The sequence below is a fragment of the Streptomyces sp. NPDC002785 genome (assembly GCF_040295565.1).
Classification (GTDB): Bacteria; Actinomycetota; Actinomycetes; order Streptomycetales; family Streptomycetaceae; genus Streptomyces.
Genome location: NZ_JBEOVN010000007.1, coordinates 1 through 92,190, shown reverse-complemented (window position 1 = coordinate 92,190; position 92,190 = coordinate 1). Strand labels below are relative to the sequence as shown.

General features: G+C 68.4%; 78 protein-coding genes, 4 tRNA genes and 1 pseudogene. 40 read left to right on the top strand and 43 right to left on the bottom strand.

What is annotated here, in order from left to right:
* Positions 1-20: 20 nt before the first annotated feature.
* Positions 21-111: transfer RNA gene (locus ABTZ94_RS03890), tRNA-Ser, on the bottom strand.
* Positions 112-348: 237 nt separating this feature from the next.
* Here ABTZ94_RS03890 and ABTZ94_RS03885 point away from each other — a divergent pair.
* Both ABTZ94_RS03885 and ABTZ94_RS03880 read left to right on the top strand, forming a co-directional pair.
* Positions 349-807 carry an SSI family serine proteinase inhibitor gene (locus tag ABTZ94_RS03885; RefSeq protein WP_351197174.1) on the top strand — a complete coding sequence of 153 codons (459 nt, stop codon included), beginning with the start codon at positions 349-351 and terminating at the stop codon, positions 805-807.
* Positions 808-1,021: 214 nt separating this feature from the next.
* Positions 1,022-5,047 (top strand): PAS domain-containing protein, encoded by a 4,026-nt coding sequence (locus ABTZ94_RS03880; protein ID WP_351197172.1) that lies wholly within the window; start codon positions 1,022-1,024, stop codon positions 5,045-5,047.
* An 81-nt stretch (positions 5,048-5,128) separates the two neighbouring features.
* Here ABTZ94_RS03880 and ABTZ94_RS03875 read toward each other — a convergent pair whose 3' ends face one another.
* The 8 genes from ABTZ94_RS03875 to ABTZ94_RS03840 all read right to left on the bottom strand — a co-directional run bounded on the left by ABTZ94_RS03875 (position 5,129) and on the right by ABTZ94_RS03840 (position 13,044).
* Positions 5,129-6,778 carry a long-chain fatty acid--CoA ligase gene (locus ABTZ94_RS03875; protein WP_351197170.1) on the bottom strand — a complete coding sequence of 550 codons (1,650 nt, stop codon included), beginning with the start codon at positions 6,776-6,778 and terminating at the stop codon, positions 5,129-5,131.
* Between the two features lie 140 nt (positions 6,779-6,918).
* Positions 6,919-7,542 carry a SigE family RNA polymerase sigma factor gene (locus ABTZ94_RS03870; protein ID WP_351197168.1) on the bottom strand — a complete coding sequence of 208 codons (624 nt, stop codon included), beginning with the start codon at positions 7,540-7,542 and terminating at the stop codon, positions 6,919-6,921.
* Positions 7,543-7,786: 244 nt separating this feature from the next.
* On the bottom strand, positions 7,787-8,953 hold the full coding sequence (locus ABTZ94_RS03865; protein ID WP_351197166.1) for a lipid-transfer protein: 1,167 nt from the start codon (positions 8,951-8,953) through the stop codon (positions 7,787-7,789).
* Positions 8,950-9,345, bottom strand: a complete 396-nt coding sequence (locus tag ABTZ94_RS03860) for a MaoC family dehydratase (protein WP_351197164.1) — start codon at positions 9,343-9,345, stop codon at positions 8,950-8,952. Before ABTZ94_RS03860 ends, ABTZ94_RS03865 begins: the two co-directional genes overlap by 4 nt.
* Positions 9,342-10,376, bottom strand: coding sequence for an acyl-CoA dehydrogenase family protein (locus ABTZ94_RS03855; RefSeq protein ID WP_351197163.1), 1,035 nt, complete (start codon positions 10,374-10,376; stop codon positions 9,342-9,344). The genes ABTZ94_RS03860 and ABTZ94_RS03855 overlap by 4 nt, the downstream gene beginning before the upstream one ends.
* 1 nt (position 10,377) lies before the next feature.
* On the bottom strand, positions 10,378-11,316 hold the full coding sequence (locus tag ABTZ94_RS03850) for a bifunctional MaoC family dehydratase N-terminal/OB-fold nucleic acid binding domain-containing protein (RefSeq protein WP_351197180.1): 939 nt from the start codon (positions 11,314-11,316) through the stop codon (positions 10,378-10,380).
* Between the two features lie 44 nt (positions 11,317-11,360).
* Positions 11,361-12,536, bottom strand: coding sequence for an acyl-CoA dehydrogenase family protein (locus ABTZ94_RS03845; RefSeq protein WP_351197161.1), 1,176 nt, complete (start codon positions 12,534-12,536; stop codon positions 11,361-11,363).
* 196 nt (positions 12,537-12,732) lie between these two features.
* Positions 12,733-13,044, bottom strand: coding sequence for a hypothetical protein (locus tag ABTZ94_RS03840; protein ID WP_351197159.1), 312 nt, complete (start codon positions 13,042-13,044; stop codon positions 12,733-12,735).
* A gap of 325 nt (positions 13,045-13,369) precedes the next feature.
* Between ABTZ94_RS03840 and ABTZ94_RS03835 the strand changes: the two genes are divergently transcribed.
* Positions 13,370-14,254 carry a bifunctional DNA primase/polymerase gene (locus ABTZ94_RS03835; protein ID WP_351197157.1) on the top strand — a complete coding sequence of 295 codons (885 nt, stop codon included), beginning with the start codon at positions 13,370-13,372 and terminating at the stop codon, positions 14,252-14,254.
* Positions 14,255-15,079: 825 nt separating this feature from the next.
* On the opposite strand, the gene ABTZ94_RS03830 is transcribed toward ABTZ94_RS03835, so the two are convergent.
* A tRNA-Trp gene (locus tag ABTZ94_RS03830) sits at positions 15,080-15,155 on the bottom strand.
* Between the two features lie 241 nt (positions 15,156-15,396).
* Between ABTZ94_RS03830 and ABTZ94_RS03825 the strand changes: the two genes are divergently transcribed.
* On the top strand, positions 15,397-15,702 hold the full coding sequence (locus ABTZ94_RS03825; protein WP_351197155.1) for a hypothetical protein: 306 nt from the start codon (positions 15,397-15,399) through the stop codon (positions 15,700-15,702).
* 124 nt (positions 15,703-15,826) lie between these two features.
* Here the strand turns inward: ABTZ94_RS03825 and ABTZ94_RS03820 are convergent.
* Together ABTZ94_RS03820 and ABTZ94_RS03815 are read right to left on the bottom strand one after the other, a co-directional pair.
* Positions 15,827-15,913 (bottom strand) — tRNA-Ser (locus tag ABTZ94_RS03820).
* Positions 15,914-15,963: 50 nt separating this feature from the next.
* The gene (locus ABTZ94_RS03815) at positions 15,964-17,448 is read right to left on the bottom strand and encodes a S1C family serine protease (RefSeq protein WP_351197153.1); all 1,485 of its coding nucleotides are present in this window, start codon (positions 17,446-17,448) and stop codon (positions 15,964-15,966) included.
* Between the two features lie 242 nt (positions 17,449-17,690).
* On the opposite strand from ABTZ94_RS03815, the gene ABTZ94_RS03810 reads away from it, so the two are divergent.
* From ABTZ94_RS03810 to ABTZ94_RS03800, 3 genes are all read left to right on the top strand, one after another.
* Positions 17,691-18,527 (top strand): glycerophosphodiester phosphodiesterase, encoded by an 837-nt coding sequence (locus tag ABTZ94_RS03810; protein WP_351197151.1) that lies wholly within the window; start codon positions 17,691-17,693, stop codon positions 18,525-18,527.
* Between the two features lie 53 nt (positions 18,528-18,580).
* Positions 18,581-19,186, top strand: a complete 606-nt coding sequence (locus ABTZ94_RS03805) for an ATP-binding protein (protein WP_351197149.1) — start codon at positions 18,581-18,583, stop codon at positions 19,184-19,186.
* Between the two features lie 202 nt (positions 19,187-19,388).
* A complete protein-coding gene (locus tag ABTZ94_RS03800; protein ID WP_351197148.1) occupies positions 19,389-20,354 on the top strand; it encodes a DUF5926 family protein in 966 nt (321 codons plus the stop codon).
* Positions 20,355-21,301: 947 nt separating this feature from the next.
* Here the strand turns inward: ABTZ94_RS03800 and ABTZ94_RS03795 are convergent.
* Positions 21,302-22,024: a bifunctional DNA primase/polymerase gene (locus ABTZ94_RS03795; protein WP_351197146.1), complete on the bottom strand. Its 723-nt coding sequence runs from the start codon at positions 22,022-22,024 to the stop codon at positions 21,302-21,304.
* A gap of 622 nt (positions 22,025-22,646) precedes the next feature.
* On the opposite strand from ABTZ94_RS03795, the gene ABTZ94_RS03790 reads away from it, so the two are divergent.
* Positions 22,647-24,017 carry a PP2C family protein-serine/threonine phosphatase gene (locus ABTZ94_RS03790; RefSeq protein WP_351197144.1) on the top strand — a complete coding sequence of 457 codons (1,371 nt, stop codon included), beginning with the start codon at positions 22,647-22,649 and terminating at the stop codon, positions 24,015-24,017.
* A 135-nt stretch (positions 24,018-24,152) separates the two neighbouring features.
* Positions 24,153-25,616 carry an aminopeptidase P family protein gene (locus tag ABTZ94_RS03785; protein WP_351197142.1) on the top strand — a complete coding sequence of 488 codons (1,464 nt, stop codon included), beginning with the start codon at positions 24,153-24,155 and terminating at the stop codon, positions 25,614-25,616.
* A 58-nt stretch (positions 25,617-25,674) separates the two neighbouring features.
* On the opposite strand, the gene ABTZ94_RS03780 is transcribed toward ABTZ94_RS03785, so the two are convergent.
* Entirely contained in the window at positions 25,675-26,199 is a 525-nt protein-coding gene (locus tag ABTZ94_RS03780) for an ATP-binding protein (RefSeq protein WP_351197140.1), read from the bottom strand.
* A gap of 259 nt (positions 26,200-26,458) precedes the next feature.
* Here ABTZ94_RS03780 and ABTZ94_RS03775 point away from each other — a divergent pair, with 259 nt between their 5' ends.
* From ABTZ94_RS03775 to ABTZ94_RS03735, 9 genes are all read left to right on the top strand, one after another.
* Positions 26,459-27,259: a hypothetical protein gene (locus ABTZ94_RS03775; RefSeq protein ID WP_351197138.1), complete on the top strand. Its 801-nt coding sequence runs from the start codon at positions 26,459-26,461 to the stop codon at positions 27,257-27,259.
* 163 nt (positions 27,260-27,422) lie between these two features.
* Positions 27,423-28,169, top strand: coding sequence for a YcnI family copper-binding membrane protein (locus ABTZ94_RS03770; RefSeq protein ID WP_351197136.1), 747 nt, complete (start codon positions 27,423-27,425; stop codon positions 28,167-28,169).
* Between the two features lie 40 nt (positions 28,170-28,209).
* Positions 28,210-28,863: an SCO family protein gene (locus ABTZ94_RS03765; RefSeq protein ID WP_351197134.1), complete on the top strand. Its 654-nt coding sequence runs from the start codon at positions 28,210-28,212 to the stop codon at positions 28,861-28,863.
* A complete protein-coding gene (locus ABTZ94_RS03760; protein WP_351197132.1) occupies positions 28,860-29,309 on the top strand; it encodes a copper chaperone PCu(A)C in 450 nt (149 codons plus the stop codon). The genes ABTZ94_RS03765 and ABTZ94_RS03760 overlap by 4 nt, the downstream gene beginning before the upstream one ends.
* Before the next feature lie 14 nt (positions 29,310-29,323).
* A complete protein-coding gene (locus tag ABTZ94_RS03755) occupies positions 29,324-31,309 on the top strand; it encodes a copper resistance CopC/CopD family protein (RefSeq protein WP_351197130.1) in 1,986 nt (661 codons plus the stop codon).
* An 8-nt stretch (positions 31,310-31,317) separates the two neighbouring features.
* On the top strand, positions 31,318-32,631 hold the full coding sequence (gene efeB, locus ABTZ94_RS03750) for an iron uptake transporter deferrochelatase/peroxidase subunit (protein WP_351197128.1): 1,314 nt from the start codon (positions 31,318-31,320) through the stop codon (positions 32,629-32,631).
* A 27-nt stretch (positions 32,632-32,658) separates the two neighbouring features.
* Positions 32,659-33,594, top strand: coding sequence for a prephenate dehydratase (gene pheA, locus ABTZ94_RS03745; RefSeq protein ID WP_351197126.1), 936 nt, complete (start codon positions 32,659-32,661; stop codon positions 33,592-33,594).
* A 634-nt stretch (positions 33,595-34,228) separates the two neighbouring features.
* The gene (gene serS, locus ABTZ94_RS03740; protein ID WP_351197124.1) at positions 34,229-35,506 is read left to right on the top strand and encodes a serine--tRNA ligase; all 1,278 of its coding nucleotides are present in this window, start codon (positions 34,229-34,231) and stop codon (positions 35,504-35,506) included.
* A complete protein-coding gene (locus ABTZ94_RS03735; RefSeq protein ID WP_351197122.1) occupies positions 35,503-36,300 on the top strand; it encodes an HAD family hydrolase in 798 nt (265 codons plus the stop codon). Before serS ends, ABTZ94_RS03735 begins: the two co-directional genes overlap by 4 nt.
* Positions 36,301-36,412: 112 nt before the next feature.
* On the opposite strand, the gene ABTZ94_RS03730 is transcribed toward ABTZ94_RS03735, so the two are convergent.
* From ABTZ94_RS03730 to ABTZ94_RS03710, 5 genes are all read right to left on the bottom strand, one after another.
* Positions 36,413-36,500: transfer RNA gene (locus ABTZ94_RS03730), tRNA-Ser, on the bottom strand.
* 399 nt (positions 36,501-36,899) lie between these two features.
* Positions 36,900-37,619 carry an ABC transporter permease gene (locus tag ABTZ94_RS03725; protein WP_351197120.1) on the bottom strand — a complete coding sequence of 240 codons (720 nt, stop codon included), beginning with the start codon at positions 37,617-37,619 and terminating at the stop codon, positions 36,900-36,902.
* A 28-nt stretch (positions 37,620-37,647) separates the two neighbouring features.
* A complete protein-coding gene (locus ABTZ94_RS03720; RefSeq protein WP_351197118.1) occupies positions 37,648-38,559 on the bottom strand; it encodes an ABC transporter ATP-binding protein in 912 nt (303 codons plus the stop codon).
* Positions 38,556-39,464, bottom strand: a complete 909-nt coding sequence (locus ABTZ94_RS03715) for an ABC transporter permease (RefSeq protein ID WP_351197116.1) — start codon at positions 39,462-39,464, stop codon at positions 38,556-38,558. Before ABTZ94_RS03715 ends, ABTZ94_RS03720 begins: the two co-directional genes overlap by 4 nt.
* Positions 39,454-40,443, bottom strand: coding sequence for an ABC transporter ATP-binding protein (locus tag ABTZ94_RS03710; RefSeq protein WP_351197178.1), 990 nt, complete (start codon positions 40,441-40,443; stop codon positions 39,454-39,456). The genes ABTZ94_RS03715 and ABTZ94_RS03710 overlap by 11 nt, the downstream gene beginning before the upstream one ends.
* A gap of 286 nt (positions 40,444-40,729) precedes the next feature.
* Here ABTZ94_RS03710 and ABTZ94_RS03705 point away from each other — a divergent pair, with 286 nt between their 5' ends.
* The 6 genes from ABTZ94_RS03705 to ABTZ94_RS03680 all read left to right on the top strand — a co-directional run bounded on the left by ABTZ94_RS03705 (position 40,730) and on the right by ABTZ94_RS03680 (position 46,540).
* Positions 40,730-41,086 (top strand): hypothetical protein, encoded by a 357-nt coding sequence (locus ABTZ94_RS03705; RefSeq protein WP_351197114.1) that lies wholly within the window; start codon positions 40,730-40,732, stop codon positions 41,084-41,086.
* Entirely contained in the window at positions 41,083-42,864 is a 1,782-nt protein-coding gene (locus ABTZ94_RS03700) for an SDR family oxidoreductase (protein ID WP_351197112.1), read from the top strand. Before ABTZ94_RS03705 ends, ABTZ94_RS03700 begins: the two co-directional genes overlap by 4 nt.
* Before the next feature lie 23 nt (positions 42,865-42,887).
* Complete coding sequence (locus tag ABTZ94_RS03695; protein ID WP_351197110.1) at positions 42,888-43,838, top strand: MerR family transcriptional regulator; 951 nt, start codon at positions 42,888-42,890, stop codon at positions 43,836-43,838.
* Between the two features lie 165 nt (positions 43,839-44,003).
* A complete protein-coding gene (locus ABTZ94_RS03690; protein ID WP_351197108.1) occupies positions 44,004-44,546 on the top strand; it encodes an RNA 2'-phosphotransferase in 543 nt (180 codons plus the stop codon).
* Between the two features lie 80 nt (positions 44,547-44,626).
* Positions 44,627-45,526 carry an LLM class flavin-dependent oxidoreductase gene (locus ABTZ94_RS03685; protein WP_351197106.1) on the top strand — a complete coding sequence of 300 codons (900 nt, stop codon included), beginning with the start codon at positions 44,627-44,629 and terminating at the stop codon, positions 45,524-45,526.
* A 147-nt stretch (positions 45,527-45,673) separates the two neighbouring features.
* Positions 45,674-46,540, top strand: coding sequence for a Cof-type HAD-IIB family hydrolase (locus ABTZ94_RS03680; protein ID WP_351197104.1), 867 nt, complete (start codon positions 45,674-45,676; stop codon positions 46,538-46,540).
* A gap of 54 nt (positions 46,541-46,594) precedes the next feature.
* Here ABTZ94_RS03680 and ABTZ94_RS03675 read toward each other — a convergent pair whose 3' ends face one another.
* The 5 genes from ABTZ94_RS03675 to hisC all read right to left on the bottom strand — a co-directional run bounded on the left by ABTZ94_RS03675 (position 46,595) and on the right by hisC (position 55,875).
* Entirely contained in the window at positions 46,595-48,301 is a 1,707-nt protein-coding gene (locus ABTZ94_RS03675; RefSeq protein WP_351197102.1) for a GAF domain-containing sensor histidine kinase, read from the bottom strand.
* Between the two features lie 57 nt (positions 48,302-48,358).
* A complete protein-coding gene (gene cydD / locus ABTZ94_RS03670; RefSeq protein ID WP_351197100.1) occupies positions 48,359-51,877 on the bottom strand; it encodes a thiol reductant ABC exporter subunit CydD in 3,519 nt (1,172 codons plus the stop codon).
* Between the two features lie 78 nt (positions 51,878-51,955).
* Positions 51,956-52,957, bottom strand: coding sequence for a cytochrome d ubiquinol oxidase subunit II (gene cydB, locus ABTZ94_RS03665; RefSeq protein WP_351197098.1), 1,002 nt, complete (start codon positions 52,955-52,957; stop codon positions 51,956-51,958).
* Positions 52,958-52,975: 18 nt separating this feature from the next.
* The gene (locus tag ABTZ94_RS03660) at positions 52,976-54,487 is read right to left on the bottom strand and encodes a cytochrome ubiquinol oxidase subunit I (RefSeq protein ID WP_351197096.1); all 1,512 of its coding nucleotides are present in this window, start codon (positions 54,485-54,487) and stop codon (positions 52,976-52,978) included.
* A 308-nt stretch (positions 54,488-54,795) separates the two neighbouring features.
* Entirely contained in the window at positions 54,796-55,875 is a 1,080-nt protein-coding gene (gene hisC / locus ABTZ94_RS03655; protein WP_351197094.1) for a histidinol-phosphate transaminase, read from the bottom strand.
* Positions 55,876-56,246: 371 nt separating this feature from the next.
* On the opposite strand from hisC, the gene ABTZ94_RS03650 reads away from it, so the two are divergent.
* From ABTZ94_RS03650 to ABTZ94_RS03640, 3 genes are all read left to right on the top strand, one after another.
* A complete protein-coding gene (locus ABTZ94_RS03650; RefSeq protein WP_351197092.1) occupies positions 56,247-57,359 on the top strand; it encodes a LacI family DNA-binding transcriptional regulator in 1,113 nt (370 codons plus the stop codon).
* 172 nt (positions 57,360-57,531) lie between these two features.
* The gene (locus ABTZ94_RS03645; protein WP_351197090.1) at positions 57,532-58,590 is read left to right on the top strand and encodes a metallophosphoesterase; all 1,059 of its coding nucleotides are present in this window, start codon (positions 57,532-57,534) and stop codon (positions 58,588-58,590) included.
* Between the two features lie 182 nt (positions 58,591-58,772).
* The gene (locus tag ABTZ94_RS03640) at positions 58,773-59,597 is read left to right on the top strand and encodes a hypothetical protein (protein WP_351197088.1); all 825 of its coding nucleotides are present in this window, start codon (positions 58,773-58,775) and stop codon (positions 59,595-59,597) included.
* Positions 59,598-59,672: 75 nt separating this feature from the next.
* Here ABTZ94_RS03640 and ABTZ94_RS03635 read toward each other — a convergent pair whose 3' ends face one another.
* Positions 59,673-60,260 (bottom strand): GNAT family N-acetyltransferase, encoded by a 588-nt coding sequence (locus ABTZ94_RS03635; protein ID WP_351197086.1) that lies wholly within the window; start codon positions 60,258-60,260, stop codon positions 59,673-59,675.
* Positions 60,261-60,405: 145 nt separating this feature from the next.
* Positions 60,406-62,220 (bottom strand): phosphomethylpyrimidine synthase ThiC, encoded by a 1,815-nt coding sequence (thiC, locus tag ABTZ94_RS03630; RefSeq protein ID WP_351197084.1) that lies wholly within the window; start codon positions 62,218-62,220, stop codon positions 60,406-60,408.
* A gap of 196 nt (positions 62,221-62,416) precedes the next feature.
* Here thiC and ABTZ94_RS03625 point away from each other — a divergent pair, with 196 nt between their 5' ends.
* A complete protein-coding gene (locus ABTZ94_RS03625) occupies positions 62,417-63,739 on the top strand; it encodes a YibE/F family protein (RefSeq protein WP_502967167.1) in 1,323 nt (440 codons plus the stop codon).
* A gap of 80 nt (positions 63,740-63,819) precedes the next feature.
* On the opposite strand, the gene ABTZ94_RS03620 is transcribed toward ABTZ94_RS03625, so the two are convergent.
* From ABTZ94_RS03620 to ABTZ94_RS03605, 4 genes are all read right to left on the bottom strand, one after another.
* A complete protein-coding gene (locus ABTZ94_RS03620; protein ID WP_093895105.1) occupies positions 63,820-64,257 on the bottom strand; it encodes an SsgA family sporulation/cell division regulator in 438 nt (145 codons plus the stop codon).
* Positions 64,258-64,358: 101 nt separating this feature from the next.
* Positions 64,359-65,129 carry an IclR family transcriptional regulator gene (locus ABTZ94_RS03615; protein WP_351197080.1) on the bottom strand — a complete coding sequence of 257 codons (771 nt, stop codon included), beginning with the start codon at positions 65,127-65,129 and terminating at the stop codon, positions 64,359-64,361.
* A gap of 243 nt (positions 65,130-65,372) precedes the next feature.
* Positions 65,373-65,585 carry a DUF5326 family protein gene (locus ABTZ94_RS03610; RefSeq protein WP_093895169.1) on the bottom strand — a complete coding sequence of 71 codons (213 nt, stop codon included), beginning with the start codon at positions 65,583-65,585 and terminating at the stop codon, positions 65,373-65,375.
* 156 nt (positions 65,586-65,741) lie between these two features.
* Positions 65,742-66,059, bottom strand: coding sequence for a cupin domain-containing protein (locus ABTZ94_RS03605; RefSeq protein WP_351197078.1), 318 nt, complete (start codon positions 66,057-66,059; stop codon positions 65,742-65,744).
* A 68-nt stretch (positions 66,060-66,127) separates the two neighbouring features.
* Here ABTZ94_RS03605 and ABTZ94_RS03600 point away from each other — a divergent pair, with 68 nt between their 5' ends.
* From ABTZ94_RS03600 to ABTZ94_RS03580, 4 genes are all read left to right on the top strand, one after another.
* Positions 66,128-66,505, top strand: coding sequence for a phage holin family protein (locus tag ABTZ94_RS03600; RefSeq protein WP_351197076.1), 378 nt, complete (start codon positions 66,128-66,130; stop codon positions 66,503-66,505).
* A gap of 67 nt (positions 66,506-66,572) precedes the next feature.
* Positions 66,573-67,703, top strand: coding sequence for a cystathionine gamma-lyase (locus tag ABTZ94_RS03595; RefSeq protein ID WP_351197074.1), 1,131 nt, complete (start codon positions 66,573-66,575; stop codon positions 67,701-67,703).
* Positions 67,704-67,935: 232 nt separating this feature from the next.
* On the top strand, positions 67,936-68,415 hold the full coding sequence (locus ABTZ94_RS03590; protein WP_351197072.1) for an NUDIX domain-containing protein: 480 nt from the start codon (positions 67,936-67,938) through the stop codon (positions 68,413-68,415).
* A gap of 612 nt (positions 68,416-69,027) precedes the next feature.
* On the top strand, positions 69,028-69,897 hold the full coding sequence (locus tag ABTZ94_RS03580) for a GNAT family N-acetyltransferase (RefSeq protein ID WP_351197070.1): 870 nt from the start codon (positions 69,028-69,030) through the stop codon (positions 69,895-69,897).
* 44 nt (positions 69,898-69,941) lie between these two features.
* On the opposite strand, the gene ABTZ94_RS03575 is transcribed toward ABTZ94_RS03580, so the two are convergent.
* Both ABTZ94_RS03575 and ABTZ94_RS03570 read right to left on the bottom strand, forming a co-directional pair.
* Positions 69,942-70,367 (bottom strand): GlcG/HbpS family heme-binding protein, encoded by a 426-nt coding sequence (locus ABTZ94_RS03575; protein WP_351197069.1) that lies wholly within the window; start codon positions 70,365-70,367, stop codon positions 69,942-69,944.
* Between the two features lie 61 nt (positions 70,368-70,428).
* Entirely contained in the window at positions 70,429-71,643 is a 1,215-nt protein-coding gene (locus tag ABTZ94_RS03570; RefSeq protein ID WP_351197067.1) for an MFS transporter, read from the bottom strand.
* A gap of 141 nt (positions 71,644-71,784) precedes the next feature.
* Between ABTZ94_RS03570 and ABTZ94_RS03565 the strand changes: the two genes are divergently transcribed.
* From ABTZ94_RS03565 to ABTZ94_RS03555, 3 genes and pseudogenes are all read left to right on the top strand, one after another.
* Complete coding sequence (locus ABTZ94_RS03565; protein ID WP_351197065.1) at positions 71,785-72,252, top strand: MarR family winged helix-turn-helix transcriptional regulator; 468 nt, start codon at positions 71,785-71,787, stop codon at positions 72,250-72,252.
* 83 nt (positions 72,253-72,335) lie between these two features.
* Positions 72,336-72,788, top strand: a complete 453-nt coding sequence (locus ABTZ94_RS03560) for a GNAT family N-acetyltransferase (protein WP_351197063.1) — start codon at positions 72,336-72,338, stop codon at positions 72,786-72,788.
* A gap of 28 nt (positions 72,789-72,816) precedes the next feature.
* Positions 72,817-73,229 (top strand): annotated as a pseudogene (locus ABTZ94_RS03555) (DNA glycosylase AlkZ-like family protein); the annotation flags it as partial.
* A gap of 176 nt (positions 73,230-73,405) precedes the next feature.
* Here the strand turns inward: ABTZ94_RS03555 and ABTZ94_RS03550 are convergent.
* From ABTZ94_RS03550 to ABTZ94_RS03535, 4 genes are all read right to left on the bottom strand, one after another.
* Complete coding sequence (locus ABTZ94_RS03550; RefSeq protein WP_351197061.1) at positions 73,406-74,782, bottom strand: serine hydrolase domain-containing protein; 1,377 nt, start codon at positions 74,780-74,782, stop codon at positions 73,406-73,408.
* 113 nt (positions 74,783-74,895) lie between these two features.
* Positions 74,896-77,565: a TniQ family protein gene (locus ABTZ94_RS03545; protein WP_351197059.1), complete on the bottom strand. Its 2,670-nt coding sequence runs from the start codon at positions 77,563-77,565 to the stop codon at positions 74,896-74,898.
* A complete protein-coding gene (locus ABTZ94_RS03540) occupies positions 77,562-78,704 on the bottom strand; it encodes an ATP-binding protein (protein ID WP_351197057.1) in 1,143 nt (380 codons plus the stop codon). Before ABTZ94_RS03540 ends, ABTZ94_RS03545 begins: the two co-directional genes overlap by 4 nt.
* A complete protein-coding gene (locus ABTZ94_RS03535; RefSeq protein WP_351197055.1) occupies positions 78,697-80,847 on the bottom strand; it encodes a TnsB C-terminal domain-containing protein in 2,151 nt (716 codons plus the stop codon). The genes ABTZ94_RS03540 and ABTZ94_RS03535 overlap by 8 nt, the downstream gene beginning before the upstream one ends.
* Positions 80,848-80,936: 89 nt before the next feature.
* On the opposite strand from ABTZ94_RS03535, the gene ABTZ94_RS03530 reads away from it, so the two are divergent.
* Positions 80,937-81,392, top strand: a complete 456-nt coding sequence (locus ABTZ94_RS03530; RefSeq protein ID WP_502967168.1) for a GNAT family N-acetyltransferase — start codon at positions 80,937-80,939, stop codon at positions 81,390-81,392.
* Positions 81,393-81,412: 20 nt separating this feature from the next.
* Here the strand turns inward: ABTZ94_RS03530 and ABTZ94_RS03525 are convergent, their stop codons facing one another.
* Both ABTZ94_RS03525 and dnaB read right to left on the bottom strand, forming a co-directional pair.
* Positions 81,413-82,144: a TnsA-like heteromeric transposase endonuclease subunit gene (locus ABTZ94_RS03525; RefSeq protein WP_351197052.1), complete on the bottom strand. Its 732-nt coding sequence runs from the start codon at positions 82,142-82,144 to the stop codon at positions 81,413-81,415.
* Between the two features lie 223 nt (positions 82,145-82,367).
* Complete coding sequence (gene dnaB / locus ABTZ94_RS03520; RefSeq protein ID WP_351197176.1) at positions 82,368-83,828, bottom strand: replicative DNA helicase; 1,461 nt, start codon at positions 83,826-83,828, stop codon at positions 82,368-82,370.
* A 477-nt stretch (positions 83,829-84,305) separates the two neighbouring features.
* On the opposite strand from dnaB, the gene ABTZ94_RS03515 reads away from it, so the two are divergent.
* On the top strand, positions 84,306-85,643 hold the full coding sequence (locus tag ABTZ94_RS03515; RefSeq protein WP_351197050.1) for an MATE family efflux transporter: 1,338 nt from the start codon (positions 84,306-84,308) through the stop codon (positions 85,641-85,643).
* Between the two features lie 91 nt (positions 85,644-85,734).
* On the opposite strand, the gene rplI is transcribed toward ABTZ94_RS03515, so the two are convergent.
* The 4 genes from rplI to rpsF all read right to left on the bottom strand — a co-directional run bounded on the left by rplI (position 85,735) and on the right by rpsF (position 87,450).
* Positions 85,735-86,181 carry a 50S ribosomal protein L9 gene (rplI, locus tag ABTZ94_RS03510; protein WP_093895069.1) on the bottom strand — a complete coding sequence of 149 codons (447 nt, stop codon included), beginning with the start codon at positions 86,179-86,181 and terminating at the stop codon, positions 85,735-85,737.
* Between the two features lie 18 nt (positions 86,182-86,199).
* Complete coding sequence (gene rpsR / locus ABTZ94_RS03505; protein ID WP_003967857.1) at positions 86,200-86,436, bottom strand: 30S ribosomal protein S18; 237 nt, start codon at positions 86,434-86,436, stop codon at positions 86,200-86,202.
* 43 nt (positions 86,437-86,479) lie between these two features.
* Positions 86,480-87,085: a single-stranded DNA-binding protein gene (locus tag ABTZ94_RS03500; RefSeq protein WP_351197047.1), complete on the bottom strand. Its 606-nt coding sequence runs from the start codon at positions 87,083-87,085 to the stop codon at positions 86,480-86,482.
* Between the two features lie 74 nt (positions 87,086-87,159).
* Positions 87,160-87,450: a 30S ribosomal protein S6 gene (gene rpsF, locus ABTZ94_RS03495; RefSeq protein ID WP_015609864.1), complete on the bottom strand. Its 291-nt coding sequence runs from the start codon at positions 87,448-87,450 to the stop codon at positions 87,160-87,162.
* Between the two features lie 277 nt (positions 87,451-87,727).
* On the opposite strand from rpsF, the gene ABTZ94_RS03490 reads away from it, so the two are divergent.
* The 3 genes from ABTZ94_RS03490 (at position 87,728) to ABTZ94_RS03480 (ending at position 90,582) form a co-directional block, all read left to right on the top strand.
* A complete protein-coding gene (locus ABTZ94_RS03490; protein WP_351197045.1) occupies positions 87,728-88,042 on the top strand; it encodes a hypothetical protein in 315 nt (104 codons plus the stop codon).
* A 228-nt stretch (positions 88,043-88,270) separates the two neighbouring features.
* Positions 88,271-89,389: a lipid II:glycine glycyltransferase FemX gene (locus ABTZ94_RS03485; RefSeq protein WP_351197043.1), complete on the top strand. Its 1,119-nt coding sequence runs from the start codon at positions 88,271-88,273 to the stop codon at positions 89,387-89,389.
* Between the two features lie 161 nt (positions 89,390-89,550).
* Complete coding sequence (locus ABTZ94_RS03480) at positions 89,551-90,582, top strand: alanine racemase (RefSeq protein ID WP_351197041.1); 1,032 nt, start codon at positions 89,551-89,553, stop codon at positions 90,580-90,582.
* A 51-nt stretch (positions 90,583-90,633) separates the two neighbouring features.
* On the opposite strand, the gene ABTZ94_RS03475 is transcribed toward ABTZ94_RS03480, so the two are convergent.
* Positions 90,634-92,127 (bottom strand): glycosyltransferase family 87 protein, encoded by a 1,494-nt coding sequence (locus tag ABTZ94_RS03475; RefSeq protein ID WP_351197039.1) that lies wholly within the window; start codon positions 92,125-92,127, stop codon positions 90,634-90,636.
* Between the last annotated feature and the right edge of the window lie 63 nt (positions 92,128-92,190).

Below are 92,190 nucleotides of genomic sequence, written 5' to 3'. Positions count from 1 at the left end.
ACGGGGCTTCGGTGATGAAGCGGAGGCGGAGGGATTTGAACCCTCGATGGGCTTTAAGACCCAAACCGCATTAGCAGTGCGGCGCCATAGACCGGACTAGGCGACGCCTCCAGCACACCCCGCGCGAGCGCGAGTGGTGCGTGCAGATGATGACACAGCTGAGTGCTGCGCCACCAATCGATGCCTACGGTACTAGGCAGTCGGGCGCGAGGGCAAAGCGCCTGCGGTTGCGCAACGCCGTGGCGTGCGGAGCGTTAGTGATGAGGGAGGCGCCGCCTCCCCGTTCGTCCATCTCTTCCACCCGCTGTCCCGTCCCTCCCGCCGAAGTGCACGAGCACAGGAGTCCGCATGTTGCGTCGCCTCGCCCTCACCGCCCTCGCGTCTTTCGCCGCACTGTCCGCCGCCGCGCCTGCCGCGACCGCGGCCACCGGCCTCCTTCCGCTGCCGCTGCCGCTGTCCGTGCTGCACGGCGACGACACCCACACCCGGCTGACGGTGACGGTCTCGGACACGGGGGATCCCGCGACCGAGGGCGTCTTCGAGCTGGAGTGCGGACCGACGGGCGGCAGCCATCCGGCGGCGCAGCAGGCCTGTGACCGGCTGGAGGAGCTGGCGGGCGAGGGCGCGGACCCGTTCGCTCCGGTGCCCGGGGACGCGATGTGCACCCAGCAGTCCGGGGGGCCGGCCACCGCACGGGTCACCGGGACCTGGCGGGGGAGGAGCATCGGTACGGCCTTCGACCGGGCCAACGGCTGCGCGATCTCGCGCTGGAACGGTCTGCGGCCGGTGCTCCCCAACGTCCGATGAGCAGGGGCCCACATCCCTGCCCAAGGCCTGTCGAACGACACGTGACGGGCTGGAGTCGTACACCGTATGCACAGAACCTTGGTGAGAGCTCCCCCCATCCGCCGCCCCCTGCCCCTCCCCTGCCTTTAGACTCCTTCCGTGACAGCCTGCGGCCCGAAGGGCAAGATGGGGCCCGCTGTCGGCAAGGTGCGGTAATCAGGGAGGAAGCGTCGTCGTGAGCAGCAGGCCATCCCGAGGCGCTGCTCGCCTCGCAGCCATACTCGATGCCCTCCCTGACGGGCTGCTGCTCGTCAATTGCAACGGCACGGTCGTCAACGCCAACACCATTGCGCTGGAAATGTTCGAGACGCCGGGCACCGCGCTCGTCGGGCGCGGGCTCCTCGACCTGCTGCCGGAGTTCGACTCCAAGCTGATTCCGGGGTCGATGCGTCGGCCCGAGTCCGCTGACGACCGCGGCCGTACGAAGCCGACGCGGATGACCGCACGGCGGACCGACGGCAACGAGTACCCGGTCGAGGTCACCAGCGCCAGCGTGGAGGACGGGCAGGCCGCGTACACCGACTTCCAGAGCGGTTACAGCGGCAGCTACACGGGTGACGAGCTTCTGATGCTCGTCGTACGGGATCTGTCGGGCACCGTCGACACCGAGGCCGAACTGGCCCGTTCGCAGCGGCAGACCGAGATGATCCTGCGGGCCGCGGCCGAGGGCGTCGTCGGCACGGACACGGACGGCCGGGTCGTCCTGGTCAACCCCGCCGCCGCGCAGATCCTCGGCTTCCGCGCCAGCGATCTGGGCGGCCAGGAGCTGCATCCGCTGATCCTGCACTCCCGGGCGGAGGGCGAGGCGTTCCCGTACGAGGAGTCGCCTCTCGCCGACACCCTCAAGTCCGGCCGCAAGCACCGGGTACGCGGGCAGGTCCTGTGGTCCAAGAGCGGTGCGCAGGTGCCGGTCGACCTGACCACCGCGCCGGTCCGGGACGGGGACCAGCTGGTCGGTGCGGTCATGACGTTCACCGACCGCAGGCCGTACGAGGAGCTCGGCGAGCAGCACAAGGCCGAGGTCGCCGAACTGACCGCGGGCCACACCGCGCAGGTCACCGAGCTGACGGAACAGCACAGCACGGAGCTGGCCGACCGGGCCGAGCGGTACACGGCCGAACTGGAAGCGCAGGCCGAACAGCTGGCGGCGCTGACCGCCCGGCACACCCAGCTCACCGCCGTACTCGGCGAGTCGCTGCGCGGGCCGCTGGAGGAGCTGCGCGGCGAACTCTCCACGCTGGCCGCCGACCCGGCCGGCCAGCTGTGGCCGGAGGCGAACCAGATCCTCCACCACCTGGCCGCGGGCTACGCCCGGATGACGACGCTCGTCGACAATGTGCTCGGCTACCAGCTCCTGGACGCCGGTTCGGAGGAGCTGGTCAAGGCGAACGTGCTGCTCGACTCGGTCGTGACGGCCGGTATCGACGCGGCCGTCGAGCTGATCGGCCCCGGGCGCGCCCAGTTCGCGGTGCACGCGCCGCCGATCGAGGCCGAGGTGGACGCGGCCCGGCTGGTGACCGCGCTCGCCCATCTGGTCGCGGATGTCGCCGGGGTCGACTCGACCGGCAAGGCCCGCGTGGTGCCGGGCGGTGGCTACGTCGACTCGACGGTGGTCGTCGCGGCGGCGCAGCGCGGTGAGGTCGTACGGATCGAGGTGCGCGGGCCGTTCGCCGGGGGAGACCCGGTGCACGAGCCGATCGTGCGCGGGATCGTACGGGCGCACGGCGGCGTGCTCCAGACGCACGAGGTGCCGGGAATGAGCGGCAGCGCGTATGTGCTCGAAGTGCCCTTGGGCGCGGGCTCGGGAACGGCGATGCCGCCGCCGGTGTCCGAGCCCGAACCCGAACCGGAGCCGATGGCCGGTCAGAGCGCGCCGGGCGGCGGGCGGCGGCGGGCACGGCGGGCGTCCACGGATGCGTTCCTGGAGAGCCCTGTGGGTGATTCCGGGGCAGGGGCAGGGGCCGGGTCCGGGGACGGAGACACCGCGGCGGCCGAGCCGACGGGCCGGCGGCGGGCGCGTCGTGAGCCCGCGGTGCAGGGCTCGCAGGAGACGCAGGGTGGGCAGGGCGCGCACAGCCCGCACGAGACCATTCCGGCCCAGCAGGGCGAGGGATCGGGGCGCAGGCGTGGTCGGCCGAGTCCGGCCGAGACCGGTGCTCAGCATTCACTTCCGGCTCAGCTGTCCCAGTTGCCCAAGCAGGGTCAGGGGCAGAGGCCTGGACAGCCTGCTGTCGAGCAGCAGGGGCCGGGGCAGGCATTGGCCCTGCCCGCGGCCTCGGCACCGTCCGAGGGGGCGGTGGTGACGGCGGCCGAGGGCGCGCAGGGTGGCGGTGGCCGTCCGCAGCGTGGGCAGACCGTGCCGCCGCAGGGCGTTCCGGCCGAGGTGCCGGTGCCTGCGGGTGGACACCGGGCGCGCCGGGGCGACGAGAACCAGCTGGCCCTGCCGGCTTCCGCTTCCGAGGGTCCCCCGCAGGTAGGTGACGGTCCGGCGTCGGCGCCTCAGCCGACCGGGCGGCGGGCGCGGCGGGCATTGGCGGCCACGAAGGAGCGTTCCGCTCAGGCCGAGCCGACCGGGCCTCGTACCGCGTTCGCACTCCCGCCCGCGGATGCCGACCGGACCCCGTCCACGGCCGCCGACGCGGACGCCTCGCTGCCCGGACGCCACGACGCCGTACGCATCGCGTCGGACGACGACCACACACCGCTCCAGGCGCACCCCGTACCGACCGGGCGGCGCCGGGCACGTCACGCCGACGCTCCCCAGCAGGCCGGACAGGCCGTAGGGCAGCCTGCGGAGCAGCAGCCCGTGCAGTCCGGCGGCTGGGCGGAGAACGGCACCTCGGGGCAGGGCCCGGCCGCGCCGGCCACGCCCGGTGATCAGGCCGACGAACGGGGCGACAACCACCCCGGCGATCAGACCGTCGATCAGCCCGGCAGCCGGTCCGGCGGTGATCCGCAATGGCCCGCGGCCGACCACACCACGCACACCACCGGCACCACAGACGTCGCGGACACCGCCGACGCGACCGGCATCGCGCAGAGCCGTCCGCAGAACATCGCGCCCGTGGCGGACGCACGCAGGCAGCCGCTGCCCGTGGAGGCTCCGATGCCCGGCGGCTCCTCGGACTCGACGCAGGGACGTGCCTTCAGCGTGCGGACGCTCGGGCAGGGTGTGCCGTTCGCCCAGCACATCGCGCACCAGCAGAACCAGACGCTCGGCGGTGCCGGACGGCGCCGTAAGCTCGCCGCCCCGCCGGAGGGCGAGCGCACCCCGCAGACCGCGCCGTCCCAGTCCGGCGCCGCGCAAGGCCAGGGCCCGGGTTCTGGGCAGCTGCTCTCCGCTCCGGAGGCCGAAGGACGCTCGTACGCGATAGGGGCGCCCGACGAGGGCGCCGAGGGGCCGGAGCCGCTGGACGGTCCGGGTGGCGCGGTGGAGGTCGCCAACCGTCCCTCGCCGCAGCCGGTCGACGACGAGCTGCCCCCGGAGCCGCTGGACAACCCGCGTCGGCTGCTCGTCTGGCCCGCGCCCGATGTCGCCACCGAGCAGGCGCTGAGCGACCGCGGCTACCGGCCGGTGATCGTGCACTCGCGCGAGGAGGTCGACGCCCAGATCGCGGCGTTCCCCGCCGCGCTCTTCGTCGACCCGCTCACCGGTCCCATCACCCGCAAGGCGCTGCAGTCGCTGCGTCAGGCGGCGGTGGCGGCCGAGGTCCCGGTGCTGGTGACGGCCGGTCTGGGGCAGGCTACGCGGGAGGCCGCGTACGGCGCCGACCCCGCCGTGCTCCTCAAGGCGCTCGCCCCGCGTGACAGCGAGCAGCACCCGTCGCGGGTGCTGCTGATCGAGGAGCACGAGGAGATCGCGCTGGCGCTGACGGAGACGTTGGAACGCCGCGGCATGCAGGTCGCACGGGCCTCCACCGACAACGAGGCGGTGGCACTCGCCACCCGGATGCGGCCCAACCTGGTGGTGATGGACCTGCTGCAGGTACGCCGCCGCCGGGCCGGGATCGTGGACTGGCTGCGCGCCAACGGCCAGTTGAACCGGACCCCGCTGGTCGTCTACACCTCCGCCGGCATGACCGGGTCGGAACTGCCGAAGCTCAGCTCGGGCGAGACCGTCCTCTTCCTGGCCGAGCGCTCCACCAGCGACGAGGTGCAGTCGCGCATCGTCGACCTGCTCGCGAAGATCGGCACGAACTGACCGGCGGGCAGCCGCAGATGACGACGAGGGCGGTACGGGAGATCCCGTACCGCCCTCGTCGTACTCCCCGGCCGGGTCGGGTCAGAGCCGGGTGATGTCCAGCTCGCCCTCCGCGTACTGCTTGCGGATCACCTTCTTGTCGAACTTGCCGACGCTCGTCTTCGGCACCGCCGGAATGATCGTCCAGCGCTCCGGCAGCTGCCACTTGGCGATGCCGGACTCGGCGAGGAAGTTCCTCAGCACCTCGTACTCGGTGGTGGCACCGTCCTTGAGGACCACGGTCGCGAGCGGGCGCTCGCCCCACTTCTCGTCCGGGACGGCGACGACCGCCGCCTCGGCCACATCCGGGTGCGCCATGAGCGCGTTCTCCAGCTCGACGCTGGAGATCCATTCGCCGCCGGACTTGATGACGTCCTTGGCGCGGTCGGTGAGGGTGAGGAAGCCGTCCTCGCTGATCACACCGACGTCACCTGTCTTCAGCCAGCCGTCCTCGCTGAACTTGTCCTCGGGGCGCAGGGCCTCGCCGTCCGAGCCCCCGTAATAGGCACCGGCGATCCAGGGGCCGCGCACCTCCAGCTCACCGGCCGACTCGTTGTCCCACGGCAGATGCTCGCCACCGGGGCCGACCAGGCGTGCCTCGACGCCGGCCGGGAAGCGGCCCTGGGTGACGCGGTAGGGCCACTCCTGCTCCTCGGTCAGCCCGGCGGGCGGGTTGGCCATGGTGCCGAGCGGCGAGGTCTCCGTCATGCCCCAGGCGTGGCAGAGGCGGACGCCGAGCTTGTCGTACGCCTTCATGAGGGAGGGGGGACAGGCGGCGCCGCCGATGGTGACGCGGGCCATGGAGGTGAGATCGCGCGGGTTGGCGGTGACCTCGGCGAGCAGTCCCTGCCAGATGGTGGGGACGGCGGCGGCATGGGTCGGCTTCTCCCGCTCGATCATGTCGGCGAGCGGGGCGGGCTGCAGGAACCGGTCCGGCATGAGCATGTTGATGCCGGACATGAACGCGGCGTGCGGCAGACCCCATGCGTTCACATGGAACTGGGGGACGACCACCAGCGTGGTGTCCTTGTCGGTCAGGCCCATCGACTCGGACATGTTGACCTGCATGGAGTGCAGGTAGAGGGAGCGGTGGGAGTAGACGACGCCCTTGGGGTCACCCGTGGTGCCGGAGGTGTAGCACATGGCGGCGGCCTGGCGTTCGTCGAGCTCGGGCCAGTCGTAGCCGGTCGGACGGCCGGCGATCAGTTCCTCGTACTCGTGCACCCGGGGCGCAGCGCCGTCGAGGACGGAGCGGTCGCCGGGCCCCGTGACGATCACATGCTCGATCGATGTCAGATGGGGGAGGAGCGGCGCGAGCAGCGGCAGCAGGGAGCCGTTGACGATGACGACCTTGTCGTCGGCGTGCTTGATGATCCAGATCAGCTGCTCGGCGGGGAGCCGGAGATTGAGTGTGTGGAGGACCGCGCCCATCGAAGGGATCGCGAGATACGCCTCGACGTGCTCGGCGTTGTTCCACATGAGGGTGCTTATCCGCTGGTCGCCGTCGACACCGAGCTCGTCGCGCAGCGCGTTCGCGAGCTGCGCGGCCCGCCCGCCGATCTCGGCAAAGCTGCGCCGCTGCGGCTCGGGCTCACCGGTCCAGGTCGTGACCTGGGACTTCCCGTGAATGGTCATCCCGTGTTCGAGGATGCGGGTGACAGTCAGCGGTACGTCCTGCATCGTGCTCAGCACGGCGTCCTCCCGGTGGGCGCTACGCGGCAGTAGGGTTCCGCTGATTCTGCGCACATACCAGGCGGTATGTCACTAGTCCCGAGAGCACGAATCGGTGTCGTTCGGCAAAGTCAGGCCTGCCCGGCGCGCCGCCCCGGGATTCACCGCACCGGAGCCAGCTCCGGGTCCTCCCTGAGCTTGCCGAGCGCCCGCGACACGGCGCTCTTCACGGTGCCGATGGACACCCCGAGCACCTCGGCCGTCTGAGCCTCGCTCAGGTCCTCGTAGTACCGCAGGACCACCATCGCCCGCTGCCGGTCCGGAAGCTTCAGCACGGCACGCCACATGGCGTCGTGCAGCGTCTGGTGCTCGGCCGGGTCGGGAGCCTCGGAGGCCTCCTGTTCGGGCAGTTCGTCGCAGGCGAACTCGTCGACCTTGCGCTTGCGCCACTGCGAGGTCCGGGTGTTCAGCAGCGCCCGGCGGACATAGCCGTCGAGCGCGCGGTGGTCCTCGATCCGCTCCCAGGCGACATACGTCTTGGTGAGCGCGGTCTGCAGCAGATCCTCGGCGTCGCTCGGGTTCGCGGTGAGCGAGCGCGCGGCACGCAGCAGTACGGGCCGCCGCGCCCGTACGAACGAGGAGAACGACGGATACGGAGCGTGCGGAGCCTGCGAGGCGTACGGAGTGCGCAAGGCATACGGAGTGCGCGCGGCGTACGAGCCGTGCGGGACGTGGCCGATGGTGGCAGCTCCCCCGGAGGTGCCCGTGCAGACTGGCGTGGTCATACCTCCACGCTAGGAGCGGGCGCCGTCCCGGGGATCGGCCCCAGGTCCCGAAACCGCGTCCGCCTCAGGGTGTACGGGTGGGGCCTGCCCCACCTCCTGTAGGTGGAGTCGTCGCCATCGGGGCTCAGGGTTCGCCCCCGATGCCCTGCCAGGCCGGAGACTGCACCCGAGTGCGAACAGTTGCATGCGCTCAAGCGTGCGTGCCATGCCGCGTCCGCCCGATCAGGGGTCACCCGACAGGCTCTCAGTCGTCCGCGCCCAGGATCAGTCCCGAGGTGGGCACGCCGGTGCCTGCCGTGACCAGGGTCCTGGCCACCCCGGACAACTGGTTCACCGACGAGCCCCGGATCTGCCGGACCGCCTCCGCGATGCCGTTCATCCCGTGCAGATACGCCTCCCCCAGCTGGCCGCCGTGCGTGTTCAGGGGCAGCGCGCCGGCCGCGGCGAAGTCGGCGGCCTCGCCGGGTGCGCAGAAGCCGAACTCCTCCAGCTGCATCAGGACGAACGGTGTGAAGTGGTCGTAGAGGATGCCCACATCGATGTCGGAGGGGCGGAGGCCGGAGTTCCGCCAGAGCTGCCGGGCTACCACCCCCATCTCCGGCAGGCCGGTCAGATCGTCGCGGTAGAAGCTGGTCATCTGCTCCTGCGCCCGCCCGGCCCCCTGGGCGGCGGCGACGATCACGGCGGGCGGCTGCGGCAGATCCCTGGCCCGCTCCGCACTGGTGACGACGATTGCCTGGCCGCCATCGGTCTCCTGACAGCAGTCGAGCAGCCGCAGGGGTTCGACGATCCACCGCGATGCGGCATGGTCGGCCAGGGTGATCGGCTTCCCGTAGAAGTACGCCGCGGGGTTGGTGGCGGCGTGGCGCCGGTCGGTGACCGCGACATGGCCGAAGACGTCCGGCGTCAGCCCATAGGTGTGCAGATAGCGCTGGGCGGCCATGGCGACCCAGGAGGCCGGCGTAAGCAGCCCGAAGGGAAGGCTCCAGCCGAGCGCAGTGCCCTCCGCGGTGGGCTCCCGCTGCTGCACCCCGGAGCCGAACCTGCGTCCGGAGCGCTCATTGAACGCGCGGTAGCAGACCACGACGTCGGCCACCCCGCTCGCCACGGCCAGGGCCGCCTGCTGCACGGTGGCGCAGGCCGCCCCGCCTCCGTAGTGGACGCGGGAGAAGAACGACAGCTCACCGATACCGGCCGCGTGGGCGACGGTGATCTCGGGGCTGGTGTCCATGGTGAACGTGACCAGGCCGTCGACATCGGCGGGGGTCAGCCCGGCGTCGTCCAGGGCGGCCCGCACCGCCTCGACGGCCAGTTTGAGTTCGCTGCGCCCGGAATCCTTGGAGAACTCGGTCGCACCGATCCCCACGACCGCCGCCTTGCCGCCGAGCGAGTCGGCCCTGCGCACGCTCATGCCGCCCCCTTTGCAACGCCGACGGTCACCGTGCCGGTGACATGCCTGCCGAGACCGTTGGCTCCGACGACCGACACCTCGGCCGTCCCGTCGTCCCCGAGGGCGGTGACCGTGCCGCTCAGGACCATGGTGTCCCCCGGATAGTTGGGCACGCCCAGCCTGATGGCGACCTTGCGGAGCACTGCCGACGGGCCGAAACGGTCGGTGACGTACCTGCCGACCAGGCCGTTGGTCGTCAGGATGTTCATGAAGATGTCCGGGGAGCCCTTCTCCCGGGCGAGTTCCGCGTCATGGTGCACGTCCTGGTAATCGCGGGAGGCGATGGCGCCGGCCACGATCAGGGTGCGGGTCACCGCGATCTCCAGCGGCGCCAGTTCCTCACCGACCTTCACTCCGGTCTCTCCTTCACCAGCGACTGGCCGAGCTCCTGCAGTACTTCGCTGCCGCATCCCAGATAGGCGTCGAGCTGACGGCCCCAGAGGAAGTGTCGGTGTACGGGATGGTCGAGATCCGCGCCTGTTCCGCCGTGCAGATGCTGTCCGGCGTGCACCACCCGCTTTCCGGCCTCCGACGCCCACCAGGCGGCGGTCAGCGCCTGCGGTCCGTACGGCAGTCCTGTGTCATGCCGCCAGGCAGCCTCGTACGCGGTGACCCGTATCGCCTCGGTGTCCATATGGGCGTCGGCGGCGCGCAGCAGCACCGCCTGCTTGGTGGCGAGCGGGCGCCCGAACTGCTCCCGGGTGTTCGTGTGGGCGACGGCCCGGGCCAGCGAACCGGCGCACACCCCGGCCTGCAACCCGGCGAACGCGGTCCGGCTCGCGGCCAGCACCGCCTCGTACGCCCCGGCGCCCCCGAGCCGCTCCCCGGGCGCCCGGTCCAGGACGAGCCGCGCCGCCGACCACGGCGCCGTGGTCTCCACAGGCTCCGTCACCACACCCCGATCAGCGGTCCGTACGATCCACAGCTTCCGGTCCGAATCCGCGACGAGGACGAGGTCGGCGTCCCGCAGCCACGGCACATACGGCACGCTGCCGCTCAGCCGCCCCTCACCGTCCGCCCGTATCCCGGCGCGAGCCGGGAACGCCCCGGTGGCGACAGTCGTGCCGTCCCGCAGCGGAGGAAGCAGTCGCTCCCGCTGTTCGTCCGTGCCGTGCCCGGCGACGGCGAGCAGCCCGTACACACAGCTCACCGCGAACGGCACCTGCGCCGTCGTCCGGCCCTGCTCCTCCAGCAGAAGCACCAGGCCCAGCAGCCCGATCTCCTCAACGGCTGCGGTCAGTCCGGCCGCGCAAAGCTCCTTCCACAGCTCGGTGTCCGTCCCCGTGCCGGCCCCGGCCAGGCGCTCGTGCGTCGACAGATCCCCGAAGATCTGCGCCGCCAGCCCCTGCGCCGCGGTCTGCTCCTCGGTGGGTGCGAAGTCCATGTCAGCCCTCGCCTCCCCGGAAGACCGGAAGCTCCAACTCCGGGTCCGTACGGAGGAATTCCAGCCGCACCGGCATTCCCGTCCGCACCTTGTCGTACGGCACGCCGACCACATTGCCGACCATCCGCACCCCCTCCGCCAGCTCTATCAGTGCCACCGCGTACGGCCCGCCCTCCTCGGAGGTACTGAAGGCGGGGAAGGGCGGGTGATGCATCACGACGTGACTGAAGACGGTGCCCTCGCCACTCGCCTCGACCGTGTCCCATTCCTGGCAGCCGCACCCGTTGCAGCCGGGCAGCCAGGGGAAACGCAGCGTCGCGCACTCGCCGCACTGCTGGATCAGCAGCCTGTGCTCGGCGACGCCCTGCCAGAACCCGGCGTTGTCCCGGTTGATCACCGGCCTCGGGCGCAGGCTCCGGCCGCCGCGGGGCGACGCACGCTTCACCGATGCCGGTGTGTACTTGAGGATCCGGAAGCGGTGCGTCCCGGCGAGCTTCCCTTCCGCGCGGACGTCCATCCGCGTCGTCACGAAGTAGCCCGTCCCCAGCTTGGTCGTCTTCCGCTCCGAGACCGACTCGATCACTGCGTCGAACGTGATCCGGTCGCCGGGCCGCAGCGGCCGCAGATATTCCTGCTCGCAGTCGGTCGCCACCACCGAGGTGTACCCCTCGCCGTCGAGCAGGCCGAACAGCTCCTCGTACGCCTGGGAGCGGTCGGTGTGCCCCGACAGGCCGCCCATCGTCCACGCCTGCAGCATCGCCGGCGGGGCGATCGCCTCCGGCCCCGTGTAGGCGGGGTTGGTGTCCCCCATCGCCTCGCACCAGTGCCTGATCATCGGCTTGTTGACGAGGTCCTTGCCGACGCCCTCGGTCGCGGCGGCACGCCCCTCGAATTCCTTGAGCCGCCCGTACAACTCGTCTTCCTTGAGCCGCCCGTACAACTCGTCCCGCTCTTCGCGCCGCTGCGGCTCTTCCCGCGCGCCCGTCACCGCTTGCTCCTCTTCATGCCGAGCCGCATCGTCGCGACGATCTCCCGCTGCACCTCGCTCACTCCGCCCCCAAAGGTGTTGATCTGCGCCGCCCTGTTCATCCGCTCCAGCTCCCCGCCCCCGAAGGAGCCGGGCGAACCGCCCCGGATCGTCCCGGCCTCGCCCGTGATTTCCTGGCAGATCCGATACACCTCGACTGCGCTCTCGGTTCCGACGAACTTCACGCCGCTCGCCTCGCCCGGGGCCAGCGAACCCGCGCCGACATCCCCCACCAGCCGCCAGTTGAGCAGGCGCGTCGCCGCCAGCCGGGCGTACGCCTCGGCCAGCCGGGTCCGCACCCATGGCTCGTCCACCGGACGCCGGCCCGTCACCGGGTCGGGAATGCGAGCGAAGGTGAGTGCCGCCTCGTAGAAGTCCTCGGCCTGCATTCCGATGGCGGCGAGAGCGACTCGTTCATGGTTCAGCTGGTTGGTGATCAGTCCCCAGCCGCCGTTCTTTGCCCCGACCAGATGGGTGGTGGGCACCCGTATCCCGTCGTAGTAGGTGGACGTCGTGATCAGCCCGCCCACGGTCTCGATCGGAGTCCAGGCGAACCCAGGGGCGTCCGTCGGCACCAGAATGATCGAGATGCCCCGGTGCTTGGGCGCATCCGGGTCCGTGCGGCAGGCGAGCCAGATCCAGTCGGCGTTCTGCGCATTGCTGGTGAAGATCTTCTGCCCGTCGATCACCCAGGAGTCGCCGTCCCGCACGGCCCTGGTGCGCAGCGCGGCGAGGTCCGTACCGGCCTCCGGCTCGCTGTAGCCGATGGCGAAGACGAGGTCGCCGCTGAGGATCCTGGGCAGGAAGTACGCCTTCTGCTCCTCTGTCCCGTATTTCATCAGCGTCGGCCCGACGGTGTTCAGGGTGACCATCGAAACGGGCGCCCCCGCCCGGTAGGCCTCGTCGAAGAAGACGAACTGCTCGTCGGGGCCGCGGCCCTGGCCGCCGTACTCGACGGGCCAGCCGAGTCCGAGCATCCCGTCCGCGCCGATCCGGCGCAGCAGTCGGCGTTGCTCGGCCGGGTCCTCGCTCCCTGGCCCCGTCCTCGCGTCCCTGCCGGGCATCACCTTGCGGAAGTACGTACGGAGTTCGGCGCGCAGCTGTCGCTGACGCTCCGTCTGGGCGAGGTGCACGGCGGCGGCCTCCCGGACACGGGCGTACGGTTCAGGGTTTCTGACTGTCCGTCAGATCTGTACTCGCTGTCAAGGTCGACGACGCTCCGACGCGGCCGCCGGACAACGCGAAGCGGCCTGCACAGGGACACCGAAGCGCCCTCGCACAGGCCGCTGTTCAACCAGCCGTGGCCCGACCCCCCGACCGGCCCATGGCTCACCAGAGATTGGTGAAATTCACCACGACCGTCTCGGTGTGCTGGTCGATCGTGGTGAACGACGATCCGTTCACCTGCGCGGAGTTGCTCCGATTCGACGCCCCGGAGCCGACGGCCTGCTGCTGCGACGTGGACGAATTACCGGAGTTGTTGCCACCGACGCCGCTGCCGGCGACCGTCGCCACAGCCGCGTTCGATCCGTCGTTCGCGAACGAGCCGTTGTCGGCCTGGGCCACGCCGCCGAAGAGCACGGCGGCAAGGGGCAGAGCTGCAACAGCGGCGAGGGCACGAGTGGTACGGATGCTTGCCATGTCAATTCCTCCAGGAACCGAAAGTACGGCTTGTCCCGGGGCAGTTGGCCGACCGCCCGGGTGTCTGTCACGACGTCGCGACACCAGAGCTGCCCACCGAATCTCCAGCGAACCACTCATGTGATCCGATTCCCCCGCAAGCATGAGGATCACCCGATAAACCCTCTCGCGCCCCCCAAAGCCCCAGATCACGCCCCTCCGACACCTCTCCCACCCTCTCCGGGCCGCGCGATCCATACCCCCCAAGGGGAGAAGCGTTCCGGCATCCAGCCCACCAGCCCCGCGCCCCCTTCCCTTCTTAGAACACTTGTACGAAAATAGAGTCATGGCCATCATCGACCGGCAGACCGCCACCCTGGCCCTCGCCCACGCACTCTCCGCCGCCGAGCGCGGGCTCCCCGTCATCCCGCTCTCCGCCGGCAAGCTCCCCGCCCTGCCCTCTCCGCACCGGAACGAAGACCGGCCGGTCACCTGCCGAGGCGCCTGCGGTCTTCCCGGACACGGCGTCCACGACGCCACCACCGACCCCGCCGCCATACGCGCCCTCTTCACCGCCGCCCCCTGGGCCACCGGATACGGCATCGCCTGCGGCCGGCCCCCGCACCACCTCATCGGCATCGACCTGGACATCGACACCACCGGTCGCAACGACTCCGCCGCCTCCCTCCAACAGCTGGCACTGCACCACCTGTTCACGATCCCGCCGACCGTCACGGTCCTCACCCCCAGCGGTGGCCGCCACATCTGGCTGACCGGTCCGCCCGGCGTTTCCGTACCGAACTCCGCCGGCCGACTCGCCCCCGGCATCGACATCCGCGGCGCCGGCGGCTACCTGGTGGGCCCCGGCTCGGTCACCGCCCATGGCACCTACAGGCTCGCCCCGGGCACCGCCGACCTCCCGCCGGCCGCCTGCCCCCGCGCGCTCCTCCACCTGCTCACACCCCCTGCGCGCCCTCACCACCCCACGCCCCGGTCCGACCACGGCCGGGGACTGGTCCGCTTCGTCCTCGCGGCACACGAGGGTCAGCGCAACACACGGCTCTTCTGGGCAGCCTGCCGCGCCTACGAACACGGCTTCGGCGACGCCCTGGCGGACGCCCTCACCCACGCCGCCGTCCGCACCGGCCTCACCGAACGCGAAGCCCGCGCCACCATCACCTCGGCGGCCCGCCTCACCACGGACTGGGCGAACGGCGGGGCAGGGCACTGAGATTGGCTACTGCGCCAGCTGCTCCTTCACCTCGTCAACGCCATCGAGAACCCGGAGACCGAGTTCCAGGTGCGCGTGGAGCGTGTGCTGTAAATCCGAGGAACTATCACTTCGGTGACAACGTGACCATGTACGGCGCTCTGTTCAACACAGCGGTGAACAAGTGGGCAACGGCAACTCCCACCACTACTTCAACAACAAGGTCCTGGGGCTGCTGGGCGCCCGGTAGGAGAGTGCTGCCGAAGCGCGGGCCGATCAGACGGAACCCGTAACCGCACAGGTCAACGGCGTGCGGACCGATAGCCGTGATCCGCGCTCGGCCAACGCCTGTTGATCCGAAGCGGCAGGGCCGAAAGACACCTTGCACCGCTGGTCGTAGCGCAGCTGCTTCCCTGCGCCCGGGTCGAGCCGGCGTCCCTCTTCCGATCTCGGCCTCGACGCGCTTCCGCGTGAGCCACCGGTCCGCGTCCGTCGTCGTAGCGAACGTCCGGTCCGCAGGGCGCAGTACACCCTCGGATTGCGTTCACGGTTCAAGCACGCCGCCCCGGCCTCTGTGCGGCCCACATAAGTCCGAGCCCAACCAACATCAGTACGAGCCCGGCAGCAGCGAAGAGGAGCTGCGTGTCGGGGCTTGCGAACAAGCGGCCCGCTATCTGGGCGCCCATGTACGCCGATACCGGGTTCTGCCCTGGGTACCGATTGCGCGCCTGGCCTGCCGCTTCGCCTTCCCACAAGGGGATGTGTCGGCTGCGTGGTCCACACGGGTCCAGAGCTTGCCCATGGCGACCAGGTCCGGTTCGGGAACACCCCGGATACAGCGAGAAGGCGAACCGGCTGGATTCGAACCAGCGTCCTCGCGATTTTGGAGACCGCGCGCGACGACCTCTGCGCTACGGGTCCGCCCCCATCGGCATCCTACGGGTGCTCGTTGCAACCCCGCCTGTCACACGGCATGACACTTCGTCAGCATGAGGTGAATTGGCCCGAAGCTGGCGGGCGTTCAGCCCAGTTGACCAGGCGTGTCACACGGCCACGCAGGCACTGGTGCCTGCGGCGGCGGTGACGTCGGCACGGGTGACCGGGGGACTCAGCCATTGAGACTCCACCGCCCTCACGCACGTCACCCCTGACAGGATCGGCTCATGACCGAATACACCTGGCCCAACGGTCCCTCCCCTGAACAAGTCCGCCGAGAGTGGTCAGCAACCGTGGCCGCGCTGCCCGTAGGCACCCGCATCACTGGTCAGGTCATCGACCGCCGACCCTTCGGAGTCTTCATTCGCATCGACGATGCGCCGAACGCGCTCGGGCTGGCAGATATCGGCTCCATGCCGCCCGGTGCAAGCCTTCCAGCGCTGGGAGATCAGGTCAGTGGCGAGGTCGTCTGGCACACCGACCACAACAATCAGGTGAGGATCAGGCTCAGCGAGTGGATCGATCACAGCTGAGTCGGCCGGCGGCGCGTGCCCCTCGCGTGCCCGATCTGCCGGGAAGCCAAGGGAAGAGCGGGTGATCACGGTGCACGAGCACGAACACGGCCCCCGACCAAGCTGGTCAGGGGCCGTTCGTCCGCGGTGGGTGTGGGATTTGAACCCACGGTGACATCGCTGCCACGACGGTTTTCAAGACCGTTCCCTTAGGCCGCTCGGGCAACCCACCCCGCGCCCTCGGTCCATGGACCGAGGTTGACGCGAGGACAGCCTAGCCGGTCAGCTGTCGCCCTTGCGCTCCCCCAGGGTGACTTCGGCCGTTGCCGTCCTGCCGTCGCGCTTGTAGGTCAGCTTCACCCGGTCACCGGGCTTGTGGGTCCAGATCTCGCCGATCAGGGTCGGGCCGCTGTCGATCACGGTGTTGTTGAATTTCGTGATGACATCGCCCGCCTTGAGACCGGCCCTGTCCGCAGGGCCGTCCTTCGCCACGGCTGCCGTACCGCCCGTGCCCTGGACCGGAATGGCAGCGCCGCCGGTCCTCTCGTCCATCGTGACCGTGGCGCCGATCACTGGGTAGACCGGCTGGCCGGTCCTGATCAGCTGCTGTGCGACGTTCGTCGCCTGGTTGATCGGGATTGCGAAGCCGAGGCCGATGGAGCCCGCCTGGGCCTGACCGACACTGCTGCCGGTCGACTGGATGGCCGAGTTGATGCCGATGACCGCGCCGCGCGCATCGAGCAGCGGGCCACCGGAGTTGCCCGGGTTGATCGAGGCGTCGGTCTGCAGGGCGCTCATGTACGAGTTGCTGCCACCGGAACCGTCGCCGGAGGCGACCGGGCGGTTCTTGGCGCTGATGATGCCCGTGGTCACCGTGTTGGACAGACCGAACGGAGCGCCGATCGCGATCGTCGAATCACCGACCGCGACCTGGTCCGAGTTGCCGAGGGACAGCGGCGCGAGCCCCGACGGCGGGTTCTTCAGCTTCAGCACGGCGACGTCGTAGCCCTTCGCCCGGCCGACCACCTCGGCGTCGTACTTCTTGCCGTTGGAGAACGTCGCCGTGACCTGACCGCTGTCCGCAGCGGAGGCCACCACGTGGTTGTTCGTGAGGATGTGGCCTTGCCTGTCGTACACGAAGCCGGTGCCCGTACCGCCCTCGCCGTCACCGCCCTGCGCATCGATGGTGACCACGCTCGGCAACGCCTTGGCGGCCACGCCCGCGACCGTGCCGGGCTCGCGCTTGAGGTCCCGCGGGTTGTCCGACGCCGCGACCGTGGTCGAGCCGTTGGCACTGTCGTTCCGGTCGGCCGCCCAGTAGCCGAGGGCACCGCCGATACCGCCCGCGATCAGCGCCGCCGCTGCCACCACGGCCACCAGGCCGCCCATGCCCCGCTTGCGCGGGCCTTCGGGGGAGTGGAGCTGGGCCGGGGCGCCCCAGACCGGACCGGCACCGCCGCCGTCCGCGCCGTGGTGCGCGTACACGGGGACGGCGGGAGGGGGCGGGGGCCAGTTGGCTTCGGCGGCCGACTGGAGCCCGGGGGGAGGCGTGCCCGGCACGGAAGCCATGGGGGTGGTCGCAGCGGCCGGTTCCTCCGTCGGAGGGAACGGGTGCTGCGTGGCTGCCGGGTCCGGCACCCGCGCCGGGGCGGGCGTGGACGCGGGCGTGCTCTCAGGTGACCCCTGAGGAGCATCGGCCGGCACTGGAGGTACGGACGGAACGGCCTCGGCCGCAGTGCCCTCGTTGCCCTCGTTCTCTGTGCTCACAGCTCTTTAACTCCTCGGTTCCACATCATGTTCGGCAAGAGATCCGCTGTGTACGTGTCCCTGGACAGCTTTTCCCAAGGCACGTCAGGCCACTGTAAGCAGGACCTGTGCATCCGCACGCCAATCTTTACATCCGGCAAAACGGTCTCCCGGCACGAGGCGCGCACAGCCCCGGCGCAAGGTGCGGATCCCCGCGGCGCAAGCTGTACACAGCGGCCGCCTCTCGGTGACACCATGACTCAGTGACCCACGCAGCACGGCAGCAATCCACGCACCATTCCATCCAGGTCATTGCCCACCGAGGCGCGTCCGACGACGCTCCCGAGCACACCCTGGCCGCATACCGGAAGGCGATCGAGGACGGCGCCGACGCGCTGGAGTGCGATGTACGGCTCACCGCCGACGGCCACCTCGTCTGCGTACACGACCGCCGGGTGAATCGCACCTCCAACGGCCGCGGCGCCGTCTCCACGCTGGAGCTCTCCGAGCTCGCCGCCCTCGACTTCGGCTCCTGGAAGGACCGCGAGGAGTCGGAGTCCCCGGACTGGGATCCGGTGCCGGGTGAACTCACTTCCGTGCTCACTCTGGAGCGACTGCTCGAACTGGTCGCCGAGACGCGCGCAGCCGGGCGCCCGCTCCAGCTGGCCATCGAGACCAAGCACCCCACCCGCTGGGCGGGCCAGGTCGAGGAGCGGCTGCTGTATCTGCTGAAGCGCTTCGAACTCGACGTCCCGCCGGCCGGCGGCCCTTCACCGATACGGATCATGAGCTTCTCGGCACGCTCCCTGTACCGGATCCAGGCCGCATCCCCCACCCTGCCCACCGTCTATCTGATGCAGTTCGTCTCGCCACGCCTGCGTGACGGGCGACTGCCGGCCGGGGCGCGGATCGCCGGCCCGGGAATGCGGATCGTACGCAGTTACCCCGGCTACATCGAGCGGCTGCACCGTGCGGGCCATCGCGCGCACGTCTGGACGGTCAACGAACCCGAGGACGTCGAGCTCTGCATCGACCTCGGCGTCGAGGCAATCATCACGAACCGCCCTAAACAGGTTCTGTCACAACTGGGACGCTCTTAACGTCAGTTACACGGAGTGCACCGGCGCATTCGAACCGTATTCGATCGTTACGAGTGCGTCACTGGCAAGCGATTGGCCGGTTTCCAGTCCAGTTCAGGAGGGCATCCACTCCGTGGCGTGGGGCAAAGGAGGTCTCGGGGGTGGCGTTGGTGGTGGCACAGGAAGTGCCCACGTCGTCGAGCATGGCCGTACCCCATGGCCCTGCGGGCGTGGGTCAGGCGCGGCACCGGATGCGCGAGCAACTGCGCAGCCACGGGGTGCCGGATTCGGTCGTCGACGATGCTGTATTGATCCTTTCCGAACTACTCAGCAATGCCTGTCGGCACGGTAGGCCGCTGGGACGACACACGGATGTGGGTGACGGCGACATCCGCGCCGCATGGCGCGTGGACAGAACAGGCGGCCTGACCGTCGAAGTGACGGACGGAGGCGGTCCGACCCGACCGATTCCGGCCACACCATCGGTGACGGCGCGCGGCGGCCGCGGGCTCAACATCATCAGCGCGCTCGCCGAGGAGTGGGGCGTACGCGACAGCTCGTCCGGCGAGGTCACCGTCTGGGTCCTCGTCAGCGAGGGGCACGGGCAGGTGTCCGGAGTACAGGGCGTGTCAGGGCTCGACGGGCTGGGCTTCGCCGACACCTTCGACGACGTGGGCTGACGTTCCCGCACGGGTACGGATGGCTGCGGAGGCAGCCGCGGCACGAGCGCCCGTACCGGCACACGTATCGATGGACAGGCGTACACACGGGCGGTCCGGACTCCCGTACCGCCGGGCGCGCAGGCGGATGTCTCCCGGACGCGACACGGGCCGCTAGGCTCACGGCCCAGACCGCACTGTCGCAATCGGGAGAAAGCCCACCATGGCCAAGAAGCGCCCTCAGACCAAGGCCGGGAAGCAGCAGCTCAAGGACGGTGAGATCCCGGTGGTCGGGGCTCGCGAGCCCTGCCCGTGCGGTTCGGGCCGCCGCTACAAGGCGTGTCACGGCCGCGCCGCCGCCCAGGCAGTGACCGAACTCGTCCACCGCCCCTTCGAGGGCCTGGCCGGCGAGTGCGACTGGGTCGCTCTGCGCGAGCTGGTGCCCGCCGCCACGGTCGAGCTGACGCTGAAGGGCGGGCTGCCCAAGGGCGTGCCCTCCGTGACGCTCGCGACCGTCCTGCCCATGGCATGGCCGGCGCTCCGCCGCGACGACGGCTCGGTGCTGCTCGCCCTGCAGAACGACACCCCGTCCGGTGACCTCAGCCGTGACCTCGCGGACACGTTGCAGCGGGCGCTGGACGCCGAGCCCGGTTCACCCGTGGCCGCCCGGCGCGCACCGGCCGACGGTCCGCGGCTGCAGGACGTACTCGACCCCGACGCGGCGTTCGAGCCCGTTGTCCACTCCGGCTTCGAGTTCTGGGTTCCGGACGCGGAGAACGCCACGCCCGAGGTGTCCGCGTCCCTGGAGCGCGCGAACGAGGCGGCGATCCCGACAACGCTGCTCACCGGCGTGGACGCCGCGTACTGGTGCGAGACCCCGGAGAAGAACCACCTGCGCTGGGTCATGCCGCACCCCGAGGAGCAGCTTCTCGACGCGCTCGCCCGACTGCATGCCGCCGGCACCTCCTCGCTGGGCGAGGGCACGCGGCTGGTCGGCTCCTTCCGGGCACACGGGCTGATGGTCCCGGTCTGGGATCTGCCGAGCGCGATGGGGGCCGCGGAGTGCGAGAAGCCCGCAGCCGAGCTCGCGGAGCGACTGACGGCGGCACTCGCCTCAAACGCGCCGCTCACCGCCGAGGAGCGGCGGGCCCGTGGCGGGCTCACCAATCGCCAAGTGACGCTCAGCTGACAGTGACGACCCCCGGGCCCGTTCGGTGATGCGTGTCACAACTCGCCGTACTCACGGGTAAATCGCTGTCTTAATACGCGAGATCGAATTTGCGAATGGCAGATCTCTTGTTACCGTTCTAGAAGCCCGGTCGCTGGTGCATCCCCCGTCGCCAGCGATCGGGCATCCTCATTTCCGGGTACGGCGCACAGCGCGCGATGCGGCGCACGAGCCCGCGCACGATCCCCTCGCCGGTGCAGCCCGGCCCTTACCTCCACGCCGGGCCCCGGCAGCTCAGCACCTGTGCACCGTCGTCAACCCGGCGCGGCAGAGCCCGGATTGACGGCGGGTCGCCATCGGCGGCGGAGCCTCCCCCGCCGACGCACCGCCGGTCCCGCCGGAGCGACCGCCCCGTACAGAAGCCGGAACTCCCTTACGAATACCCCTCTACGGAGCTACTCGAATAAATCTTCGAAGAATGCTTCGAGAGAGTTCCGGAGGCCCATCAGAAAGCCCTCCGCCGACACACTTTGCAGCGGCAGACTTTGCATTGACCGAGATGAGACCGGCACTGCCGGAGTGGCCTGGAGAGGGACGAAGAAGACGGAAGCGGAGGCGGAACCGGAGCCGTGGACGCCGTCACACCCGCGATACCGATCACGCGGAGAATCACACGGCCTCACCTGTCGCTGTCCGTCGAGGCCTGTCGGCTTCGCCCGAATTCCCGACGGTCCGCCGGAGATACCAGCCGAATATGAACACCCCGGTGCCGCACGCCCCCTTACTCCGGGAACTCGGACCGACCGGCACATGGGTGGCGGCGTCACGGGGCTAGGCACGCACCTTCCCCCCCCACACCCCATGTGCCGGCCGGTCTCAGGTCGGCTCACGCCCGAATGAGTGAGCCGACCACGGATTCCGCGCCCACGGGGACGCGGCGCACCCGGCAACCGCCCGTCGGCCACTCGTCAGTAGGCGAGCCGACTGCCGCCGTCCGGTGCGCTGTTGCTCGCCTCGACCAGTGCGTCGAGTACCGCCCCCACATCCGGCAGCCACGGCGCGGCGGATCCGGGGACGGGCTCCCCCCTGTCCGAGCGCAGCCGGGGGCTCGGGGAAGGAGCCCGTTCCCAGCGCACCTGCCCCGTCCCCACCTCGGACGGCGGAAGGGCGAGATAGCCGCCCTCGCCGTGGAAACGCAGCGAGCTGGGCACCCAGTCCTTGGCGTGCAGCAGCTCGCCGAGCCGTTCGAGGGTGTAGGGAGCGACCAGCAGCGACCACCGGGTCGGCGTCGCCACCACGGGGCCGAGCCGCGTGCCCATCCGGTCCAGCTCGGTCAGCGCCCGGGCGGCGGCCACGGCCGGCAGACTCAGCGCGCACGGAGCGCGGCCGCCGGTGGCCAGCACGATCGGGGCGGTGGGCCGGTTGGCCCACCACCAGCGCACCATGCGCTCGTCGGTGGTCGCCGCGAGGAGACCGGGATCAAAGGGGTGTGCGCCAGGTACGGCGCACTCGGGATCGGGACAGGCGCAGCCACGGCCACGGCCACCGCGACCACCGGCCGCCTCAGGTCCCACTCCGGGGAGCACGGGCCACTGCCATGCGGTGGCGCAGGTCAGGACCGCGTCCAGTTGGGCGGGCCTTGCCCTGCGCCGGAGCCGGAGCCTGCGTCGCCTTCCGAGGATCTCGCGCATGAGCGCTCGTTCCTTTCCGTTGAACGCCGAGGGGCCACATCACAACGCGCGCGCGTCACAACACGCGTTCATCACTTCACTGTGCGCACATGCTCTTCAAACCTGCGGTACGGGTGGATCGTCGGTACCGAGCATGCGCCGAACCGGGTCGAGCAGGAGCGAGATGTGTCCAGGACACAAGCATGGCGAGGAGCAGCGCACGTGTCGCGCCTGCCGTCCCAAGGTGCAAACCCCGCCACTCGGGGGTGGGGCGTGTCCGTCACAGATGAGGACGTCCGGGCCCACTGCCAGGTTCCGGGGCGATCAGAACTGCCCCTGGTCATCATCGATTACGTACCCAGCATGCCCGAAATGACGCTCCCTCTGGGACTTCACCCCGAGAACACCCCCTGTCGAGCACACCCAGTCGACCGCAAATAGCCGCCATAGGGTGCATTTTTTGGCCAACTTATGAGTCACTTGGACACCACGAGTCCTGCAGGGACAATGCTGGACATGGCCTTACTTGTGCGTGTACATGTGGACGCTACGTGCACATGTGGATGCACTGATAGCGGCGCAGAGTGACATGGGGGTTTGCGATGCTATTCGACGAAACGCACCGGTGGGAAAGCCGATTGCCATGAGCGCCCCGCACCTGCCGAAAGTGGCTGGAATCGATCCCATGATTCCTGTTTCAGCGCACACTGCCGGTTCTCTGTCCGAAGTACCGGCCGCCCCCGGAGCGTTCATCCAGGACCGGCTGGCCGGCTGGGTCTCCGGCCTCACCACGCTGCACGAGCTCACCGAGCGACTGGCCAGAACCAGCACACTCGAGGATGCGCTGCACGAACTGCTGGACGCCGGAGCCACCCTGGTCGGTGCCCGCCGCGGGCTGGCCGTCTTCGAACCGTCCGACCGCCGCGGCCCCGTAAGCACCATCGGCCTCGGACTCGCCCATGCCGAGCTCGGACACATCGAGACGGTGCCGCGCACCGCCACCTGCTACGGCCGGATCCTGGAAGGACTCCCGGACGCCGAAGGAGCGCAGACCACCCCCGATCTGCTCGGCGACACCAGCCTGGACCCCCGCCGCCGCGAGGTCGCCACCCGGCTCGGATACGCCGCCAGCTACGCCCTGCCGCTCGCCGCCGAGGCGACCGGCAGGCTCGGTGTCGCCGTCTGGCTGTACGACGAACCCGCCGAACCACTGGAACGCCAGCGCCATCTCGTCGGCCTCTACGCCGGATACGCCGGCGAGCATCTGGCCAGGCTGCTGGAGCTGGAGCGGGCCAGGGCGGATGTCGCCACCGTCACGGAGGAACTGCTGCCCAGCCGACTGCCCCGGGTCACCGGCGTACAGCTGGCCGCACGCCATCGCACGGCACCGCAGGGCGGCGGCGACTGGTACGACGCGCTGGCCCTGCCGGAAGGTGCGCTCGCTCTTGCCGTGGGCTCGGTGAACGGCTCCGGCCCGAGCGCCCTGGCCGCCATGGGCAGGCTGCGTGCCGGTCTGCGGGCGTACGCGGTGATGGAGGGCGAGGATCCGGTCGCCGTGCTCTCGGATCTGGAACTGCTGCTGCGGCTGACCGAACCCGCCCGTTCCGCGACCGCCCTGTTCGCCTACTGCGAACCCGCCCGCCGCAAGATCCTGCTGGCCGGCGCCGGCCACGCGCCGCCGCTCGTGATCGGCAACCGGCGCACCGAGTTCATCGAGACGTCGCTCTCCGCACCGCTGGGCATGCTCGCCTGCTGGGAGGCGCCGAGCGTGGAGATCACCCTCGCGCCCGGCGAGACCGTACTCCTCTACACCGACGGGCTGCTGCGCCGCACCGGCGACTCGATGGACCGGGCGTTCGCACGGCTCCACTCGGCGGCGGCGTGCGTACCGAAGGCGCTGCGTGACGACGCCGGGTCCGTTGCCGACCATGTGCTGCGGACCGTGCTGCCGGACGGGCCCGACCAGGGCAACAGCGCGGAGGGCGCCGTCATTCTGGCCGCGCGCTTCGACTGAGCCGACCGGCCCGCCCCGGCTGAGCTGTGCAGTCCGCCCCGGCCACCCTGTGTAACAGGTCTTCCAGCCCTGTGCCCCCTTCCGTACGCCCGTACGATGGACGGCGTCCAGTGTCGTATCAAGGAGAGACAAATCGTGGCTGAGGAGCTCACCCCGGAGAACCCGGAGACCGAAGAAGAAGAGACGGTCAAGCAGCGGAAGAACGCCCTGTACCCGGGCGTCTCCGATGAACTCGCAGCGAACATGAAGTCCGGTTGGGCCGATACGGAGCTGCACGGCCTCGAACCCATCGCTCAGGCCGAGCACACCGCCGCCCGCCGCGCCGCGCTCTCCGCGCGTTTCCCCGGTGAGCGTCTGGTCATCCCGGCGGGCAAGCTGAAGACCCGTTCCAATGACACCGAGTACGCCTTCCGCCCCTCCACCGAGTACGCGTACCTCACCGGCGACCGGACCCAGGACGGCGTCCTCGTACTGGAGCCGACCGAGGACGGGCACGAGGCGACCATCCACCTGCTGCCGCGGTCCAACCGCGAGAACGGCGAGTTCTGGCTCGACGGCCAGGGCGAGCTGTGGGTCGGCCGCCGCCACTCCCTCGCCGAGGCCGAGCAGCTGCTGGGCATCCCGGCGAAGGACGTGCGCGAGCTCCCGGCCGCGCTGGTCGAGGCCACCGGCCCGGTCCGTAACGTCCGCGGCCACGACGCCGGTATCGAGGCCGCGCTGACCGACAAGGTCACCGCGGAACGCGACGAGGAACTGCGCGTCTTCCTCTCCGAGGCCCGACTGGTCAAGGACGCCTTCGAGATCGCCGAACTGCAGAAGGCCTGCGACGCCACTGCACGCGGCTTCGAGGACGTCGTCAAGGTCCTCGACAAGGCCGAGGCGACGAGCGAGCGCTACATCGAGGGCACCTTCTTCCTGCGCGCCCGCATCGAGGGCAACGACATCGGCTACGGCTCGATCTGCGCGGCCGGCCCGCACGCCACCACCCTGCACTGGGTACGCAACGACGGCGCGGTGCGCTCCGGCGAGCTGCTGCTGCTCGACGCCGGTGTGGAGACCAATGACCTCTACACCGCCGACGTGACACGCACCCTTCCGATCAACGGCACGTTCACGCCGCTGCAGCGGAAGATCTACGACGCCGTGTACGAGGCCCAGGAAGCGGGCATCGCGGCCGTCAAGCCCGGTGCCGACTACCGCGACTTCCACGACGCCGCGCAGCGCGTGCTCGCCGAGAAGCTCGTCGAGTGGGGCCTGCTGGGCGACCTGGCCGTGGACAAGGTCCTGGAGCTGGGCCTCCAGCGGCGCTGGACGCTGCACGGCACCGGCCACATGCTCGGCATGGACGTCCACGACTGCGCCGCCGCGCGCACCGAGACGTACGTCAACGGAACGCTTGAGCCCGGCGTATGCCTCACGGTCGAGCCCGGTCTGTACTTCCAGACCGACGACCTGACCGTCCCCGAGGAGTACCGGGGCATCGGCGTCCGGATCGAGGACGACATCCTCGTCACCGAGGACGGCAACCGGAATCTCTCCGACAAGCTGCCGCGCCGGGCCGACGAGGTCGAGGCGTGGATGGCTCAGCTCAAGGGCTGATCCGGAACCCCTCCGGCCGGTCCGGCGACGGACCTCAACGCGCCGAAGGGCGCCCCGCTCAGGACACCATGAGCAGGGCGCCCTTCCGCCATTTCAGGACCTTGTCGAAGCTCACCACGGCGCCACGGCCGGGACGGTTACCGAAGTGGACGTGATCGGCGAGCTGCTCGATCAGGCAGAGCCCCCGGCCGTCCTCCGCACTGAGCGACGGGTACTGCTGCGGATCGTGCTGATGCACGGAAGTGCGCCGCATGCGCCGGGCGGGGAAACCGGGCCCCGAATCGGTGACCTCGATACGGCACCTCTCGCCGTCCAGATATGCGGTGACCCGGTACTGCCCACAGGCCGTCCCCGGCAGCTCGTCCCACACGTCCCACGGATCCCGGCCGACGCTCTGTTCTCCCTGGACGGTGTGGCCGCCATGCTCAACAGCGTTGGCACAGGCCTCACTGAGTGCGACCGAAAGGTCGAAGGAGATCTCCGGATCCACGCCCGCCGTCTCCATCGCGCCCAGCAGGAAACGGCGGGCGAGCGGAACGCTCGCAGCCTCGCGCCGCAAATGGAGGGACCACCAGATGCTCATGCTCCAGCCTCCTGGCTGCGGCTCGACATACCGATACGTATTGCCGCGCAGGACCGTTCGTAAGCGCAGACCGGATGTGAGACCGCTCATTCGGCGGATACCAGCACTTCGTGCACCCGTGTATGCCAGACCCGGCCGATGGCCCGACCGGTGTCCAAACCCGGCCACAGCGGCCCGGGCCCGCATCCAATCGGACCGAAGGTGACCTTCCGGACCTGCTGTATGGAGGCCCGGGGCACGGTGCGATGATGGCCCCGCCATGTCTATGCCTGTCGCACGCGCCGGAGCCGGTCTGCGGCTCCTGAGGGCCGCGGTGTTCACCGCGGTCTGTGTCGCGTTGTCCGCGGCAGGTCACTCCCTGGCTTCCTGCGCGGCCGTCCCCTGGTGGACCCTGCTCGCCGGATTCCTGGGGATTTTCGCGGTGACGGCACCGCTCGCCGGACGCGAGCGCTCGCTGTCGTCCATCGCCGCCGCACTGGCCGGCGGACAGATCGCCCTGCACACCCTCTTCGGCGTGGGTACGCACACCACCTCGACGGACACCGCGGCGGCCGACGACTCACTGATCCGGTTCGCGGCAAGCCTCGTGTGCAACGGACCCGCGCGGTTGACCGCCGCCGAAGCCCACCGCATCGTCACCACCGCGGGCATCGACCCGGCGTCGGTGGCGGTCGGCGGACACCGGCACATGGCCTCCGCATCCGGCTCGAGCCCGGCCGCCCTCACCGGTCTGCTGCCCAGCCTGCCCATGCTGCTCGGTCACCTGCTGGCCGCCGTGGCCACCGGCTGGCTGCTGCGGCGCGGCGAGATCGCCCTGTTCCGACTGGTCCGGCTCTCCGCGCACGGCGCCCAGCAGATCGCGGCCGGAGCCCGGTTGCGTGCGCTGCGCGCCGCGCTCGCGCTCGTGAACGCCCTGCGCGCCGGACTTCCCGGGGGCCCGGCGACCGGGCCGCGCACCCCCCGTACCGCGGCCGACGCCCCGGCCCCCGCAACCGGGGACCCGTTGCAGCACATGGTGATCAGGCGCGGGCCGCCACCCGTTTACGCACTCGCAGTCTGACGCGACACCCTCCACTCGATGCGCACGACTCGACACACGCACCCACCCGGTGCCTGCGAGTCGGCGTACGCACGCCGCACGTGAGGTAGAGGTGTCGCGATGCCGTCGCGCACCCGCGCGCCGGACCACCTTTCCTTCGTGCTTCTGTGGAGTGATCCCTGCCATGAAAGTTTCCCGCGTCGCCCTCACCGGCGGCATCGCCGCGTCCACCGTGCTGATCCTCGCCGGTACGGCCTCCGCGCACGTCAGCGTGCAGCCCCAGGGCGAGGCCGCCAAGGGCGGTTACGCCACCGTCAACCTCAAGGTCCCCAACGAGCGCGACAACGCCTCGACGACCAAGCTCGAGGTCAACTTCCCGACCGACCACCCGCTGGCCTCCGTCATGCCGCAGGCCGTACCCGGCTGGGACATCGAGGTCACCAAGAGCAAGCTGGCCAAGCCGCTCGAGATGCACGGCCAGAAGATCAACGAGGCCGTCTCCAAGGTCACCTGGACGGCCAAGGGCGACAAGGACGAGCGCGGCATCCGCCCGGGCGACTTCCAGCAGTTCCCGCTCTCCATCGGCCAGCTTCCCGAGGACGCCGACCAACTGGTGTTCAAGGCCATCCAGACGTACGACAACAAGGAAGTCGTCCGCTGGATCGAGGAGCAGAAGGACGGTGCCGCCGAGCCCGAGAGCCCGGCACCCGTCCTCAAGCTGACCGCGGCGACCACCGGTGAGCACGGCGCGGCCGCCGACGACAAGAGCAGCGCCGACGCCACGTCGAAGACAGCGGACAAGCAGACGACGGCCGCGTCGGACGAATCCTCCAGTGACACCACGGCCCGCGTCCTCGGCATCGTCGGCATCGTCATCGGTGTCGCGGGGGTGGCCTTCGGCGTACTCACCGGCCGACGCCGAGCCGCCTGACCCCCACCAGTCCCACCAACCCACCAGGAATCAGTGCTCCATGCGTAAGAAAACGGTGCTGGCCGCGGCGTTCGTCGCCGCGGCCGCGCTCACCCTGTCCGCCTGCGGCAGCAGCGACGCCGGCGCCAAGAAGCCCATCGCCGATGTGTCGGTCCAGGCCAAGACCAAGGCAGCGACGGTCCTCGACCAGCCGTTCACCAAGCCCGACCTTGTCCTCACCGACACCCACGGCAAGAAGTACGACCTCCGTGAGCGGACCAAGGGCAAGCCGACGCTGATCTACTTCGGCTACACCAACTGCCCCGACGTCTGCCCGCTCGTCATGAGCAACATCGCCATCGCCAAGAAGTCCCTCCCCAAGGCCGACCAGGACAAGCTCCACGTCGTCTTCGTGACCACCGACCCCGAGCGGGACACCCCGTCCTCGCTGGGCAGCTGGCTCAAGTCCCAGGACGCCTCCTTCACCGGACTCACCGGCGACTTCCCGACCATCCAGGCGGGCGCACGCCAGATCGGCATCGGCATCGACGCCCCGAAGAAGGAGAAGGACGGCACGGTCGTCTCGATGCACGGCTCCCAGGTCATCGCGTTCTCCCCGAAAACCGACAAGGGGTACCTCGTGTACAGCGAGGACACCTCACCCGACGACTACGCCAACGATCTCCCTGAGATCCTCAAGGGGGAGACTCCGTGAACCGCCGCACCGCCCTCGCCAGCATCATCGCCCTCACCACCGGACTGACGCTGGCGGGGTGCTCGACCTCGGACAGCAAGCCTGAGCTGAAGGTGACCGGCGCGTTCATGCCGCAGCCCGTCAGCGACATGGCGGGTGGTTTCCTCGTCGTGAAGAACAGCGGCGACACATCCGACCGGCTCACCTCGGTCACCAGCCCCATCTCGGACGACGTGTCGATCCACGAGACGAAGAACGGAAAGATGCGCATGGTGACGTCCTTCGAGGTGCCTGCGAACGGCCGGCTGGTTCTGGAACGTGGCGGAAACCACATCATGTTCATGAAGCTCAAGCAGCAGCCCAAGCAGGGCGAGAAGGTGTCCGTGGAGCTGCACTTCGAGAAGGCCGACCCGATCAAGGTCGACCTTCTCGTGAAGGAGACCACCCACGCCCCGAAGAAACAGTGAGGGACTGACTCGTCATGACAGCCACCGCCCCGCACTTCGGATTGGTCCCGTTCATTCCCGCGCTACGCCGGCCACTCGCCGCGGCCGCACTCCTCGCCGCCCTTGTCGGCACTGTGTTCGGCCTGCTGCTGGGCGGCGCGGGCCCCGCGTCCGCGCATGCCGCGCTCACCGGGAGCGATCCGCAGGACGGGGCGGTGGTCGCTACCGCTCCCCAGGAGATCAGGCTCACCTTCTCCGAAAGCGTCGCCCTCGGCGACGACTCCATCAGGGTCCTGGACCCCAGTGGCAAGCGCGCCGACACCGGCGTCGCACCGCGTGATCTGCAGTGCGGCTCCAGCATGAAGTACAGCGTCCCGCTGAACACCGGGCTGCCCGCCGGTACGTACACCGTCGCCTGGCAGGCCGTCTCCGCGGACAGCCACCCCGTCTCGGGCGCCTTCACCTTCTCCGTCGGAACCCCCTCGAAGACCACCGTCGCCCTCCCGACGGACGAGGCCGGGGGCGGCCTCGTCGGAACCCTCTACGGCATCGCGCGGTACGCCGCGTACACCGGTTTCATCCTGATGGCCGGTGGCGCCGCGTTCGTACTGGCCTGCTGGCAGCGCGGCGCGGGGGCCCGCCCTCTGCAACGCCTGGTCGTACGCGGCTGGATGACCCTCACCGTGGCCACCCTGGCCATGCTGCTCCTGCGCAACCCGTACGCCGGCTCCGGGGAGCTCGCGGACGCCTTCGACCTCGACGGCCTGAAGGCCGTGCTCGACACCAAGCCCGGGGCGGCACTCGTATCCCGGCTGCTGCTGCTCGGCGCCTCCGCACTCTTCATCGCCGTGCTCTTCGGGGCATTCGCGAAGCGCGAGGACGAGCGCGAGAGGAAGGACCTCACCTTCGGACTGGCCATCGGCGGCACGGTGATCGCCGCCGGGATCGCCGGGACCTGGGCGCTCGCCGAACACGCCTCGACCGGGATCCAGCCGGGCATCGCCATGCCGGTCGACGTCCTCCATCTGCTCGCCGTCGCGGCCTGGCTGGGCGGGCTGGCGGCCCTGCTGGTCGCGCTGTACCGGACACCGGACATCGGAGTCGCGGCCGTACGGCGCTTCTCCCGTATCGCGTTCGGCAGCGTGCTCGTGCTCACCGCCACCGGGATCTATCAGTCCTGGCGCCAGGTCGGCACCTGGTCCGCGCTCACCGACACCGGGTACGGGCAATTGCTGCTCGTGAAGGTGGGGCTCGTTGCTGTCCTGGTCGGGATCGCCTGGATCTCACGTCGCTGGACCGCCCGGCTGGTCACGGGCGGAACCGACACAGGGGGAGAGAAGACCGGGGCCGAGGCCGACGTGGAAGAGGCCGAGACCAAGGCCGAAGTCGACGTGGATGAGGCCCAGGCTCCGGGCACACCGGCGTCCGTGGCCGAGGACCCCGCGCGGGCGGCCCAGCTCGCCCGGCAGAGGGCCGCCGTGGCCATCGCCGAGAAGAAGCGGATCCGCGATGCCGACCCCGACCGGTCCGGGCTCCGCCGTTCGGTGCTGGCGGAAGTAGGAGTCGCCGTGGCGCTGTTGGCCGTGACGACCGTACTGACCTCGACCGAGCCGGGGCGTACCGAGGAAGAAGCGACTCGCGCGACGACGGCGGCAGCCGCCCCCGCGGCCGAAGGCCCAGTCAATCTGACGCTGCCCTTCGACACCGGCGAAGGCGGCAAAAGCGGCAAGGGAACGGTGCGGATGGACATCGCCCCCGCCCGTACCGGCGCCAATGAGCTCCACATCTGGATCGACAGCACCGACGGCAAGGCCATGGACATCCCTGAGCTGAAGCTCGCCTTCACTCTGGAGTCCAAGGACATCGGCCCGCTCCCTGTCGTCCCTGACCGGCTCACCGAGGGTCACTGGACAGCGAGCGGCGTCCAGATCCCGATGGCGGGCAACTGGAAGGTCGCGGTGACCGTGCGCACGTCGGACATCGATCAGACGACCATCGACAAGAACGTGAAGATCGGCTGAGCAGGATCGTGAGCGGAAACAGCAACAGGAAGACCTCCGAGGGCAGCGGGGACGACAAAGCCCTCGGTAGCGGCGCCATCTCCCGGCGACGGCTGCTCGGCAGCGCGGGCGCGGCCGGTGCGGCCGGGCTGGTACTGGGTACGGCAGGCGGCGCGACCGGCTATGCAGCGACCCGGCCCGACGAGCCGACCGCTCTGACCGCGGTCGGCTCCACCCAGGTGATGTTTCACGGGAAACATCAACCGGGGATCACCACTCCGCTTCAGGCCCGCGGCCATGTCGTCGCCTTCGATCTGGCACCCGGTGCGGGACGGAAGGAAGCGGCTGCCTTGATGCGCCGATGGTCGGCCGTGGCCCGGCGACTGATGGCCGGCGAAGCCGCCGACAGCGGCACGGCGGACGGCCCGGCCCATGACACCGGGATCGCCCTGGATGCCGGACCGTCCTCTCTGACCATCACCTTCGGCTTCGGCCGCACGTTCTTCGAACGCACGGGCCTGGTCGACCACCGGCCACCGGGGCTCGACCCGCTCCCGCCGTTCTCCTCCGACCACATCGACGCCAAGCGCTCCAACGGTGACCTCTGGGTACAGATCGGCGCCGACGACGCACTCGTCGCCTTCCACGCGCTGCGTGCCGTGCAGAAAGAGGCCACCCCGGCCGCCAGGGTCCGCTGGCAGATGAACGGCTTCAACCGCAGCCCCGGCGCCACCGCACAGCCGATGACGGCCCGCAATCTGATGGGCCAGATCGACGGCACCCAGAACCCGAAGCCCACCGAGAGCGACTTCGACCGGCGCATCTTCGTGCCGGAGGGGACCGATGCGAAGTACGACTGGCTGGCAGGCGGCTCGTATGCGGTCGTACGACGGATCAGGATGCTGCTGGACGACTGGGAGAAGCTCCCGGTGGAACGGCAGGAGCAGGTCATAGGGCGCCGCAAGAAGGACGGCGCTCCGCTGAGCGGTGGCACCGAGACCACCGCGATGGACCTCAACAAGGTGGGCCCCGACGGCAAGCTCCTGATCCCGGACAACGCCCACGCCCGGATCTCCTCCCCCCAGAAGAACAGCGATGCAGCCATGCTGCGGCGTCCCTTCTCGTACCACGACGGCATCGCGGCGGACGGCACCCCGGACGCCGGGCTGCTGTTCATCTGCTGGCAGGCGGATCCGCTGCGGGGGTTCGTTCCGGTGCAGCGCAAGCTGGACCGGGGCGATGCCCTGTCGCCGTTCATCCGGCACGAGGCCAGCGGCCTGTTCGCGGTGCCGGGCGGTGCGGCGGACGGCGAATACGTGGGGCAGCGGCTACTGGAGTCCTGAGCGACCGGGGCGCATTAGGGTGACGGTATGTCCGCCACGCGCTACGCATATCTCGGCCCTGAAGGCACCTTCACCGAGGTCGCCCTCCGTACGCTCCCGGAAGCCGCCACCCGCGAACTCGTCCCGATGGTCTCCGTACCGGTGGCTCTGGACGCGGTGCGCAGCGGGGCCGCCGCGGCAGCGCTCGTACCGATCGAGAACTCCGTCGAGGGCGGCATCACCGCGACGCTCGACGAGCTGACCACCGGCGAACCGCTGATGATCTACCGCGAGGTACTGCTCTCCATCACCTTCGCGCTGCTGGTGCGGCCCGGCACCAAGCTGTCCGACATCAAGTCGGTCACCGCGCACCCGGCCGCACAGCCGCAGGTGCGCAACTGGATGGCCGCCCATCTCCCGGACGCCGTATGGGAGTCGGCGGCCTCCAACGCCGATGGTGCCCGGCTGGTGCAGGAGGGACGGTACGACGCCGCCTTCGCCGGTGAGTTCGCGGCGGCGACCTACGGTCTCGAACCGCTGGTGACCGAGATCCATGACGCGGTGAACGCTCAGACCCGCTTCGTCCTGGTGGGCCGCCCGGCCCGGCCGGCGGCGCCGACGGGTGCGGACAAGACGTCGGTGGTCATCTGGCTGGGCGAGGACCACCCCGGTGCGCTGCTCGAGCTGCTCCAGGAGTTCGCGGTGCGCGGGGTGAACCTGATGCTGATCCAGTCGCGGCCGACGGGGGCCGGCATCGGGAACTACTGCTTCGCGGTGGACGCCGAGGGGCACATCGCGGACCGCCGGGTCGGCGAGGCGTTGATGGGGCTGAAGCGGATCTGCCCGAAGGTGCGGTTCCTCGGCTCGTACCCGCGGGCCGGGGTGGCGATGCAGGACGTACGGCCGCTGCGGGCGGGAACGTCGGACGCGGAGTTCACGGAGGCCTCCGACTGGCTGGCCCGGAATCTGGACGGCCGGGGCTGACGGTCCCAGGGCTAACGGTCCCGAGGGCCGGTGCGCCCGGGTGTCGGCGCGCCTGAACCGCCGGCATGCCTGAACCGCTGGTGCTATCTACCGCTCTTCATCATCCACAGAGTTATCCACAGAGGCGGTTCTCGACCTGGGGACAAGTCGACACTCCAGGGCGACATGGTCGACATATCACCCCAGTCGGACCAGATGCATCCACAGGCCAGCAGGTCGCCCGAGTTGCACCGTGTCGCCTCAATTCCATTGATCAACTCTTTAGGGCGGCGAATTCCCACCCGAACGAGCGTCTGAAGTGGGTTTGAACGGGGAATCCATGAGGTCTTACGCGACTTTCGGAATGATCGCCTCCGGCATCCACAACCCTTCCTCACAGGCTGTGGATAACTTTGAGAAGCTCCCACGCCTGTGGACAAGTGACAGCCAACTCCCCTTCCAGGCAAGGCGGATGCGTCAAGGCGATCGACACCCCCTGCCCCGTTCAGGGGAATAAACTCTTCTCATTGACGGTCGAGATCCACTTCAGCCACGTAATACCCTCCAGCATTATCAATTCAGGCAATTCGGGCAAATTGACACGCTTGGCAATATCGGTTCGAGCCGGAGAAGCGCACACCGGTAGCCTGGAGGGGTGATTGACCTTCGCCTGCTCCGTGAGGACCCCGACCGTGTTCGCGCCTCCCAGCGCGCCCGTGGAGAGGACGTCGCGCTAGTTGACGCCCTTCTCTCCGCCGACGAGCGTCGCAGGTCGTCCGGCGTCCACTTCGACGAACTCCGCTCCGAGCAGAAATCGCTCGGCAAACTCATCCCCAAGGCTTCGCCCGAGGAGCGCGCCGAGCTCCTCAAGAAGGCCGAGCAGCTGAAGGCCGATGTCAAGGCGGCCGACGCGGCGCAGGACAAGGCCGACGCCGAGGCCAAGAGCCTGTTGCTCCAGCTCGGCAACATCGTCCACGAGGACGTGCCGGTCGGTGGCGAGGAGGACTTCGTCGTCCTGGAGACGCACGGCACGATCCGTGACTTCGGGGCTGAGGGCTTCGAGCCCAAGGACCACCTGGAGCTCGGCGAAAAGCTCGGCGCCATCGACATGGAGCGTGGCGCCAAGGTCTCCGGTTCGCGGTTCTACTACCTGACGGGTGTCGGCGCGCTGCTGGAGCTCGCCCTCGTCAACGCGGCGATCGCGCAGGCCACCGAGGCCGGCTTCGTCCCGATGATGACACCGGCGCTGGTCCGCCCGCGCGCCATGGAGGGCACCGGCTTCCTCGGTCAGGCCGCGGAGAACGTGTACCACCTGGCGAAGGACGACTTCTACCTGGTCGGCACCTCCGAGGTCCCGCTCGCCGCGTACCACATGGACGAGATCATCGAGGCCGACAAGCTGCCGCTGCGGTACGCGGGCTTCTCGCCGTGCTTCCGCCGCGAGGCCGGTACGTACGGCAAGGACACTCGGGGAATCTTCCGTGTCCACCAGTTCGACAAGGTCGAGATGTTCTCGTACGTCGACCCGGCGGACGCCGAGGCCGAGCACCGCAGGCTCCTGGACTGGGAGAAGCAGTGGCTCACCGCTCTTGAACTGCCCTTCCAGGTGATCGATGTCGCCACCGGCGACCTGGGGGCCTCGGCCTCTCGGAAGTTCGACTGCGAGGCGTGGATCCCGACGCAGGGCAAGTACCGCGAGCTGACGTCCGCTTCGAACTGCGACGGTTTCCAGGCGCGCCGTCTGTCCGTCCGGATGCGCGACGGTAAGAAGGTCCAGCCGCTGGCCACGCTGAACGGCACGCTGTGCGCCGTACCGCGCACGATCGTGGCGATCCTGGAGAACCACCAGCTGGCCGACGGCTCCGTAAGGGTGCCCGAGGTGCTCCGGCCGTACCTGGGCGGGCGCGAGGTTCTGGAGCCGGTCGCCAAGTGACCTTTCCGTACAAGCTCATCGCGACCGATCTCGACGGCACGCTGCTGCGTAACGACGACACGGTCTCCGAACGCACCCGTGAGGCACTGGCCGCGGTCACCGCGGCCGGTGCCGCGCACATCATCGTCACCGGTCGCGCTGTCCCGTGGACCCGGCACATCCTGGACGACCTGGGTTACGAGGGGCTCGCGGTCTGCGGTCAGGGCGCGCAGGTCTACCACGCGGGTGAGCACAAACTGCTGACCTCGCTGACGCTGGACCGGCAGCTCGCCGGTCTCGCGCTGTCCAAGGTCGAGGCCGAGGTCGGTCCGCTGGCACTCGCGGCGAGCCGCGACGGGCTCGACGGCGAAGTGCTGGTCGGCCCCGGCTACCGCGTACAGGAAGGGCCGCTTCCGGCTGTCTTCGCGGAGGACCCGGCCGAGATGTGGTCGGCCCCCCTGAACAAGGTCTACATCCAGCATCCCGATCTCGACGACGACGCACTGGCGAGTGCCGCGCGATCGGCCGTCGGCAACCTGGTGGACGTGGTCATGGCCGGTCCGGGTGTGGTGGAGATCCTGCCGCTGGGGCTGTCCAAGGCGACCGGGCTCTCACTGGCCGCGCGCCGGCTGGGGGTGAAGGCCGCGGACACACTGGCCTTCGGTGACATGCCGAACGACATCCCGATGTTCGCCTGGGCGCAACGGGGTGTGGCGATGGCCAATGCGCATGCAGATCTGAAGGCCGTGGCCCAGGAGATCACCACGTCCAACGAGGACGACGGCATCGCTGTGGTGCTGGAACAGCTGCTCTAGTCGCACGGGCACGAGGCGGAGCGGCGGGTACGGCTGGTCCAGCCGTACCCGTACGGGCAGCGGGGCAGTGGGAAGAGCTGCTCGGTCATGCGGGTCAGCGTGTCTGCTGCGGCGGAGGATGCGCGGATCGAACGCGCGCGGGGTCTACGGCCCCGACGACGGCTTAGCAAGCCGCTGCCTTACCACTCGGCCAATCCTCCGTGAGGGCGGCCGCGCGATGCGCAGACAAGGCCGCCCCGGGCGTCCTGCTCCGAGCGGCACGGCGGAATCGTCGGTGACTACTCCGGTGCCGGCTCGGGCCCGCCCTGCTGGGAACTCGACGGACTCGGACTCTCGGTCATCGTCGCGCTCCTCTCCCGGCCTGTGGCGTACATGTCGGCGTGTGGCGTTCCTGTCGGCGCAGCTTGCACCGATGTCGGCGCGTGCTTCACCGACCACTGTGCCCGGGGCGGTCTTTGGGTGCCACCCATTTTTCGTACAGCTACGCGTACTACTGTCCGAAATACGTCAACCCCCGCCCAAGAGGCGAGGGTTGACGAGGGTTGGGCGGAGTGATCAAAGGCGGAGCATGGAGGGCGTATCAGGGGAAGACCCCCCGATCACTCCTCGCCCGCGAGCTTCAGTGTGCGCAGCTTCTGCCCCGCGTACCAGGTCGCCACCACCGTGACCGCCGCCAGCAGGACCGTGGCGACCGGCAGCCCGACTTCGGAGGTGATCGTGCCCGCCCCGCCGACCTTCTCGGCCACCGCGAGGGACCACTGCTGAACGCTGAGCGTGCGTGCCCCCGGCACCATGCTGCCGAACAGGGCCTCCCACACCAGCGCGTAGACGAGGCCGAACACGACCGCGTGCCGGCTGACGGTGCCCAGCAGCAGGAACAGCGCGCTGTACGCGATCGAGGCGACCAGTGCCGCGATGGTGTACGCCACCGCGATCTGCTGGCCGTTGCCGTTGAGGATCAGCCCCGCGACCAGCGTGGGCAGTGCGCAGAAGACCATCGTCACGGCGATGGCCACGATCAGCTTGGTGAAGATGATCGTCGGCCGCTTCACCGGCTTGGCCAGCAGATAGACGATCGATCCGTCGTCGATCTCGGGACCGATGGCTCCGGTTCCGGCGATCACACCGATCAGCGGCACCATCGTGGCGATGGCGAAACCGCCCAGCACATCCGAGGCCACCTGGTCATCGGCCCCGGCGAACGTCCGTACCGCCACGGCGATGATCAACAGCAGGGCCGGCAGGACGAACAGGATGGCGGCCCGGCGCCGACCGAGCAGAGCCCGGTAGGTGAGCCGGGCGACTGTGGGGTCGTACATGACGTCACAGCTCCTTTCAGGCCACTACTCAGGCCGCTACGAGATAGGAAAAGACCGATTCGAGGGACTCGTCGGACGGCGAAACGGTCAGAAGGCGAATTCCGTGCTCACGTGCGACCTTGGGCAGCAACTCGGTGAAGCGTCCGAAGTCGACGGCCTGGATAAGCAGGGCCTGTTCGCCCAGGTCCACCTCGATACCGGCGGTCGACGGGTCGGCGATGAGCGCGGCAGCGAGGGCGCGGTCGTCGCTGGAACGCACGAGATAGCGGTGCGGACGGTCCGTCATCAGCCGGCGGATCTTCCGGAAGTCACCGGACGCCGCGTGCCGTCCCGCCACGATCACCTCGATGTGCGAGGCGAGTTGTTCGACCTCTTCGAGGATGTGCGAGGAGAAGAGCACGGTACGGCCCTCCGCCCCCATCTGCCGCAGCAGCGCCATCAGCTGCATCCGCTGGCGCGGGTCCATCCCGTTGAACGGCTCGTCGAGCAGCAGCACCGAGGGTTCGTGAACCAGGGCGGACGCCATCTTCACGCGCTGGCGCATGCCTTTGCTGTACGTCGAGATCTTGCGGTCCTGCGCGTACTCCATCTCGACCGTGGCCAGCGCCTTCTGCGCCGCCGCATCGCCGAGTCCCTGCAGTTCCGCATTGGCGACGACGAACTCGCGGCCGGTCAGGAAGTCGTACATCCCTTCCCGTTCCGGCACGATCCCGATCTCCTTGTACACCGCTTCGTTGCGCCAGATCGGCCGGCCGTCGAGCGTGACCGTGCCAGTCGACGGAGCGAGGAAACCGGCCATCATGTTGATCAGCGTGGACTTTCCCGCGCCGTTGGGGCCGAGCAGCCCGGTGACGCCCGGGCCCACCGTCATGCTCACGTCGTTGACGGCGACCACATTGCCGAACCAGCGCGAGGTGTGGTCGATCTCGATGGTGGTCACAGCCCGACCCTCCGGTAGCGGTGCATCAGTACGGCGTACGAGCCGGCGACGAGCGCGAGAACAACGATCAGATAGACCACGCCGGTCCCCGCCCCCGGGCCTTCCCCTCCGGGGAAGGCCGAACTGGCTCCGAGGAACGCGGTCTGTACACCGGCGATCAGCGTGATGGGGGAGAACAGCCCCAGCCACTCGATGGCCCCCTCCGAACCCGTCTGCCAGGCAATGGCCTGGATCGTGGAGACCGCGCCGTAGGAGATGGTCAGTACGGCGATCACCGCGGCAACACCGAAGCCGCGGCGCGGCGTCAGCGCGGCCATCACCAGGCCCAGTCCGGCGAAGAGCACGGAGAGCAGCGCCACCGACACCAGCCCCTGTCCGAACCCCTTGGTCTGCTCGGCGAAGTCGAACTTCGCGAGCAGTGCGCCCACATAGAGGATGACGAGCGGCGCCCCGGTGAGAATGAAGAGCGCGGACGCCATGGCCGCGAGCTTCGCGACGACATAGTCAACCCGCTCGATCGGCCGCGAGAAGTACAGCGGCACGCTCTTGAAGCGCAGGTCACGGGAGACCGACTGCGGCGCCTGCGCGGCGAGGAACAGGCCGATGACGGCCTGAAGATAGATCGCGAACGACGTGTACTTCATCGGCAGAGCCGTGATCCCGGGTGCGGCGATGGCGACCGCGACGATGATCGCCGAGATCATGCACATCACACCGCACAGCAGCATCGGCAGCACCTTGGACTTCGCGGAACGCCCCAGTCCGAAGGAACCCCGCAGAGACTGCGAGTACAGCGAGCGCCGCGCATAGCTGCGGCCCAGCCGCGTGCCGTCGTAGGAGCGATACCCGATGTTGTGGATCCGGGAGGTCTCGCTCCCGCTCACGGCTCCGGTCTCAGTGCTCATCACGACCGCTCCCCTTCTGCTGTACGACCCCGCCGACCGCGGACACGGTCTGCGCCACGGCTGCGGCCTGCGGTGCCTCTTCGGTACGGAAGACCTCGGCAATGTGGTGGCGACGCTGCTCCATCCGTACGAGACCGAGCCCGAGCCCGGCAACGGTGTCGCGCACGATGTCGTACGTCTCCTCGCCGGTCGCCTCGACCAGCAGGATGTGGCCCGCACCGGGCAGCCCCTGCCCGTCGAGACCGTCGTGGCCCACGAGCTTGACGCCGGCCCGGGTGAGGACCTCACGCAGCGCGTCGGTGCCGTCCGGGTGGGTGTCGCTGTCGGTCACCTCGACCGCGAGGGTCGTGGTGATCTGCGTGAAGTCGCTGGTGGAGCTGGAACGCAGAAGTGTGCCGCCATCGATGACGACGACATGGTCGCAGGTGCGTTCCAGCTCGCCCAGGAGGTGCGAGGTGACCAGGACCGAGATGCCGAAGTCCGTGTATACGCGGCGGATCAGCCCGAGCATATCGTCGCGGCCGACCGGGTCGAGGCCGTTGGTCGGCTCGTCGAGCAGGACCAGCTGCGGGTCGTGGACCAGTGCCTGGGCCAGTTTCACGCGCTGCTTCATGCCGGTCGAGTAGCCGCCGATGGGGCGGTAGCGCTCCTCGTACAGACCGACGTGGCGCAGCGTGTCGGCGGTGCGCTCGCGCGCTGCCGTCGGCGGCAGTCCGGACATCCGCGCCATGTGGACGACGAACTCGGTGGCCGAGACGTCCGGCGGCAGACAGTCGTGCTCGGGCATGTAGCCGACCCGTTCCCGGATGACGGCGCCATGGGTGGCGACGTCGAGTCCGAGCACCGCGGCCCGGCCTTCGGTGGCAGGGGACAGACCCAGCAGGATCTTGATCAATGTGGACTTGCCGGCTCCATTGGAACCCACCAGGCCGGTCACACCGGGTCCGATGTCCAAGGAGAGCCGGTCAAGCGCGGTCACCCGGGGGAACCGCTTGCTCAGGCTTTCGGTCGCGATCACAGTCACGCCTTCGAAGATAGTGGCGCGGACCACACCGGTCGTCAGCCCTGGCGGCTGGATCCGCATCAGACTCCAGGCGTACGGACCCGTAGGGGGCCACCACGGAGGAGGAGCCCGGAGGTCGGGGGAAGGGCCTCCCCGAGTTGTCCACAGGTCTCCGCGCACCTCTTGACGCAGTCGCCGGACATTGTCACATTCATCAGTGTCACGTTACGGACACGTACCGCACACGGCGGGAGACGGTGGCATGGCCTCGGCAGTGAAGGACGCACAGGCCCCGGAGCTGCGGGGGTTCAGGGAAGTACAACGCCTCGCGTACGACTGCGCCGAGGCGGTCGCCGCCCGGCTCACGCCGGGGGTGACCGAGCGCGAGGCCGCCTGCATGCAGCGCGACTGGCTGCGCGAGCGCGGGGTGCGGGACTGGTTCCACCTCCCCTTCGCCCAGTGGGCGGTCGAACCCCACCTCGGATTCCGGGGTACGGGCGCCAAGTTCGAGAAGATCCTGGGGGTCACCGACTCCAAGGACCCCGAACAGAACGCCTTCTGGCTGGACGACGATCTGCCGCATGTGCGGCGCTGGGCCGAGGAGAGGGTGGCGGCATGAGTCTGCAGAGTCTGCCGGGAGCGCGCGAGCGCCGGGTGCGTACGGGCGGAATCGAGCTGTGTGTCGCCGAGTTGGGCGACGAGGGACGGCCGACGATCGTCCTCGTGCACGGCTACCCGGACAGCAAGGAAGTCTGGACGGACGTGGCCAGGCAGCTGGCCGACCAGTGGCACGTCGTGCTGTACGACGTACGCGGGCACGGTCGGTCCACAGCGCCGGCGCCACTGCGGGGCGGCTTCACCCTGGAGAAGCTCACCGATGACTTCCTGGCCGTCGCCGACGCGGTGAGCCCGGACCGGCCGGTGCATCTGGTCGGGCACGACTGGGGGTCGGTCCAGTCCTGGGAGTTCGTCACGGTCAAGCGGACCGAGGGCCGGATCGCCTCGTTCACCTCGTTGTCCGGGCCTTCCCTGGACCATTTCGGGCACTGGATCAAGCAGCGGATGACCCGGCCCACCCCGCGCCGGGTCGGCCAGTTGCTCGGCCAGGGTGTCAAGTCCTGGTACGTCTACATGCTGCATACGCCGGTCCTGCCCGAGCTCGCCTGGCGCGGCCCGCTCGGCAAGCAGTGGCCCCGGATTCTCCGGCGACTGGAGAAGGTGCCCGCCGGCGACTATCCGACACCCTCCCTGCCCAACGATGCGGCGCACGGCGCCTGGCTCTACCGCGACAACGTCCGGGCCCGGCTGCGCAGACCCCGTACCGACGCCTACGCGCATGTACCGGTCCAGCTGATCACGCCTACCGGCGACATCTTCCTGTCGGAGAAGCTGTACGACCAACTGGACCTGTGGGTCCCGCAGTTGGTACGCCGCTCCCTGCCGGGCAAGCACTGGGTGCCGCGCACCAGACCGGACCGGCTCGCCTCCTGGATCAGTGAGTTCGCCGCAGTCAACGAGGCGGCGCAGGCGGACGGCCGGCCGATGCAGAACACCGCGCCGACCGGGGCGTACGCGGACCGCTTCGGCGGACAGCTGGTCCTTGTGACGGGCGCGGCAGGCGGCATCGGGCGGGCCACCGTTTTCGCCTTCGCCGAGGCGGGCGCACGGGTGGTGGCCGTGGACCGGGACGGGGAGGAGGCGGCCAGGACGGCGGAGATAGCCCGGCTGATCGGCTCCCCGGCAGCCTGGGGCGAAGCGGTCGACGTCAGCGACGAACAGGCGATGGAGAAGCTCGCCGAGAAGGTCGCCACCGAATACGGCATCGTCGATGTCCTGGTCAACAACGCAGGGATCGGTCTGGCCGGCTCCTTCCTGGAGACCACGAGCGAGGACTGGAAGAACGTCCTCGATGTCAATCTGTGGGGAGTCATCCACGGCTGCCGGATCTTCGGCAAGCAGATGGCCGAACGCGGCCAGGGCGGCCATATCGTCAACACGGCTTCCGCCGCCGCCTATCAGCCTTCCCGGGCGTTGCCCGCGTACAGCACCTCCAAGGCGGCCGTGCTGATGCTCAGCGAGTGTCTGCGAGCCGAGCTCGCCGACCGGTCGATCGGGGTCAGCGCGATCTGTCCCGGCATCGTCAACACGAACATCACCGCGACAACGCACTTCGCGGGTGCCGACGCCGCGGAGGAGAAACGGCTGCAGAAGCGGACCAGCCGGTTGTACGGGCTGCGCAACTATCCGCCGGAGAGGGTCGCCGAAGCGATCCTCAAGGCGGTGGTGCGCAACCAGGCCGTCGTGCCAGTGACACCGGAGGCCCGCGGCGCCCGGTTCCTGTCCCGGTTCAGCCCCGGTGCGCTGCGCGGGATCGCCCGGCTGAAGCCGCCGCTGTGAGCGGCCCCGGGCAGCCGTCGGCGGTGACCGGCCGATCCGCCGACGAGTACCGGATCGAGGACCTGGCGCATGCGAGCGGTGCCACGGTCCGTACGATCCGCGCCTACCAGGACCGCGGTCTGCTGCCGACGCCGGAACGGCGCGGCCGGGCCAATGTGTACCGGGACACCCACCTCGCCCGGCTCCGGCAGATCGCCGATCTGCTGGATCGCGGCTACACCCTGGCCAGCATCAAGGAACTCCTGGAGGCCTGGGACACGGGCCGCGGTCTGGGCGGGGTGCTCGGGCTCGTCGCCGAGGTGCACGGCCCCTGGACGGACGAGCAGGCCGACCGGATCACCCTGGCCGAGCTGAACACCAAGTTCGGCGGCAGCCCGGACGACGAGGCGGTCGCCGAGGCGGTGGAGCTCGGCGTACTCGAACGCATCCCGGGCCGGGACGACGAGTTCCTGGTTCCGAGCCCTCAAGAGCTTGCAGTGGCCGTTGAGCTGTACGCAGCAGGTGTACCACTCAGTGCAAGCTCGGGACACCTGAGGGAACTTCGCGGTCAGGTCGAGCAGATCGCCTCGCGCTTCCTGGAGTTCACCACGGAGCACGTCTTCGCGCGCTATCTCGATCAACGCCCGCCCACGGACTCGGACGCGGCGGAAGCGGCCGCCATGGTGCGCAGGCTACGTCCGCTCGCTCAGCAGACGGTCGACGCCGAACTGGCGCGTGCGATGCGGACGTTCGCCACCCGGCATTTGCAGCACCACCTCGGTGCTGACACCCCGCTCACCTCGGAAACCTCGATATCAGCGATGCGCCAGGTGAATCTGCCACCGGAGACCATCCGCTCCGTACAACGGCTGGTTGGTCCGGAGAACGTGTCCGCCTTCGTCGCGGCGGCTGCAGAACGCGAGGTGCAGACAAGGACATTGGAAGCACTTACACCATCTACCAATGAAGTAACGCGTATTACCCAAAGCGGCTGATTTCTCGACGACTTGTCCACAGAATCGCCAATTAGCCTGTGGATAAGTCAAGTTGGCTGTGGATCAAACCTGTGGACAAAAATTGCTACAGCGAATAAAATTGCTGTAGTGAATCGAGGTGAAATCCGGATGCGCGTGAGCAACCGCCGCGAGCACTCTGACGGGATGGACGACAGACACACCGTGAAGGTGTCCAAGTACCTCTCGAAACACCTGCGGCACCAGCCGGAGCGGATCGGAATCACGCTCGACGCCAACGGCTGGGTGACGATCGACGAACTGCTGCGCGCCACAGCCCGCAACAGCTTCCCCATCACCCGGGCCGAACTCGACCACGTCGTCGCCGTCAACGACAAGCAGCGCTTCGCCGTCGAGGACGGCCGCATTCGTGCGAGCCAGGGCCACACCGTCCCCGTCGATCTCGCTCTCCCGCCGGCCGAGCCGCCCCCGTACCTCTACCACGGCACGGTGGGCCGCGCGCTGGACGCGATCCGCAGCGAGGGCCTGCGCCCCATGGACCGCACGCACGTCCATCTCTCACCCGACCGCGAGACGGCAACCAGGGTCGGCTCCAGGCGCGGCCGCCCCGTCGTCCTGTCGGTTGACGCAGCCACGATGCACCGCGCGGGCCACACCTTCTACGTCAGCGCCAACGGGGTCTGGCTCACCGCTGCCGTACCGCCCGCGTTCCTGCGTTTCCGCGACTGACCCCACGGCCGGTCCCACCGAAAACCGGTGCGCCTCGCGAAGGCGGGCCCACCGGTTTTCGGACCCGTAAGGTCGTAGCCATGCGTCTGAGCACTGTGATTCTGCCTATCCACCGCTGGATCGAGGGCCAAAAGGTCTGGCAGCGCGCCGAGGAGATGGGGTTCCACGCCGCCTACACCTACGACCATCTGACCTGGCGGACCTTCCGCGACGGGCCGTGGTTCGGCGCGGTGCCGACCCTCACCGCCGCGGCCGCCGCCACCCAGCGGCTGCGCCTGGGCACCCTCGTCACCTCCCCCAACTTCCGGCACCCCGTCACGCTCGCCAAGGACCTCATCACGCTGGACGACGTCTCCGACGGACGCGTCACCCTCGGCATCGGCGCGGGCGGCAACGGTTTCGATGCCACGACGCTGCGCCGGAGCGACGAGGAGGCGTGGACGCCGCGCGAGCGGGCCGACCACTTCGATGAGTTCGTACCGCTGCTCGACCAGCTGCTGCGGGAGCCCTCGGTGACGTACGAAGGCCGGTTCTACGCGGCGAACGAGGCCCGGAACATCCCCGGCTGTGTGCAGCGGCCCCGGCTGCCGTTCGCAGTGGCCGCCACCGGGCCTCGCGGGATGAAGCTCGCCGCGCAGTACGGCCAGGCCTGGGTCACCACGGGCGATCCGAAGCTGTACGAAGCGGGCACCCCGGAACAGTCCGTCGAGGCCATCCGCGGGCAGCTCACCAAGCTGGGCACGGCCTGCGAGTCCACCGGCCGGGATGTCGCCGAGCTGGACAAGATCCTTCTCACCGGTTTCACGCCGGACCGCCCACTGCAGTCCTTCGACGCCTTCGTGGATTTCGCGGGCACCCACTTCGCACTGGGCTTCACGGAGATCGTGATTCACTCACCGATCCCGGACTCCGACTTCGCGGCGGACGAGAAGGTCTTCGAGCGCATCGCCACCGAGGGCCTGGCCCAGCTCGGCCGCTGACAGACCCGGCTCGGCCTCCGACCGGACCGGCACGACCACTCAGGATCGCTGGCATACGCGTCAGGCATGTTCTCCTGGTCAGAGGCGCGCATCTCATATGTGCGCCCCTGTGCACGCCCGTGCGCCTTCGTACGCGAGAATGGGCGCGTGACCTCAGCTACCGACTCGCCTTCGCCTGCCGCTCCCCGGCTGATCGCCACCGACCTGGACGGCACCCTGCTGCGCGACGACAAGACCGTCTCGGACCGTACGGTCGCCGCGCTCGCCGCCGCCGAGGAAGCCGGTATCGAGGTCTTCTTCGTCACCGGACGCCCGGCCCGCTGGATGGATGTCGTCAGCGATCATGTCCACGGACACGGCCTGGCGATCTGTGCGAACGGCGCCGCAGTCGCGGATCTGCACGCGGACGGCAAGCTGGTCAAGGTCCGCCCGCTGGAGCGCGAAATCGCCCTCGACATCGTGCACACGCTGCGCGCCGCCACCCCCGGCACCTCCTTCGCCGTCGAACTGACCACCGGCATCCACTACGAACCGACGTACCCGCCCTTCCACCTGGACCCGGGTGCCACCGTCGCCATCGCCGAGAAGCTGCTCCACCAGGAGACGCCGGGTACCGGCACCCCCGTGCTGAAGCTCCTCGCCCACCACGCCGAAATGACCCCGGACGACTTCCTCGCCCTGGCCCGTACGGCAGCCGGCCACCGGGCCTCCTTCACCCGGTCCAGCCCCACGGCCCTGCTGGAAGTCAGCGGCCCCGGCGTCTCCAAGGCCAGTACCCTGGCGCTCTGCTGCGCCGAGCGCGGCATCTCGCCCGCCGAGGTCGTCGCCTTCGGCGACATGCCCAACGACGTGGAGATGCTGCGCTGGGCGGGCACGTCATACGCGATGGGCAACGCCCACCCGGCCGCAATCGCCGCCGCCTCCGGCCGGACCGCCACCAACGGCGACGACGGCGTCGCGGTTGTCATCGAGCGGATCCTCGCCGCGCGCCGGACGCCCGACGCGGCACGCTGAGGCCCGCGCCCGACAGCGCCCCCGCCGGCCGGGCCCCTGAGCGCCCGATTGCCCTCAGATCGGCGCCTCCCACACCACCGTCGTGCCGCCCCCGTCCTCCCCGATGCCGGGCCCGAACCAGCTCGCACCGCCGAGGGATTCCGCCCGGCGCGCCAGATTCCGCAGCCCGCTGCGCCGACCGCCCTCCGGTATGCCCACCCCGTCGTCGGCGACCGACAGCCGCACCGCGTCCCTCCCGTCGGGAAGCGTGGCGGTCGCATCGACGACCACGTCGATCAACGACGCGTCGGCATGCCGGAAGGCATTGGACAGCGCCTCTCGCAGCGCAGCGATCAGGTTCTTGCCGGTCAGCTCGCCGACCAGCGAGTCGACCGGGCCGAGGAAGCGGTGCGAGGGCTTGAAGCCCAGCGGGACCGCTGCCATGTTGATCTCGCGCAGCACACGTGTGCGCAGCCCGGACGGCGCCTCTGCCGGTTCCTGCTGCAGTGCGAAGATCGCGGTACGGATCTCCTGGATGGTCACGTCCAGTTCGTCGACCGCGCGGCCGACACCCGTCTGCACCTCAGGCACGACCGACCGGCGCTGCGCGCTCTCCAGCATCATCCCGGTGGCGAACAGCCGCTGGATGACCAGATCGTGCAGATCGCGGGCAATCCGGTCACGGTCCTCGTACACCGCGAGCCGCTCCCGGTCCCGCTGCGCCTCGGCCATCATCAGCGCGAGTGCGGCCTGCGAGGCGAACTGGGTGGCGAGGGTCCGTTCCGTCTCCGTGAACGGCCTCTCGCCCCGGGCGCGGGGGGTGGCGAGCGCGCCCAGCACGCGTCCGCCGCTGTGCAGGGGCAGCAGCATGCTGGGGCCGAACTGGTGGGCCAGCGTGGTGACCATGCGGGGATCGGTGGCCGAGTCGTCCACGAAGACCGCCTCGCCGCCCAGCAGCTTCGTAACCACCGGGCTCTCCGGCCCGATGATCAACCCCAGCTGGGCGGAGGGGTCGTCCGCGGAGACGGCGACGATCTCCAGACCGCCCTTCTCGGCCGGCAGCAGCACGATCCCGGCAGCGGACGCGGCGAGATGGCGGGCCTGCTCGGCGACGACGGAGAGTGCGTCATCGGCGTCACCGCCGGACAGCAGGGCGGTGGTCACGGCCACCGAGCCGTCGATCCACCGCTCGCGCTGGCGTGCTGCCTCGTACAGCCGGGCGTTGCCGATGGCGATCCCGGCCTCCGTGGCGAGCACCCGCACCATATGCAGGTCGTAGTCGTTGAACTCGCCCCCGTCGTCCTTCTCGGCCAGATAGAGATTTCCGAAGATCTCTCCCTGTACCCGGATCGGAACGCCGAGGAAGCTCCGCATCGGGGGATGGCCGGGCGGGAATCCGGCAAACCTCGGATCGGCCGTCAGATCGGCGAGCTTCACCGGTACCGGGTCGTGGATCAGAGCACCGAGCAGCCCCCGGTGCCCGTCGGGGCGGCGGCCAATCTCGTGCGCCACCTCGTCCGAAACGCCGTACGTGACGAAATCGGAGAGCCCCGCACCCTCCTCGTCCACGACGCCGATGGCGGCGTACCGGGAGTGGGCGAGTTCTGCCGCCGTCTCGCAGATCCGGTCCAGGGTGGAGTGCAGTTCGAGGCCCGTGCCGACGGAACGCATGGCTTCCAGCAGGTGCGGTACCCGGGCGGTGAGTTCGGGGGACAGGCCCTGCAGGCTGCGGGTCGCCTGTGTCGCGGCTTCGAGTGAGTCCTTCGGGTCCTGCTCTGGCATACCCCGAGACTAGTTAGTCCCTATTGCGGAAGAAAGTCGGCTATCGTGCCGCCCGGCTCATGCCTGTACGCCCACGGCTGCCTCGGGCACCCGTACGGTCTCCCGCTCGCGCTCCAGCATCCGGCGCAACGGCCCCTCCTCAGCGGCGAGATCGGCATACGGTCCCCGCTGCACGACCCGGCCCGCATCCAGCACCACCACCTCATCGACGGCTTCGAGCCCTTGGAGGCGGTGGGTGATCAGTACCGTCGTACGCCCCCGGGTGGCGGCCAGCAGGTCCGCGGTCAGGGCGTCGGCGGTCGCCAGGTCGAGATGTTCCGCGGGCTCGTCCAGAACGAGTACGGGAAAGTCGGCGAGGATCGCCCGGGCCAGGGCGAGGCGCTGGCGCTGGCCGCCGGAGAGGCGTGCGCCGTATTCGCCGACGAGGGTGTCGAGCCCGTCGGGCAGCGCCTCGGCCCAGTCGAGCAGCCGTGCCCGGTCGAGAGCGGCCCGCAGTTCCTCGTCCGTCGCACCGGTACGGGCCAGCCGGAGGTTCTCCCGGATGGAACTGTCGAAGATATGGGCATCCTGAGCGCACAGCCCGACGAACTGCCGGACCGTGTCCCCCTCCAGTGCGGAGGCCTCGACACCGCCGATCCGGTACGTCCCCGCTCGTGCGTCCAGGAAGCGGAGCAGGACCTGCGCGAGGGTCGTCTTCCCCGAGCCGGAGGGCCCGACGACAGCGATGCGCCGGCCGGCCGTCAGCCTCAGGTCGACGGAGTCCAGGGCGTCCCGCTCCGCCCTCGCGTACCGGGCCGACAGCCCCCGTACCTCCAGCGGGAAGGGCGATCCGGGTGTCTCGGCCGGGCTGCCGGGTTCGCGCACGGGCAGCGGGGCGTCCAGCACCTCGTACACCCGCTCCGCACTCCGCTTGACCCGCTGCCGGTACTGCACGGCGAGCGGCAGACCGGTCACGGCCTCGAAGGCTGCCAGCGGCGTGAGTACCACCACTGCGAGTTCCACGCCCGCAAGCCGCCCGTCGTGCACGGCGGGCAGGGCGACGAGTGCGGTGGCGACGACAGTAAGGCCGCCGATCAGAGCGATGAGACCGCCGCCGAGCGCAGTGGCGGTGGCCGCGCGGGAAGCGATGCGGGTCAGGACGCCGTCGGCCTCCCGGGTCCGCTCCGAGCGGGCGGGCAGGGCGCCCGTAACGGTCAGTTCGGCGGTCCCGCCGAGCAGGTCCGTGATCCGGGTGGCCAGATCGGCACGTGCGGGAGCCAGTTGGCGTTCCGCGTGGCGGGAGCAGGCGCCGCTGATCAACGGCACTCCCGCTCCGGCCAGCAGCAGCCCGGCGGCCAGCACAAGGCCTGCCGCAGGCAGCAGCCAGCCGATGAATCCGGCGGTCGCCGCCCCTACGACGACGGCGGTCCCGGCAGGCAGCAGCCAGCGCAGCCAGTAGTCCTGCAAGGCGTCGACGTCGGCGACGAGCCGGGAGAGCAGGTCCCCGCGCCGGGTGCGGCGCAGACCGGCCGGCGCGATGCGCTCCAGCCCTCGGTAGACCGCGACGCGCAGCTCGGCGAGCATCTTGAGCACGGCGTCGTGCGACACCAGACGCTCGGCGTAGCGGAAGACGGCCCGTCCGATACCGAAGGCACGGGTCGCGGTCACGGCGACCATCAGATAGAGCACCGGGGGCTGCTCGGAGGCGCGGGAGATCAGCCAGCCGGAGACGGCCATGAGTCCGACGGCCGAGCCCAGGGCGAGGCTTCCCAGCAGCAGCGCGAGTGCCAGCTGTCCGCGCTGTGCCCCTGCGGCCTCCCTGACCCGGGCCAGTACCTGACCCGAGCGGGCCGCGGTGTCCCGCAGCGCCCCGGGCTCCGGCACCGCATCACTCTCGTCGGCGGGTGCGTTCGTCGGCCGTGGCACCGTGTCGGACGCCTCGTGCTTCTCCGGCCGAAGTGTCACGCCCGGTTCCAGTGTCACCACCCGGTCGGCCACCGAGAGCAGTGCCGGGCGGTGCACGACCAGCAGCACGGTACGCCCCGCCGCCAGCCTCCGTACCGCCTCGACGATGGCCGCTTCCGTCTCGCCGTCCAGGCTCGCCGTCGGCTCGTCGAGCAGCAGCAGCGGCCGGTCGGCGAGGAAGGCCCGCGCGAGCGCGAGGCGCTGGCGCTGCCCGGCGGAGAGGCCCGCACCGTCCTCGCCGAGGAGCGTCTGCGCGCCGTCCGGCAGTTCCGCCACGAAGTCGTACGCCCCCGCGTCCCGCAGCGCCGCCACCACGGCGCCCTCGTCCGCGTCCGGCCGAGCCAGCCGTACGTTCTCCGCGATCGTGCCCGCGAAGAGATACGGGCGCTGCGGCACCCAGGCGATCCGTTCCCGCCAGCGCTCGGGTGCCAACGTCGCCAGATCGACGCCGCCGACCCGTACCCGCCCCTCGTCGGGTGCCGTGAATCCCAGCACCACATCGAGCAGAGTGGACTTCCCGACGCCACTCGGGCCGACCAGGGCAACGGTCTCCCCCTCGTCCACCACCAACGAGGCCCCGTCCAGCGAAGCTTCGGTACGGCCTTCGTGCCGTACGGTCACCTTCTCCAGCTCCAGCCGCAGCGACTCCGGAATGTCCTCCGTACCGCCCGGCCGGGGCTCGGTCTCCAGGACCGAGAAGATCTCCTCCGCGGCCGAGAGCCCCTCGGCGGCGGCGTGGTACTGCGCGCCGACCTGACGGATCGGCAGATAGGCCTCGGGCGCCAGGATCAGCACCACCAAGCCGGTGTAGAGGTCGAGTTCGCCGTGCACGAGCCTCATGCCGATGGTGACGGCGACGAGGGCCACCGACAGTGTCGCCAACAGCTCCAGGGCGAAGGACGACAGAAACGCGATCCGCAGCGTCCGCAGCGTGGCCTGCCGGTACTGCGAGGTGATGGTGCGGATGGATTCGGCCTGTGCCTTGGCCCGGCCGAAGACCTTCAGCGTCGGCAGTCCGGCGACCACGTCGAGGAAGTGCCCCGAGAGCCGGGACAACAGCCGCCACTGGCGGTCCATCCGCGACTGGGTGGCCCAGCCGATCAGGATCATGAAGAGCGGGATGAGCGGCAGCGTGACCACGATGATCGCTGCCGAGACCCAGTCCTCGGTGACGATCCTGGCAAGGACCGCCACCGGGACGACCACCGCGAGCCCGAGCTGTGGCAGATAACGCGCGAAGTAGTCGTCGAGGGCGTCGACTCCACGGGTGGCGAGCGCCACCAGGGAGCCGGTGCGCTGCCCGCTCAGCCAGCCCGGCCCGAGCGCCGCGGCCCGCTCCAGCAGCCGCCCGCGGAGTTCGGACTTGACCGCCGCGCTGGCCCGGTACGCAGCCAGTTCGGTCAGCCAGGAGACCAGCCCCCGGCCGACCGCGACGGCCGCGAGCAGGATCAGCGGAGTCCGCAGCCCGGAGACGGTCAGTCCGTCCTCGAACCCGCCCACCACCACTTCGGCGATGAGCATGGCCTGGGCGATGACCAGCGCCGCCCCGACAACTCCGAGTGCCACCACGGCTGCCAGGAAGAGGCGGGTGGCGCGGGCGTAACGGAGCAGGCGCGGGTCGATCGGTTTCACGTGAAACAGCCCCAGTGAGCTCGGTAGGCGGACCAGGGCCTGTCCGGCGGGTCAGGGTCGGACAGGCCCCAGGTGCGTTCAGTGCGCTTCGGCGATGTGCTGCGTACCAATGCGCTTACGGAACACCCAGTACGTCCAGCCCTGGTAGAGCAGGACGACCGGCGTGGCGATCCCCGCGCACCAGGTCATGATCTTCAGCGTGTACGGGGTTGACGAGGCGTTGGTGACCGTGAGGCTCCAGGCGTCGTTGAGCGAGGACGGCATGACGTTCGGGAAGAGCGTCAGGAAGAGCATCGCGACCGCGCCCACGATGGTCACGCCGGAGAGCGCGAACGACCAGCCCTCACGTCCCGCCGCGATCGCACCTATCGCACCGACCAGCGCCACCACGGCGATGATCATCGCCAGCAGGCTCCAGCCGTCGCCGTTGTCGATCTGGGTCCAGATCAGGAAGCCGAGTGCGAGCACCGCGGTGACCGGCCCGAGCTTCAGCGCCAGCTTGCGCGCCCGCTCCCGGATGTCCCCAACGGTCTTGAGCCCTGCGAACACGACACCGTGGAAGATGAAGAGCGTGAGCGTGACCAGTCCGCCGAGGATGGCGTACGGGTTGAGCAGGTCCCAGAAGGTGCCCACATACTCCATGTCGGCGTCGATCTTCACGCCGCGCACGATGTTCCCGAAGGCCACGCCCCAGAGCAGGGCCGGAATCAGCGAGGACCAGAAGATCGCGTGTTCCCAGTTGGTCTGCCACTTCTCCTCGGGACGCTTCGACCGGTACTCGAAGGCGACGCCCCGCACGATCAGGCAGACCAGGATGATCAGCAGCGGCAGATAGAAACCGGAGAACAGGGTGGCGTACCACTCGGGGAAGGCGGCGAAGGTCGCACCGCCCGCAGTGAGCAGCCACACCTCGTTGCCGTCCCAGACGGGCCCGATCGTATTGATCAGAACCCTCCGCTCCTTCCGGTCGCGGGCCAGCAGCTTGGTGAGAATACCGATCCCGAAGTCGAATCCCTCCAGGAAGAAGTAGCCGGTCCAGAGGACGGCGATGAGTACGAACCAGACGTCGTGGAGTTCCATCTCGCAGCTCCTCTGCTCTCAGTAGGAGAAGGCCATCGGCCGGTCGGCGCCGTCATGGTCGTCGCCGCCGATCTTGGTGGGCGGGTTGAGGTCGGCCTCCGTGAGCTCCGGCGGTCCGGCCTTGATGTACTTCACAAGCAGCTTGACCTCGATCACCGCGAGCGCGGCGTAGAGCAGGGTGAAGCCGATCATCGAGGTGAGCACCTCAGCCTGCGAGGTGCCGGGGGAGACCGCGTCGCGGGTCTGGAGCACGCCGTAGACGACCCAGGGCTGGCGGCCCATCTCGGTGAAGATCCAGCCCCAGGAGTTGGCGATCAGCGGGAAGAGCAGTGTCCAGAGCGCGAGGATCCAGTAGCACTTGGCGAACTTCGGGCTGAGGGCCTTGTTCTTGAAGAGGACCAGATGGGGCACTTCGTCCTCACCGGTCCGCAGCCCCGGCGGCAGCATGAACTTCTTCCGCGTCAGCCACAGTCCGAGGATGCCGATGGCGAACGACGCCATCCCGAAGCCGATCATCCAGCGGAAGCTCCAGAAGGCGACCGGGATGTTGGGCCGGTAGTCACCGGGGCCGAACTTCTCCTGCTCGGCCTTGTTGATGTCGTTGATGCCGGGGACGTACGAGGTGAAGCTGCCGTCCGCGAGGAAGGACAGTATCCCCGGAATCGAGATCTCCACGGTGTTGTGGCCCTTGGCCACATCGCCGACCGCGAAGATCGAGAAGGGCGCCGAGTTCTGCCCCTCCCAGAGCGCCTCGGCGGCGGCCATCTTCATCGGCTGCTGCTTGAACATGACCTTGCCGAGCTGGTCACCGCTGATGGCGGTGAGAAGTCCGGCGATGATCACGGTGACCAGTCCGAGCCGGAGCGAGGTCCGCATCACCGGGATGTGCTTCTTGCGCGCCAGATGGAAGGCGGCGATGCCGACCACGAACGCGCCTCCGACCAGGAAGGCGGCGGTGACGGTGTGGAAGAACTGGGCGAGCGCGGTGTTCTGGGTGAGCACGTGCCAGAAGTCGGTGAGCTCGGCCCGGCCGCGTTCCTTGTTGATCCGATAGCCGACCGGGTGCTGCATCCAGGAGTTGGCCGCCAGGATGAAGTACGCGGACAGGATGGTCCCGATGGAGACCATCCAGATGCAGGCGAGATGGATCTTCTTCGGCAGCTTGTCCCAGCCAAAGATCCACAGCCCTATGAACGTTGACTCGAAGAAGAAGGCGATCAGCGCCTCGAACGCGAGTGGGGCACCGAAGATGTCGCCGACGAACCGCGAGTAGTCGGACCAGTTCATACCGAACTGGAACTCCTGGACAATGCCGGTGACGACGCCCATGGCGATGTTGATCAGGAAGAGCTTGCCCCAGAACTTCGTCGCCCTGAGGTACTTCTCGTTGTTCGTCCGCACCCAGGCGGTCTGCAGGCCGGCGGTGAGCGCGGCGAGAGAGATCGTCAGTGGGACGAAGAGGAAGTGGTAGACGGTGGTGATACCGAACTGCCATCGCGCCAGGGTTTCCGGCGCCAGAGCTAGCTCCACGTCGTCTTCTCCTTACGTCGCCGTAGTCACACCGGCAGTTTGCCCTATAAATCCGACTAATCATGGGAGAAAATAAGACACGCTTGTGAACGCGTTCACATTCACAAGCAATTATGACGCACGGACTTTCGGGACGTTCGGGCGGGGTGCCCCTCTTGGGATGTTCCGATCAATCCCCCCCGAAGCAGACAACCGGGAAGCGCTGCATTCCGGCCACCCCTCAGACCGCGAACGCAAAGGCCCCGCACCTCGGCGAGCGAGGTACGGGGCCCTGGGCCTTCCGGCGTGCGCAGGCGGCCTACGCCGCTCTACAGCTCCTTGCGGTACGACTCCGTCACCTTCAGGAACAGGTCGTTCGCCTCGTCCTCCCCGATCGAGACCCGCACACCCTCGCCCGCGAATGGCCTGACCACCACGCCGGCCCGCTCGCACACCGCGGCAAAGTCGGCGGTACGGTCCCCGAGCCGCAGCCAGACGAAGTTCGCCTGGGACTCCGGCACGGTCCACCCCTGGTCCGCCAGCGTCCGCTGCACCCGGTCGCGCTCGCACACCAAGGAGCCGACCCGCCCCAGGAGTTCGTCCTCGGCGCGCAGCGAGGCCACCGCCGCGTCCTGCGCGAGCTGACTGACCCCGAACGGCACCGCCGTCTTGCGCAGCGCGGCCGCCACCGGCTCGTGGGCCACGGCGAAACCGACCCGCAGACCGGCCAGGCCGTACGCCTTGGAGAACGTCCGCAGCACCGCCACATTGGGCCGGTCCCGGTAGATCTCTATGCCGTCCGGCACCTCGACGTCGCGGATGAACTCCTTGTACGCCTCGTCGAGCACCACCAGGACATCGCCCGGCACGCGGTCCAGGAACCGCTCCAGCTCGGCCCGGCGCACCACGGTGCCGGTCGGGTTGTTCGGGTTGCAGACGAAGATCATCCGGGTGCGGTCCGTGATCGCGTCCGCCATCGCGTCGAGGTCGTGCACCTCACCGTCGGTCAGCGGAACCTTCACCGAGGTCGCACCGCTGACCTGCGTGATGATCGGGTACGCCTCGAAGGAGCGCCAGGCGTAGATGACCTCGTCGCCCGGGCCCGAGGTGGCCTGAAGAAGCTGTTGCGCCACACCGACCGAGCCGGTTCCGGTGGCGAGGTGCGAGACGGGCACACCGAAACGGTCGGCCAGCTCGTTCATCAGACCGGTGCAGGCCATGTCCGGATAGCGATTGAAGTTCGCAGCCGCGGCCAGGGCGGACTCCATCACCCCGGGCAACGGCGGATACGGGTTCTCGTTGGAGGACAGCTTGAACGCAACCGGTCCGCCGGCGGCAGCCGGCCTGCCCGGTACATAGGCGGGAACGCCGTCCAGCTCGGCGCGCAGCTTGGGGCTCGTCTCGCTCACCGCAGGTCCTCCTCGACCGTCTGTACACATCAATACTGCTCACCTTATGAGGATTGAGCGCTGCTGCGAATGGTTCGGAGCGTCCACTCGTCCGATGCGACCGGGAATGGGGGGAGCGCTTCCCTCGCTGACGTGCGCCGGTGGCTCACTCCGTGGCGCGCATCCCTCAATGAGGTGAGATGAGACCTCTTCAAGACATCGACCATTTAGTAGGCCCATCGGGTTCGATGCATGACATACTGCGGTTGATCCCGCCAACATCCTTGATTTGCAAGACATTTGATAATTAATGATCATGCAGAAACGTGCCTGTCAACAAGTGAATATGCGACCAGGCCAACCTCCCGTCCGAGCCCTACTATCGGCTCGCCATGACAGCAGCAGGAAAGCACCAGGTGAGCCGGACGAAGACACCCCGGCGCGGCGGCCGGCAAGGACGAGCGGGAATCCGGGATGTGGCCGCCGCCGCCGGAGTCTCCATCACGACCGTCTCCGACGCGCTCAACGGCAAGGGCAGGCTCCCGGACGCCACCCGCCGCCATGTCCGTGAGGTCGCAGAGCGCCTGGGCTACCGCCCTTCCGCCGCGGCCCGAACCCTCCGTACCGGCAAGTCCGGCCTCATCGGCCTGACCGTGACGACCTACGGGGACGAACCTTTCACCTTCACCGAATTCGCCTACTTCGCCGAGATGGCCAGAGCGGCCACCTCCGCCGCGCTCGCCCGCGGCTACGCCCTCGTCATCCTGCCGGCCACCTCACGCCACGACGTCTGGTCGAACGTCGCTCTCGACGGCACCATCGTGATCGACCCCTCCGACCAGGACACGGTCGTCACGGAGCTCGTACGCCAAGGGCTGCCCGTCGTCTCGGACGGCCGGCCGGCCGGAACCCTTCCGGTCACCGCCTGGGTCGACAACGACCACCGGGCCGCCGTGCTCGACCTCCTCGACCATCTCGCCGCCGCCGGGGCCCGCCGCATCGGCCTGCTCACCGGCACCACCACCGACACGTACACCCGCCTTTCCACCACCGCGTACCTTCATTGGTGCGAGCGCGTGGGCCAGGAGCCGGTGTACGAGTCCTACCCCGCCCACGACCCGTGCGCGGGCGCGGTCGCCGCCGACCGGCTGCTCGCCCGCCCGGACAGGCCCGACGCCGTCTACGGGCTCTTCGACCCCAACGGCACCGATCTGCTGGCGGCCGCCCGCCGGTACGGTCTGCGCGTCCCCGAGGACCTTCTGCTGGTCTGCTGCAGCGAATCCACCGTGTACGCGACGACCGAGCCCCCCATCACCACGCTCTCGCTCAAGCCGCGCAGAATCGGCACGGCGGTGGTCCAGCTCCTGATCGACGCCATCGAAGGCGTGGATCACGACGGACCGTTGGAGCAGGTCATACCGACAGAGCTCATCGTCCGGACATCCTCGCAACGCCGTCCGCCCCGCACCACGGTCAGCGCACCGCGCTCCCCCACCAGGGATTGATCAGGCCAATTCGGACTAAACGGCCGGTGAACCTGATGTGCGCCCGGATTCACCACCCCTGGTGCGTCACACAGCACGATCCGCATTCCTATGATGGGCGCACGACACCGCGGACCGCCCGACCAGCAGGGCCCGTCAGGTGTACGGCGGCGCGACGGTGGTGGAGGGGTCGATGACACAGGGGGCCGGTCAGGAACCCGTGGTGCGGACTGCGACGTTGCGTGACTTCCGCGTACCGCCCTATGCGCAGACTCCAGTGCCGCCTTCACCGCCGCACCCGGGCAATGCCGTTCCGGGAGACGAGCTGCCGGAGGGGTACACACCCACCGCGCGCGACCTTCCCGTGATCAATCGCGGTGACACCATCCAGGTGCAGGCCGTCCCTGACCCGCGGCCCGTCCCGGATCCGGGACTCGGACCGCTGTACGTCGTCGGCGATGTCCACGGCTATCTGGACGAACTCCACGCAGCCCTCGCCGAACAGGGCCTCATCGACGCCGAGGGCAACTGGTCCGCGGGCAATGCCCGGCTCTGGTTCCTCGGCGACTTCACCGACCGGGGCCCCGACGGCATCGGCGTCATCGACCTCGTGATGCGCCTCTCCGCCGAGGCCGCCGCCGCCGGCGGCTACTGCAAGGCCCTGATGGGCAATCACGAACTGCTGCTCATCGGCGCCAAGCGGTTCGGCGACACCCCGGTGAACTCCGGCGCGGGCACCGCCACCTTCCAGGCCGCGTGGCTGCTCAACGGTGGCCAGAAGAACGACATGGAGCGTCTTCAGGACGTCCACCTCCAGTGGATGTCCCGGCTCGACGCGATCGTCGAGGAGGATGGGCATCTGCTGATGCACTCCGACACGACGGCGTACCTCGACTACGGCGCCACCATCGAGGACGTCAACGAAACCGTGCACGCCATTCTCACGCGTAACGACGCCGATGAGTGCTGGGACCTCTTCCGGAAGCTCACCAAGCGGTTCGCCTTCCGCGACGAGGCGGGGCCACAGGCCGTCCGGGAGCTGATGTCGGCCTACGGCGGGCAGCGCATTGTCCATGGCCACAGCCCCATTCCGTACCTTCTCGGCGAGGTCGGCTCGGAGGACGACGAGGACGGTTCCGGCCCTGTGGTCGAAGGTCCGCACGTGTACGCGGACGGGCTCGCCATCGCCATGGACGGCGGAGTGACCATGGCCGGAAAGCTACTGGTCGTCCAACTACCCCTGCATGACTGACGTTCTTCTGGGAAGACGCATCCACGACCTGACCACGCCGACCGCTGGGCCTATTTCCGGAAACCCCCTGTCACCCCGTGCCGTGGGAGCTCTACCATCGGCGTATCAGTAGCAGGCTCTCCTCCGTTTCCGCCCAACTGCCCGGTCCAGGCGGGTATTCAGGCCCTACGGAGCATCGGGGGATGCACATGAACAGCGCTCCGCACCTGCTGACCGAGGACCGCCCCGAGTACGAGCGGATCCTCGACGACGCACTGCGTCACGCCCATGAACGGCCGGATCTGGCCGCGGTCGGCGAGCGGCTCAATGCCGTGCAGCTGCGCACCATGGCGCTGGACGCCACGGCGCTGATCACCGAGACGGCCGCCACCGAGTACGACCACTATGTGAAGGCCCGCGAAGAACTGCGCGGACCGGCCGACGGGGCGGCCCAGGAATCGGGCCCAGGGTCCGGCACGGACAGTCCGAACCAGTCGGGCGCCGGCATAGGAGCCGTCGTCACGGTCCTGGCACCTGTGCTGGCCGGCATCGCCGCGTTCATATTCCTACTGTCCGGCTATCTGCTGAGGCTGCTCAATCCGCCGCCGTCCTTCGCCTCCACGATGGTCGCCGCAGGCTGGTTCTTCGCTGCGGTCATGGCCGCCGCCATCCTGGCCGCGGCCGCCGGGCTGCTCATCACCGCGCTGCGCAACGGGTCGACGTCGCAGCCCGCCGAGGATGCCGACAACGAGTTGCCGGAGGATGTGGCGCGCGCCAGAGAGGCATGGCGCCACGCACTACTGGAGCGCGGCATCCTGCCGTTCCTGCGGGACGCGCTCGCCGACCCCGACGCCGGCCCCGCGTCGCGCACACCGCATCGTTCGGCGAACCGCATCCCGAAGATCGGCTACAGTCGACCGGACTTCTCCAGCCCGGACGACGGCCCGGCGGCGGGCCCTCGCCCGACCTTCACCAGCCCCGACTTCACCAGCCCCGACTTCGGCGGCCCGGAGCATGAACCGGACTGACCGGGTGCGAGGAAAACGTCTCCCCACCAGGAACACCGCGTCGGCCAACGGCCCGCGCGCCGGGACCGGCGTGGGTCAGCGGTCCCATGCCTTCGGGCGCGCCAGCGCCTCCCACTCGGGACGGAGCAGTGAGAGCACCGCGACGTCATGGCGGCGCCCCCGGTGCAGACACGCGGATCGCCGTATCCCCTCCTGGACGAATCCCGACCTGCCGAGAACGGCGAGCGCGGCCGCGTTGTCCGTGTGGGTGACCGCCTGAAGGCGGTACATGGGCAACTCTCCGAACGCCAGGTCCGTCAGCGCGTCGAGTGCGTCCGTGCCGTATCCGTGACCGCGGTGCTGCGGAGCCAGCATCAGCTCGACGTCGGCCGTACCGTCGGCGACATCCTGTTCGGTCAGGGCCGCGTGGCCGACAGGCGTGCCGTCGGGAAGCACGACGACGAAATCGTCACGGTCCTGGTCGTCGTGGTCGCGCTCGATGCGTTCCCGCAGCGACGTGATCGCACGTGGCCAAATGCCCATCGCATGAGCTGTCGCCGGATCGGACCGCCACTCCTGCAGCAGTTCGGCGTCATCGACTTCAACGGGAACGAAGGCGACTTTCCGTCCTCGCCAACACGGCTTCCGGTCCGCCTCGTTCGTCTCCGCCGCGCTATCGCTCATGCGCGGATCCTACGGACACGCAACCGCCCTGATCACCTGCTTTTCGGCACCGAGCGTCCGGAACCTGCCATGCACACGTGGAGAGCAGCGGCTGAGTGGCGAAGGCCTGCCGCGGTCTTCGCCACTCGGTCATGCGTCGGACGGATCAGTCCGCGATCGGCAGATAGACCCGGTTGCCGGCTGCCGCGAACTCCTTGGACTTCTCCGCCATGCCTGCCTCGATCTCCGCCTGCGAACCGCCGTGTTCACGGCGGATGTCCTGGGAGATCTTCATCGAACAGAATTTCGGCCCGCACATCGAGCAGAAGTGCGCGGTCTTCGCCGGTTCGGCGGGCAGCGTCTCGTCGTGGAACTCCCGCGCCGTGACCGGGTCGAGAGCCAGATTGAACTGGTCCTCCCAGCGGAATTCGAAACGGGCGTCGGAGAGCGCGTCGTCCCAGTCCTGCGCCCCCGGGTGCCCCTTGGCGAGGTCCGCCGCATGGGCCGCGATCTTGTACGTGATGACGCCGGTCTTCACATCGTCGCGGTTGGGCAGGCCGAGGTGCTCCTTGGGCGTGACGTAACAAAGCATCGCCGTGCCCCACCACGCGATCATTGCCGCGCCGATGCCCGAGGTGATGTGGTCGTACGCCGGAGCGACATCGGTGGTCAGCGGGCCGAGCGTGTAGAACGGCGCCTCCTCGCAGATCTCCTGCTGGAGGTCGATGTTCTCCTTGATCTTGTGCATCGGGACATGGCCCGGGCCCTCGATCATGGTCTGGACACCGAACCGCTTGGCGATCGTGTTCAGTTCACCGAGCGTGCGCAGTTCGGCGAACTGGGCCTCGTCGTTGGCGTCGGCGATCGAGCCGGGGCGCAGCCCGTCGCCCAGCGAGTACGTCACGTCGTACGCCGCGAGGATCTCGCAGAGCTCCTCGAAGTGCTCGTACAGGAACGACTCCTTGTGGTGTGCGAGGCACCACGCCGCCATGATCGAACCGCCGCGGGAGACGATGCCGGTCTTGCGGCGGGCGGTCAGCGGGACATACGGCAGGCGCACGCCGGCGTGGACCGTCATGTAGTCGACGCCCTGCTCGGCCTGCTCGATGACGGTGTCCTTGTAGATCTTCCAGGTCAGCTCCTCGGCCCGGCCGTCGACCTTTTCGAGGGCCTGGTAGAGGGGAACGGTGCCGATCGGCACGGGGGAGTTGCGCAGAACCCACTCACGGGTGGTGTGGATGTTGCGGCCGGTGGAAAGGTCCATGACCGTGTCGGCGCCCCAGCGCGTCGCCCATGTCATCTTCTCCACCTCCTCCTCGATGGAGGACTTCACCGCGGAGTTGCCGATGTTGGCATTGACCTTCACCAGGAACCGCTTGCCGATGATCATCGGCTCGATCTCGGGGTGGTTGACGTTGGCCGGCAGCACGGCCCGGCCCGCGGCGATCTCCTCGCGCACCACCTCGGGTTCGACGTTCTCCCGGATCGCCACGTACTCCATCTCCGGGGTGATCTCACCCCGACGGGCGTACGCGAGCTGGGTCACCGGCTGCCCGTCCCGGCTGCGACGGGGCAGGCGCGGCCGACCGGGAAAGACCGCGTCGAGGTTGCGCAGCCCTTCCCCAAGCTCTCGGCTTCGCTCGAGCAGGGGAGACCCCATTCGCGGCGAGGTGTGCTTGAGCCCGTCGTCCTCGGGGCGGGCGGGGCGGCCCGGGTACTCCTCGGTGTCGCCGCGTGCGGTGATCCAGTTCTCCCGCAGCGGTACGAGCCCACGACGGACATCGGTCTCGGTGGTGGGGTCGGTGTACGGCCCCGACGTGTCGTACAACGTCACGGCTTTGCCGTTGGTGAGGTGCACCTGACGGACCGGAACTCGGAGGTCCGGGCGTGAGCCCTGGACATACCCCTTGTGCCAGCCGATGGACTTCCCGGCCTCATCGCTCTGGTTCGAGGCAGGCGTGCGTGCGTCCGATGTGGTCATGAGACCTACTCCCTACGCCGGCATTACCCGGTAACAGGTTCGGCGGTCGGCGCAGCCTCTCCCGTACGGTTGTACGGATATCAGCGCCCTCTCAGCCCGGTGCTCCGAGCTCCCGCGTGTGCAAAGGTTCCTCCACGCTAGCGCCCTGTCCGGCGTAATGAACAGAGGGCTTTTCTCTTCTTGCGATGATCGGCCGGTGACGTCCCCCCATATCGACACCGAACCGCAGGGCCATCAACACGGCCACTCGCACAGCCATGGCCCTGCCGCGCCCGTCTCCAGGCATCTGCGCAAGGTCATCGCGGCCGTGCTCATCCCGTTCGCCACCGCGGTCGTCGTCGGCCTGGTGGTGCTCTGGCCCGGCGGCGCGCCCCAGCACGAGCGGACCGGTGTCGGCTTCGACCGGCAGACCCAGCAGGGAAGGGTGGTGAATATCGACAAGGTGGACTGCAAGGACGTGAACGCCGCCCAGACGCCCATCAGCGGCGAGACCACCCCGCCGTCGGGGAGCGGGCCCGGGCTGTGCGCGAAGGCCGACATCGAGGTGACGACCGGTCACGACAAGGGCCGGACCTTCGTCGAGATCGTCCAGCCCGACGCACCCCGTCAGTTGCGCAAGGGGCAGGGCGTGGTCGTGGCATACGCTCCCGAGGCACCCCGTGATCTGCAGTACTCGGTGACGGATGTGAACCGGAAGTTCCCGATGACTCTGCTGGCCGGGATCTTCGCCCTGGCCGTCATCGCGGTGGGCAGGATGCGCGGGGTGATGGCACTGGTCGCGCTCGCAGTGTCGTTCGCCGTGCTGACCCTGTTCATCCTCCCGGCCATCCTCCAGGGCGCGAATCCCCTGCTTGTCGCGGTGGTCGGCGCCAGTGCCATCATGCTGATCGCGCTCTACATGTGCCACGGCCCGACCGCCCGCACGTCGGTCGCAGTGATCGGCACACTGATCTCATTGCTGCTGATCGGGCTGCTCGGATCGCTGTTCATCGGCTGGGCGAACCTGACCGGCAACACCGACGACAGCACCGGTCTCATCCACGGCCTGTACCCGCACATCGACATGAGCGGTCTGCTGCTGGCCGGTGTCATCATCGGCTCGCTCGGGGTGCTCGACGATGTGACGGTCACCCAGACATCGGCGGTCTGGGAGCTGCACCAGGCGAACCCGACGATGGGTGCTCGGGGGCTCTACCGGGCAGGGATCAGGATCGGGCGCGATCACATCGCCTCGGTCGTCAATACGCTGGTGCTCGCCTACGCGGGGGCCGCACTGCCGCTGCTGCTGCTGTTCTCGATCGCCCAGAGCAGCGTGGGGACGGTGGCCAACAGCGAGCTGGTGGCGGAGGAGATCGTACGAACGCTGGTCGGTTCGATCGGACTGGTCGCCTCGGTGCCGGTGACGACGGTGCTCGCTGCGCTGGTCGTCTCCGCGGACCGCACGGGGGTCGGCGCGGAAGCCGGAGCTTCGGCACCCGTACGGACCGGGAAGGGCCGTCGTCGCAGGACGAGGCCTTGAACGCCTCCATACGGAGAGCGATTCACCCATTCGGCAGGTGTTGCGTTAGACCGGCGGGCCGGTTGGCGGCGCCGTGCTCTTCAGCCGGCGTTCTGTTCCTCGGCGAGGATGCGGCCCAGGGCCTCTTCCAGGTTGCCCTCGAAGTCACCCAGCGTGCATTCCTGCCCGAGCGGCACGAGTTTGTCCGTCCGGTCGAGAAAGGCCACAAGTGGTGCCGTACCGGCCCTGAAGAGGGCGCGATCCGTGCCCACCTGAAGTCGGATATGCACGTCGGACAGCCCTTCGGGCTCCGTGGGCCCGATATGCACATCGCCGTCACCACTGGGGCTGTTGAGGCCGTCGAGCAGCAGCTCACGGCCGAATGCCCAGGTGACGGGGGCGTCGCCGGGCAGATGGAAGGTCATCCGGATCGCATATGGATCACACACTTCGTACCGGAGCTCCACCGGGATCCGGAAAGAGAGCTCCTCGGAGACGAGGAAGCTCATCATGACCTCAGCTTGAACCGACTCGCGCATCGTCCAACCCCGCAGTAGATGAATCTGGCCAGGAATGATCCCCACTGGCCCTATTGACGCCATCGTGGTGCACGCGATAGCAGATCACAAGGAGTGATTTTTCAGATACTGATAGAGAACACGAATGAGCGCAAGAGGTGGGATACTTCGCCACGTAGTTGTTCGACTGCGGGGAGCAACCGGTCTTCTTGCTCCAGCGGTACCGAAATCGCCATCGCGGCAGCGGTGAATCCGGCTGTGATCGGGATGGCTGCGCAGACCGTCCCCAAGGCGTACTCCTGTCGTTCGATGACAGATTTCATTCGTTCCAACGACCGCAATCGTTCAAGAAACGCCGGGCGGTCTCTCACCGAGTAGCGGGTCAGCGGCCGCACAGGGTGCCGGTCCAGATGGTCCTCGCGGGCCTTCTCGTCGAGCTGGCTCAGCAGACACTGGCCGATCGCATGGGCGTGCCCGGTCTCCCGGAAAGATGCCCACTCGTCCACCGCGGGTGTGGCGGGGTCGCCGGCGACCGCGATGAGTTCGATCTCACCCTCGCGGTAGACGGCGCAGTACACCGGTGCACCGATGGTGTCGCGCCAGCGGCTCAGCGACTCGGTCATTCTGCTGCGACGATTCTGCAGCGAACCCTCGCCGGCCAGGCGCTCAGCGGCGGTCCCGAAGAGAAACACGCCGTTCTCCCTGCGCAGATAGCCCTCATGGGTCAGGGTGCGCAGCAGATGATAGGCAGTGGGAAGGGGAAGGCCCGCTTCCCTGGCCAGCTGTTTCGCGGGCGCCCCGTCTCGATGGGCGCCCACAGCTTCCAGCAGCCTCAGCGCTCGCTGGACCGAACCGATCAGCGTCGGGACGGCAGTGCTCGATGCCGTGGTCAACGGTCACCCCCAGGCGTGGTGACGGGCGGTCAGCCCGCCTGTGGGGGCCGCCCCCACAGGCCGCCGCATGACTGGGGTCCGGAGGCCGAACGCCGTACAAACCACCGGTCAGGGTGGTGACGGACAGTTAATTCCCAGGTGGTGGCAGCGGAATGTCACCATATCGGCCGCATCCGCAAGGAGGGTCGTTTCGTCCTGCGCTTAGCTCAGCTGGGCTAATCACCCGGCCTGCTTCCGATCGTCCTACCAGTCGCTGCGCGAGGAGGAGGACGACATGAACTTGCGTACAACGAAGACGAGTCCGCCGACCAGGATCACGAAGACCAGAACCTTGAAGAGCAGACCGATCACGAACCCGACCACGCTGGCGATCAGACCGCCGAACACGACGATCGCGATGACCGGCACCGCGATCCACTTCACCCACCAGGGCATCCCCGCGAATATCTCCCGCACGGCCATCGTCCTTGCCTCGTCTCTGTGAGTTCCTGTTTCGATACTTCGATGCTAGAGGCGCAAAGGGGGCCGGCGGGGGTTCCGCAGCCCTTGGAGTCCCCTGATCGACCCCCTAGGGATTCCTGAGACCGGAGCCCGGTCCTCCGCGGGAGCGGCTCAGCTCTCCGGCGGGGAGAAGACCACCATGATCCGCAGGTCCTCGGTGATGTGGTGGAACTTGTGGGCCACCCCGGCGGGTACGTACACCACGCTTCCTCTGCCCACCTGCGTGGTTTCCATGCCGACCGTGATCGAGGCACGGCCGCTGACAATGAAGTAGACCTCGTCCTCCTTGTGCGGCTGCTGCGGGTCGAGCGCGCCGGCATCCAGCGCGTACAGACCGACGGACATGTTCCGTTCCTTTACGAACTGCAGATACGCGCCGTCGTTGGCGGCCCGTTCCGCCTCCAGTTCGTCCAGTCTGAATGCCTTCATGGCCTGTCCGCCCCTTGCCGCTGTCCTGCCGGTGTCCACCACCGATCGTGTCTGCCACGATCAGACACATGAAGAATTTCGTAGTCAAGACGATCGCCAACGCAGGTGCGCTGGCCGTGGCCATCTGGCTGCTCCAGGACATCACGCTGAACGGCGGCAGCACCGGGCGCAAGGCACTCACGCTGATCGTGGTCGCCCTGCTCTTCGGCCTGGTGAACATTGTGGTCAAGCCCATCGTGAAGCTGCTCACCCTGCCGCTCTTCATCCTCACGCTGGGGCTGATCACCCTGGTGGTCAACGCGCTCATGCTGATGCTGACCTCCTGGCTGGCCGGTCAGTTCAACCTGAGCTTCCATGTCGACGGCTTCTGGACCGCCGTACTCGGCGGTCTGATCATCTCGATCGTGTCGTGGGCGCTGAACGTCGTCCTGCCCGACGAGGACTGACCCGACACCTACTGAAACAGTGCAGATCGGACGGGTGTCACACCAGGGAGAAAAGTGAGGAAGCGGAATGAACACCATGGGTGACGGAACCCGGGCGGTACGGGCCGGGCTGCCCGAACCGGAGCAGTTCGAGCCCACTCTGCCCGGACCGGTCTTCGCCGCGCACTTTCATCTCTCCGGTGAACCGACCGGTCCGTACACCTACGGCCGGGACACCAATCCGACTTGGACACATCTGGAACGCGCCATCGGTGAGCTGGAGGCGCCGGGGGAGCCGGTCAAGACCACCGTCTTCGCCTCCGGAATGGCGGCGGTCTCGGCCGTGCTGCTGTCCCAGGCGCGCACCGGCGATGTGGTCGTGCTGCCCGACGACGGATATCAGGCGCTGCCGCTGGTACGTGAGCAGCTGGAGGCGTACGGCGTCGAGGTGCGGACCGCGCCGACCGGCGGCGATGCACAGCTGGCGCTCCTCGAAGGCGCCAAGCTGCTGTGGATCGAGACCCCGTCCAATCCCGGGCTCGACGTCTGCGACGTACGCCGGCTGGTCGAGGCCGCACACGCGGCCGGCGCTCTGGTGGCTGTCGACAACACCCTCGCCACGCCGCTCGGCCAGCGCCCGCTGGAACTGGGGGCTGACTTCTCGGTGGCCAGTGACACCAAGGGCATGACCGGGCACGGAGACATCCTGCTGGGCCATGTGACCTGCCGCGATCCCGAACTGGCAGCGGGTGTACGGCGCTGGCGCAAGGTCGTCGGGGCGATTCCGGGACCGATGGAGGCCTGGCTCGCGCACCGTTCGCTGGCCACGCTGGAGCTGCGGATCGACCGGCAGTGCGCCACCGCCCTGGCCTTGGCCGAGGCGCTGGTCAAACGCCAGAAGGTGACCGGGCTGCGGTACCCCGGCCTGCCCACCGACCCTTCGTATCCGAACGCCGTGCGTCAGATGCGGCGCTTCGGCTCCGTGGTGTCGTTCGTACTGCCCGACCGCGAGCGGGCCGAGCGCTTTCTGACCGAGATGCGGCTGGTCGATGACGCGACGAGCTTCGGTGGTGTGCGGTCCACCGCCGAGCGACGGGCACGCTGGGGCGGTGATGCCGTACCGGAGGGCTTCATCCGTTTCTCGGTCGGTGCCGAGAGCACGGACGACCTGGTGGCTGATGTGGAACGGGCACTGGACGCGGCGCTGGGCGAGAGCTGAGCCGGCCGGTGGTACGGACGGTCCGAGCCTCCCCTCTGTCCGCGGTCGTCGCCGCGTAGATGGGGCCGGTGCAGGCGAGGACGGCGTCGCGGGTGGCGGTGGGGAGGTCGTTCCAGTGCAGTCTCGTGGTCCCCACGAGTTGTTGCTGCGCGCTGCCGCCGACTGGTGAGCGCAGGGCGGTCCGATACGGGTCAGGTGTTTCAGAACCGGTTCCGTGGGCCACTCTCTTGCCATGACCGAACGTCCTGTGGTCAAGCGCACCGCACGCGCCATCCTGCTCGACGGCAACGACCTCATCCTCATCAAGCGCACCAAGCCCGGGGTGGATCCGTACTGGCTCACGCCGGGTGGCGGGGTCGAACCCGAGGACGCAACCGTCGTCGACGCTCTGCACCGTGAGGTGGACGAGGAGCTCGGCGCCAAGATCACCGATGTGGTCCCCTGCTTCGTCGACACCGTGGAGCACATCGAGGGCGGCGGCGTGAAGGGCGTCAAAGTTCAGCACTTCTTCGTCTGCCGACTGGAGTCGATGGACCTGTCCCGACGCCACGGCCCCGAGATCGAGGATCCGTGCGGGAAGTACGACGTCGTACGGGTGCCGTTCAGCCGGATGGGAATCGCTGCGGTTCATCTCGTACCGCTGTCGCTGCGGCACTACCTGGACGGCAATATCGAGGGCGTACGGGCGATGCACGCGCCCGACCTGGGCTGACCGGCCGCCGCTTCCGGGTTCAGGGCTGACAGCCCTCTCTTTCTGGGGCAGCGCTGAGGCTTCCGCTCCCGGGTCAGTCGGGGCCGATGGTCGCCAGTGCCTCGACGGAGTCGTGCCGAATGCGCTCGGCCGGCATGCCGATCCCTGAGCACGTCCACGCTGCTACGGATCACGCCGGGCGGGCCCGAGACATAGGCGTCGCACTCGTGCCACGGGCCGCACTGGCGCACGGCCTCGGGCCATCCATACTGTGCCTCGCCTCGAAGGTCTTCTGGTCGCCTTACGCCCCCACAGGGCCCGCGGCCCTTGCCCGCGGGCTCAGTCGGGTCCTGCTTGCGGTCACCGGCGGGCTCCTGCCCGCGTCACCCTGATCACCACGGCACTGTCGATCTTCTCGTTGCGCCCCGGCATCAATGAAGCGGCGACACATGGCACTGTCGGTATCAACCTGGTGGTCGCTCCGTCGGTGGCGACGGCAACGTATCTGTTCATCACCGCGGTATCAGTGCTGAAGCCCTGGGGGTTGACCCGGCGCGGCCGACGGCTGCGCATCCTGGCCGCAGTGGGTAAAGAAGTGGACGAGCGATCATCTCGTCGGACAGCCTGACCTTCATGCCCACCCCTCTGCCCCGTCCGCTCGCCGAATTGTCTGTTCGGCGTCTCACCCTGGGTGATCTGGTCGCCTGCGCCGATCTCTGCGAGAACCGCGGATGGCCACGCGATGAGCACAGATGGGGTCTGCTCCTCTCCGCAGGAACCGCCTATGGCATGGACGATCCCAGGGGCAAAGGCCTGATGGCCACTTGTGTGGTGACCTCCTACGGCCCGCAACTGGCTGCCATCGGCATGCTGCTCGTCGCCGAGCGATATGCGCGACAGGGAGTCGCCCGCCACCTGATGCGCCATGTGATGGACGAGGCCGTCGGCACCCCGCTCAGCCTGTATGCGACGTCCGCGGGACAACCGCTCTACGAACAGCTCGGCTTCGCCGTCGTGGGCCGCGTCGAGCGGGTCACCGGGTTCTTCCGGCCGACCGGCGACAGAGCGTCCGCTGTGACCGTCCGCCCGGCCACGGCGGAGGACCTGCAAGCCGTGATCAGGCTGGACACGGCCATCTTCGGCTCAGACCGGACGCATGTCCTCGCCCGGCTGCCCGCGTATGCCGATCACATCCGGGTCGCGGAAGACAACGGAAAGCTCGTCGGCTATGCAGCGACCTGGCCAAGCGCTCATACACATGTGGTCGGCCCGCTGATCGCGCCCGACACCGCCACCGCTCAGGCACTCGTCGCCTCGCTCGCAGAGGCGACGGATCTACCGTTGCGCGCGGACATCGACGCGCGCCATGCGGAGCTGCTCGACTGGTTCAAGGAGTGCGGTCTGCAAAACGGCTCCGAAACCACGGTGATGGCTTACGGGGCCTCGGACCTGCCGGGCGACTGGACCCGTCGTTACGCTCCGCTGACCGTAGCGACGGGCTGACTCACGCGGCTTTGAACCGACACCGACCGTGGGCGGTGCGAGCGTCAGGCGAGAGCCTTCACGGCAGCCGTCGCAAAGGCGTGGTCCTGGTCGGGTGCACCCCCGCCGACGCCAATGGCGCCGATGAGCCGGCCGTCGCGGTGGACCGGGACACCACCGGCGATGAAGAGCAGCGGCCGGTCGAGGGCGGTTGGCAGAGTATGGAAGAGCCCGCCCGGCTGGACCGCGTCGACGAGGTCGGCGGTGGAGGCGTCGAGCTGAAGGGCCGTGTATGCCTTGCGTGTGCTGGTCTCGCCCGCGATGAGAACCGCCTGGTCATCCCTCCGGAAGGCCAGCAGGTGGCCGCCCGCGTCGAGGATCGTGATGGCAACGGCGACACCGGCGGCTTCGGCGGTGCCGCGGGCCGCATCGATGAGTGCTTCGGCTTCCGGGGTGGTCAGCGGGGCGACGGCGACAGTGGTGGTGCTCATGGGGATGACTCCTTGGTGCGATGTGGTGCTGTGTGTGAGGGGGGTGGTGTGAGGGGGGTGGTCAGCGCTGGGGCGCGGGGGTCGCGACCGGTTCAGGGCTGTGCTGGGTGACGAGTCGGCCCCGGGCGACCATGCTGCGACGTTCCAGAACGCTGGAGACGACCGCGAGGACCAGGGCGGAGGCGGCTAGAGCGGCGCCGACCCAGTTGGGTGCGGTGTAGCCGAGGCCGGCTGCGATGACGAGGCCACCGAGCCATGCCGACAGCGCGTTGCCGAGGTTGAATGCACCGATGTTGACGGCGGAGGCGAGGGTCGGAGCACCGGCTGCCTGGTCGAGCACCCGCTTCTGCAGCGGCGGCACTGTGGCGAAGCCCAGGCCCCCGATCAGCACGATGGTGATGGCCGCTGCGATCTTGTTGTGGGCGGTCAGGGTGAACAGGGACAGGACCACGGCAAGGGCGCCCAGCGACACATACAGCATCGGCATCAGATGGCGGTCGGCGAACTTGCCGCCGAGCAGGTTGCCGCCCACCATGCCCAGCCCGAAGAGGACCAGGAGCCAGGTGACGGAGGAAGCGGAGTAACCGGCGACCTCGGTCATCATCGGGGTGATGTAGGTGATCGCGGCAAAGACTCCGCCGAAGCCCAACACGGTCATCGCCATGGCGAGCAGGACCTGCACATCGCGGAAGGCTGCCAGCTCATGGCGGAGTCGTACGCCCACGGGCCGGGGCTGTTCGGGGACGAGCCTGGCCACACCGAGAAGGCCGATGACACCGAGCGCGGCGACGACGAAGAATGTGGTCCGCCAGCCGACGCCCTGTCCTATGTAGGTGCCCAGCGGTACGCCGACGACATTGGCGACGGTGAGGCCGGTGAACATCATGGCGATCGCCCCGGCCCTCTTCTGCGGAGCGACCAGATCGGCCGCCACGACCGATCCGATGCCGAAGAAGGCACCGTGGGCAAGCGAGGTGATCACGCGGCCGGCGACCATCACACCGAAGACCGGGGCGGCCGCGGAGACGACGTTGCCCACGGCAAACACCCCCATCAGCAGCATGAGCATGCGCTTACGGGTGACGCGGGTGCCGAGGACCGTCATCAGCGGTGCGCCGAGTACGACACCGAGGGCGTATCCCGTGACGAGGAATCCTGCGGTCGGGATCGAGACCTGGAAGTCCGCAGCAACCTCGGGGAGCAACCCCATAATCACGAACTCGGTGGTTCCGATACCGAAAGCCCCAATGGCGAGGGCGAGGAGCGCGAGCGGCATGGGTTTCACTTTCCCTGAAGATTGCGTCTGCACCTTACAGGCGCACACAATAATTGCAGACGCTGATTAATTGCAAGCGCAGGCTATTGCGTAGGTCGCCTATCCTGGACGCAAGCAGCTCCGAAACGGAGGAGAGACCGCATGACAGCTACAGACCCCGCACTGACCGCCCTCTCGCAGGGCTGGTGCGCCCTCTCCTTGCTCCACGGGAAGATCGAGGCCCGTATCGAGCGGGCGCTGCAGACCGGGCACGGTCTCAGCGTGCGGGAGTACTCCCTGCTCGACGTCCTGAGCAGGCAGCACTACGGTCCCGGCGGCCATCTCCAGATGAAGCAGGTCGCGGACGCCGTCGTGCTCAGCCAGAGCGCCACGACCCGTCTGGTCACCCGCCTCGAGGACCGCGGACTGTTGACCCGGTATCTCTGCGACACCGATCGCCGCGGCATCTACACCGATGTCACCGAGGCCGGCCTCACCCTGCTCGCCGAGGCCCGGCCGACCAATGAGACCGCGCTGCGTACCGCACTCGACGAAGCCGCCAAGAATCCCGAGATGGCCCCACTCGTCAGGGCGGTCGAAGAGCTGAAGGCCCCCGTACAGGTCGCGTGAGCCGCTGCGCAGCCGCTAAGAGTTCTCCGAGCAGGCCGGGCGAATCCCCGCGCTGTCCGCGTGATCTACGTACTCTGTCGATCATGAGCGATCTGGAAATACGCCCTGCGGCCCTCGCCGACATCCCCGCGATCGTGGCCATGCTCGCCGACGATCCGCTGGGTGCACAGCGTGAGTCGCCGGACGACCTCACCTCGTACCGCACCGCTTTCCGGCGGCTGGCCCACGACCCGAACCAGCACGTGGTCGTCGCCGTGCGTGAGGGCCGCGTCGTCGGAACCCTGCAGCTGACGGTGATCCCCGGACTCTCCCGGCGCGGCTCGACCCGCTCGGTCATCGAAGGCGTCCGTGTCCACGCCGACGAGCGCGGCAGCGGCCTCGGCACCCAGCTGATCGAATGGGCAGTGGACGAATCCCGGCGCCAGGACTGCCAGTTGGTCCAGTTGACGTCTGATGCGACCCGGACCGATGCTCATCGCTTCTACGAGCGGCTCGGTTTCACCGCCAGCCACGTGGGCTTCAAGCTCGCGCTCTGATCGCAGTCCGGAGTCCAAGGGGCTGTCTGTGCACCGCATCAGTGACGAACAGCGCAGGATCAGGCTCGGGCGGCGACATCTCCTGGCCCCGTCCGTACGCACCATGTTTCCGGTGTCCGTGGCCGATGCGGTCGTCGCTCTGCACGCCACCGACGCCGCCATCTGCGTGCGCCCGTATGTCCGAGGCAAGCATCGCCGCGGTGGAGCGAGCTCTCTATGAAGACGTCTCGCTGGTCCGGCAGCTCTCCATGCGCAACACCCTCTTCGTCGTATCGCGGGAACTCGCCCCATACATCGGCGCTTCGAACGCCCGGGCCGTGGCCGCCAAGGAACGCCGCACCTTCCTCAAGCACTTGGCGGACGACGGCAGTGGACTTGACGAACGCTGGCTCGCCGACACCGAACGGAAGACCCTTGCCGCCCTGGCGGCCCGCGGTCCCGGGCGGCTGCTGTCCGACATCGGCCGGGATGCCACCGCCACGGTCGAGGCGGAGGCATCCCGACTGTCTCAATGGGTGGGCCAAGCACGGATCACTCCACGCTTCCGTACCCCACTGGAACGGGAATTGACGGCCTGAGTCGGCCGCCGCCTGCCCGTTTCACGTGAAACGTGGTGCTCAGGCTCCGAGGCCCCGCCACCCGCCCTCGTCCACACCGCCGGGAACGGCCGCCGTAGGGTCGTACGGCTCCCGCGTGAAGACGAACGAACCCAGGTCGAGATGGTTCACACTGCCGTCGCCGTTCCGGACGATACGCAGCGTCTCCCCCGCGTAATAGCCATTGAGACCGATCCAGGTGCCGTCGGGCTGTGGGGTGAAACGGGCGCCGCGGCCATTGCCCCGCAGGGGCTGAAGGTCCAGCCCACCGTCTGAAGCCAGTCGCAGGATGTTCGCGCTTGTGCCCCAGTACCAAGGACCGGTCAGCGTGAGAAGCTCCGCGTCCGCCTCAGGCAGCGGGCGCCAGGGCTCCGGAATGCGGGGCTCGGCCTCGGCGACGATCTTCACGAGGTCGGCGGCAACACCACCGGCCATCAGCCCCGACGTGGTGTTGGTGAGAACGACGGACGCCACATCGTCCTCGATGCTGAACCACAGGGCGGCCAGGAAGCCGGGCAGCGAGCCTGTGTGCCCGAAGAGCGTGCGGCCGTCTCTCCGGACGAGCTGAAGGCCCAGACCGTAATTGGACTCCCAGTCACCGGACTCGGTCGGCGCGGCCGGTTCACGCAACTGCTCCACGGAGGCGGCACGGAGCACCCGGCCGTCTCCCTGGGCGAGAAAGGCCGCAAAGCGGAGGAGGTCGCCGGTGGTGGACCACAGCTGGCCGGCGGGGGCCATCAGTCCGAGATCTTCGGTCGGCTCGGGCAGCATGACATCGGCCCAGGGATGTACAGCCCAGCCGCCTGCGTGCGGTGCCTGCGGCTGGGTGCTCGTGCGGTGCATGCCCAGCGGTTCCAGGATCTCGTGATGAAGCACCTCCGCCCAGCTCGCCCCGCGTACCTTCTCGACCAGCGCGCCCAGCAGTGTGTAGCCAGGGTTCGAGTAGTGGTGACGGCGGCCTGGAGTGTGCATCCGCGTCTGCTCGCCGAGTACATCGGCAAGCTCGGGCCGCAGTGTGCCCGGAGTCCTCTCCCACCAGGGTGCGGGTGACTCGGCACCCAGTCCCGCGCTGTGGCCCAGGAGTTGGTGGACAGTGACTCCACCAACGCCCGTGTCGGGCAGATGCTTCTCCAGCGGGTCGTCCAGATCCAGAAGTCCCTCGTCACGCAGCCGCAGGACCAGCACTGCCGTAAAGGTTTTGGTGCCGATCCTGAACTGGGTGTCAGCATCGAGGGCATGGCCGTCCACGCAACTGCGGGAGCCACTCCAGACGATCTGCCCCTGCCTCTGTACCGCGGCGACGAGCGAGGGCGCCCGGCCTTCCGACTGTGCGGTGGCGATGCGGTGCAGCAGAGCGCGCTGCGTACCAGGGAGCAACTGTTCAGATGGAGAGGTCATCCTCAACAACTACCCGCAGAACCCAGGCTGTGGCGAACCCATTTCACAGCTGTAGGTTCCGTTCCGGCTTGTCCACTGCCACCTCTCTGACCATTGAGTTCGTCCCTGTCCCATCAGTTGTCCACTGAGGTTTTCCCAGGTGAAGTGTCCATTTCCTCGACTGCGTCGGCCACCTGTTGCCCGAACTCCGTGGCCCGCATGGTGCGGTTGCACTCAGCTCGCTTCAGGAGAGGTTCTCCGAAGTCTTGTTCCAAGAGCCGGACCTGGTCGATGAGAACGGGTGGGTGGATGCCCATGCTGTGAGCTGCCTCGGTGAGGGTCGGGTAAGCCAGGCACCGGGCGAAGCGCCGCAGCCGCTGTTCGGCGTGCCGGCCGGTGAAGGCCTTGCGCAAAATCTCGGGATGGCGGACCGCCGCATCGGCTGAGTGCAGCGCGCTGCGGTGACTACGTCCCCCACGAGGACGTAGCGGGATGCTGTGACGGTGGGCCCATCTGGTCATGTTGGCGACGCTCATTCCTTTCTCGCGGGCGAGATCGGGGAGGGTTCGGCCAAGGTCGACGTACTGCTCGAACAGCCAGTCACGGTCGATGGTCCCGTGGCGGTTGTAGTCCTGAGGGCCGTCCCGCAGAGGGATGCCGTAGGTCCGTGCAAGACGGATCAAGGTCGGGCGGGAGAAGCCGGAGAGATCAGCGATCTGCTGAAACGAGCGGTATTCCTCCAGGTAGAGCCGGGACAGTTCGGACTTCGGCAGCACCTCCATCGCCTTGACGAAGATCTTCCCCCTGGCTTTGGACTGGGCATCCGTGAGGGAGAGCATCGGAGCTGGCTGCTGGTCCAGGAGTTGGCGAACAGCCTCGATACTGATGCCGAGGGTCTCAGCTGCGTGCCGGACAGGATGTTCGCGCTCGCGGACGAGTTGGTGCAGGAGGTCGATGTCGACACGGTCAGGGTCGGGGCCCGGCAGGGTGAGCCCGTCCATCAAGCTGATAGGGGGCTGCCAGATGACAGGCTCGTCGTGGATGCCGTGCTCGGCGAGGAAGTTCCGGGCGTGTTCGTCCAGTGCCTGGGCCAGTTCTGGGGGTCTCAGGGCTGTGTCGTGGGCGTAGTCCCCACGGAACTCGGCGTCCTTGGCGCCGGGATGTCCAGGGGCGGCCTCGATCGGCAATCCGCTGATCCGCTGGAACAGGTGACAGCGCATGACCCGCTCGCGGAGACCTTGGCCTGATGGGGTTCCGGTGCGGCGGCAGATGGCAGCCCACTGCTCGGCCGGCAGCAGCCGGGAGTAGTCCAGGCTGCGGCGACGGGCGTAGTCGATGGGGGCGTCGACGGCATCAAGGTGGTCGACCAAGCGAATCAAGGCGGTGGCGATGTCAGGCCAGGTCGGGTCGTCGTCCAGTCGTTGCAGAACCCGGGAAATGTCGATTTTGTTGATTACGCTGCCGAGGTGGCGCGTTGCAGTGTGGAACTCGGCTCGGCTGTCGACGATCAGGAGGATGGCCGCAAAGGCAGGCGCCAGGACCCGAGAAGCAATCGCGCCCCGCGACGGGATCAGACGGACAGCCCAGGAACCCCAGAAGACGCTGGGAATCTTCCGGCTTCGCGCCATGATGTCTGTCTCTGTCTTCGCCGGAAATCGGGGAATCGCGGTAGGAAAACGGTGTCGAAGCTGTGTTCCGGGGCGGCTCGACGGTGCGAGGCCGGCGAGGTGAACGGACGCCAGGAGGTGGCTTCCCTGGCGTCCCCAGCCGTTGATCGTGCTTGCACTGTTCTGCGGATCGTCTCCGCGGAGTGTCTCCAGCAGCGGACGTAGGGCAGCCCCGGCCCGGTGAACGTCGGGCTGGTTCAGCACGTGCAGGGCAGCGGTGACAGCGGTTGCGGCGGTGACAGCCCTTGGCGGCGCCATGAAGCCCGGTCTGGTTTCGGCCCGAGTGGCGAGCAGGCGGTCAGGGTCGGGGTGGAGATGAGCGTCGGCGAGATCGGCTGATGCCCATCGAGGGAGGTCGTCATCAGGCAGGAGGGACAGCACACGCCCGCTGATGACTCGGATGTCGGTCAGTGCCGAGGACGCCGCCTGCGGCGCGAGGGCGTACGCGCCGAAATCCGCGGCGTCCTTCTCGATCACGTCGGTCAGCAGCCTCTGGGCGGTGATCGCCGGATGGTCAGTACTGAGGCGAAGGGGCTCGGTTGCGGTCAGGTCGAAGCCGCAGCCGCCGGTGACGGCTCCGCCCGTTCGGAAGGGTGTGTTGCCGCAGCGGAGAGGGTCGGGAACAGACCGCAGGCTTCGGGGGAGCCGACGGGGGACGCGCCCGCAGCGCGGGCAGCAGTCCGCCAGCATCCGGCGATGCTTCAGGCAAGCGAAGGCCCAGCCCAGCCGCCAGAACAGCATCCAACGGCCGCCGTTTTCGGCCAGGCAGTCCGGGCAGAAGCGAGACCCACTGCCGCGGCCCCACAAGACGGTGAGCTGGACGGCGTGATGCTCGTGATCGATTTTCAGGGCCCGCTGGTCATAGTGCTGCAGCGTCATCGCCTGGAGACGGGCCTCATCCAAGCCCGTCGTCATCGAGATCGCCGCCTTCTGCTGCGGGCCCAGAATGACGGTCCAGTCCACGGGGGTGCCCGGCAGGCGCCTGCCGGCCTTATGCCTGGGCGGCAGGCCGATGTTGCGCATCACCTCGCCCAGCGGTGTCCGAAATCGCTGGGCGAGTGCCTCCAGCCAAGAGTCCAGGGCCTCGCCAGGAAGCGGCGCGACCCGGATCGGCAGAGTCCGCAGCCTGTCAGTCATGCGGCCTTCCTGGAAGGGGACTTGAGGCGGCTGGTCAGTTTGCCGGTCTCGAAGGCCAGCTCCAGCTCCCGGCGGGCCTCCTCGGAAGCGGCATCGTTCTTGACGCTGCTCAGCAGGTCTTCGTCCAGCCGCTCGGCGCCGGTGCGTACGGCTCTCTGACAGCCGCGGTTGATCAGCGTCATGAGCGAGCCGATGTGTCCGGTGCTGCGGGCGAAGAGGTAGTCGGACAGGTCGTCCGCGATCATGCCGGGGTACTTGTTCGCGAGGACGACGCGTTCCTCGATCGCGAGGAGGGTGTCGCGCCATCCGCGGCGACCCTGCCCGGTCTTGATGTCGAACGGTTCCATGCCCAGCCGGGTCGTGCGGCGTCCGGTCTGGGCGAGGACACCGTCCTCGTAGGTTGATCCCTCGGTGAACAGCCCCCGCTTTTCCAGGCCGACGCCGACCATCAAGAGGGTCACGGGGAATTCGTTGGCGATGTACTTGAAGTGGTTGCTGACCTCGATCCCACTCATGTTCCGCCACCTCAGGAAGTGCAGATCGTCCACGATCAGCAGCTTCGTCTCCGCGGACAAGACGCAGTCGAGCGCGCGATAGCCGAAGTCGGCAGCCGTCCCCCGGTGACGGCCGGGGTGCCCGAAGTACTCCAAGATGGCCCGGTTGAAGTCACGCATCCCGGTGTTACTGGTCAAACCGACTCGGCAGACAGGCCAGCGCTCATGCCCGGCGTCGGTGAACTTGCCTTCCTCTCGGATGACGCGGCGGTGGAGCTTGTGAGCAAAGGCGAGCACGGCCGTGGTCTTGCCCAGCCCTGGAAAGGCATCGAGAGCGATCCCGCCCTTGACCTTGTCGCTGTCCTGATCGTTACTGTCGAAGATGTCCCAGAGATCCTCGTGTAGGGCCTTCATCTGCGGGGTTCCCAGCGGGCCGAGGTTGGCGTGCCATTGGCGGCGGGCCCGGTTGTACTCGGCCAAGGCCTCCTCACACAGCTTCTTCAGCTGCCGCTGGGACAGGAGTTCCGGACGGATCCGGCGCGGGGCTTCCGCGAGGCGAGCGAAGCCTTCCTTGCGGGACAGCGTGAGGTGATCCAGCCGGGAGCGCAGATCGTCCTCGGCCTGGGCTCGGGTCGGCTTACTCATCGTCATCGACGTCCTTCAAGGCGGTCGCGTAGAAGTCGAGTTCCTCGTCCAGCTCCTCCAAGCCGTCGGCGTCGTCATCGCCCGCCTCCGGCTCCTGGGCGGTCTCGATCGCCGGGGGCGCCGACTGCTCGGGAAGGGACAGCACGCGGGCGACCGACGGCAGCGAGCTGACGGCGTCAGCCTGCGGCTTCGGGAGTTCCAGAGCGGCCTGTTCGCGGGAGAGCCGCAGGGCCATCCGCCGTTCGACCAGGGAGGTGCCCAGGCCCAGGTTCCACCGCTTCAGCAGCAGGGCCATGGCGAGCCGGTCGTCGGGATAGGTGTACTCCTTCGCCGCCAGGCGTCGGGCGAACTGCAGCGCTTCCTCGCTCAGCGGCATGTCCAGGCCGGGTGCATGCTCCCACTCAAGGGTGTGCCAGAGGCGTTCGTGGTCCCGGAAGTGGATCCGTGTGGCGTCGTCGGGATCCGCGAAGAACTCCAGCCGCCGCTTGTCCAGGTCGATGTCGGAGCCGGCCATGTCCCGCAGCCCATCGAGGCAATCACCGTTGAAGCGACGGCCGTTGATCTCGACGCCGTAGTGCTGGACCGTGCGCATCGTGACGTCGAGAAACTCGAAGGCCAGGTGCGGGTCGCGGGGCACCTCGATGTAGCCCGCCCGCGCGAGGCCGTGCTCGAACATCGCCGCCGGAGACAACTCCACCTTCGGCAGGTGCGGGTCGATCAGCCCCGCGTGTGGCCTACGGTGATACGTCACCGCGGTCCACTCGCGGATGATCGCCTCCAACTCGTGGTGGAAGAAGAAGGCGTCTTTCTCCGGGTTCAGCCCGCGCGAGTGGATGTCCGGCCCCTTGTAGCCGGGAAGCCGCTGCAGCAGGTCTTCACGCAGGGTGCGGAAATACCGCTCCACCGGTCCCTTGTCCCGGCCCGTGCGAAGCCTCGCCGGCTGCACCGAGATCCCCATCCGGCGGCAGACGCTGGTCAGATGCGCCGACAGGTAGATCTTTCCGTGGTCAACGATCAACGTCTCCGGCGCCACCTTCGGGCCCCAGACCCCGGTGACGGGCCCGTGCACGGCCTCGGCCTCCACCAGCACCCCGCGCGGAATGCCGTGCTCGGGCCAGGCGGCCTCCCTGGGCCAGCTCTCCGGAACCGGCTGGGGACGGTATGCCTGGTAGAGAACCGCTGCGGCGTCGATGGCCTTCGTCGATACCGGAGTCACCCGCAGACCGATGATGCAGCGGGTGTACCAGTCCATCGCGACGGTCAGTTCCGCCTGCATCCACTGAAGCGTCAACGGGTCGAGCGCGAAGACATCCAGCCGTGTGGTGTCCATCAGCACGTACTCGCCCGGCCGTGTGGGCCGCAGCTTGCCGTAGACCTTTCTTGGCCGGTCGGCGATGTCCCGGTTGCGCTGGGTACTGAGCCGGAACGTCGGATGGCGACGTTCCAGCTCCTGCATCCACCGGTAGGCCGTCGTCCGCGGCGGCACCGGAATCTTGACCAGTTTGAACTTGGTCTTGACGCGGGCCTCGACTTCTTCCAGCACCACCTTCACCGAGGGGCGCGACTCCTCCTCGTATTCCGCCAGCACCTCCTCCGCGGCCTCGACCCAGCGCGGATCGGCGTTGCCCAGCCCGCTGTCCGCCTGCGTGGTCTTCGGCACCAGTCCAGCCTCGCCGAAATCGCGGAAGGCCCGTGCCCACCGGCGCACCGTCCGCTCAGTCACTCCCAGTTCCGCGGCCTTGGCCTCATATCGGCCTGTCAACGGCAGGCCAGGGGCGTAATGGGAACGGGGCTCATCCGGCCGCGGGAGGTCCTCGCTGCCGGAGCGATAGCCCGTCAGCATCTCCCGAATGTGCTCGGCCCGCTCCAGGACCTCCTTCTTCTCCTCCGTGGTCAGCCGGCTCAGCACCACGGCCGCAACGTCCCCGTCATCGGCAGATGACGGGCCAGACCTGTCGTGGATCAGCTCGGCGCGATTGGAGGTCAGCAGCGCACGCAGCGACATCCGGGCCAGTCGGTCACGCCCGTCCTTGAGGACAACCTCCATGCCCGTGGCCAGGCTGGCAAACTCCACAACCTCCACCGTCTCGCCGTCCAGGCGGAAGTGTGTTCCCACTCCCAGCTTCGTCCCAGCCCCGCTCATGAGGTTCGACCTTTCTCGTGGGTCTGCCCCAGGCAAAGGCAGGATGAGAAGATCGAGAGACCCACATCTGACAGGAGGCATAGGTGAGCGTGCTGATCAGGCCGGCAAGGGTCACGGAAGCAGAGATTCTCAGCGACTTGGCACTTCGCTCCAAGGCGCATTGGGGCTACGACGCCGAATTTCTGGAGGCGTGCAGAGACGAGCTCACCGTTGACGCGAATGAGGTCGCACGTCGGCGAGCCACGGTGGCTGACAAGGACGGCCACATCCTGGGCTTCACGACCCTCGAAGAAGAGCCGCCCACTGGCGTTTTGGGCATGATGTTCGTCGAGCCGCGGGCCATCGGGCAGGGGATCGGCCGCCTGTTGTTCGAACACACCCTCGCTGCCGCACGAGAGCTGGGGTTCGCCCAGTTCACGATCGACGCGGACCCGAACGCCGAACCCTTCTACCGCGCGATGGGCGCAGTTCGCGTGGGAAACGTCCCTTCCGGCTCCATTACTGGCCGGGTTCTGCCGCAGATGGCTGTCACCATCCAGCGCTGAACCAGTGCCGTTTGACAACATCATCGGGAAAACCTCCGCAACACGTGCCTTGCGCTCAGCGGACGGTCCAGCGCGATCGTCACATGCCCGGACCACAGCAGGTGCAGCACCGCCGACTTCACCAGCGGCCGAGGACGATCCGGCAGCAGCCGGAAGGCATCGCCCAGTGACATCCCATCCAGGTCTGCGGCCCTCAGCGCGGCCACCAGGTCGGGGTCGAACAGCCAGGTGCGGCGGTAACCGGCCAGGAACCGGATGTTCTCCAGGGCCTGCGGGACCGGCTCGCTCCACACCTCGTACCGCCACCCGCGGGACGTGACCGCCTGGTGTGTCCACGCGAACGTGAAGGCGACCTCCGGCCTCTCAAGCCGGTGGCGCGGCTTGACATCCACGACCACCGGACCGTCGTCGGTCAGCAGCAGGTAGTCCGGGATGTGCTTGCGGACCTTGCCGTCAACGTCGGCCTTGAGCAGGAAGGGCTGGGCGACGATGTGCCGCACCGCTGGGTCGAAGTCGGCGAACATCAGCCGCCCCAGCTCCAGCCGCGACTCGTAGATCACGTGGTCGCCCACGGTGGCTGACCAATACGTACCCGAATAGTGCTGCTGCCCCTTGAACCAGCGGAACGTCCGCCACGGCCGGGCCTCCCGCAGTAGGTCGAGCGGCGCCGACGGCCATTCGAGGTCCTCCACCACGGTCTCGTCACCACGCCGGACACTCAGTCGTACCGGCGCGACCACCGCTGTACCCATCGGACCACCAACCCCGCGTTGCCCAAGGCAGCCCTACTGGCCGCCGAACACCGGGGTCCTGCCCCAGCCACGCACGCAGACGCCGACCGGGATGGTCCCGTACACAAAGAGGGGAACTGCCCACTCGCTCGGCATGAATCCCGTTGCCCTGTCCTTTTGGCCACGCAGTGGACATCACAAGTGGGAAATGGACACGGGATCTGGGATCCCACAACAGCACCGCTCAGGTCTGCGCCATGTCCACGAAGCGCGAGTAGTGGCCCTGGAAGGCCACGGTGATCGTCGCCGTCGGGCCGTTACGGTGCTTGGCGACGATCAGGTCGGCCTCGCCGGCGCGGGGGGACTCCTTCTCGTACGCGTCCTCGCGGTGCAGCAGGATCACCATGTCGGCGTCCTGCTCGATGGATCCGGATTCACGCAGGTCGGAGACCATCGGCTTCTTGTCCGTGCGCTGTTCGGGGCCGCGGTTCAGCTGGGAGAGCGCGATGACCGGGAGCTGTAGTTCCTTCGCGAGCAGCTTGAGGTTTCGGGACATGTCCGAGACCTCCTGCTGGCGGCTCTCGGCACGCTTCGAGCCGCCGGACTGCATCAGCTGGAGATAGTCGATGACCACGAGCTTGAGGTCGTTGCGCTGCTTGAGGCGACGGCACTTCGCCCGGATCTCCATCATGGAGAGGTTCGGGGAGTCGTCGATATAGAGGGGGGCGGCCGAGACATCCGGCATCCGGCGGGCCAGCCGCGTCCAGTCCTCATCGGTCATGGTGCCGGAACGCATGTGGTGCAGCGCCACCCGCGCTTCGGCCGAGAGCAGTCGCATCGCGATCTCGTTACGCCCCATTTCGAGGGAGAAGATCACGCTGGGCAGGTTGCTCTTGATCGAACAGGCCCGTGCGAAGTCCAGCGCCAGAGTGGACTTACCCATGGCCGGACGGGCCGCGATGACGACCATCTGGCCCGGGTGCAGGCCGTTCGTCAGGGCGTCGAGGTCGGTGAAACCGGTCGGCACCCCGGTCATCTCGCCGCTGCGCGAACCGATCGCCTCGATCTCGTCGAGAGCGCCTTCCATGATGTCGCCGAGCGGCAGGTAGTCCTCGCTGGTGCGCTGCTCGGTGACGGCGTAGATCTCGGCCTGCGCGGAGTTCACGATGTCGTCGACATCGCCGTCGGCCGCGTATCCCATCTGCGTGATCTTCGTCCCGGCTTCGACGAGCCGTCTGAGAACCGCCCGCTCGTGGACGATCTCCGCGTAGTACGAAGCATTGGCCGCGGTCGGCACGGACTGGACGAGGGTGTGCAGATACGGAGCTCCGCCCACCTTGGTGATCTCGCCGCGCTTGACCAGTTCGGCCGCCACCGTGATCGGGTCGGCCGGCTCGCCCTTGGCATAGAGGTCGAGGATCGCCTGGTAGACGGTCTCGTGGGCGGGACGGTAGAAGTCGTGTCCCTTGATGATCTCCACTACGTCGGCGATGGCGTCCTTGGACAGGAGCATGCCGCCGAGGACCGACTGCTCGGCATCGAGGTCCTGGGGCGGCACCCGCTCGAAACCGGGAGAACCGCCCTCCCATCCGCCGCTTTCGCTGCCGCGTTCGCGCTGCTCGCCGCGGTCCCGGCCTTCGCCGCGGCGCTGGCGGGAAACGGGCAGACGGTCACTGGGACCAGTGTCGGCCCAGGGGTCGTCCAAAGGCTCGGGAATACTCACCCGGCCGCCTCCTCCCGTCCGCTCCGCGGACCTCGCCGTGCCACTCTTTCTTACGGCACAGCACCGACAAACAAGACGCCCGACTCCGGTTCCGGCACGTCGAGTTCAGCGGGGTTCCAGGACCGGAACGGGGTGCGGGCGCCGGACTACGGTAGGCCGCTCAGCACCGTCAGCCAATCTGGTTATCCACAGGGCATGTGGACGACGGACCAGATGCTGTGGAGAACTCCGCGGAACCTGTGCACGGAGCGGGGGACAGCACTGTGGACAAACTCATAACGCCCACATCACCAAGGCTCTGACCTGGACTTTCTCCATCCACGAGCTGTGGGGGAGAAAAACTTTCCGAGTCAGCACAAGATCACGACAAACAGCGCAAGGAAGAATGCCGAGCCGCAGCAAATGTAAGGACTACCAAGGCATTGCATCCATTACCTGTGGAAGATTAGATTGGCCCCTATGATCCAGGCCCCGGCACCCCCGTCGCCCAGTCGTCGACGGCACGACCGCGAGATCATCTCGCTCGCCGTCCCCGCCTTCGGCGCGCTCGTCGCCGAGCCGCTCTTCGTGATGGTCGACAGCGCCATCGTCGGCCATCTCGGCACACCGCAGCTGGCCGGCCTGGCCGTCGCCGCCGCCCTGCTGACCACCGCCGTCAGCGTCTTCGTCTTTCTCGCGTACGCCACCACCGCGGCAGTGGCGCGGCGGGTCGGAGCGGGCGATCTGGCCTCCGCGATCCGGCAGGGCATGGACGGCATCTGGCTGGCCCTACTGCTCGGCATCTTCGTCATCACCATCGCGCTCCCCGCAGCGCCCTGGCTCGTGGACGTCTTCGGTGCCTCCGACACCGCAGCCCCCTACGCCATCACGTATCTGAGGATCTCCAGCCTCGGCATCCCGGCCATGCTCGTGGTGATGGCCGCGACCGGTGTGCTGCGTGGCCTGCAGGACACCCGGACCCCGCTCTATGTCGCCATCGGAGGCTTCGCGGCCAATGGAGCCCTCAATGCAGGACTCGTCTACGGCGCCGGGCTCGGTATCGCCGGATCGGCCTGGGGCACTGTGATCGCACAGATCGCCATGGCCGCGGCCTATCTCATCGTGGTGGTACGGGGGGCACGCCGGCACGGCGCCTCGCTGCGGCCCGACGCCGCAGGCATCAAAGCCAGCGCCCAGGCAGGCGTTCCACTGCTGGTCCGTACGCTGTCGCTTCGTGCCGTGCTGATGATCGCCACAGCCGTCGCAGCCCGCCTCGGCGACACCGAGATCGCCGCGCACCAGATCATCCTCTCCCTCTGGAGCCTGATGGCATTCGCCCTCGACGCCATCGCCATTGCAGGGCAGGCCATCATCGGCCGCTACCTGGGAGCCGATGACGCCAAGGGCGCACGCGAGGCATGTCTCCGCATGGTTCAGTGGGGCATCGCTTCCGGGATGGTGTTCGCGACACTGATCGTCCTTGCCCGGCCGCTGTTCGTGCCTCTGTTCACCGGCGACCAGTCCGTTCAGGACACGCTGTTGCCGGCGCTGCTGGTGGTGGCGCTGTCCCAGCCGATCGCCGGCGTGGTCTTCGTCCTGGACGGAGTGCTGATGGGTGCCGGAGACGGGCGATATCTGGCTTGGGCCATGCTCATCACCCTGGTCGTCTTCGCCCCGGTCGCCCTGCTGGTGCCGACGTTCGGTGGCGGCCTGACCGCGCTGTGGTGGGCGATGGTCTTGATGATGACCGTCCGCATGGTGACGCTCTGGCTGCGCACACGATCGGGCAAGTGGATCGTCACCGGAGCCACTCGCTGAGCCACTGGCCGACGCCCCAGTTTCACGTGAAACGGCAAAGGGCCATACCCCGTGGGGTACGGCCCTTCACCTGCTCTGGTGAGCTGTGCCCTTAGGCAGCAACGACCTCGATGCCGAGCTTCGCAGCGACCTCGGGGTGCAGACGCACGGACACCTGGTGTCCGCCGAGCGTCTTGATCGGCGAGCCGAGCTCAACGCGACGCTTGTCGACGTCGGGGCCACCGGCAGCCTTGATCGCCGAGGCGATGTCGGCCGGGGTCACGGAGCCGAAGAGACGGCCGGCGTCGCCGGAGCGAACGGCCAGACGGACCTTCACGGCCTCGAGCTTGGTCTTGATCTCGTTGGCCTGCTCGATCGTGGCGATCTCGTGGATCTTGCGGGCGCGGCGGATCTGCGCCACGTCCTTCTCGCCACCCTTGGTCCAGCGGATGGCAAAGCCACGCGGAACCAGGTAGTTACGGGCGTACCCGTCCTTGACGTCGACGACGTCGCCCGCAGCACCGAGGCCGGAGACCTCGTGGGTGAGGATGATCTTCATGATTCGGTCACCCTTCCCTTATCGCGCGGTGGACGTGTAGGGCAGCAGCGCCATCTCACGGCTGTTCTTGACTGCCGTGGCGACGTCACGCTGGTGCTGCGTGCAGTTGCCGGTCACGCGGCGGGCACGGATCTTGCCGCGGTCGGAAATGAACTTCCGCAGCATGTTCGTGTCCTTGTAGTCCACGTACTGGGTCTTGTCCTTGCAGAACGCGCAGACCTTCTTCTTAGGCTTGCGCACAGGCGGCTTCGCCATGGTGTTTCTCCTGTGTGATCAAGAAGTGGGAGTACGAGCTGCCCTAGAAGGGAGGCTCGTCCGAGTAGCCGCCGCCGGAACCGCCGGAGCTTCCGCCCCAACCGCCTCCGCCGCCCTGCTGGCCCCCGCCCTGCTGGCCGCTGGCCGGCGCGCTCGTGGTCCACGGGTCATCGGCGGGAGCGCCGCCGCCACCCTGCTGGCCACCGCCACCGGGACCGCCGCCCCAGTTGCCGCCGCCCTGCTGACCACCGCCGTATCCACCCTGGCCGCCCTGACCACCGCGACCGGTGGTCTTGGTGACCTTGGCCGTGGCGTTCTTGAGGCTGGGGCCGACTTCCTCGACGTCCAGCTCATAGACCGTGCGCTTGACGCCCTCGCGGTCTTCGTACGACCGCTGCTTCAGCCGGCCCTGCACGACGACGCGCATGCCTCGCTGGAGCGACTCGGCGACGTTCTCCGCCGCCTGCCGCCAGACCGAGCAGGTAAGGAACAGGCCTTCGCCGTCCTTCCACTCATTGGTCTGCCGGTCGAAGATGCGGGGAGTGGACGCGACACGGAACTTCGCGACCGCCGCACCGGACGGGGTGAAGCGCAGCTCGGGGTCGTCGACGAGATTGCCGACGACCGTGATGACGGTCTCGCCTGCCATGGGTGAACCTCTCGGCGGGGATTGCTTCTGGCTGCTTGCTGCTACTCGAACCCGATGACCGCTGAGCTAGATGCTCAGTGGATCTCGGGACGGAGGACCTTGGTCCGGAGGACCGACTCGTTCAGGTTCATCTGGCGGTCGAGCTCCTTGACGACCGCAGGCTCGGCCTGCAGGTCGATGACCGAGTAGATGCCCTCGGGCTTCTTCTTGATCTCGTAAGCGAGACGACGACGGCCCCAGGTGTCGACCTTCTCAACCTTTCCGTTGCCCTCACGGACGACGGAGAGGAAGTTCTCGATCAGCGGGGAGACAGCGCGCTCCTCGAGATCGGGGTCGAGGATGACCATCACCTCGTAGTGACGCATGTGGAACCCACCTCCTTTGGACTCAGCGGCCACGGTCGTTCCGTGGCAGGAGGGTCGTGATGCGTAAGCAACAGTGTCTCCGAGTAAAACAGCCGCCACTGACAACGTCCTCTGTCGAGAGGGGCTGACGTGCTGGCCTGGGCAGACACCGGTGCAGAGAGTACAGACTACCCGCCCACCGGCTTCCGGTTGAAATCCGGTGCTCAGGAGACGCAATCTGTACACATCGGGTGTGAGCGGCGCCACGATGCGCCGCCTTTCGGCCAGGAGGTATTCCATGGCACAGGCAATTCGACCCCGTCCTCCCGTCTCTCTTCTCGCCACGGACGGCAAGACCCATCCACTCCAGGAAACCCTGGTGGTGGTGACCCTGGTTCTCGGTGCCCTCGCTTTCGTGACGGCGATGTTCCACAGCCTGCATCTGATCAGTTCGTGGGCCGGACTCATCGGGATCCTCACAGCTGCGTACGGGCAGTACGTCTCGGTGACCACGCGAGAGAGGTTCCCGCTGATCATCGGCCTGGGCGCATCCGCCATCGGGTTCTTCCTGGGCATGGCCCACGGCGGCCTCTTCGGCGGCGTGGTGGGCTGATTCGAGACAGACGCAAACAGTCACAGCCGGACGCACGGGCCCGGTGCGAGGACCCCGTACAGGGGCCTGGCGCCGCTCCCCGTGCAAGGACGGGGCCATCCGGGTCCCGGCGGACGGACCGGCAAGGTCCCATAGGGCCAGACGGCGCGCTCCTCGGTCGCAGTAGGCTTCGGCGCGAGAGCCGGAGCCCCTGACCGATGGGGACACACCTGCCGAGGAGCGCCCCGCATGAGCCTGACCCTGAGGACCATCAGCCGAGAGCAGCATCTGGCGTACATCCAGAATCTGCCTGCGGCGAGTCACTGCCAGGTCCCGGCGTGGGCTGATGTGAAGACCGAATGGCGCTCGGAGAACCTCGGATGGTTCGACAAGAGCGGCGAGTTGGTCGGTGCCGGTCTGGTGCTCTACCGCCAGCTGCCCAAGATCAAGCGGTACCTCGCGTACCTTCCCGAGGGTCCGGTCATCAACTGGCACGCGCCCAACCTGGACGACTGGCTGCAGCCGATGCTGGCGCATCTCAAGCAGCAGGGCGCCTTCTCCGTGAAGATGGGTCCGCCGGTCGTCATTCGCCGCTGGGACGCGGCCGCCATCAAGTCCGGTATCCAGGACCCCGATGTGAAGCGCCTGCGCGATGTCGAGGCCACCCACATCGAACCGCGCGCCTTCGAAGTCGCGGACCGGCTGCGGAAGATGGGCTGGCAGCAGGGCGAGGACGGCGGCGCCGGATTCGGTGACGTACAGCCGCGTTATGTCTTCCAGGTCCCGCTGGCCAACCGGTCGCTCGAAGACGTCCTCAAGAGCTTCAACCAGCTGTGGCGACGCAACATCAAGAAGGCCGAGAAGGCCGGCGTCGAGGTTGTCCAGGGCAGTTACGAGGACCTCGCCGAATGGCAGCGGCTGTACGAGATCACCGCGGTCCGCGACCGCTTCCGGCCGCGCCCGCTCTCTTATTTCCAGCGCATGTGGACGGTGCTCAACTCCGAGGACCCCAACCGCATGCGGCTCTATTTCGCGCGACACAATGGCGTGAACCTGTCCGCGGCGACGATGCTCGTCGTCGGTGGCCACGTCTGGTACTCGTACGGCGCGTCCGACAACATCGGGCGCGAGGTCAGGCCCTCGAACGCAATGCAGTGGCGCATGCTGCGCGACTCGTACGCGATGGGCGCAACCGTCTACGACCTGCGCGGCATCAGCGACTCGCTCGACGAGACGGACCACCTCTTCGGTCTGATCCAATTCAAGGTCGGTACCGGCGGCGAAGCCGTCGAGTACATCGGCGAGTGGGACTTCCCGCTCAACAAGCTGCTGCACAAGGCGCTCGACATCTACATGTCGCGCCGCTGATACGCGTCGTCCCGCTGACGAAACCGGCTTCATTCGTTTCAATGGGGACTTCGATCCGATAGACACTCCGACAGACCCTTCAACGGGTTCTGCGACCGGCAGTTCAACAAGCTCCGCACACCTCCGCTACACCGCAGCCACCAGAAAGGTCCGGGCCGGCCATGGCGCTCTCCCTCTACGTCGACACCGCGCGCTGGCGGGCGCACCAGAAATCCGTCCTCGACCAGTTCCCCGGCCTCGTCCCGGTCTGCAAGGGCAACGGATACGGCTTCGGTCACGAGCGGCTGGCCGACGAGGCCATCCGCTTCGGCTCCGACATGCTCGCCGTCGGCACCACCTACGAGGCGGCCCGCATCAAGGACTGGTTCAGCGGCGATCTGCTGGTCCTCACACCGTTCCGTCGGGGCGAGGAGCCGGTGCCGCTGCCCGACCGTGTCATCCGGTCCGTCTCCTCCGTGGACGGCGTGCACGCCCTGGTGGGCGCACGGGTCGTCATCGAGTGCATGAGCTCGATGAAGCGCCACGGTGTCAAGGAGGAGGAGCTCGGGCAGCTGCACGCCGCCATCGAGGACGTACGCCTCGAAGGCTTCGCCCTGCACCTGCCCCTGGACCGCACGGACGGCTCGGACGCGGTCGAGGAAGTCATCGGCTGGATGGACCGGCTGCGCGCGGCCCGGCTGCCGCTGCACACCATGTTCGTCAGCCATCTGCGAGCCGAGGAGCTGGGCCGGCTCCAGCAGCAGTTCCCGCAGACCCGTTTCCGCGCCCGCATCGGCACCCGGCTGTGGCTCGGCGACCATGAGGCGACGGAGTACCGGGGCGCCGTTCTGGACGTCACGCGTGTCGTCAAGGGTGACCGTTTCGGCTACCGCCAGCAGAAGACCGCCTCGGACGGCTGGCTGGTGGTCGTCGCCGGCGGTACGTCGCACGGTGTGGGCCTGGAGGCCCCGAAGGCCCTGCACGGTGTGATGCCGCGCGCCAAGGGTGTAGCCCGCGCCGGCCTGGCCACCGTCAACCGCAACCTGTCGCCGTTCGTCTGGGCCGGCAAGCAGCGCTGGTTCGCCGAACCGCCGCACATGCAGGTGTCGATCCTGTTCGTCCCCTCGGACGCGCAGGAGCCGAAGGTCGGCGACGAGCTGGTGGCCCATCTGCGCCACACGACCACCCAGTTCGACCGCCTCGTCGACCGGTAGGAAGGCGCCGAGACACTGTCCAGGGGCCCCGGCCCCCTGGACAGACCCGTCTCAGTCGGCGGCCGGTCCGTGCGCCGCGCCCCATTCCACCCGCGGGGCTTCGGCGGCGGGCACGGCATGCCGCGATGGATGCGCCGCCCGCCCCAGCACGAATACGTCCCCGGCCCCGTCGAGCACCCCGCCGGACGGATCGTCCGACCCGTCGCGCCGTACGACGTCCCGCTCCGGCATGAGGATGTCCCGTACGACAACGGCGCAGAGATACAGCGTGCCCAGCAGATGCAGGGTGATCGCCAGCTGATACCCCTCCGTGGGCAGCCCCTGGTGCTTGTCCCCGCTCGTCGTGTACGCGAGGTACATCCAGATGCCCAGGAAGTACATGACCTCGCACGCCTGCCAGATCAGGAAATCGCGCCAGCGCGGCCTCGCCAGGGCGGCCAGGGGGATCAGCCACAGCACGTACTGCGGCGAATAGACCTTGTTCACGAGGATGAACGCGGCGACGACGAGAAAGGCCAGCTGCGCGAAGCGCGGCCTGCGCGGTGCCATCAGCGTCAGCGCACCGATGGCTGCGCACAACAGGACAGTCACCAGGGTCGAGACGGTGTTGACGGTCGTGACCTCGAAGGTTTCTCCGGTGCGTTGTGTGATGATCAGCCAGAAGGAGCCGAAGTCGATGCCCCGTTCCTCACTGAATGTGTAGAACTTCTTCCACCCCTCCGGCGCGAAAACCATCACCGGCAGATTCACCACCAGCCAGGACGCCGCCGCCGCGAACGTCGCCATGGCGAACTCCCGCCATTTGCCCGCCCGCCAGCACAGCACGAAGACCGGCCCCAGCAGGAACACGGGATAGAGCTTGGCGGCCGTGGCAAGCCCGATGAGGATGCCGAACGCCAGCACCCGCCCCCGGGACCACATGAGCATCGCCGCAGCCGTCAGCGCGACGGCCAGCAGGTCCCAGTTGATCGTCGCGGTGAGCGCGAAGGCGGGCGCGAGGGCGACCAGCAGCCCGTCCCAGGGACGCCGCCGGTGGGTGCGGGCGACACAGACCGCGATGATCACGGCGCAGATCATCAGCATGCCGACATTGACCATCCAGTACATCTGCTCACGGTGCTGAATGGATCCGCCCGGTGTCAGCCAGGACGCGATCTGCATGAACAGGCCCGTCAGGACGGGGTACTCCAGGTACTGCATGTCGCCGGGCAGCCGGTCGAAGTACGGCACGAGACCGTCTGAGAAACCACGTCCGACATAGAGATGCGGAATGTCCGAGTAGCAGGCGTGCGTGTACTGCGAACCGGCGCCCCTGAACCACGCCCAGTTGTAGCAGGGCAGCTTCTGCACCATGCCCAGCGCGAACATCCCGAGGGCCACCAGCGCGATGACGCCCACGGGCGTGAGTGCCGTGCTGCCGAGCCGTGTCCAGCGCCCCGACCGGCCGCCGATCAGCTCGCTGCCTGCCTCCGCGATCTCGTCCTGGTGCGTGGGCCGTACGACGGGCCGTTCCTGGTCCACACTCGTGTCTTCTGCGCTTGGCATGGCGCTCATCCTGCCGTACGGGACCGTGGAAACGACGAGGGCCGCCGCACCACACGGTGCGGC

Bases quoted from the DNA above. Each gene is read 5' to 3' on its own strand.
- ABTZ94_RS03485 (WP_351197043.1), top strand. From the start codon at position 88,271: ATGAGCCTGACCCTGAGGACCATCAGCCGAGAGCAGCATCTGGCGTAC.
- ABTZ94_RS03775 (WP_351197138.1), top strand. From the start codon at position 26,459: ATGTCTATGCCTGTCGCACGCGCCGGAGCCGGTCTGCGGCTCCTGAGG.
- ABTZ94_RS03565 (WP_351197065.1), top strand. From the start codon at position 71,785: ATGACAGCTACAGACCCCGCACTGACCGCCCTCTCGCAGGGCTGGTGC.
- rpsF (WP_015609864.1), bottom strand. From the start codon at position 87,450: ATGCGTCACTACGAGGTGATGGTCATCCTCGACCCCGATCTCGAGGAG.
- ABTZ94_RS03800 (WP_351197148.1), top strand. From the start codon at position 19,389: ATGGCCAAGAAGCGCCCTCAGACCAAGGCCGGGAAGCAGCAGCTCAAG.
- ABTZ94_RS03870 (WP_351197168.1), bottom strand. From the start codon at position 7,542: ATGACCACGCCAGTCTGCACGGGCACCTCCGGGGGAGCTGCCACCATC.
- ABTZ94_RS03675 (WP_351197102.1), bottom strand. From the start codon at position 48,301: ATGCCAGAGCAGGACCCGAAGGACTCACTCGAAGCCGCGACACAGGCG.
- ABTZ94_RS03685 (WP_351197106.1), top strand. From the start codon at position 44,627: ATGCGTCTGAGCACTGTGATTCTGCCTATCCACCGCTGGATCGAGGGC.
- ABTZ94_RS03475 (WP_351197039.1), bottom strand. From the start codon at position 92,127: ATGCCAAGCGCAGAAGACACGAGTGTGGACCAGGAACGGCCCGTCGTA.
- ABTZ94_RS03765 (WP_351197134.1), top strand. From the start codon at position 28,210: ATGCGTAAGAAAACGGTGCTGGCCGCGGCGTTCGTCGCCGCGGCCGCG.
- ABTZ94_RS03560 (WP_351197063.1), top strand. From the start codon at position 72,336: ATGAGCGATCTGGAAATACGCCCTGCGGCCCTCGCCGACATCCCCGCG.
- ABTZ94_RS03855 (WP_351197163.1), bottom strand. From the start codon at position 10,376: ATGGACTTCGCACCCACCGAGGAGCAGACCGCGGCGCAGGGGCTGGCG.
- ABTZ94_RS03570 (WP_351197067.1), bottom strand. From the start codon at position 71,643: ATGCCGCTCGCGCTCCTCGCCCTCGCCATTGGGGCTTTCGGTATCGGA.
- ABTZ94_RS03700 (WP_351197112.1), top strand. From the start codon at position 41,083: ATGAGTCTGCAGAGTCTGCCGGGAGCGCGCGAGCGCCGGGTGCGTACG.
- ABTZ94_RS03825 (WP_351197155.1), top strand. From the start codon at position 15,397: ATGACCGAATACACCTGGCCCAACGGTCCCTCCCCTGAACAAGTCCGC.
- ABTZ94_RS03795 (WP_351197146.1), bottom strand. From the start codon at position 22,024: ATGCGCGAGATCCTCGGAAGGCGACGCAGGCTCCGGCTCCGGCGCAGG.
- ABTZ94_RS03640 (WP_351197088.1), top strand. From the start codon at position 58,773: ATGCACATGAACAGCGCTCCGCACCTGCTGACCGAGGACCGCCCCGAG.
- pheA (WP_351197126.1), top strand. From the start codon at position 32,659: ATGTCCGCCACGCGCTACGCATATCTCGGCCCTGAAGGCACCTTCACC.
- ABTZ94_RS03550 (WP_351197061.1), bottom strand. From the start codon at position 74,782: ATGACCTCTCCATCTGAACAGTTGCTCCCTGGTACGCAGCGCGCTCTG.
- ABTZ94_RS03755 (WP_351197130.1), top strand. From the start codon at position 29,324: ATGACAGCCACCGCCCCGCACTTCGGATTGGTCCCGTTCATTCCCGCG.
- ABTZ94_RS03540 (WP_351197057.1), bottom strand. From the start codon at position 78,704: ATGAGTAAGCCGACCCGAGCCCAGGCCGAGGACGATCTGCGCTCCCGG.
- ABTZ94_RS03790 (WP_351197144.1), top strand. From the start codon at position 22,647: ATGAGCGCCCCGCACCTGCCGAAAGTGGCTGGAATCGATCCCATGATT.
- ABTZ94_RS03835 (WP_351197157.1), top strand. From the start codon at position 13,370: ATGGCCATCATCGACCGGCAGACCGCCACCCTGGCCCTCGCCCACGCA.
- ABTZ94_RS03715 (WP_351197116.1), bottom strand. From the start codon at position 39,464: ATGAGCACTGAGACCGGAGCCGTGAGCGGGAGCGAGACCTCCCGGATC.
- ABTZ94_RS03645 (WP_351197090.1), top strand. From the start codon at position 57,532: ATGACACAGGGGGCCGGTCAGGAACCCGTGGTGCGGACTGCGACGTTG.
- ABTZ94_RS03885 (WP_351197174.1), top strand. From the start codon at position 349: ATGTTGCGTCGCCTCGCCCTCACCGCCCTCGCGTCTTTCGCCGCACTG.
- ABTZ94_RS03545 (WP_351197059.1), bottom strand. From the start codon at position 77,565: ATGACTGACAGGCTGCGGACTCTGCCGATCCGGGTCGCGCCGCTTCCT.
- ABTZ94_RS03525 (WP_351197052.1), bottom strand. From the start codon at position 82,144: ATGGGTACAGCGGTGGTCGCGCCGGTACGACTGAGTGTCCGGCGTGGT.
- ABTZ94_RS03500 (WP_351197047.1), bottom strand. From the start codon at position 87,085: ATGGCAGGCGAGACCGTCATCACGGTCGTCGGCAATCTCGTCGACGAC.
- ABTZ94_RS03620 (WP_093895105.1), bottom strand. From the start codon at position 64,257: ATGCGCGAGTCGGTTCAAGCTGAGGTCATGATGAGCTTCCTCGTCTCC.
- ABTZ94_RS03865 (WP_351197166.1), bottom strand. From the start codon at position 8,953: ATGAGCGTGCGCAGGGCCGACTCGCTCGGCGGCAAGGCGGCGGTCGTG.
- ABTZ94_RS03840 (WP_351197159.1), bottom strand. From the start codon at position 13,044: ATGGCAAGCATCCGTACCACTCGTGCCCTCGCCGCTGTTGCAGCTCTG.
- ABTZ94_RS03605 (WP_351197078.1), bottom strand. From the start codon at position 66,059: ATGAAGGCATTCAGACTGGACGAACTGGAGGCGGAACGGGCCGCCAAC.
- ABTZ94_RS03535 (WP_351197055.1), bottom strand. From the start codon at position 80,847: ATGAGCGGGGCTGGGACGAAGCTGGGAGTGGGAACACACTTCCGCCTG.
- ABTZ94_RS03650 (WP_351197092.1), top strand. From the start codon at position 56,247: ATGACAGCAGCAGGAAAGCACCAGGTGAGCCGGACGAAGACACCCCGG.
- ABTZ94_RS03600 (WP_351197076.1), top strand. From the start codon at position 66,128: ATGAAGAATTTCGTAGTCAAGACGATCGCCAACGCAGGTGCGCTGGCC.
- ABTZ94_RS03490 (WP_351197045.1), top strand. From the start codon at position 87,728: ATGGCACAGGCAATTCGACCCCGTCCTCCCGTCTCTCTTCTCGCCACG.
- ABTZ94_RS03480 (WP_351197041.1), top strand. From the start codon at position 89,551: ATGGCGCTCTCCCTCTACGTCGACACCGCGCGCTGGCGGGCGCACCAG.
- ABTZ94_RS03770 (WP_351197136.1), top strand. From the start codon at position 27,423: ATGAAAGTTTCCCGCGTCGCCCTCACCGGCGGCATCGCCGCGTCCACC.
- ABTZ94_RS03595 (WP_351197074.1), top strand. From the start codon at position 66,573: ATGAACACCATGGGTGACGGAACCCGGGCGGTACGGGCCGGGCTGCCC.
- ABTZ94_RS03515 (WP_351197050.1), top strand. From the start codon at position 84,306: ATGATCCAGGCCCCGGCACCCCCGTCGCCCAGTCGTCGACGGCACGAC.
- ABTZ94_RS03635 (WP_351197086.1), bottom strand. From the start codon at position 60,260: ATGAGCGATAGCGCGGCGGAGACGAACGAGGCGGACCGGAAGCCGTGT.
- thiC (WP_351197084.1), bottom strand. From the start codon at position 62,220: ATGACCACATCGGACGCACGCACGCCTGCCTCGAACCAGAGCGATGAG.
- ABTZ94_RS03705 (WP_351197114.1), top strand. From the start codon at position 40,730: ATGGCCTCGGCAGTGAAGGACGCACAGGCCCCGGAGCTGCGGGGGTTC.
- ABTZ94_RS03780 (WP_351197140.1), bottom strand. From the start codon at position 26,199: ATGAGCATCTGGTGGTCCCTCCATTTGCGGCGCGAGGCTGCGAGCGTT.
- ABTZ94_RS03690 (WP_351197108.1), top strand. From the start codon at position 44,004: ATGGACGACAGACACACCGTGAAGGTGTCCAAGTACCTCTCGAAACAC.
- ABTZ94_RS03725 (WP_351197120.1), bottom strand. From the start codon at position 37,619: ATGTACGACCCCACAGTCGCCCGGCTCACCTACCGGGCTCTGCTCGGT.
- ABTZ94_RS03575 (WP_351197069.1), bottom strand. From the start codon at position 70,367: ATGAGCACCACCACTGTCGCCGTCGCCCCGCTGACCACCCCGGAAGCC.
- rplI (WP_093895069.1), bottom strand. From the start codon at position 86,181: ATGAAGATCATCCTCACCCACGAGGTCTCCGGCCTCGGTGCTGCGGGC.
- ABTZ94_RS03590 (WP_351197072.1), top strand. From the start codon at position 67,936: ATGACCGAACGTCCTGTGGTCAAGCGCACCGCACGCGCCATCCTGCTC.
- cydB (WP_351197098.1), bottom strand. From the start codon at position 52,957: ATGGAACTCCACGACGTCTGGTTCGTACTCATCGCCGTCCTCTGGACC.
- rpsR (WP_003967857.1), bottom strand. From the start codon at position 86,436: ATGGCGAAGCCGCCTGTGCGCAAGCCTAAGAAGAAGGTCTGCGCGTTC.
- ABTZ94_RS03580 (WP_351197070.1), top strand. From the start codon at position 69,028: ATGCCCACCCCTCTGCCCCGTCCGCTCGCCGAATTGTCTGTTCGGCGT.